Origin of the sequence: Zeaxanthinibacter enoshimensis, from assembly GCF_004362865.1 — a bacterium.
Classification (GTDB): Bacteria; Bacteroidota; Bacteroidia; order Flavobacteriales; family Flavobacteriaceae; genus Zeaxanthinibacter; species Zeaxanthinibacter enoshimensis.
The window spans coordinates 115,343-230,685 of sequence record NZ_SNYI01000001.1 but is presented as its reverse complement, the minus strand read 5'-3'; the positions used below and the strand labels follow the sequence as shown (position 1 = coordinate 230,685).

At 47.2% G+C, this 115,343-nt stretch carries 94 protein-coding genes and 4 tRNA genes (1 of these 98 cut by a window edge); 61 read left to right on the top strand and 37 right to left on the bottom strand.

Going from position 1 to position 115,343, the window contains the following annotated elements; genetic code table 11:
• The first annotated feature begins 173 nt into the window (after window positions 1–173).
• The gene (locus CLV82_RS01025) at window positions 174–1,331 is read left to right on the top strand and encodes a homogentisate 1,2-dioxygenase (RefSeq protein WP_133642451.1); all 1,158 of its coding nucleotides are present in this window, start codon (window positions 174–176) and stop codon (window positions 1,329–1,331) included.
• On the opposite strand, the gene hutG is transcribed toward CLV82_RS01025, so the two are convergent.
• The 4 genes from hutG to hutH form a co-directional block, all read right to left on the bottom strand.
• Window positions 1,323–2,288 (bottom strand): formimidoylglutamase, encoded by a 966-nt coding sequence (hutG, locus tag CLV82_RS01020; RefSeq protein WP_133642450.1) that lies wholly within the window; start codon window positions 2,286–2,288, stop codon window positions 1,323–1,325. The two genes, CLV82_RS01025 and hutG, sit on opposite strands and share 9 nt — an antisense overlap.
• A gap of 12 nt (window positions 2,289–2,300) precedes the next feature.
• The gene (locus tag CLV82_RS01015; protein ID WP_133642449.1) at window positions 2,301–4,319 is read right to left on the bottom strand and encodes a urocanate hydratase; all 2,019 of its coding nucleotides are present in this window, start codon (window positions 4,317–4,319) and stop codon (window positions 2,301–2,303) included.
• Window positions 4,316–5,533, bottom strand: coding sequence for an imidazolonepropionase (gene hutI / locus CLV82_RS01010; RefSeq protein ID WP_243744111.1), 1,218 nt, complete (start codon window positions 5,531–5,533; stop codon window positions 4,316–4,318). Before hutI ends, CLV82_RS01015 begins: the two co-directional genes overlap by 4 nt.
• A gap of 80 nt (window positions 5,534–5,613) precedes the next feature.
• Window positions 5,614–7,194, bottom strand: a complete 1,581-nt coding sequence (hutH, locus tag CLV82_RS01005; protein WP_133642447.1) for a histidine ammonia-lyase — start codon at window positions 7,192–7,194, stop codon at window positions 5,614–5,616.
• A gap of 79 nt (window positions 7,195–7,273) precedes the next feature.
• Here hutH and CLV82_RS01000 point away from each other — a divergent pair, with 79 nt between their 5' ends.
• Together CLV82_RS01000 and CLV82_RS00995 are read left to right on the top strand one after the other, a co-directional pair.
• A complete protein-coding gene (locus tag CLV82_RS01000; RefSeq protein WP_133642446.1) occupies window positions 7,274–8,173 on the top strand; it encodes a LysR family transcriptional regulator in 900 nt (299 codons plus the stop codon).
• Window positions 8,174–8,202: 29 nt separating this feature from the next.
• Complete coding sequence (locus tag CLV82_RS00995) at window positions 8,203–8,754, top strand: nitroreductase family protein (protein ID WP_133642445.1); 552 nt, start codon at window positions 8,203–8,205, stop codon at window positions 8,752–8,754.
• A 9-nt stretch (window positions 8,755–8,763) separates the two neighbouring features.
• Here the strand turns inward: CLV82_RS00995 and CLV82_RS00990 are convergent, their stop codons facing one another.
• A complete protein-coding gene (locus tag CLV82_RS00990) occupies window positions 8,764–9,282 on the bottom strand; it encodes a DUF456 domain-containing protein (protein ID WP_133642444.1) in 519 nt (172 codons plus the stop codon).
• A gap of 299 nt (window positions 9,283–9,581) precedes the next feature.
• Between CLV82_RS00990 and CLV82_RS00985 the strand changes: the two genes are divergently transcribed.
• The 7 genes from CLV82_RS00985 to CLV82_RS00955 all read left to right on the top strand — a co-directional run bounded on the left by CLV82_RS00985 (window position 9,582) and on the right by CLV82_RS00955 (window position 14,473).
• Window positions 9,582–10,061 carry a hypothetical protein gene (locus tag CLV82_RS00985; protein ID WP_133642443.1) on the top strand — a complete coding sequence of 160 codons (480 nt, stop codon included), beginning with the start codon at window positions 9,582–9,584 and terminating at the stop codon, window positions 10,059–10,061.
• Window positions 10,058–10,615 (top strand): crossover junction endodeoxyribonuclease RuvC, encoded by a 558-nt coding sequence (gene ruvC / locus CLV82_RS00980; protein ID WP_133642442.1) that lies wholly within the window; start codon window positions 10,058–10,060, stop codon window positions 10,613–10,615. Before CLV82_RS00985 ends, ruvC begins: the two co-directional genes overlap by 4 nt.
• Before the next feature lie 524 nt (window positions 10,616–11,139).
• Window positions 11,140–12,282, top strand: a complete 1,143-nt coding sequence (gene hemW / locus CLV82_RS00975; RefSeq protein ID WP_133642441.1) for a radical SAM family heme chaperone HemW — start codon at window positions 11,140–11,142, stop codon at window positions 12,280–12,282.
• A 31-nt stretch (window positions 12,283–12,313) separates the two neighbouring features.
• The gene (locus CLV82_RS00970) at window positions 12,314–13,069 is read left to right on the top strand and encodes a cyclase family protein (RefSeq protein ID WP_133643423.1); all 756 of its coding nucleotides are present in this window, start codon (window positions 12,314–12,316) and stop codon (window positions 13,067–13,069) included.
• Window positions 13,062–13,685, top strand: coding sequence for a DUF4230 domain-containing protein (locus tag CLV82_RS00965; RefSeq protein ID WP_133642440.1), 624 nt, complete (start codon window positions 13,062–13,064; stop codon window positions 13,683–13,685). Before CLV82_RS00970 ends, CLV82_RS00965 begins: the two co-directional genes overlap by 8 nt.
• A 13-nt stretch (window positions 13,686–13,698) precedes the next feature.
• The gene (locus CLV82_RS00960) at window positions 13,699–14,100 is read left to right on the top strand and encodes a Dabb family protein (RefSeq protein ID WP_133642439.1); all 402 of its coding nucleotides are present in this window, start codon (window positions 13,699–13,701) and stop codon (window positions 14,098–14,100) included.
• A 16-nt stretch (window positions 14,101–14,116) separates the two neighbouring features.
• Window positions 14,117–14,473, top strand: a complete 357-nt coding sequence (locus CLV82_RS00955) for an MmcQ/YjbR family DNA-binding protein (RefSeq protein WP_133642438.1) — start codon at window positions 14,117–14,119, stop codon at window positions 14,471–14,473.
• Here CLV82_RS00955 and CLV82_RS00950 read toward each other — a convergent pair.
• The gene (locus tag CLV82_RS00950) at window positions 14,468–15,568 is read right to left on the bottom strand and encodes a DUF4407 domain-containing protein (protein ID WP_133642437.1); all 1,101 of its coding nucleotides are present in this window, start codon (window positions 15,566–15,568) and stop codon (window positions 14,468–14,470) included. The two genes, CLV82_RS00955 and CLV82_RS00950, sit on opposite strands and share 6 nt — an antisense overlap.
• 155 nt (window positions 15,569–15,723) lie before the next feature.
• Complete coding sequence (locus CLV82_RS00945) at window positions 15,724–17,118, bottom strand: dipeptidase (RefSeq protein WP_133642436.1); 1,395 nt, start codon at window positions 17,116–17,118, stop codon at window positions 15,724–15,726.
• Window positions 17,119–17,243: 125 nt separating this feature from the next.
• Between CLV82_RS00945 and CLV82_RS00940 the strand changes: the two genes are divergently transcribed.
• From CLV82_RS00940 to CLV82_RS00910, 7 genes are all read left to right on the top strand, one after another.
• Window positions 17,244–17,325: transfer RNA gene (locus CLV82_RS00940), tRNA-Leu, on the top strand.
• Between the two features lie 524 nt (window positions 17,326–17,849).
• Window positions 17,850–18,875 carry a c-type cytochrome gene (locus tag CLV82_RS00935; protein WP_133642435.1) on the top strand — a complete coding sequence of 342 codons (1,026 nt, stop codon included), beginning with the start codon at window positions 17,850–17,852 and terminating at the stop codon, window positions 18,873–18,875.
• Window positions 18,876–18,880: 5 nt separating this feature from the next.
• Entirely contained in the window at window positions 18,881–20,221 is a 1,341-nt protein-coding gene (locus CLV82_RS00930) for an OprD family outer membrane porin (RefSeq protein WP_133642434.1), read from the top strand.
• 141 nt (window positions 20,222–20,362) lie between these two features.
• Window positions 20,363–20,447, top strand: a tRNA-Leu gene (locus tag CLV82_RS00925).
• Window positions 20,448–21,257: 810 nt separating this feature from the next.
• Complete coding sequence (locus tag CLV82_RS00920) at window positions 21,258–21,902, top strand: SDR family oxidoreductase (protein ID WP_133642433.1); 645 nt, start codon at window positions 21,258–21,260, stop codon at window positions 21,900–21,902.
• A 124-nt stretch (window positions 21,903–22,026) separates the two neighbouring features.
• On the top strand, window positions 22,027–22,608 hold the full coding sequence (locus CLV82_RS00915) for a PhnA domain-containing protein (RefSeq protein ID WP_133642432.1): 582 nt from the start codon (window positions 22,027–22,029) through the stop codon (window positions 22,606–22,608).
• Window positions 22,609–22,917: 309 nt separating this feature from the next.
• Window positions 22,918–24,765, top strand: coding sequence for a tetratricopeptide repeat protein (locus CLV82_RS00910; RefSeq protein WP_133642431.1), 1,848 nt, complete (start codon window positions 22,918–22,920; stop codon window positions 24,763–24,765).
• A 224-nt stretch (window positions 24,766–24,989) separates the two neighbouring features.
• Here CLV82_RS00910 and CLV82_RS00905 read toward each other — a convergent pair whose 3' ends face one another.
• The 4 genes from CLV82_RS00905 to CLV82_RS00890 all read right to left on the bottom strand — a co-directional run bounded on the left by CLV82_RS00905 (window position 24,990) and on the right by CLV82_RS00890 (window position 34,796).
• Window positions 24,990–28,328 (bottom strand): VCBS repeat-containing protein, encoded by a 3,339-nt coding sequence (locus CLV82_RS00905; RefSeq protein ID WP_133642430.1) that lies wholly within the window; start codon window positions 28,326–28,328, stop codon window positions 24,990–24,992.
• Between the two features lie 174 nt (window positions 28,329–28,502).
• Window positions 28,503–30,242 carry a RagB/SusD family nutrient uptake outer membrane protein gene (locus tag CLV82_RS00900; protein WP_133642429.1) on the bottom strand — a complete coding sequence of 580 codons (1,740 nt, stop codon included), beginning with the start codon at window positions 30,240–30,242 and terminating at the stop codon, window positions 28,503–28,505.
• A 33-nt stretch (window positions 30,243–30,275) separates the two neighbouring features.
• Window positions 30,276–33,479, bottom strand: coding sequence for a SusC/RagA family TonB-linked outer membrane protein (locus tag CLV82_RS00895; protein WP_133642428.1), 3,204 nt, complete (start codon window positions 33,477–33,479; stop codon window positions 30,276–30,278).
• A 315-nt stretch (window positions 33,480–33,794) separates the two neighbouring features.
• Window positions 33,795–34,796 (bottom strand): AraC family transcriptional regulator, encoded by a 1,002-nt coding sequence (locus tag CLV82_RS00890; RefSeq protein ID WP_166636648.1) that lies wholly within the window; start codon window positions 34,794–34,796, stop codon window positions 33,795–33,797.
• A gap of 572 nt (window positions 34,797–35,368) precedes the next feature.
• On the opposite strand from CLV82_RS00890, the gene CLV82_RS00885 reads away from it, so the two are divergent.
• Window positions 35,369–35,914, top strand: a complete 546-nt coding sequence (locus CLV82_RS00885) for a hypothetical protein (protein WP_133642426.1) — start codon at window positions 35,369–35,371, stop codon at window positions 35,912–35,914.
• Between the two features lie 23 nt (window positions 35,915–35,937).
• Here CLV82_RS00885 and CLV82_RS00880 read toward each other — a convergent pair whose 3' ends face one another.
• Together CLV82_RS00880 and CLV82_RS00875 are read right to left on the bottom strand one after the other, a co-directional pair.
• Entirely contained in the window at window positions 35,938–36,384 is a 447-nt protein-coding gene (locus CLV82_RS00880) for a response regulator (RefSeq protein WP_133642425.1), read from the bottom strand.
• Window positions 36,374–36,970, bottom strand: coding sequence for a helix-turn-helix domain-containing protein (locus CLV82_RS00875; protein ID WP_133642424.1), 597 nt, complete (start codon window positions 36,968–36,970; stop codon window positions 36,374–36,376). Before CLV82_RS00875 ends, CLV82_RS00880 begins: the two co-directional genes overlap by 11 nt.
• A 416-nt stretch (window positions 36,971–37,386) precedes the next feature.
• On the opposite strand from CLV82_RS00875, the gene CLV82_RS00870 reads away from it, so the two are divergent.
• Together CLV82_RS00870 and CLV82_RS00865 are read left to right on the top strand one after the other, a co-directional pair.
• Entirely contained in the window at window positions 37,387–37,830 is a 444-nt protein-coding gene (locus CLV82_RS00870) for a response regulator (RefSeq protein ID WP_166636647.1), read from the top strand.
• A 13-nt stretch (window positions 37,831–37,843) separates the two neighbouring features.
• Complete coding sequence (locus CLV82_RS00865) at window positions 37,844–40,735, top strand: PAS domain-containing protein (RefSeq protein WP_133642422.1); 2,892 nt, start codon at window positions 37,844–37,846, stop codon at window positions 40,733–40,735.
• Window positions 40,736–40,786: 51 nt separating this feature from the next.
• Here CLV82_RS00865 and CLV82_RS14940 read toward each other — a convergent pair whose 3' ends face one another.
• Together CLV82_RS14940 and CLV82_RS00860 are read right to left on the bottom strand one after the other, a co-directional pair.
• Window positions 40,787–40,915 carry a hypothetical protein gene (locus CLV82_RS14940; RefSeq protein WP_262708016.1) on the bottom strand — a complete coding sequence of 43 codons (129 nt, stop codon included), beginning with the start codon at window positions 40,913–40,915 and terminating at the stop codon, window positions 40,787–40,789.
• A gap of 356 nt (window positions 40,916–41,271) precedes the next feature.
• The gene (locus CLV82_RS00860) at window positions 41,272–42,453 is read right to left on the bottom strand and encodes a 3-deoxy-D-manno-octulosonic acid transferase (RefSeq protein WP_317128272.1); all 1,182 of its coding nucleotides are present in this window, start codon (window positions 42,451–42,453) and stop codon (window positions 41,272–41,274) included.
• 147 nt (window positions 42,454–42,600) lie between these two features.
• On the opposite strand from CLV82_RS00860, the gene CLV82_RS00855 reads away from it, so the two are divergent.
• The 6 genes from CLV82_RS00855 (at window position 42,601) to odhB (ending at window position 50,718) form a co-directional block, all read left to right on the top strand.
• Window positions 42,601–43,755 (top strand): DegT/DnrJ/EryC1/StrS family aminotransferase, encoded by a 1,155-nt coding sequence (locus CLV82_RS00855; protein ID WP_133643422.1) that lies wholly within the window; start codon window positions 42,601–42,603, stop codon window positions 43,753–43,755.
• Between the two features lies 1 nt (window position 43,756).
• On the top strand, window positions 43,757–44,773 hold the full coding sequence (gene galE, locus CLV82_RS00850) for a UDP-glucose 4-epimerase GalE (RefSeq protein ID WP_133642420.1): 1,017 nt from the start codon (window positions 43,757–43,759) through the stop codon (window positions 44,771–44,773).
• Between the two features lie 16 nt (window positions 44,774–44,789).
• Window positions 44,790–46,064 carry a metal-dependent hydrolase family protein gene (locus tag CLV82_RS00845; protein WP_133642419.1) on the top strand — a complete coding sequence of 425 codons (1,275 nt, stop codon included), beginning with the start codon at window positions 44,790–44,792 and terminating at the stop codon, window positions 46,062–46,064.
• A gap of 24 nt (window positions 46,065–46,088) precedes the next feature.
• On the top strand, window positions 46,089–46,445 hold the full coding sequence (locus tag CLV82_RS00840) for a hypothetical protein (protein ID WP_133642418.1): 357 nt from the start codon (window positions 46,089–46,091) through the stop codon (window positions 46,443–46,445).
• Window positions 46,446–46,623: 178 nt separating this feature from the next.
• A complete protein-coding gene (locus CLV82_RS00835; protein ID WP_133642417.1) occupies window positions 46,624–49,440 on the top strand; it encodes a 2-oxoglutarate dehydrogenase E1 component in 2,817 nt (938 codons plus the stop codon).
• Between the two features lie 6 nt (window positions 49,441–49,446).
• Entirely contained in the window at window positions 49,447–50,718 is a 1,272-nt protein-coding gene (gene odhB / locus CLV82_RS00830; protein WP_133642416.1) for a 2-oxoglutarate dehydrogenase complex dihydrolipoyllysine-residue succinyltransferase, read from the top strand.
• 80 nt (window positions 50,719–50,798) lie between these two features.
• On the opposite strand, the gene CLV82_RS00825 is transcribed toward odhB, so the two are convergent.
• Window positions 50,799–52,133: a cytochrome-c peroxidase gene (locus CLV82_RS00825; RefSeq protein ID WP_133642415.1), complete on the bottom strand. Its 1,335-nt coding sequence runs from the start codon at window positions 52,131–52,133 to the stop codon at window positions 50,799–50,801.
• Window positions 52,134–52,254: 121 nt separating this feature from the next.
• Complete coding sequence (locus CLV82_RS00820; RefSeq protein ID WP_133642414.1) at window positions 52,255–52,698, bottom strand: retropepsin-like aspartic protease family protein; 444 nt, start codon at window positions 52,696–52,698, stop codon at window positions 52,255–52,257.
• Window positions 52,699–52,740: 42 nt separating this feature from the next.
• Between CLV82_RS00820 and CLV82_RS00815 the strand changes: the two genes are divergently transcribed.
• From CLV82_RS00815 to CLV82_RS00780, 8 genes are all read left to right on the top strand, one after another.
• Window positions 52,741–53,508: a TatD family hydrolase gene (locus CLV82_RS00815; RefSeq protein ID WP_133642413.1), complete on the top strand. Its 768-nt coding sequence runs from the start codon at window positions 52,741–52,743 to the stop codon at window positions 53,506–53,508.
• 9 nt (window positions 53,509–53,517) lie between these two features.
• The gene (locus tag CLV82_RS00810; protein ID WP_133642412.1) at window positions 53,518–54,549 is read left to right on the top strand and encodes an asparaginase; all 1,032 of its coding nucleotides are present in this window, start codon (window positions 53,518–53,520) and stop codon (window positions 54,547–54,549) included.
• A 69-nt stretch (window positions 54,550–54,618) separates the two neighbouring features.
• A tRNA-Ser gene (locus CLV82_RS00805) sits at window positions 54,619–54,706 on the top strand.
• A 155-nt stretch (window positions 54,707–54,861) separates the two neighbouring features.
• A complete protein-coding gene (locus CLV82_RS00800; RefSeq protein WP_133642411.1) occupies window positions 54,862–55,647 on the top strand; it encodes a MotA/TolQ/ExbB proton channel family protein in 786 nt (261 codons plus the stop codon).
• Between the two features lie 25 nt (window positions 55,648–55,672).
• Window positions 55,673–56,113, top strand: a complete 441-nt coding sequence (locus CLV82_RS00795; RefSeq protein WP_133642410.1) for a hypothetical protein — start codon at window positions 55,673–55,675, stop codon at window positions 56,111–56,113.
• A gap of 16 nt (window positions 56,114–56,129) precedes the next feature.
• A complete protein-coding gene (locus CLV82_RS00790) occupies window positions 56,130–56,750 on the top strand; it encodes an ExbD/TolR family protein (RefSeq protein ID WP_133642409.1) in 621 nt (206 codons plus the stop codon).
• A 16-nt stretch (window positions 56,751–56,766) separates the two neighbouring features.
• Window positions 56,767–57,252 carry an ExbD/TolR family protein gene (locus CLV82_RS00785; RefSeq protein ID WP_133642408.1) on the top strand — a complete coding sequence of 162 codons (486 nt, stop codon included), beginning with the start codon at window positions 56,767–56,769 and terminating at the stop codon, window positions 57,250–57,252.
• 98 nt (window positions 57,253–57,350) lie between these two features.
• Window positions 57,351–58,040, top strand: coding sequence for a porin family protein (locus CLV82_RS00780; RefSeq protein WP_133642407.1), 690 nt, complete (start codon window positions 57,351–57,353; stop codon window positions 58,038–58,040).
• On the opposite strand, the gene CLV82_RS00775 is transcribed toward CLV82_RS00780, so the two are convergent.
• From CLV82_RS00775 to CLV82_RS00760, 4 genes are all read right to left on the bottom strand, one after another.
• The gene (locus CLV82_RS00775) at window positions 58,035–58,640 is read right to left on the bottom strand and encodes a hypothetical protein (protein WP_133642406.1); all 606 of its coding nucleotides are present in this window, start codon (window positions 58,638–58,640) and stop codon (window positions 58,035–58,037) included. The two genes, CLV82_RS00780 and CLV82_RS00775, sit on opposite strands and share 6 nt — an antisense overlap.
• Window positions 58,640–60,097, bottom strand: coding sequence for an RNA polymerase factor sigma-54 (gene rpoN / locus CLV82_RS00770; RefSeq protein WP_133642405.1), 1,458 nt, complete (start codon window positions 60,095–60,097; stop codon window positions 58,640–58,642). The genes CLV82_RS00775 and rpoN overlap by 1 nt, the downstream gene beginning before the upstream one ends.
• Window positions 60,098–60,141: 44 nt before the next feature.
• A complete protein-coding gene (gene asnS, locus CLV82_RS00765) occupies window positions 60,142–61,575 on the bottom strand; it encodes an asparagine--tRNA ligase (protein ID WP_133642404.1) in 1,434 nt (477 codons plus the stop codon).
• A 95-nt stretch (window positions 61,576–61,670) separates the two neighbouring features.
• Window positions 61,671–64,073 carry an efflux RND transporter permease subunit gene (locus tag CLV82_RS00760; protein ID WP_133642403.1) on the bottom strand — a complete coding sequence of 801 codons (2,403 nt, stop codon included), beginning with the start codon at window positions 64,071–64,073 and terminating at the stop codon, window positions 61,671–61,673.
• A gap of 243 nt (window positions 64,074–64,316) precedes the next feature.
• On the opposite strand from CLV82_RS00760, the gene CLV82_RS00755 reads away from it, so the two are divergent.
• Together CLV82_RS00755 and CLV82_RS00750 are read left to right on the top strand one after the other, a co-directional pair.
• On the top strand, window positions 64,317–65,537 hold the full coding sequence (locus CLV82_RS00755; RefSeq protein WP_133642402.1) for a sulfite oxidase: 1,221 nt from the start codon (window positions 64,317–64,319) through the stop codon (window positions 65,535–65,537).
• Window positions 65,538–65,999, top strand: a complete 462-nt coding sequence (locus tag CLV82_RS00750; protein ID WP_133642401.1) for a monoheme cytochrome C — start codon at window positions 65,538–65,540, stop codon at window positions 65,997–65,999.
• 11 nt (window positions 66,000–66,010) lie between these two features.
• Here CLV82_RS00750 and frr read toward each other — a convergent pair whose 3' ends face one another.
• A complete protein-coding gene (gene frr, locus CLV82_RS00745; RefSeq protein WP_133642400.1) occupies window positions 66,011–66,565 on the bottom strand; it encodes a ribosome recycling factor in 555 nt (184 codons plus the stop codon).
• A 106-nt stretch (window positions 66,566–66,671) separates the two neighbouring features.
• Complete coding sequence (gene pyrH / locus CLV82_RS00740; protein WP_133642399.1) at window positions 66,672–67,379, bottom strand: UMP kinase; 708 nt, start codon at window positions 67,377–67,379, stop codon at window positions 66,672–66,674.
• Between the two features lie 152 nt (window positions 67,380–67,531).
• On the opposite strand from pyrH, the gene CLV82_RS00735 reads away from it, so the two are divergent.
• The 3 genes from CLV82_RS00735 to CLV82_RS00725 all read left to right on the top strand — a co-directional run bounded on the left by CLV82_RS00735 (window position 67,532) and on the right by CLV82_RS00725 (window position 70,202).
• On the top strand, window positions 67,532–69,406 hold the full coding sequence (locus CLV82_RS00735; RefSeq protein WP_133642398.1) for a M61 family metallopeptidase: 1,875 nt from the start codon (window positions 67,532–67,534) through the stop codon (window positions 69,404–69,406).
• A 123-nt stretch (window positions 69,407–69,529) separates the two neighbouring features.
• Window positions 69,530–70,006 carry a hypothetical protein gene (locus tag CLV82_RS00730; RefSeq protein ID WP_133642397.1) on the top strand — a complete coding sequence of 159 codons (477 nt, stop codon included), beginning with the start codon at window positions 69,530–69,532 and terminating at the stop codon, window positions 70,004–70,006.
• Entirely contained in the window at window positions 69,996–70,202 is a 207-nt protein-coding gene (locus tag CLV82_RS00725; RefSeq protein WP_133642396.1) for a helix-turn-helix transcriptional regulator, read from the top strand. Before CLV82_RS00730 ends, CLV82_RS00725 begins: the two co-directional genes overlap by 11 nt.
• Window positions 70,203–70,259: 57 nt before the next feature.
• Here CLV82_RS00725 and tsf read toward each other — a convergent pair whose 3' ends face one another.
• The 4 genes from tsf to rplM form a co-directional block, all read right to left on the bottom strand.
• A complete protein-coding gene (gene tsf / locus CLV82_RS00720; protein WP_133643421.1) occupies window positions 70,260–71,084 on the bottom strand; it encodes a translation elongation factor Ts in 825 nt (274 codons plus the stop codon).
• A gap of 68 nt (window positions 71,085–71,152) precedes the next feature.
• Window positions 71,153–72,295: a 30S ribosomal protein S2 gene (rpsB, locus tag CLV82_RS00715; protein ID WP_133642395.1), complete on the bottom strand. Its 1,143-nt coding sequence runs from the start codon at window positions 72,293–72,295 to the stop codon at window positions 71,153–71,155.
• 243 nt (window positions 72,296–72,538) lie between these two features.
• Window positions 72,539–72,925, bottom strand: a complete 387-nt coding sequence (gene rpsI / locus CLV82_RS00710; protein ID WP_133642394.1) for a 30S ribosomal protein S9 — start codon at window positions 72,923–72,925, stop codon at window positions 72,539–72,541.
• Complete coding sequence (gene rplM / locus CLV82_RS00705; RefSeq protein WP_133642393.1) at window positions 72,925–73,380, bottom strand: 50S ribosomal protein L13; 456 nt, start codon at window positions 73,378–73,380, stop codon at window positions 72,925–72,927. The genes rpsI and rplM overlap by 1 nt, the downstream gene beginning before the upstream one ends.
• Before the next feature lie 259 nt (window positions 73,381–73,639).
• On the opposite strand from rplM, the gene CLV82_RS00700 reads away from it, so the two are divergent.
• The gene (locus tag CLV82_RS00700; protein WP_133642392.1) at window positions 73,640–76,276 is read left to right on the top strand and encodes a DUF5916 domain-containing protein; all 2,637 of its coding nucleotides are present in this window, start codon (window positions 73,640–73,642) and stop codon (window positions 76,274–76,276) included.
• Window positions 76,277–76,334: 58 nt separating this feature from the next.
• Here CLV82_RS00700 and polA read toward each other — a convergent pair whose 3' ends face one another.
• Both polA and CLV82_RS00690 read right to left on the bottom strand, forming a co-directional pair.
• Complete coding sequence (gene polA, locus CLV82_RS00695) at window positions 76,335–79,166, bottom strand: DNA polymerase I (RefSeq protein ID WP_133642391.1); 2,832 nt, start codon at window positions 79,164–79,166, stop codon at window positions 76,335–76,337.
• A 57-nt stretch (window positions 79,167–79,223) separates the two neighbouring features.
• Window positions 79,224–80,213 carry an isoaspartyl peptidase/L-asparaginase family protein gene (locus CLV82_RS00690; protein WP_133642390.1) on the bottom strand — a complete coding sequence of 330 codons (990 nt, stop codon included), beginning with the start codon at window positions 80,211–80,213 and terminating at the stop codon, window positions 79,224–79,226.
• A gap of 40 nt (window positions 80,214–80,253) precedes the next feature.
• Between CLV82_RS00690 and CLV82_RS00685 the strand changes: the two genes are divergently transcribed.
• The 3 genes from CLV82_RS00685 to CLV82_RS00675 all read left to right on the top strand — a co-directional run bounded on the left by CLV82_RS00685 (window position 80,254) and on the right by CLV82_RS00675 (window position 82,654).
• Window positions 80,254–80,976: a copper homeostasis protein CutC gene (locus CLV82_RS00685; protein ID WP_133642389.1), complete on the top strand. Its 723-nt coding sequence runs from the start codon at window positions 80,254–80,256 to the stop codon at window positions 80,974–80,976.
• A gap of 58 nt (window positions 80,977–81,034) precedes the next feature.
• Window positions 81,035–82,264 carry a metallophosphoesterase gene (locus CLV82_RS00680; RefSeq protein ID WP_133642388.1) on the top strand — a complete coding sequence of 410 codons (1,230 nt, stop codon included), beginning with the start codon at window positions 81,035–81,037 and terminating at the stop codon, window positions 82,262–82,264.
• Window positions 82,265–82,357: 93 nt separating this feature from the next.
• Entirely contained in the window at window positions 82,358–82,654 is a 297-nt protein-coding gene (locus tag CLV82_RS00675) for a thioredoxin family protein (protein ID WP_066426179.1), read from the top strand.
• A 53-nt stretch (window positions 82,655–82,707) separates the two neighbouring features.
• Here CLV82_RS00675 and CLV82_RS00670 read toward each other — a convergent pair whose 3' ends face one another.
• Window positions 82,708–86,067 (bottom strand): glycosyltransferase family 117 protein, encoded by a 3,360-nt coding sequence (locus CLV82_RS00670; protein WP_133642387.1) that lies wholly within the window; start codon window positions 86,065–86,067, stop codon window positions 82,708–82,710.
• Window positions 86,068–86,233: 166 nt separating this feature from the next.
• Between CLV82_RS00670 and CLV82_RS00665 the strand changes: the two genes are divergently transcribed.
• The 4 genes from CLV82_RS00665 (at window position 86,234) to infB (ending at window position 91,160) form a co-directional block, all read left to right on the top strand.
• Window positions 86,234–86,305 (top strand) — tRNA-Gln (locus CLV82_RS00665).
• A gap of 360 nt (window positions 86,306–86,665) precedes the next feature.
• Entirely contained in the window at window positions 86,666–87,127 is a 462-nt protein-coding gene (gene rimP / locus CLV82_RS00660) for a ribosome assembly cofactor RimP (RefSeq protein ID WP_133642386.1), read from the top strand.
• A gap of 12 nt (window positions 87,128–87,139) precedes the next feature.
• Window positions 87,140–88,372: a transcription termination factor NusA gene (gene nusA, locus CLV82_RS00655; protein ID WP_133642385.1), complete on the top strand. Its 1,233-nt coding sequence runs from the start codon at window positions 87,140–87,142 to the stop codon at window positions 88,370–88,372.
• Between the two features lie 43 nt (window positions 88,373–88,415).
• Window positions 88,416–91,160 (top strand): translation initiation factor IF-2, encoded by a 2,745-nt coding sequence (gene infB, locus CLV82_RS00650; protein WP_133642384.1) that lies wholly within the window; start codon window positions 88,416–88,418, stop codon window positions 91,158–91,160.
• 93 nt (window positions 91,161–91,253) lie between these two features.
• On the opposite strand, the gene CLV82_RS00645 is transcribed toward infB, so the two are convergent.
• Window positions 91,254–91,616, bottom strand: a complete 363-nt coding sequence (locus tag CLV82_RS00645; protein WP_133642383.1) for an SPOR domain-containing protein — start codon at window positions 91,614–91,616, stop codon at window positions 91,254–91,256.
• A gap of 322 nt (window positions 91,617–91,938) precedes the next feature.
• On the opposite strand from CLV82_RS00645, the gene CLV82_RS00640 reads away from it, so the two are divergent.
• The 8 genes from CLV82_RS00640 to CLV82_RS00605 are packed head-to-tail and all read left to right on the top strand — an operon-like array spanning window position 91,939 to window position 103,697.
• Window positions 91,939–93,324 carry a c-type cytochrome gene (locus CLV82_RS00640; protein ID WP_133642382.1) on the top strand — a complete coding sequence of 462 codons (1,386 nt, stop codon included), beginning with the start codon at window positions 91,939–91,941 and terminating at the stop codon, window positions 93,322–93,324.
• A gap of 34 nt (window positions 93,325–93,358) precedes the next feature.
• Window positions 93,359–96,475 (top strand): TAT-variant-translocated molybdopterin oxidoreductase, encoded by a 3,117-nt coding sequence (locus CLV82_RS00635; RefSeq protein ID WP_133642381.1) that lies wholly within the window; start codon window positions 93,359–93,361, stop codon window positions 96,473–96,475.
• Between the two features lie 31 nt (window positions 96,476–96,506).
• Complete coding sequence (nrfD, locus tag CLV82_RS00630; RefSeq protein WP_133642380.1) at window positions 96,507–98,234, top strand: NrfD/PsrC family molybdoenzyme membrane anchor subunit; 1,728 nt, start codon at window positions 96,507–96,509, stop codon at window positions 98,232–98,234.
• Between the two features lie 3 nt (window positions 98,235–98,237).
• The gene (locus CLV82_RS00625; RefSeq protein WP_133642379.1) at window positions 98,238–98,759 is read left to right on the top strand and encodes a DUF3341 domain-containing protein; all 522 of its coding nucleotides are present in this window, start codon (window positions 98,238–98,240) and stop codon (window positions 98,757–98,759) included.
• Window positions 98,760–98,769: 10 nt separating this feature from the next.
• Window positions 98,770–99,330, top strand: coding sequence for a c-type cytochrome (locus CLV82_RS00620; protein WP_133642378.1), 561 nt, complete (start codon window positions 98,770–98,772; stop codon window positions 99,328–99,330).
• Between the two features lie 16 nt (window positions 99,331–99,346).
• Window positions 99,347–100,744: a quinol:cytochrome C oxidoreductase gene (locus tag CLV82_RS00615; RefSeq protein WP_133642377.1), complete on the top strand. Its 1,398-nt coding sequence runs from the start codon at window positions 99,347–99,349 to the stop codon at window positions 100,742–100,744.
• 26 nt (window positions 100,745–100,770) lie between these two features.
• Window positions 100,771–101,829, top strand: a complete 1,059-nt coding sequence (locus tag CLV82_RS00610) for a cytochrome c oxidase subunit II (protein WP_133642376.1) — start codon at window positions 100,771–100,773, stop codon at window positions 101,827–101,829.
• A gap of 47 nt (window positions 101,830–101,876) precedes the next feature.
• Window positions 101,877–103,697 (top strand): cytochrome c oxidase subunit I, encoded by a 1,821-nt coding sequence (locus CLV82_RS00605; protein ID WP_133642375.1) that lies wholly within the window; start codon window positions 101,877–101,879, stop codon window positions 103,695–103,697.
• Between the two features lie 97 nt (window positions 103,698–103,794).
• Here CLV82_RS00605 and CLV82_RS00600 read toward each other — a convergent pair whose 3' ends face one another.
• Window positions 103,795–104,517, bottom strand: a complete 723-nt coding sequence (locus CLV82_RS00600; RefSeq protein ID WP_133642374.1) for a DUF6503 family protein — start codon at window positions 104,515–104,517, stop codon at window positions 103,795–103,797.
• Between the two features lie 158 nt (window positions 104,518–104,675).
• Between CLV82_RS00600 and CLV82_RS00595 the strand changes: the two genes are divergently transcribed.
• The 6 genes from CLV82_RS00595 (at window position 104,676) to CLV82_RS00570 (ending at window position 111,120) form a co-directional block, all read left to right on the top strand.
• Entirely contained in the window at window positions 104,676–105,500 is an 825-nt protein-coding gene (locus CLV82_RS00595) for a GIN domain-containing protein (protein ID WP_133642373.1), read from the top strand.
• Between the two features lie 104 nt (window positions 105,501–105,604).
• The gene (locus CLV82_RS00590) at window positions 105,605–106,666 is read left to right on the top strand and encodes a pyridoxal-phosphate dependent enzyme (RefSeq protein ID WP_133642372.1); all 1,062 of its coding nucleotides are present in this window, start codon (window positions 105,605–105,607) and stop codon (window positions 106,664–106,666) included.
• Window positions 106,667–106,670: 4 nt separating this feature from the next.
• Window positions 106,671–107,741: a DUF1611 domain-containing protein gene (locus CLV82_RS00585; protein ID WP_133642371.1), complete on the top strand. Its 1,071-nt coding sequence runs from the start codon at window positions 106,671–106,673 to the stop codon at window positions 107,739–107,741.
• Window positions 107,738–109,258 (top strand): hypothetical protein, encoded by a 1,521-nt coding sequence (locus CLV82_RS00580; RefSeq protein ID WP_133642370.1) that lies wholly within the window; start codon window positions 107,738–107,740, stop codon window positions 109,256–109,258. The genes CLV82_RS00585 and CLV82_RS00580 overlap by 4 nt, the downstream gene beginning before the upstream one ends.
• Complete coding sequence (locus tag CLV82_RS00575; RefSeq protein ID WP_133642369.1) at window positions 109,245–110,045, top strand: creatininase family protein; 801 nt, start codon at window positions 109,245–109,247, stop codon at window positions 110,043–110,045. Before CLV82_RS00580 ends, CLV82_RS00575 begins: the two co-directional genes overlap by 14 nt.
• Window positions 110,046–110,049: 4 nt before the next feature.
• On the top strand, window positions 110,050–111,120 hold the full coding sequence (locus CLV82_RS00570; protein ID WP_133642368.1) for a mandelate racemase/muconate lactonizing enzyme family protein: 1,071 nt from the start codon (window positions 110,050–110,052) through the stop codon (window positions 111,118–111,120).
• A 9-nt stretch (window positions 111,121–111,129) separates the two neighbouring features.
• On the opposite strand, the gene CLV82_RS00565 is transcribed toward CLV82_RS00570, so the two are convergent.
• The 5 genes in view from CLV82_RS00565 to CLV82_RS00545 are tightly spaced (at most 42 nt apart) and all read right to left on the bottom strand, a layout consistent with a single transcriptional unit that may run on beyond the window.
• Window positions 111,130–112,863, bottom strand: a complete 1,734-nt coding sequence (locus CLV82_RS00565; RefSeq protein ID WP_133642367.1) for an efflux RND transporter periplasmic adaptor subunit — start codon at window positions 112,861–112,863, stop codon at window positions 111,130–111,132.
• Between the two features lie 42 nt (window positions 112,864–112,905).
• Complete coding sequence (locus CLV82_RS00560) at window positions 112,906–113,391, bottom strand: DUF305 domain-containing protein (protein WP_133642366.1); 486 nt, start codon at window positions 113,389–113,391, stop codon at window positions 112,906–112,908.
• Window positions 113,392–113,396: 5 nt separating this feature from the next.
• Window positions 113,397–114,116 carry a PepSY domain-containing protein gene (locus CLV82_RS00555; protein ID WP_133642365.1) on the bottom strand — a complete coding sequence of 240 codons (720 nt, stop codon included), beginning with the start codon at window positions 114,114–114,116 and terminating at the stop codon, window positions 113,397–113,399.
• A 32-nt stretch (window positions 114,117–114,148) separates the two neighbouring features.
• Complete coding sequence (locus CLV82_RS00550; RefSeq protein ID WP_133642364.1) at window positions 114,149–114,697, bottom strand: DUF3347 domain-containing protein; 549 nt, start codon at window positions 114,695–114,697, stop codon at window positions 114,149–114,151.
• Between the two features lie 11 nt (window positions 114,698–114,708).
• Window positions 114,709–115,343 carry the 3' portion of a TolC family protein gene (locus tag CLV82_RS00545; protein ID WP_133642363.1) on the bottom strand. Its footprint extends 583 nt past the window's final position, so 635 of the gene's 1,218 nt are visible here — the last part of the coding sequence; its start codon lies off the right edge, out of view; its stop codon occupies window positions 114,709–114,711.

The window sequence follows — 115,343 nt, the reverse complement described above, 5'->3', positions numbered from 1 at the left end:
AATTGATGCATTCCAAACAGCCCTGCCTGGACAAATTATTAGCAAGTTTCCCCTTAGGTTCCATTTCATTAAGATTTATAAAAATCGTAATTTTAAGCCCCTGCAGGATACGAACGAAATCGATTGCTTAATCAGGTTTGACTGCAGGTATACTGAACTGTAAAATTTAAACTATGCCACTTTATCATAAACTGGGTAAGATCCCGCATAAAAGGCACACTCAATTTAAAAAGCCGGATGGCAGCCTGCATTACGAGCAATTGTTCGGAACCATCGGTTTTGACGGGATGTCTTCCTTATTATATCATCTTCACAGGCCCACACAGGTAAAGGAGGTCCGGGAGAGTAAGGATATGAGACCTAAGGCTGCCGTAGCTCACAATATAAAATCAAGATTACTGAAAGGGTACCAGGTGAAACCCCAGGACGATTTCCTGGACAGTCGTACCACCGTGTTATTCAATTCTGATGTTCATATCGGCCTCGCGGCTCCACGAAAATCCATGACGGATTATTTCTATAAGAACGCGGATGCAGATGAATTACTGTTTATCCATGAGGGCAGCGGAACCCTGAAGACCTTAATGGGGGAAATTCCTTTTGAATATGGTGACTACGTCCTTATTCCCCGGGGGATGATCTACCAGATCGAGTTTGATACGGAAGATAACCGCCTGTTGATAACAGAATCCTACCACCCCATATATACCCCAAAACGTTATCGTAACTGGTTTGGGCAACACCTGGAGCACTCACCGTTCTGTGAACGTGATTTTAAATTACCCAGGAACCTGAAGGCACACGATGAAAAAGGGGACTTTGTAATGAAGATCAAAAAACAAGGGGAACTTCATGAACTGGTATATGCCACACATCCCTTTGATGTGGTAGGCTGGGATGGCTATAATTTTCCCTACGCCTTTTCCATACATGATTTTGAACCCATAACCGGGAGAGTACACCAACCGCCACCGGTACACCAGACTTTCGAGACCAGTGCCTTCGTGGTTTGTTCCTTTGTGCCTAGACTATATGATTACCACCCGGAATCCATACCTGCCCCTTATAACCATTCCAATATAGACTCCGATGAGGTACTCTATTACGTAGATGGTGACTTTATGAGCAGGAAGGGAATCGATAAGGGGTATATTTCCCTGCATCCTGCAGGAATACCCCATGGTCCGCACCCGGGAACATACGAGGCCAGTATCGGTAAAAAAGGAACCGAGGAGCTCGCGGTCATGATAGACACCTTTAAACCATTACAGGTGACGCAGGCTGCCTTAGAAATTGACAATGGAGATTACTATAAATCCTGGCTACCTTAAGGGGAGGCTGTGGATCGTACGATGAACCAGGGTGGCCGCCAGTTTGGCGGTCTGCTGGTCCACGTCATAGGCTGGGTTAAGCTCGGCTATGTCCATACTCAGTAATTTCCCTGAACTGATGATGACCTTCAGTACCTCCATAACAATATCATGGGAAAACCCAACGGGAGAAGCTGCGCTTACCCCCGGGGCAAAAGCAGAAGAGAATCCGTCCAGATCTATGGTCAGGTAGACATAATCTGTATTGGTGATGAATTTCTGAAGCTGGCTGATCACCACCTCCCGGCGGTGAATGGCAAAGACTTCTCTTGGAATGATCTCTACGCCCAGGGAGGTTGCAGTTTTGAAGAGGGAACGGTCATTGGAGTCGCTTCTTACCCCCATACACATGTATTTGAAAGGGAAATTCTGTGCCTTGCTTTCCATACCGATCTGGTAGAACGGGCTTCCTGAATGATTCCCATGTTCATTGGAACGCAGGTCCAGGTGAGCATCCAGGTTTATGATCCCGATCGTTTTCCTTTTTCCTGTATAGCCCAGCAGTCCCTTAAAATGCCCGTAGGCCACATCATGCCCACCCCCTATCACTACGGGGAAGACTCTTTTCCGCAGCAACAGAACTATTTTATCCGCGAGCAGCTCCTGGGTTTCTTCCACATCCTCATCCTTGCATTCCACGTTCCCGGCGTCTACAAGTCCGGCATTATAATGCAGGTGGTTGGGAAGTTTTGAGAACTGCTTCCTGAAAGCATCAGGACCATCCACCGCACCGGGCCTGCCATTGTTCCGGGAGACCCCGGCATCGCATGCATAACCCAGGATTGCAACGGTCTTTTCCTGTAATTGCAGTTCCGGCGATTCAAGGTCCGCGAATTTAACCTTTTCATGTAAGTAAAGTTTTTCTTCGGAGCTGCGTCCCTGCCAGAGTTCGGTCCTGGCCAATGTGTAAATCGCCATGGGTCTTATAGATTAAAAAAGGTTATTTAAAATATCGTCATCGACAATCTTGGGAACGGTGACCGTTAACGCGGGACTGCGTTCCATTTCTCTCCTGATCGCAAATAAAGCACCTTTATTGCGTGCCCAGCTTCTCCGGGCGATCCCATTATTTACATCGTAAAAGAGCATGCTTTGTAATCGTTCTGATGCCTCGGCTGATCCATCAAGGACCATCCCAAAGCCTCCGTTGATCACTTCGCCCCAACCGACTCCGCCACCATTGTGGATCGAGACCCAGGTAGCACCCCGGAAACTATCCCCGATCACGTTATGGATGGCCATATCAGCAGTAAACCTGCTGCCATCGTAAATGTTGCTGGTCTCCCTGTAGGGGGAATCTGTTCCGCTTACATCGTGGTGATCCCTGCCAAGCACCACCGGTGCAGTCAGGTCTCCACTTTTCACAGCCTCGTTGAATGCCTGGGCGATGGCGGCCCTGCCTTCCGCATCAGCGTAAAGTATCCGGGCCTGGGATCCTACAACAAGCTTGTTGTTTTCGGCTTCTTCTATCCACCGGATATTATCCTGCATCTGCTGGCTGATCTCATCGGGCGCCTCTTTCTGTATATCGCGCATAACCTGCAGGGCTATGGCATCTGAGCGTTTTAGATCTTCAGGTTTGCCTGAGGTACAAACCCATCTGAAAGGACCAAAGCCATAATCAAAACACATGGGACCAAGGATGTCCTGTACGTAGGACGGGTACCTGAAATCGTTATCGTCTTCATTCATGATGGCGGCACCTGCGCGGGAAGCTTCCAGGAGAAATGCATTCCCGTAATCAAAGAAATATGTGCCTTTTGCAGTGTGGTTATTAATGGCAGTAACCTGCCTGCGCAGCGACTCCTGTACTTTGGTCTTAAAAAGCTCCGGAGATTCTCTCAACAGGGTATTCGACTCTTCGAAACTGAGACCGGCGGGATAATATCCCCCGGCCCAGGGATTGTGTAACGAGGTCTGGTCAGACCCCAGGTGAACAAAAATATCCTCCTGGTCAAAACGTTCCCATACCTCGACAATATTTCCAATAAAAGCGAGTGATACCACTTCCTTGCCGGCAATGGCTTCCCTGGTTCTTTTTACAAGAGTGTTCAGGTCTGTGAGCAGTTCATCTACCCAGCCCTGCTCGTGCCTTTTATGGGCGGCGGCAGGGTTAACTTCTGCGCATACCGTGATACAGCCGGCAATGTTCCCGGCCTTGGGTTGCGCCCCACTCATACCACCCAGGCCGGAGGTCAGGAAGACTTTTCCGGCCGGAGATTCACCATTCCGGAGGACTTTCCTGAAAGCATTCATTACGGTGATGGTGGTACCATGAACAATGCCCTGGGGCCCGATATACATGTAAGACCCCGCGGTCATCTGACCGTACTGGGTGACCCCAAGTGCATTAAAACGTTCCCAATCGTCCGGGGATGAGTAATTGGGGATCATCATCCCGTTCGTTACCACAACCCGGGGGGCATTCTTCGAAGAAGGGAATAGTCCCATCGGGTGCCCGGAATAAATATGAAGGGTCTGTTCCTCTGTCATCTGGGAGAGGTACTGCATAGTAAGTAAATACTGGGCCCAGTTCTGGAATACGGCTCCATTACCGCCATAGGTGATCAGTTCCTGGGGGTGCTGGGCCACTTTTGGATCCAGGTTGTTCTGGATCATCAGCATAATGGCTGCTGCCTGAGGGGTTTTAGCCGGGTAATCTGCTATCGGGCGGGCATACATACTGTATTCCGGCATAAAACGGTACATATATATGCGGCCATAGGAATTGAGTTCCTCCGCGAATTCCGTAGCCAGCTCCCGGTGCCAATCTTCTGGAAAATACCGTAGTGCATTGCGAACAGCCAGTCTTTTTTCCTCTTTAGAAAGGATATCTTTTCGTTTTGGGGCATGGGAGACTTTTATATCCGGGGTCCGCGGAGGCGGCAATTGTTCAGGGATTCCCTGGATGATGAGTTGCCCGAAGTTGGATGTGGTTGTCGTTGTCATGCGTAATCTTTTTTTGAATCAAATGATAATTCCCCGTCTTTCCATACCAGGGAAGGGGTAAGGCTCCCTTGCTTATAGAGAATATCCTGGTAATTGTCTGTTGGGTAGGCGGTCAGGTCAGCTCGTTTCCCGGTTTGTATCAAACCCCTGTCAGGTACTTCGAGCGCAGCTGCAGCCCTGTAGGTAATTCCCGCCAATACCTCGGCATTGGTCAGTTTTTCGAAGGCGCCGAGGATTGCCGCCTGGGTCAGCAAGTTCCCCATCGGGGCAGAGCCAGGGTTCCAGTCGCTCGCAATTGCCACAGCAGCTCCTGCATCCAGTAATTGCCTGGCGGGAGTGAAACCGCAGCCAAGTCCCAGGGTAGCCCCGGGCAATGCAGTTGCGATAACGTCACTTGCAGCGAGCTTCTTTACTTCTTCCCCTGTACTCGCTTCCAGGTGGTCTGCGCTCACAGCCCCGCAGTCTATAGCAACCTGGCTGCCGCCAACCGAGAACTGGTCGGCATGCACAGTGATTGAAAATCCCATTTCCTTCGCGGACATTAAATAAGGAAGGATCTGTTCGGGACTAAAAGCACTTTCTTCTACGAAAGCATCTACCCGGGATGCCAGGCCTTCTTCTATGATCCTGGGGAATAATTCCCTTGTCATCAATTGCAGGTAGCTTTCTGCATCCTTATCATAATCGCGGGGCAGCATGTGTGCTGCCAGGCAGGTAGGTATAAGTTCAGAAACTGTTTCGGTACCCGCTTTTTTGATCGCTCTCAGCATTTTGAGCTCTTCTTCCACCGTTAAACCGTAACCACTCTTTACTTCAATGGTGGTCACCCCGTTAGCCAGGAGGATATTCGCTCTTTCCCGGACTAAGTCGGTCAACAATGCTTCGCTGGAATTCCTGGTCTGGGTTACCGTGTCCCAGATCCCCCCTCCGGCTTTGGCGATCTCGAGGTACGTCTTCCCCGCGTTGCGGAAAGCATAATCCCTGGCCCGGCTGCCGCCAAAACAAATATGGGTGTGCGAATCCACCAGCCCGGGAATACATACGTGGTCCCCCTCCAGGACCTGCATTTCGTAATCCTCCTTTCTGGCGAGCTGATGCAAGCTATCGTAGGAATCAACCCGGTGGATCTTTCCTTGATCAACTAAGATGCCACCGTCATGATGAATTTCCAGCTGCTCATCCTTCAGCGCCCCTTTCAGGGGGAGGTTTGCCATGGTAATTATTTGCCTGAACGGACCTATTAATTTCATTTGCCTATTTCTGGTTATAAATTCTGTAGCAGGGATTACTACTGTTAAAATACCTCAAATTCAGCCGAATAAGGGGACTCTATCGATAAATTTTCTTTCTCGGCAGCATTCCGGACCAACTGCAGCAGGCTGCCTTCGCGTATCATCTGTATTCCTTTCTCAATGTCTTCGGCAAAGACCCGGTCTTTCTCCGCGAAAGGAACTTTTTTACGCAAGGCCTGGTGAACCTCGTCTAACAGTTTTCCCGATTTCAGGGGCTTCCTGAATTCGAAAGCCTGGGCGGCGGTCAGCAGTTCTATAGCCAGGATCTTCTCTACATTCCCGATGACCTGTAAAGCTTTTCGCCCGCTGATAGACCCCATGCTCACATGGTCTTCCTGCCCCAGGGAGGTAGGGATACTGTCCGCGCTGGAGGGGAAGCACAGGCCTTTGTTCTCACTGGCAAGTGCTGCCGTGGTATACTGAAGTATCATATAACCCGAATTTATACCGGTCTCTTTCATCAGTAATTTGGGTACCCCGGGGCTGTTCCCCTCCAGGGCCAGATAGGTGCGCCTGTCCGAAATATTCCCGATCTCCGAGGCCGCAAGACAGGCATAATCAAGGGCCATCGCCAGGGGCTGCCCGTGAAAATTACCCCCGCTGATGGTCAGTTCTTCATCGATGATAACAGGGTTGTCTGTTACCGCGTTAAGTTCAGTTTCCAGTAACTCTTTCAGGTGCAGCCAGGCTGCTCTTGAAGCGCCGTGCACCTGGGGCATGCAACGAAGGGAATAGGGATCCTGTACCCGGTCACAATCTATATGGTCTTCCATGATCTCTGAATCCTTGAGCAGGGCCGTGATCCTGTGTGCTACATGTATATTGCCTTTAAAAGGTCGTAACTGGTGTAATTCCTTATAAAAGGGTTTGATAGATCCCTGCAGTCCTTCCACCATCATGGCACCGATAATATCAGCCTGGGAAAGACAGCGTTGCATCCGGGCTATGACCTTTACTGCATGGGCGGCGATGAACTGGGTTCCGTTGATCAGGGCAAGACCTTCTTTAGGTCCCAGTTCCAGTGGGTTGAGCCCTTTTTTCCTGAACAATTCGCCTGTGGAGATCACCTCGTTCTTATACCATACCTTCCCCAATCCTATGAGAGGAAGGAACAGGTGGGAGAGTGGTGCCAGGTCACCGGACGCACCTACAGAGCCCTGTTCCGGAACCAGGGGAATAACATCGTTCTCCAGGTGCCAAAGTATCCTGTCCAGGGTTTCTTCAGCAACCCCTGAAAATCCCTTTGCGAGGGAATGCAGTTTAAGTACCAGCATCAGTTTGGCAATTTCCTTTTCAATTGGTTTGCCGACCCCTACGCTGTGACTTTTCAGGATGTTGGTCTGTAGTACCCGGGTTTCTTCCCTGGAGATACGGGTGGTGCAAAGCGGGCCGAATCCTGTATTGATGCCGTAGACGGGTTCTCCTTTCTCCACGATCCGCGCCACGATCTGCGCACTTTCGCGCACCTTTTCCCGGGTGGCCGGGCTCAGTTTCCCGGAGATATGTCCCCTTGCAAGAGAAAGAGCAAGACCGGCACTCAGCTGGTCTTCCCCGTATTTAAAATTTTTATGTTTTTCCGCCATTTCCTTTTGATTTGATAGGTTAAAATTATTGATTAAGTTTGATAATTACCAATATCATTATAGTTAACAGTTAATAACTATGAGTAATCAGTTGGAGTTACGACATCTCCGATATTTCCTGATGGTGGCGGAGGAGCTGCACTTTCGGAAAGCGGCCGAAAAGCTGTATATCTCGCAACCCGGGCTTAGCAGGCAAATCCGGCAACTGGAGGAGTTATTGGGTACTTCCTTGTTAGACAGGAATAAGAAGAAGGTGAGCCTGACCAGGGCCGGGGAATACCTGAAGGAGGAGGTAGAATTCCTGTTAAACCACATCGAGGTGACCAGCCGGCAATTACGCCTGATCGGGGAGGGGCATTCGGGGGAAGTCCGCATAGGTTTCCTGGGGTCGGCAATGCAGCAGGTGATCCCTGACTTACTGGTTAACCTGCAGCAGCAATACCCGGATATCAGGACCAGCCTGGAGGAATTGTCGAATAATGCGCAGCTGAACGCCATAATTAAAGATCGGCTTGATATTGGATTTGTTCGCCTTGCCAGGGTGCCGGAAGGTCTGGATATACGGCCGGTGTTCGAAGACTCGTTCTCCCTGGTACTGCCTGAAGATCACTGGTGCTCGGCGGAGGCTTTTAAAAATATCGGGCAGTTTTCTGATGAGAATTTTATTCTTTTTGCCCAGGATTACAGTCCGCTGTATTACGATACTGTAATGAGTATTTGTGAACAGGAGGGGTTTAGTCCAACGGTATCCCATAAATCTGTCCACGCACAGACCATCTTTAAACTGGTAGAGAATGGGCTGGGTATCTCTATCGTCCCCACTTCTCTGCAGCATGGTTTCAACATGGGTGTAAAATTCATAGAATTAAAAGACATCGCTCAGAAAGCAGTGCTGTATGTCATCTGGAAAAAGGATAACCGGAACCAGGCACTGGAGCAGTGCCTGAACTTATTGTGGGCCGGGGATTCAAGGGAATAATAGTATTTTTGACAGTGAAAACTAGGTATATGATATTTGATTTGATCAGGAAGAGGAGATCGGTCTTCCCGGACCAGTACAACGGAAAGCCGATTGCCAGGGAGACTATAGAAAAGATATTGGAAACGGCTAACTGGGCTCCTACGCACAAGAAGACCGAACCCTGGAGATTTAAAGTGATGACAGGAGAAAGCCTGGAAAAACTCGGGATTTTTCTTTCCAACAAATATGTGGCCACAGAAGTCCGGCCAAAGAAGATAAAGATCCGCAAGCTAATGGAGAACCCCCGGAAAGCTGCGGCGATAATCGCTATTTGTATGCAGCGAGACCCTAAGGAAAGCCTGCCCGTTTGGGAGGAGGTAGCAGCCACGGCCATGGCCGTACAGAACATGTGGCTGGCCTGTACAGAGCTGGGGATAGGATGTTACTGGAGTTCCCCTGGACTTATCAGGTATATGGATGAATTCTTGCCCATGGACCCGGGAGAGGAATGTCTTGGATTCTTTTATATGGGCCATTATGACGGAAACCTGGAAGAAGGGGAGAGAGGTCCTCTATCGGAAAAAGTAGTATGGCTGTAATACTAATCGTCAACTGAAGAAATAGGGGAAGAGGGCTTCTCGATGCTCCCATGCCTTGGAGATATAAAGTCCGAGGAATACCACGCACACCACAAATTTCAAAAAGGTTCCGGTAAGGAATCCCAGGAACGATCCGAAGGCGGCTTTAAAAGCAGTTTTCCTGTCGGCCTTGTTTAACAATTCTCCCACCAAGGCACCGGCAAAGGGCCAGATCACGATACCGAAAATACCGAGGACAGGAAAGAAAATGGATACCAGCAATCCTATGGTGGTACCTATCATTCCAGCCCGACTGCCACCGAACCTCCTTGTTCCCATTACAGGGATAGCGTAATCGATAATAAAAACAGCCAGGGCTACGATACCGGTGATGCTGAGAAGCCACCAGTCTGCGGGAATGGCTTTGGTCAGGGACAAGACCAGCAACCCGACCCATCCAAGCGGGGGTCCCGGTAATACCGGCAGGAAACTTCCGGCAATTCCACCCAGTATCAATAAGAATCCTAAGATCAGTAATAGTGTATCCATAAAAATGTCTTTCTGGTATTTAGTCTAAGATAGAAAGGATTTGTTACCTCCTGATACAATTATTATAGAATTGATTAGGAAAGTGCCGGTAAGTGATCAATTATTGTCAATTAGTCATTCCTGATCCTGTAACCTTGCTGAAGTAAGAATTCTGACTATTCAAAACACTTCGGACGGGGACTATATACTTTCAAATTGGGTGAATATTCGAGGCTGGGGATAATCCTCAAGTTTTCACGTGGCTTACATCCTTCGTGGTTCTCCAAAAAGTCGTAATTTTCCCGCACAAAACAACCGGAATGCGCAAGTTGGGGATCTTTATTTGTTGTGGGCTGCTTTCTTCCTGTGCCTGGTTTGAATCCCCAGAGGTGCAGACTCAAAAGATCGTCGCCGCCGAATTAGAGGGGATCAACTGGAACGATGTGGACCAGTACCCATTGTTCCTGGACTGTGATGAATCAGTACCCAAGGTGGAACAACGCGCGTGTTTTGAACGTGCCCTGCTGCGCCATTTTTCCGATATCTTAAATGATTTTGAATTTGAACTGACCAATGATGTGGCCGATACCCTCTACGTGGATTTCCTGGTAGATAAGACGGGTACGATCACTGTACTGGATATGGAAGAGAATGCCGCGATCCGCAACCAGATCCCGGAGTTTAACGGGGTTATCATCGAGAGTTTAAAAAGTCTTCCCAAACTGGAACCTGCCCTGAAAAGAGGCATCCCGGTCAGTGCAAAATTCCGAGTCCCCATCATATTAAACACGAAGCATTGAGCACAGATAAGATCATATTAGGGATAGATCCCGGGACTACCATCATGGGATTCGGGATTATCCGGATCCGGGGAAAGAAAATGGAATTTGTACAGATGAACGAATTGCTGTTGCAGAAATACCCTGATCCCTATACCAAGCTGAAACTGATCTTTGATCGCACTATAGAACTTATAGAAACCTATCACCCGGACGAGATCGCTATAGAAGCTCCGTTCTTTGGTAAAAATGTGCAGTCTATGCTTAAGCTGGGACGCGCCCAGGGAGTAGCTATGGCAGCGGGACTTTCCAGGCAGATACCCATCACCGAATATTTGCCGAAGAAGATCAAAATGGCCATTACCGGGAATGGGAATGCCAGCAAGGAACAGGTAGCCAAAATGTTGCAAAGCACTTTAGGCCTTAAAGAACTACCAAAGAACCTGGATAGTACCGATGGGCTTGCAGCCGCCGTTTGTCATTTTTATAATGAGGGTAAGATAGATACCGGCAAAGGGTATTCCGGCTGGGATGCTTTTGTAAAGCAGAACGAGAAACGAATCAAGAAACAGTAGGCATTGGGCAGTAGGCAGTAGGCAGTTTGCTGCCTGCCTCCGGCCCGTCCGCCCGGCACCTGCCCGACTAGGTCATTTAAGTGGGCGGGCGGGCAGGTAAATTCGCAATTTGCAGTTCCCTTCTAGTAATGAGCAGTAAAAGGGAAAAGTCTAACCTGTCTAACTTTCATCATCCTCAAACTAAACGGTGATGCTTTAAGAAAAGGTCAATTATTCATTGGAAATTTTTAGGTTTATCGGATCCGGCTGTCTGAATTGTAGTTACTTCCCCGGTCAGTTATAAACATTTAAGTTCAACTCTGCCTGTTTTATGCAGTAACTACAATTAACTTTTGATCGGGGCGGGGTTAAGAACCCCGGCTTTATCTTAATGAACAAAAATGTTCTGGGTCCAGATGCACAAAACAGCTGCTGGTTGAAGAAAGTTTAAGGGCCAGGGTAAATTGGGTTCAAACTAACCTTAATCCTTACCTTTGTAATCTGCAAGGTAACTCTGTCCCCTTGTACCTTTGTCCCTATTAAGAATGAGCGGAATCTACATCCACATCCCTTTCTGCAAGCAAGCTTGTCATTACTGCGATTTCCATTTCAGTACAAATACAAAGCATATGGAGGCTATGGTGGATGCGCTGCAGACAGAACTGGTGATGCGTAAAGATGAACTGGGGCAGGCCGAAATAAAAACCATCTATTTTGGCGGGGGCACCCCTTCCATATTGAGTATGCAGGATCTGGACCGCCTCATAGATACTGTTTTTAAATATTACCGGGTTACTACCGATCCAGAGATAACCCTGGAGGCCAACCCGGATGACCTGTCAAAGAATAAAATAAAGGAGCTTTCTCATTCCTCCGTCAATCGACTGAGCATAGGTGTACAGTCTTTTTTCGAGGAGGACCTGGAGCTAATGAACCGTGCGCATAATGCGGCGGAGGCAAGAAACTGCCTGGAACTGGCTTCCGGTTCCTTTGATAATATCTCCCTTGATCTTATTTACGGTATCCCAGGGATGGATATGAAGCGGTGGGAGGAGAACCTGCAAACCGCCACCTCCTTTAATATCCCACACATTTCCAGTTATGCCCTTACCGTGGAACCCCGCACGGCCCTGAAACACATGATAGATAAAGGACAGGTGGCTGCCGTAAGTGATGAAGCTGCGGAAGAGCATTTCAGGTTTATGGTCAGTTACCTGGAACAAAAGGGGTTTGTTCATTACGAGCTGTCGAATTTCGGGATGCCCGGGTATTTTTCCGAAAATAACACGGCCTATTGGCTGGGAAAATATTACCTGGGAATTGGCCCTTCGGCGCATTCATACGACGGCAGGCGAAGGGGTTGGAATATCCGGAATAACATCACCTATATTAAATCTATTGGCAGGGGGGAACTCCCGGTCTCATTTGAAGAACTTTCGGCCCGGGATCGCTATAACGAATACGTAATGACCGGCCTGAGAACGATCTGGGGCGTTTCACTGGAGAAAGTGGCTTCAGAATTTGGATCCCTGTACCGGGATTACCTCGAGGAACAGGCCAAAAAACTGCTGGACCTGGATTTGGTAAAAGTAAAGGAAAGGACCCTGCATGTGACCGGCAAGGGAAAATTTTTAACCGATGGAATTGCAGCAGACCTGTTTATGATTAACTTGAAAGACAATTCCTGAAAAATATTTACAGTACAGAATGAGCAACCAGATGATCGCAAATATCACCCTGAAAAAGAGAACTTTTAAGGTAAACCTGAATGCACCTTTAGATCTTTCCATTCCCATCCGGGGTACAGGGAGGAATGTGAATGCCTGGTACGCGGATCCACCGAGGATCACACCTTACAGGGAAGGAGAGTTCGTGGCCAGTGTAAGCGAAGGGGCATCGATCAACTTTAACGACATCTATTTTAATCCCCACGCTCACGGGACCCATACCGAGACCCTGGGACATATCACTGCGGAACCTTGTTCTATTAATAAACAACTAAAAAAATATTTCAGCCTGGCGGAGGTGATCACCATTGCCCCGGAAGGACATGGGGAGGATCGCTGTATCTCCAGGATCCAGCTGGAATACGCGCTAAAAGACAAGGATTGTTCGGCGGTGGTGATCCGTACCCTGCCCAATACCGGCCAGAAGAAGACCCGTCACTATTCCCATAAAAATCCTCCCTACATGCTCGAAGATGCTGCGCAATACCTTGTGGATCGCAATGTTCAGCATCTGCTGATCGATCTTCCTTCTGTGGATAAGGAAAAAGATGAGGGAGCCCTGGTGGCTCACAGGGCATTCTGGAATATGGATGGGAAGAAACGGATGGATGCCACCATCACCGAATTCATCTATGTGCCTAACAAAGTGCTTGATGGCACCTACCTGCTCGAATTGCAGACCGCTGCTTTTGAAAATGATGCAGCGCCCAGCCGGCCTGTCTTATATAAAATTATGAAGGATGAATGATGTTCTGGAGATCTTACTGGGTCTTGCCCTTGGTGCGATAATTATGTACTGGGTATTTTCGTATATCAGGAGCCGCAGTCGCAGGGAGCTGACCCAACACCAGAGCACGGTGATCCTGGAAAAGATAAGGAGTGTCTGTAAGCTTATCACCGTGGAAGGTGATTTTGCCGAAATCTACCGCTACGAGAATACCAGGTCCCGGTTCATGAGCATGATCAGCAGTAAGAAACGAGCCCTGATTGTGATCAAGGCTAAAGCCCAGATCGGGTACGACCTGAAAAAACTATTCATGCACGCAGACAACGAAAAGAAGAAGATCATCCTGGAAAATTTCCCTGCCCCTGAAGTGCTGACAATAGAGCCGGAGCTGGAATTTTACGATATAAAAAATGGTATTTTCAATGCGTTTACCCCGGATGATCTTACCTCGCTGAACAAGGAGGCGCGGAAGCATATCCTGGAGAAAATACCGGAAAGCGGGCTGATGGAAACGGCCAATAAGGAGGCCCTGGAAGCCGTTCTCCTGATAGAAAAGATCGTGGAGACCATTGGATGGACCCTCGATTACAGCGCTTTGGAATTCAATAAGAAACAACTGAAAAATAAAAATGATTAAGATAAACCCTGCTATGAAAAAACTATCAATAACCCTGCTATTGCTCTTTTTCGCTATTAAAGGTTTTGCCCAGGAAACGGATGCTTCAAGGAATTTTGATCCTTCATTTGTCCATACGGTCTTCTTCTGGTTAAAGAATCCTGACAATACTGCGGACCGGGCTAATTTTGAAAGCGCACTGGCAACCCTGTTAAGTAAATCCAAGTTTGCCAAGACAAATTTCGTAGGCGTCCCACCGAAGGCAACGAGAGATGTGGTGGATGATTCATTCACCTACCAGCTCACGCTCACTTTTGATTCGGCCCAAGCCCAGGAAGGATACCAGACAGAACCGGCCCACCTTAAATTTATTGAAGATGCTTCTGCCTTATGGCAAAAAGTAGTTGTATATGACGCACAGGGGGCGGTCCAGTAATTATACATAACACAAAGTGGATATAGAAAGTTTCAGGGAGTACTGCATTGCCAAAAAAGGGGTTACAGAAGAGTTGCCCTTTGATGAATATACCTTGGTTTTTAAGGTAATGGGCAAGGTATTTGTCTTTGCTCCCTTAGAGGCGATCCCTTCACAGGTGAACCTGAAATGCGATCCGGAAAAGGCGATTGAACTCAGGGAGGAGTACGTCGGAATTGTCCCGGCCCTGTCATACCTGGACAAACGACATTGGAACACGTTGTACCTGGAACAACTACCAACCACATTGCTGGAAGAACTCACCGACCATTCCTACCAGCTCATTGTCAATAAACTGACACGCCGGCAAAAGGAAGAACTGGCCGGGTTATAAATTCTTGACCTGTAATTCGTGGAAACTATCGGCCTGCAGTCGCATCAGTTCTTCTGCCTTTTGTTTCTTGTAGGCGTAAATAGCTTCTTCCTCAGCGATCTCCGAATACACCTTTTGGTTCAGTAAAGTATCCGTTGCCAGGATATGGTTCCGTTCGTTAACTTTTTGAGTTACCCAGGTAGCTACTAAGGATTCTTCCTCCTCCTGTTTCAGGTCATAGGGCCCTTTGGGGGCTAACAGCTTTACGATAATAGGGGAAGTCTCTATGGCCAGGAATAGAAGGAATATAAAGAACGATGGAAACCACGGCAGTTCAGATAATGCATTGATACGTGCCATCAGTCCATCAAACCCATCAATTATCGGTTGCGATTCTGCTACGGAGGCCTGGTATTCTGTATTCAGCATTGCGATCTCAGCTTCGGCTTCAGCGATCTTCTCTGCATTGGTCTTTCTCAGAGCCTGCAGTTCTGCCAGCGAGGCATCGTGTTTGTCGCGCTTTTCTTTATATACCGGGCCTTTCCCGATCAGGAGCGTACCCTGCCGTCCTTCGGCCTCGGCAATATAGGTATCATACAAGGCGTTGGTGCTGCGCTCTTTTTCTGCGACCTCGTTCTTTAAGGTAGCGATCCGGGCGTTCAGCTCATTAACGGATGGCTGGTATTGCAAGGCGATCTGGTCTTTATTAGCAAGGGTCAGTGTATTTTTCTGCTCCAGTAAAACCTGGTTGATCTCTTTCTCGAAGATCTTCATTTCCAGGGGTTTCGAGATCACTACGGCAATAATCACCGCCAGTAAGATCCGTGGACTTGCCTGCAGTAATTCTTTCCCAAAATGATCGCGTTTTTTGAGAGTGGATACAATGAACCGATCAAGGTTAAATATCAGCAGTCCCCAGAGGAAGCCGAAGAATATTGCCGAATAGGGATTATCAAATACGGTATAAAGAGCATAACTGGCGGCTATAAAAGCCATCAGGGCAGTGAAGAATACCGTTGCGCCAATACCGGCATACTTGTTTTTTTCTCCTTCAGAGCAGCTTGCGAGAATATGAGCATCTGCCCCGGAGCAGAAAATAAAGAACTTCTGGATCATGATAAGTTTGTTTTTGATTGATGATGATGTATAACGCTACAACTTCAAATTCCCGGTTTTGGTATGCGCAGTCCCTTAAATTTAACTGAACCTTAGCGGTTTATAACAGAAAAAGCCGCAAGAGCGGCTTTTAAATAATGTGAACAGGAATGGTATCATTCGCTTTCTTTCATCCTGGTGAAGGCAGAATAGAAATAGGGGATAGTCTCTATACCTTTCAGATAATTCCGGATCCCGTAATGTTCGTTTGGCGAGTGGATAGCGTCGCTGTCCAGACCAAACCCCATCAAAATCGTCTTGCTATCCAATTCCTGTTCAAAAAGTGAAACTATCGGAATGCTGCCTCCGCTGCGTTGCGGGATGGGGGTCTTCCCAAAAGTGGTCTCGTAAGCTTCACTGGCAGCGCGATACCCAATATGATCAATAGGGGTAACATAAGCTTGTCCTCCATGGTGGGGAGTTACCTCCACTTTTACTCCGTCAGGAGCAATAGAGATGAAGTGCCGGGTGAACAGTTCGGTGATCTCATGCCAATCCTGGTCTGGCACCAATCGCATGGATATTTTGGCATATGCTTTACTCGGGATGACTGTTTTAGCGCCTTCCCCGGTATACCCACCCCAGATGCCGTTTACATCCAGGGTTGGGCGGATGGAATTTCTTTCGTTGGTTGTATATCCTTTTTCCCCGTAAACAGCTGAAATATCCAGGTGTTTTTTATAGGCTTCCAGGCTGAAGGGTGCCTCGGCCATGGCCTGTCTCTCTTCCTCGGAAAGTTCATGTACCTTGTCATAGAATCCCGGGATGGTGATATGGTTATTTTCATCGTGTAGGGAGGCGATCATTTTAGCCAGGATATTGATAGGGTTAGCCACAGCTCCCCCGTAAAGTCCGGAATGCAGGTCCCTGTTAGGCCCGGTCACAGCCACTTCAACGTAAGAAAGTCCGCGCAGCCCGGTGGTGATAGAGGGCACATCGGCGGCGATCATCCCGGTATCGGAAATCAGGATAATATCGTTCTTTAATTTTTCGCGGTTCTCCTTTACGAAGGTAACCAGGCTGGGGCTCCCGACTTCCTCTTCTCCTTCGATCATGAATTTTACATTGCAGGGCAGGTCGTTATTCCTGACCATGTACTCCAGGGCTTTAACATGCATGTACATCTGCCCTTTATCATCACAGGCCCCACGCGCAAAGATGGCCCCCTCCGGGTGCAGTTCGGTCTCTTTGATGACCGGCTCAAAAGGCGGGGTGTCCCAAAGTTCTAATGGGTCCGGTGGCTGCACATCATAATGTCCGTACACCAGGACCGTTGGCAGATCTGCCCCTATGATCTTTTCACCATAGACGATAGGGTAACCGGAGGTTTCACAGACTTCCACCTCGTCGCACCCGGCTTCTGAAAGCGCTGCAGCTACAGCTTCAGCAGTGTTGATGACATCCTGGGAGTGTGCAGAATCCGCACTTACCGAGGGTATTTTTAACAAGTTGATCAGTTCATTTAAAAATCGTTCTTTATGTTGCTGGATATAGTCCGACGGGTCTTGCATAGGGTTCAAATTGTTTATCTTTTAAAAATAGAAAAGAACATTGGATTTTTAAAGAGGAAGTATTTTTAAATTCAAAAAATACTATATATTTGCACTCCCTTAGCAAGTCTGGGGGATTTATTAATGCAGGCGTGGTGGAATTGGTAGACACGCTAGACTTAGGATCTAGTGCCGAAAGGTGTGAGAGTTCGAGTCTCTCCGCCTGTACAATGTGAAAGCTCTTCTTAACCGAAGGGCTTTTTTTATGTCCGAATTTCCGTGAATACGGAGAGACGAGAAGCAGGCTCCCGTAATGTAGTGGTGCGGGAATTCTCTCCGCCTGTACAACATGAAAGCTTTTCTTAACCGAAGAGCTTCTTTATGTTTGAATTCTTTTAATATAGAGCGTCGAGAACTGCCTGCAGGATGGCAGGAATTTACCGGAAATTTTCTTTAATCTCCCTTAATGTATAATCACATACCCCTTGAGCTGGTAATTGGAAAGCACACTGGATGCTGATAGTATCAACTTTATATCGCCTGAAAGATTTTTGACGTTCAATTGTAAGAGGACAACAAAGCTATATAAAGTGGAAAAAATGATGCAATAATATTTTTTGTTGTCTTATTACTTTAAAACTCGGTTTACGTCAATTTTTGTAACAATTATTACTATTCATGCTTACCCGAAAATCTATCTTCGTGTGGGTAGCATAAATTTTTTCGCCCAGCCGTAAGGAAAATAAGCAGTAATGGAAACATTTCATCTCCTGGTCAGAAGACTTTTCACGCTTTTTCTAACAATATTCGCGTTGATAGCTGTCATATTTGCCGGCCTGTTAATGTATAAACCTTCGCCCTCCACCTCTGTGGAGACCCTGGTGGAATCAACAGAAGAATGGAGACCCAAAGATGTGCTTGCGGAGCTGGAGAATATGCCTGAGGACGTAAAATACGGGTACGAGCTTATTGCAGAATCCAGTAGAATGATGGGACCTGACGCTGAAGATCCGGGGATGAGATTTACCGGCAACGGACTTGCTTGTGCCAATTGTCACTTACAAGCCGGAACCCAGGCGGGCTCGGGTTCATGGGTCGGGGTTACAGATCGATTCCCGCAATTCAGAGGCCGTTCCAACCAGATCGGTACGATCCAGGATCGTATAAACGGTTGTATGGAGCGCAGTATGAATGGAAGAAAACTGCCTGATGATATAAAAGAAATGAACGCTATTGTCGCTTATATGAAATGGTTAAGCACAGGAGTTCCAGAGGAAAAGGTTGACGAGTATAAAGGGTATGTCTCCATAGAAATACCTGAAACTGCTGTTGATCTTGAGAAAGGGAAAGCGGTATATACCAAGGAGTGTGTCCTATGCCACGGAGAAAACGGGCAGGGTGTCCGTAAACCGGATGGAAAGGGCTACCAGTATCCCCCTCTCTGGGGAGCGGATAGTTATAATGACGGTGCAGGAATGCACAGGGTTATTACTGCTGCGGAATTTATTAAAGGAAATATGCCTTTTGGACAGGCCAGTTGGGACAATCCCAAATTGAGCGATGAAGAAGCTTTCCATGTTGCAGGCTATATCAATAGTTTTGAGAGACCACATAAGGAGAATACCGAAAAGGATTATCCGGATTTGAAATTGAAGCCTGTTTCCACTCCCTATGGTCCTTGGGCCGATGATTTCCCTGCAGAACAACATAAATACGGTCCTTTCCCTCCGATTATCGCTTATTACAAAGCGCAGTATGGAATTACCAAAAATAAATAACAGTGATGCGACATCTTTTATACCTCATATTAATAACTCCATTTTTAGTTCTTTCTCAGGAATCAGACTCCCTTCAAAATGGGGGGAAACTGACCGGTCAGTGGAGAACATACTATATGAACACTTTTAACAAAGGCGATCTGAAAGACTTTAGCGCCCTTGCCACCGGAGGTAAAATTAAATATCAGTATAATTTCAACTCCCGGTTCGCACTTGGTGCCGCCCTGTACAACTCGACCAACCTGGGCTTACAGGACCTTACTATTCCTGACGAGACCACCGGGAAACTGAGCAGGTATGAAGAGGGGCTGTTTAACAGGTTAGACCTGGCCAATGATGCGGTTGTGGTCCTGGGGGAGTTATACGGTACTTATTCTACTCAGAATCACCATATCCGGTTGGGAAGAATGAAGATCAAATCTCCTCTGGTCAATCCCCAGGACGGACGGATGATACCCACCTTTGTGCAGGGGGCTTGGTATAAATACACCACCGGTTCCGGAAATGAATTCCAGGTCGGGGTTTTGAATCAAATAGCTCCGCGGTCCACAGGTGAGTTCTTTAAAATCGGTGAAAGTATTGGTACTTACCCGGAGGGGAGAAATGATACCGGTCTGGGCAACCAGTACTTTAACAATACCGATTCGGATTACATCTTGCTGCTGAATACCAATTTAAGGCTTACTGAAAAGTTAAAAGTTAGGATGTGGAACTATTTCGTAGACAATATCTCCAATAGTTTTTATATGAACCCCAGCCTTGAATTCGACCAGAATACAAGTATGGAAATGGAATGGTTACACCAGAACAGGGTGGGAGATGGTGGTAATGCCATCGATTCGTTGCGTTATTTTGACCAAAATTCCTCGGACCTGATAGGAATCAGGTTTAATTACAAATGGGAGCGCTCATCGGCCTCGTTATCCTACAACCGGGTACTGCCCCATGGTCAGTTTATTTCTCCTAGGGAGTGGGGTCGCGAATTCCTTTTTAGTTTCCAGAAAAGGGAGCGTACCGAAGGATCAGCTGATAATCACGCCCTGGTATTCTATTATAATACCGTTATACCTCTGGTACAGGAACAAGCTGAAGTTTCTACTATATTAAGCTTAGGCCGGCATTGGAAACCTTCTGTGCAGGACCCTATCAAGAACAAATATGCAGTTCCCGATTATACTCATATAAATCTCGACCTATTCTTTAACTTTAAGGGACTGAAAAATTTAAAGCCGGAATTGCTACTCACCGCCAAACTCGCCAACGGGGAATTCCCAGACAATCCCAATTTCTATTTAAATAAAACCGACCTGTTTCATTTTGATCTTATCCTGAACTATAATTTCTGAGGTCCAATCCTTACAAAATAGTATTAAACCCTGATCTGGGAGCTCAGCATTCGCTTAAAAACAAGGGCTTTACCTGGAATAAGAAACCTTTTAAGTAAAAAGGCGAAATTTTTGAAAAAATCATTAAATTTGCCCCGCAATGCAGGTGTGGCGGAATTGGTAGACGCGCTAGTTTCAGGTATTAGTGGAGCAATCCGTGGAGGTTCGAGTCCTCTCACCTGTACCAACTGAAAAGCCCTTCTTAACGGAAGGGCTTTTTTTGTTCGAGGTTTGAAGCCTACCTCCGGCAGGTAAATTCGAGGTTCGAAGCCTACCTCCGGCCCGTCCGACCGGCACCTGCCCGACTACGTCATTCAGGCGGGCGGGCGGGTAGGTAAATTCGAGGTTTGAGGTACGCCCGTGGCAGCGGGCAGTTTACTGATCGCCGTTCGCGGTTCGATAAAAAAGACCTTTGTCACTATGTACCTGTGTACCTGTGTACCTATGTACCTGTGTACCTGTGTACCCGAGTATCCGTGTCACCGCATCACCGCATCACCGTATCACTGTTTCACCACATCACCGCATCACCGTATCACCGCTTCACCCGCCCGTACCGGGCGGTACGTTCGGGCGGGCTGTTTCACCGTATCACCGTTTGACGGCATGACAATCTCCCCTCCAAGGTTCTTGCAGCAAGGAACTGTAACTTTAGACCGGGGCGGGGTTAAGGACCCCGGTTCTCAGCAGGCAGTTCGCAGTTTGCGGTTCGATAAAAAAGACCTTTGTCACTATGTACCTGTGTACCTGTGTACCTGTGTACCTGTGTACCTGAGTACCCGAGTATCCGTTTCACCGCGTCACCGTTTCACTGTATCACCGCCTCACCCGCCCGTACCGGACGGTACGTTCGGGCGGGCCGTATCGCCTCATCTGCGTCCATAATTTACCCTTCTCCATTAAATTGTTCTCTCGCTTATGATATCTTAAGTATAATTAATTCAACACAGGTTGATCCCGGTGTTCCGGGAACAACTCATAAAAATATTTGCAGAACATGAGTAAGGAAAAACAAAAAATACTGGTAGCAGGAGCTACCGGAACTACCGGGAATATTGTCGTAGATCTTTTACAAGGATCCGATAATTATGAACCCATTGCGATGGTACGCAAAGAAGAGCAAAAGAAAAACTTTGAAAAGAAGAATATTAAAACGGTCATGGCAGATCTCAAAGACGACGTAAGCCATGCTGTCAAAGGAATAGATAAGATCATTTTTGCTGCCGGATCCGGGGGGGAGAATGTGAAGGATATAGACCAGGAAGGAGCAAAAAAGCTCACCGAGGCAGGGAAGATGCAGGGTGTGAAAAAATTCGTGATGCTCAGTTCCATGGGAGCGGATGAGCCAGAACGCCACGTTAAATTGAAAGATTACCTCGAAGCCAAACGCAATGCGGATGAATACCTTCGCGGAAGCGAATTGCCCTATACCATAGTGCGCCCGGGCTCACTGACAAACGATGATGCTTCCGGCCAAATTAAGCTGGAAACCAAAATAGCAGAAAAAGGAAAAATACCCAGGGCAGATGTGGCCAAGGCACTTGTAACCGTCCTGGACAACGATGTAAGGACAGGGGAGACCTTCGAGATACTGCAAGGCAATACCCCAATCGAGAAAGCCCTGAGGGGTGAACGATTCTGATCTGAAGCGTACAGTATTATTCAACCGGGAGCTGCTCCCGGTTTTTTTATGTAGTTAAGGTGCTATAAAAGACATAGTATGTGTGGCTTTTAATACTTTTACCGCATTATCCCAATACCATAACATGAGCTTATTTAAAGAACTGGAATTGCGCAGCGGAGGGCAATGCGAATTATGTAAATCCGCAGGTCATTTGCAGGAATACCTCGTTCCTCCAAAAACTTACGAACTACCCGAAAACTTTGTGCTGTGTTGTAAAAACTGTGCAGACCAGATCACTGCTAAGCAGGATATGAATCCCGATCATTGGAGGACACTATCAGAAAGCATGTGGAGTAATGTAGAAGCTGTCAAAGTGGTGGCGTGGAGGATGCTGCACCGTTTGCAGGAAGAATCATGGGCACAAGACCTGCTGCAGATGTTCTATATGGAACCGGATACCGAAGAGTGGGCAAAAGACTGGGAGGAGTTGAAAGCAGAAAGTGCTCTTAAACATTTAGACAGTAATGGAGCCATCCTTTTCCCCGGGGACCAGGTAGTGCTGATCAAGGATCTGAATGTAAAGGGAGCGGGCTTTACCGCCAAGCGTGGCAGCCCGGTGCGCAATATTTCATTAGTGCATGATAACCCTGAGTTGATAGAAGGTAAGGTGAACGGGCAACAGATCGTCATCCTTACCAAATATGTAAAGCGAACCGGGGGATAATCGCCCTATCCTTTTCCACTAAGAAAGGCCCGGTTATAATTCCGGCAGTGTCCACCCGTCTTGTGGTACTGTTATTTTTATAGGATTTATTCATTACCTGTAGTTTCAATCGCAATAATTATTCCACAATAGCTTACAAAAAGCTGAAAATGTTAAATACATGACGGATAATTATTTATGATCCACAGAATTGATCAAATTGATAAAATATAATAGGCAAGGGTGATAATATTATAAGGTTTGTTGAAGCTAATTGGGTACCTTTCCGGTACTCAATAATCACTCGAATCTTCTAATTGAAAATAACCTATGTATACCTGCTCAAAGAGGTTTGCCTTATTCCTATTCCTGGCGGCCACCATATTGCTGCGAGCTCAAGATACCCAGAATGACTCCATATTCTATTTTTTCAGTGAAATGGAAGCCTATGCCGATCAGCGGGGGATCGAGCGGACTTCTGTGATGCAGCGAGATTCTCTACTGCAACATGCAGAAAGCAAAGAAAAGGTAAGTCTGCTGTTGGCTCAGAGTAAGGCCTATATGTACAATGAGGTGAATAAGGCAAAATCATATACAGCCCGGGCCATGGAAATATCTTCGGAGCTAGGGTATAAGAAGGGGATACTGCAATCCAAAAACCAGGCGGCATACCTGTCATTCATCCTGGGCAATTTTGATCACTCTTTCACTTTGGCCGAAGAGGTATTAGCCGCTTCTGGCAGGATTCGGTTCCTCCGGGAAAAAGCGGACGCTATGACCCTTCTTTCAGATATCTATACGGAGTGGGGTCAGTATGATCATGCCCTGGAAAAGGGACTGGAGCTGCTGGACTTTGCTGAAAAGCACAGGAAGGATTATCTCTTCATGAAAGCTTATGCCGCTTTATCCCATTATTATTTACGCACGGGGAATTATGAGAAATCGCTTTCCTATTGTTTACAGGGAATACCTTTTATACTTCGCCTGGAGCAAAGACAATACTTTTTTCCCAAGATCGACGAGATTGCCCGGATGAAGGCCAAACTCAATGATATAAATACAGCTTTAAAAGCCTATGCCTTTTATGAGAGGTTGGAAAAAATGATGCCACCTCCCGGCGATTACATTCAAAGTGCAGTGTATACCAATATGGCCGATATTTATATGATGTCCGGGAATTTCAGTAAAGCCCAGGCCTATCTTTCCAAAGCTTTAGAGATGAATCAGGAGAACCAGTACCGGTTCCGTATACCACGTGCCCTGATGCTGAGGGCAAAGTTGCTCTTAAAACAAAAGGATACCACGACTGCTATACTTTCTTATGAAGAAAGCCTGGAAGCTGCCGAACAGATCAATGCATTTGATGTTGTTAAAGACAACAGTAAAGCACTTAGCGAGCTTTACCTGTTGACGGGGCAGCCTGGGAAATCATCCGAATATAAGGCGCTGTTCGAGACCATACGGGATTCACTCTTCAATAATGAACAGGAACAGAAGATCGTAATTCTTGAAACGAAGCGGAATGTGAAAGAGATCAGCCAGCGCAAAAGGATCCTGGAGCTTGAGAATGAAACGCAACAGGCAAATTTTAATACCCTCTTTACCTTGTTGATGTTGGTTTTAACCATTAGCGGGGTGTCTATATATTCCTATTTTAAAGTCAGGACCAAGAACAGGTTGCTTTATGATCAGGCTATGGAACTGGCTAAAGTCCAGCTCGATCTCAAAGAGAAACTACGTGCATGGGAGGCTAATTCGATCATGGTGGCAGATACCAAAGAACCCCCTGCTAGTTGTCAACCCCTGGATGACGATGTAAAATCAATTATCCTGGCGAAGCTTGACAATCTGGAAGAGGAGAAATTCTTCCTGGATCCTTCCTGCAACCTGCATGCGCTTGCAGAAACCCTGAAGACCAATCCCAAGTATCTCTCCCAGGTCATCAACCAGGAGAAAGGATGCAACTTTAATACCTACCTCAATTGCCTCCGGATAGATTTCCTGATCCCTAAGCTGATAGAGGATGAAGATCTACGCAACAGTAAATTGTGTTATATCGCCACCACGGTAGGCTTCAATACCCTGAATACCTTCAACTCCGCATTCAAGAAACGGAAGGGAATATTGCCATCCTACTTTATTAAGGAATTGAACTGTTCTCAGGTAGAAGCAGAGTAACCCTTTTATAACGAAAAAAGCAGCGCCTTATGAAAAGAACGCTGCTCCAACTCAACAATCTAAAATCAACTAACTCTATATTCCGAATTACCGGACCCGGGGGAACTTAAGCCAAACTGGTTCAAAGTGAGCCTGGAATCTGGGTAAAGAAGCTGATCCTAAGTTAATGGTATTGGACTCTCCTGCACTGCTAAATTGCCTGAAACAGGCCAAAATTCATGAATTTAAATGCTATCGGCACTGTCCACTGGTACTACACTTTTTGAAAATATCAGAAGGCTGTCCCTGTTTTGACCGGCAAGGAATACCTGGCGCTTATCCGAACCCTGGATACTGATCAGTGATTTGGCGTCTCCGGGGACTACGAATCCACTTTCTACCGCAGGTACTGCTACGAAATTACCCTGGCCATCACCCTTCAGGAATAACCCGTTAAAGGCATCATACTTCCCTATAAATGGTTCATTACCATAATCGTTACCTATCAGTAACAGGTCTTTATTCCCATCCTCATCAAGGTCTGTGATCAGGAGGTCGGTTACCGGGGCTAACTGGGCTTCTTTCGGCAATGATTTTACCTTAAATGTACCATTCCCCAGGTTTTCAATATACATACTCTTATCTGTGGACGCTGTCAGGTGTAATGCACCTTCTAACTCCTGTCGTTTGAATAGGTTTTCCTGGTTTGCTTTCGCATAATCCTTAAAGAAGTCGAATTTGCTCCGGAACAGTGGGCTCTGCCCATACAGGTCGCCCCAAAAATGTACAGGAAAGGATTCATAATCGCCTCTGTCATTTTTAAAATACGCGAACATCACAGGGTCCACACTGCCATTATTGTCAAAATCTTTCGCGAGGACAGATACCGGTCGCTCCTCGCTGGGCTGGTAAAAGTTATTGGACCCCAGGTTACCCACGATAAAATCCAGGTCCCCATCATTATCAATATCGGCTGTCGCTATAGATTGCCACCATCCCTTGTAGTTCTCTAAACCGGTATCCTTCAGAGGGGTCAGCGTGCTCCCGTTATTCCTGAAAATGGTTACGGCCATAAATTCCCCCACAACAACCAGGTCGCTGTATTTATCTCCGTCAACATCGGCCCATACTGCATCCGTAACCATACCTACCTCTGAAAGGCCAGGTGCCTTTTCTGCGGTCACATCTTCCAGTTTTCCCTTGTTATTCCGTAAAAGAAAACTTTTATCCGGCATGGGATATTTACCAATCGGGGTGCGACCACCCACGAAGAGATCGGTGTATCCATCCCCGTCAAAATCTGCGGCGGAGACTACGGAACCGCTGGAATTGACATCAGGCATCCGGCTACCGGCAGGGCTATAGTTCCCGTTTCCGTCATTGATATAGAGACGGTCCGAATAATGTTGGCTGTTCCTTTCAAATTCGTTACTCCCGGAAACCAGGTACAGGTCCAGGTCCTGGTCGTTGTCCAGGTCAAATAAAGCCATGCTCTCCACTTCGTATTCAAGATCTTTCTTATCGGTGAATAGCAGCTGCTGTTCAAAACTGCCATCTGATTTTTGAAAGAATAGGGTGGGGGAGTGACCGGAAGAACCGCCGATGATAAAATCTTCTAATCCATCCCCGTTGATATCCCCGGAGGTCATGTCTGGTCCGTTCTGGGTCAGTTTATGGGGAAGAATTCGCTGGATGTTAAAATCGATCATATCCTGTTCGCGATGCTTAAATGCCAGCCCGTTCTCTTTTGAGACTGCACTCAGCATTGGTTTAGGGTCCCGGAATGGATCGGGTCCGGCGTTTTCACCGGGAACGGCATCACGGTAAGATAGGACTAAGGTCTGGTTGGCCTTCAAAGACACTAATTTCTCGTAACGACCATCAGGCCACCAGATTTCCAGTTGGTCCAGTTGCTGGTGAGGCCCGGTGCCAAAATGGATCATCTCTTCTACAGAGGACATATAGCCACGTGTAAGCTGATGTTCATGGTATTGTACCAGCTTATCGCTGACCTTAAGGCGAAGCTTGGCTCCTATTCCCATAGGGTTGCCCTCAGGTCCTTCCAGGCGTACCTTCAGGTAATTGGGACGATCGGCCTGCTGCTCCAGGCGGTTCTCGAATACAAAAGCGGTATCATTAATGTTATTAACCACGTAATCCAGGTCACCGTCCTGGTCCAGGTCGGCAAAGACAGCTCCATTCGAGAACGAGGGAACATTCAGTCCCCAGTTCTCCCCACTGTCTTCAAAGGTCCAGTCTCCTTTATTCCTGTAGGCATAATTGGGGATCTTGACAATTGGAATGGAATCCAGGATGTCTTGAGGGCTCAGGAACCTGCTCACCCCAACGCGGAAATCACCGAAATCCTTATCGGTAATATCCCTTGGGAACCCATTCGTGATCAAAAGGTCCCGGTAGCCATCGTTATCAACATCCATAAATAGGGGAGACCAGCTCCAGTCTGTCCTGGCCACTCCGGCCATAAGCCCGATTTCACTGAAGGGCAGGTCCGCAGCATTCCCCTTGTGTAGCATATTCCGGCTGTATTGTTCCTCGTAGCCCCACTTCCGGTTCATAATCGTGGTGATGTAGGGATTATTCCCGATAGTGGTTTTCATCCTGCTGTTGGTCTCACCCAGCATGTCCAGGGTGATTATATCCAGCAGCCCGTCGTTATCATAATCGGCAATATCAGACCCCATGGAAAATTTGCTTTGATGCCGGATCCTGTCTTTAATGTCATTGCGGAACGTGCCATCACCATTGTTGATATACAACAGGTCATTTGTGAGGTAATCATTAGTGATATAGATATCCGGCCAGCCATCATAATTCAGGTCCGCTACGGCAATTCCCAGGCCGAAGCCCTCGATGGTGATCCCGGCCTCCAGGGTGACATCCGTAAAGGTTCCGTCCCCGTTATTTCGGTATAGGCGGTCGTTGCTGATGGCGCTTCCGTCCGTGATCTTTTCCCGGTAATTGGTTGGCAGGATATGTACTTGTTCATTATTCAGGACATAAAGATCCTGGTCCCCGTCCTTGTCATAATCAAAGAAAGCAGCACCCATGCTATTCCCCGGATCACCGATCCCGTAATCTGCGGCTGATTCCTTGAATACCGGGATACCATCTTTATTATTTCCCTGGTTCAGGAACAGGAGGTTGGCTCTTTTTCCCGCGCCTTGTTCCCTTGCAGAGCATACATAGATATCCGGTTTTCCATCAGTGTTTATATCCACCACGGTTACCCCTGTATTCCAGCGATCTTTGGCGGTAATACCTGCTTCAGTTGAGACATCCCTGAATTTGAATTTACCCTTGTTCAGGTACAGTTGGTTGGGGACCTGATTTCCTGCAAAGAATAAGTCGGGCATTCCATCGCTGTCAAAATCACCAACACCAACACCACCCCCGTTAAAGATATATTCTTCTGTTAGGATATTGGCGCTGTCCGTTTCAATGATCCTGTTATTAAAAGTAATACCGGTCTCCTCTGCCGTGTGCAATTTGAAGAGGGTTTCCGGTTCGCTCTCACAAGAACATAGGAGGATGATTAGAAAAAATAAAGGGCTAAATTTTCTCATAAGAGGGTAATTAATTGATCTGGTTGTTGTAGAGGATGCTGGTTTGCTGCTCAAATATAAGATAACACCTTAAAAAAAGTAAAGCCATGGAGGAGATTTTGACCCTCATGGCTTTATCTGTTTACTTCAGGCTTTTAGCCTGTACTAAATCAAAAAATATTCACTCCGCTATTATTAATATGCCGGGTCCTGGGTTAATGTAGGTTCACCATTCAGGTAAGAGCGATCTATCGCTTCAATAGGGATAGGATAATATTCGTTCTTATTCGCGGTGAAACTCTTACCTTCCAGGTAAGTGCGGTGCTCGGATTCGCTGGCTAGGTACGCATTCAGAACCTCAGCTGCAACTCCCCAACGCTGAAGGTCAAAGAATCGGTGTCCTTCCATGGCGAACTCTAACCGGCTTTCAAATCGTACAGCCTTCCTGGCCATATCCTGGTCTGTCCAGGGGGTGTCGTAAGTTGCTATATCGTAGTTCGCAGCGGCCTCTCCTTCAACAATAGTGTAATCGTTCCTGTCCGCGCCCTGAATGGCTTTTGGTACAAATCCTACCGGGTTAGCTGCCCTGCTCCTAATCTGGTTTACAAGTTCACGAGCCCTTTCCAGGTTACCGAGTTCAACTTCGGCTTCGGCAAGCCACAGTAAGATCATACTGTACCGCATGATCCTGTAATTGTTGGCCGACAGGTTCCCCCATCCCCCGACGCCGAAAGCCTCCGGTTCTGCCACATGTTTTTTTGAGAAATAAGGTCCGGCATAAGACAGGTCCCTTACAAAATCGGTCTGGTAGATCTTGAATCCTTTATACAGAATTCCTGGTCGGCCCACGGTATGGTCCAGCCTGGGATCCAGTGGCCCGGTGTACTCGGTTTCCCAGGTCACATCATTGGCATCAAAATTATCCAGTTGGGGTAATCCATTCTCTGTCTTATAGGCGTTTACAAGGTTCTGTGACACCTGGTAGAAGCCGCAGCATCCCCATGGATCAGTATAAGGGTGTGCCAGGCCAATTCCCTGGTTAGAAGCCTGGTCATTAGAACTGCTTATGGCATACTGGATCTCAAATATAGATTCAGCATTATTCCTCGTTGCAACCAGGAAGTTTTCTTCAAAATCGTCTACCAGCATAAACTGGCCCGAGTTTACGATCTCATCCAATATAGCCTTTGCTTCTTGTAATTTGCTGATATTGGCAGCTCCGTCAGAACTCCAACCCTGGTACATTTTCGCTTTGGCCAGGAAGGCCAGGGCTGCCCATCTGGTAGGTCTTCCCAGGTCGGTCTGGCTATCGGGCAGAACATCTGCGGCGGCGGCAAAATCTGCTTCGATCAACGGCCAGATCTCCCTGTCGTTAGGAACTTTCGTGCTTTCAACATCGTTAATGTCGTAGACATCATCGCCGATATAGGGAGGCATTCTCCACATCTTCCGTGCTTCAAAATGAAAGAACCCTCTTAAGAAACGCGCTTCGGCGTTGATCTGTATCTTTCTGTCTTCACTGATAGACTCAGCATTCTCCAGGGATGTAATGACATCGTTGGTCCTGGCTACCCCTTTATAAAGACCTCTCCATTTATTCGTGATATGCCCGTTGAAAGATTGGAAATCATAGGCCTCTATGAAAGACTGTTCCGGTTGATCCCCGGCATCTGTGCCTTTAAGGGCGTCATCAGAGGGAATTCCCCCGAAAACCCAGTTCTGCACATCATTGTTCCAGGGAGCCTGTCCGTCCAGACCCAGACCGTTCAACATTTTATAAGCACCAATAAGTATTCCCTCAATACCTTCTTCACTGTTAAGACTATTGGTACTGAACTGGCCTTGTGGTTCCCTTGTCAGGAACTCATCGTTACATCCCAGGGCAAGGAATCCCAGGGAGGCAAAAACCGAAATTATTGTTTTAATTCTTTTCATAATATCAAGTATCTGATGCGTTTTTTTTTAAAATTATTTAAAGGATACATTAAAGCCAAGGGTGATGGTTCTGGCTACCGGCATATATCCTCCGTCAAAACCGAGGGTCGGGTCACTTTCTGTGCCTGCCTGTATCTCGGGGTTCAACCCGCTGTATTTTGTAAATGTGTGCAGGTTCTGTCCCTGTACGTATAATTGTGCAGTTGCAAGCCCTAATTTAGACAGTATATCTTCTGTGAAATTATAGGTTAACTGAACATTTTTTATCCTGAAATAACTTCCGTCTTCTATAAAATATGAAGAAGGCCGGCTACTTACCTGGTCATTGGCATCCATGATGGGTGCAGTGGCATTGGGATTAGCCGCTACCCATTCGCTCTGCGGAGCGGTAGGGTTGCTGGGTTGCCATGCCTCGTAAAGTGCCCTGCTAGACCTGTTGCCCTGGAAGGTATTGAAATCGGCAAAATAACGTACATAGTTATAGATATCATTGCCTTCAGAGCCATTTCCGAAGATATTAAGACTAAGGTTCTTGTAAGTTAGATCCACACTGATTCCATAAGTGAAATCCGGGTGCGGGCTTCCGATTATTGTTCTGTCCCCGTCATCGATAACACCGTCCCCGTTGATATCAGCTACCTTGAATTTACCGGGGGCATTATAGGCTCCATAGGTAGGCCAGGCATCAGCTTCGGCCTGGGATTGAAATATTCCCACGGTCTTAAACCCGTAAAAAGAGGATATCGGCGAACCGGCCTGGGAGACCGTAAGCGCAGGAACCCGGGATGAATACCCGAAGAAACGAGTGTCTGCACTCTCATCCAGCCTGTCTACTGTATTCTTGTATGCCGAGAGGTTTCCGTTGATGCTATACCCGAAATCTCCTTTTTTATCAGCGAATGTCAGGTTAAGGTCGATTCCCTTATTGGTCATTTGTCCCACGTTAAAGGAAGGCGCAGCTGCATCTCCTGCAGAAAAAGTGATAGGCACCCTGAATAACATATCGGTGGTCACCCTGTTCCACAAGTCCAGTGCAAAGTTCACCTTGTTGTCAAACATAGCCAGATCTAATCCAATATTATTGGATGTAGTGGTTTCCCATTGTGCATTGGGGTTTCCGAAACTCTGAACGTCAAACCCGATAGTAGGTGAGCCGGCCGAACCATCTATAGGATAACCCGCATTGAAGATATTGGAACGGTAAGTGGTATAGGCATTGTAGTCCCCGATGGCCTGGTTTCCTGTCATTCCCCAGCCATAACGTAGCATAGCATTGTCTATAAAGGGGAAGGTCTCCTGGAAGAAATTCTCATCAGAGATCCTCCAACCTAAACTGAAAGCGGGGAAAATTGCATTCTGGGAAGCGGCAAGGAAGCGGGAGGAGGCATCATTCCTCAATATAAACTGTGCGAGGTACCTGTTGTCATAACTGTAGTTCAGTTTTCCAAATTCAGAGAACAGGGTATAATCTTTAAAAACACTCCCGTAGTTAGAGGCGGTAGTAGCATCACCCAGGTCAAGGTAACTCAGGATGTCCGTAGTTTCAAAAGCGAAACGCTGCCTGCTTGCCCCGAATACCTCACCAAACTGTTGTATAGCTTCAACACCTACATAGGCATCAAATTTATGCAGTTCCTTAAAGGTTTTGCTATAGCTCAAAACACTGTTCCACACCCACTGGTATTCATATGCTTCCCTGGCGGTAGAACTGTTGATGAAGTTACCTTCAACATATTCTGGCTGAGGTCTGCCTAATTGTCTTTGGCGCTGAATATTGGCATCAATACCAAAACTAGTCTTTACCTGGAGCTCCGGCAGGATATCGTAAGAGGTGTATACATTTCCAAAGGTACGCAGGCGGTATCGACGGTTATCCTGGGCCCTGGACAGTACTGCAAAGGGGTTAAAGTTATTACCCAGGTTTGCTCCACGGCTCCCTGCAAAATTACCTGCTATATCATAGACCGGTAATAATGGGTGGTGTTTATAGGAACCTGAGACAGCGTTCTGCTCTTCATTATTTCCAAATCCCCCTTTCCGGTTATCAAAAGAAACGGTGAAATTCTCTCCTACGGTCAGGCGATTATCCAAAGCCCGGAATTCAGTGTTTGCCCGGAGTGAAACCCGGTCGTAGCTCACAAATTTTGTAATTGCATCCTGTGAAAAGTACCCCAGGTTAAAAGCATATCGTGCGCTCTCATTAGCTCCCGAGGCCGAAACCTGGTGACTGACGATCGGTGCAGACCTGGTAACTTCATCCCACCAGTAAGTATCTGCTGCGCGGGTAATGGCGTAAATATTTCCTGGTTCCAGGGCATACAGGCTAGGATCGGTTCCGGGGTCACCTTCCATGGCTCCACTTGGGAATACATAATCGGGGATGGTCACTTCTCCATTGGGTCCAAAAGTATATTGCCCATGACTGGGTGTTTTCCCGGCGTACAGATCCGCGAGGTAAAGATAAGTACCCAGTTCCTCAGCATTAAGAACGTCTATATCCTCCGAAGGAGATTGTATTCCGTAAAAAGTATTATAACTGATCGTCGGTTTCCCCATCTTTCCTTTCTTGGTGGTGATGATGATCACTCCGTTCGCAGCCCTGGATCCATAGATAGAAGCAGCGGATGCGTCTTTCAGGACCTGTAGGGATTCAATATCATTCGGGTTTAAATTCGACTGGGACTCGGACGGGACTCCATCAATAATATAAAGAGGGTTATTGTTCCCGATGGTACCAAAACCACGGATCCTTACAGTGGCCTCACCACCCGGAGTTGCATCATTGACGATCCCGATACCTGCAGCCCTACCCTGTAATTGCTGTGCAAAGGTAGTGGCGGGAACCGCTAGCAGGTCTTCAGAATCTACGATGGCAACAGACCCGGTCACATCTCTTTTAGACTGGGTGCCGTATCCTGTGACAACCACTTCATCTAACTGGCTGGCATCCTCCTGGAGTGTTATATTGATTACTGATCTGCCATTTACAGCTTCTTCTTTTGTCGTAAAACCGATATAACTGAAGACGATGGTAGCGTTGGGGTCATTCAGATCTAACTGGTAATTACCGTCAAAATCGGTCTGGGTACCGTTGGTGGTACCTTTTTCAATGACATTGGCGCCAGGGAGTGGTCCTGATGGATCAGAGACGGTACCCGAAATAGTTTGCGCGCTGACGGATCCTGCTACGGAGAACAGGCTCGCCAACAAAAGGAATTTGAGGTGCGAAAGCTTCATAAAATCCGGTTTATAGTTATTTAATGGTTTTTTTTCTGAGGAGGATCACGGGTGATTCTGATAAAACCGTAATCTCAACCAAATTATCTGAATTGTGAGCAATAAGTAAATCGAACCGGATAAAGGGTGATCAAATTCATGAATTTGATTGTACGAGGGAGGTATCAGCCCCTGTCCGGAACAAAAAATGAGGAGGGATGGAAATTGCCGGGAGATATATATGAGGGCGAGGTCCGGTAGGGGACAATAAAAAAGCCCAACCAATTTTCATCAGTCGGGCCTTTCCTTGAGCGAGTGCAGAATGTTATTTTTCTATCAGGCGGTAGCAAATACCGGTACCTGGTGGCTCTGATAATTTTTTGGACTACACTTATATCTTTTCTTGAAAATTTTAGAAAAGTAACTGCGGCTGCTTAGTCCCACAGAGTATACTACTTCAGAGATATTCAGATCAGTGGTTCTGATCAGTTCTTCAGCTTTCTCAACCCTCAGGTTCTTGATGTAATCACCCACAGTTGTACCGTGCAGTAATTTAAATCCTTCCTGAAGTTTTGCAGGAGATAAAGCATTTTCCTGGCAAAGGCTGGAAATTGAATAAGGGTATTCCGGGCTTTTCTTGATAGAATCCGATATCTTCTTTACCAATTTCATTTCCCTTGTGGTCAGCGATCCCATTGGGTGTTCTCTCTGGTGCTCATCGCTGGCGTGTTGCTGAAGCTCCATAGCCAGGATAACATGAAGGATTCCTTCAGTCATTACTTTTCTGACAACTCCTTCTGCTTCAATATTATTCAGTCTTTCGATCTGCTCTGCAATACGGATATTATAGGAACCGATATACAGGAAATCCTTTCCTTCTTCAGAACCTTTGAAAAGCTGAACCAGTTTATTGCTCAGGCTTTCACCTTGATCACTGTACATTGGTGGAACTACTTTATCGACCATGATCAGGGAGATCTTTGTTTCTGTCTGCTTGTTGAATTTCAGCATCAGGCTTTTATCCTCTTCGCTATTTAAAATAGCTGTCTGGTAAGTCTCAACGACTCCGGAGGTTTTAGCGCCTTCAAATCCAAAACGAAGACTACCCTGGCTGCAGTATCCCAAGAACAGGGATTGAGCATCTTTAGGCTCAGTACTGATCTCGAAATCCTGGTTAAAGGTTACGTCGAACTCGATAAAAGATATTGGGCCGTTAAGCTTAATACCTTTAAGTTTTCCTTTTCCTATTTCGTTATTAAAAGTTAAATTATATTCACCGGCTTCGGTGTTAAGAGTGCCATTCATGTTCTCCTCGAAGAAACTGAAGATACTTGACATTGGATTAGATATAGCTACATTATTCATTTTACATGGGTTTTTTGTGATACACTAAATAGTTGTGAATCTTCGTCTGAAACAGGTGGAGAAAAGGACTAAATTCGGTCTGATTACTCGGATGGAATTCGACTTGCATCTACCTCCTGATTCAATAATGTAAAGGTCTTATATACAAGGCGTAAATTCATTACACAATTACTGGAAGAACTTACAGTATTACCGTATTTACGTCAATTTGTTGTTCTTTTGCGGCAATTTTTCAAATATCTGGCCCTTTGTAAGTGTCAGTAAATTAGGGGTGTATATAATATTTTTGCTCGGATGAGTGAAAAATTGAAGGGAATATAACAAGGTTACATCATTCCCATTTTCTACCTTTTTCCTTCCCAAATTTCACCGTAAATACTAGATGGGTTTTTTGACAGTTCTACCCTCCCAATAAGAGAGAGTTCTCCATCCAATAATTCTGTAAATATTTCTTTAACTTTAGTAATGCAGTAAAATAGAACATGATCTATTATATGGAGTGGGGGAAGTTTACGCTGCCTTTCCGGGACTATTATAAGAATTGAATGAAAATTGTTGCTAAGCGTTTACTTATTTGGGGTGCAGTGATCCTGTGCCTGCTGATGATTCCCGCATTGGCAATGCGGTATACCACGGAAGTGAGATGGGACCTCTCGGATTTTATCCTGATGGGGACAGCTTTGTCGGTACTGGGGATACTTTATGAATGGGTAGGCAGAAGCTCTGGCAACAAGTATTACAAGATGGGTTTTGGCCTTGGTCTACTTGGATTGTTCTTATTATTCTGGGTGAATGCCGCAGTGGGCATAATCGGAAACGAGGGTCAGGAAGCTAACCTATTATATAATGTCGTGTTTATTGTCGCTGCACTGGGATCACTCTTCAGTCGTTTCAGTGCCCTGGGCATGACAAGAACCATGGGAGTTGCGGCATTGGTCCAGGTCCTTGTTCCTGTAGCGGCTTACCTGCTTTGGCCACCGCCGGTAATCTCATGGTCACCGGGAGTTTCAGGGGTGTTCTTAATAAGCGCATTTTTTGCTGTCCTGTATTTGGTGTCAGCATACTTATTTCGTCGTGCCGTAATTAATTAAATTATCCCTGACCTTTTTTAAGGTCAGATCCTCAGGATAAAATTATCCTTATCGAGGTTGGAAGAATGGAACTGCCAGTTAATGCTCAGGATCTTCTGGATCGCATTTTGCAATTTCTTAAAATCAGATGGCTTGGTGAGGTAGATATTAGCTCCCCTGACGTAGGTTTCTACAATATCTTTCTCAGAGGAAGAAGTGGAGTATATGGCGACGGAGAGGTTCTTTAAACGGGAGTCGCGGCGGATTTCATCCAGGCAGCGCATACCGTCCATTACCGGCATATTCAGGTCCAGGAATAGTACCTGGGGTAATTCCGCATCCGGTTTTTTCAGGTAATTCATTAACTCCAGTCCGTTTTTGAACAGCAGGAGTTTCGTCTTGATCTTCAGCTCGTTTATTGCATCCTCGAACAATAATCTGTCGTCTTCATCGTCGTCAGCCAGGGCAACAGTTAATAGGTCAATTTTCATTGTCAATTTGGGTATATTCTCGCTTTCTTAATTGATCACTCTCTTTCTTCTGACGAATTATCTCCCTGTATAATGTGGGGGATAGTCCAGTAGTGTTCTTAAACTGGTTAGAGAGATGGGCTACACTGCTGTAGCCAAGTTTGTGGGCGATCTCGGTTAAAGTATAATTTCCGGTATTGAGGTACTTTTTAGCGACCTCTATCTTTTTCAGGATAACGAAATTCTCGATCGAGGAATACGTTACTTCTGAGAAAGTGCTCGATAAGTGAGCGTAGGAATAATTACAGGTATCCGCCAGGTAAGTGGATAGTTTTACATCTTTAACGGCTTCGCCATCAACGAGGTAAGTGGTTATGGCCTTTTTGATCTTTTGAACCAGCCCGTGCTTGTGGTCGTTGATAATAGTTATGCCCAGGGCAGACAAATCCTCCTGGAGATCGTTCATCACCTGGGGAGAAGGGCTGCCTTTAATGCCTATCTCAGCCAGGGAATGAAATTCGTATTCCAGTCCGTATTTTTTGAACAGGGGATCTAAAACTTTATCCAGAAGAAATTTCAGATCGTAGTCAATCGAAATTTTCATCATAACATTCTGCTTACACCGCAAGGTATGAAAGTTCCAAAAATAATTTTAGGAGAAATGAAAATATTGATAAAATAATTGGTAAAATCTAAGTAATCAGGATGCTTGTTTAACTTCCAGTTGCTAATCCTGTATTTTCCGAGTCATAAATTAATTTTTTTGCAACAAAACCCAAATCTTCCATAAACTACATTGCTTTCTGATTCAATCCTTCAGGAATATTGACCGGAAAAGTTTCTCAACGCCCTTATTGTCGCCGTTTTATGGTATGTGAGGCAATAATATTAGAGGCTGCTGAGCTCATGTTTAACCCGGGATAGGATATCGCACCCGGGGATTCATTAGATCCAAGGCCCGCCCTCTTCATGTTTGGTTGCGCTTTGGTTAATTTATATTATAAGAATAAGTATCTTTATTTCATGAACAACAAACCTCTTCATATTGTTCTGGCGGACGACGACGATGATGATCGTCTGTTATTCACCGAAGCCCTGGAGGAAACCTCCATCCCGGCTACGGTGACTACATTTGATAACGGGGTAGACCTGATGGCCTATCTTATAAATGAAGATGAAGCTCTGCCAGACATAATTTTTCTCGATCTGAACATGCCTTTGATGAACGGGGAAGAATGCCTTAGGGATATCAGGAATGAACCTTCCCTTAAACGTATTCCCATCATTATTTACAGCACTTCATTAGATCTTGATAAGGTGAAGGTATTGCGTAAAAGAGGGGCAAATTATTATATCCAAAAACCCGCCTATTTTCATCAGTTGAAAATGGTTTTGCAGCGCAGTATCGAGTCTGTAATGGAAGAGGATGAAAAGGCAGCGCAGGAGGCTGACTTTGTCATCAAATAGGAATACATTTCTTATGAAGTTTCTTAAAAAAGACCAGGACATCCACTTTCTTAAGGGAGGGGGAGAAATGGGCGATATAATACGTAATAAAGATTGGTCTGACACCTCTGTTGGAAACCCTTCTCAGTGGCCTTCATCCCTGCGTGTTCTCCTTAATACACTTCTGAATTCCAGGTTTCCTATGTTCCTTTTCTGGGGGGACGAATGGATATGCTTCTATAACGACGCTTACAGGCCCAGCCTTGGAAAGGAAGGAAAGCATCCTTATATCCTTGGGGAACCGGCCGTGGTGGCCTGGCCCGAGATCTGGCCCACGATTAAACCCCTGCTCGATAAAGTTTATAAAAAAGGTGAATCTACATGGAGCGAGGATCAGCTGATCCCGATCTACAGGGATGGAAAGATAGACGATGCTTACTGGACGTTTAGCTATAGCCCTGCTTATGGAGTGTCAGGACTGGTGGAAGGGGTCTTTGTCACCTGCACGGAGACTACCTCAAAGGTGCAGTACCTGAAAAAACTGGAACAGAGCGAGGAACAACTTAGTAATGCCCTCGAAGCAGCCGGCATGGGTGCCTGGGATATGGATCCGCAAAAAGGCACCTTTACAGCCAATAAACAAGCACAGAAATGGTTTGGCCTAACCCAGGGCCCGAACGAGGATCTTGAAGATGTATACAGCACGATCCTTAAAGAGGACCGTGAATTGGTCCGCCGCGCAGTAGAGAGTACTCTTTCTGATCAGTCCGATGGAAATTATGAGGTGATGTACCGAATCCGGGGTGACGAGGATGGGGATATCCGCACCCTCAGGGCACTTGGACGTGCCTGGTTCAACGAGAGTGGCCAGCCATACAGGTTTAATGGTATTGTCCAGGATGTCACCGAACAGCATGCCATTGATAATGAGAGACACAAACTAATTTCACTGATAGATTCCAGTAACCAGTTTATTGCCCTGGCCGATCCGGAACACCAAATTCAGTTTGCTAATGCCGCGGCTATAAAAATGCTTGGTTGGCATGGAATAGAGAATCGTAAGTTACTCGATTTTGTATATGAAAAGGATCGTGGAAAAGCGGAGAAATTATTAGCTGTACTTCCCGAGCAAGGACATTTTAATACAGAGATCCGTTTTGTTAATGAAGAAAACGGGAGGCCACTCTGGTTAAAATGGAACATGGTAGTTGTAAAAGATCCACGCACTTCGGAGATCCTGGGCTATGGCACAGTCAGCACGAACATAGAGGAACAGCGGGCCAGGGAAGCTCAACTGGAACTGGCCCTGGACAGGATCGTTGAGCAGGAAAGAAAATTCCGCAACCTGGTTAAACAAGCTCCAGTGGGGATCGGTATTCTTAAAGGTGAAGACTTTGAGGTAGAACTCGCCAATACAACTGCCCTGGCGATCGTGAAAAAGGAGGAACGACAGGTACTGGGAGTTCCGTTTTTCAAAATCCTGCCGGATACGCAGGAAACCCTGATGCCGATGCTCAACGAAGTGCTGATGACAGGGAAGTCGAGTAGGGGAACTAATTTCCCGATCGTCATTGAAAAAAAAGGTAAAAAAGAAACCCGGTATTTCAATTTTATCTTTTACCCGGTCAGGGATGAGGATGACCTGGTTACCGGGGTTATGTTGGTAGCGACAGAAGTTACAGAATCTGTGCTTCTCAGTAACAAGTTAAAGGAAAGCGCTAAACAATTCAGGAATCTCGTGATCCAGTCCCCAATCCCCATGACCATATTAAGGGGGCGTGATTTTGTCATAGAAATGGCCAATGATATTATGATCAACGAGATATGGCGGAAGGATAAAGATGAAGTGCTGGGTAAGAAATTACTGGATCTGTTCCCGGGACTGGTGGACCAAAAATACCCGGAACTGCTCAATAAGGTTTTCGATAATGGGGAAACGCTTACCGTTAAAGAATCACATGCCAGGATTGAAGGGAATGACGGGACGCGCGAATTCTACCTGGATTACGATTATGCCCCGCTCAGGGAACTGGACGGCACCGTATCCGGGATTATGATCACCGTCAGTGATGTCACCGATAAAGTGCGATCGCGTAAAAAACTGGAGGAATTCTCAAAGGAACTGGAGAAACAGGTCTATGAGCGAACCGATTTATTGAATAAGACCAATTTGCAATTAAGGGATTCCATCAGGGAATTAGAACAGACCAACGAGGAGCTGCAGTCCTTTGCCTATATCTCCAGCCATGACCTGCAGGAACCCCTAAGGAAGATCCAGATGTTTACCTCCCGGATCAAAGAGCGATCTGGCGAGAAATTCTCTGAAAAGGATGAACAGGATTTCTCCAGGATCATTATCGCTGCCAGCCGGATGCGTACCTTAATAGAAGATCTGCTGGCGTTTTCGAAAACCTCGACCAGTCTGGGCGATTTCAGGGTGATGCCGGTGGGAGATGTGGTGCAAGAGGTAAAAGAAGATCTGTCTGATAAAATTCAGGCCACAAACGCCACGATCAACAGCACCGATCTCTGTGTCATTAAAATGATCCCTTTCCAGATCCAGCAGTTATTTGTCAATCTTATTGAGAACTCCCTCAAATTTGCGAAGGACGATCAGGATCCGGTCATTACTATTACAAGTGAAAAGGTATCGGGTAAGAATGTGAGCGAGATCCTGCTGGATCCAAAGAAGTTATATTGCAAGATTACAGTGAAAGATAACGGGATTGGTTTCGAACCTAAATACGGGGAGCGTATTTTCCAGGTATTCCAAAGGCTGCATGGGCGAAATCAATTCGAAGGGACCGGCATAGGTCTTGCGATCGTGAAAAAGATCGTACAGAATCACAACGGGGGAATTACAGCGGAAAGTGAACCCGGGAAGGGCGCGACCTTCAGGATCTATCTTCCGGTTGAAGGGGTTTAATTAGTATAGATTGGTAAAAGACAGTATGAAGCCAGTCAGCTGGTAGGCAGATTAGAAGAAGCCCAGCGCAGCCGCGATCAGGCCGACAACCACGGAGAGCAATATAAATACTAATATCACCACCATAATACTAAGAAAACCATTCAGGACTCGTGTGCCCATGTCCAAATTCTCCTCCATAACACCTAAGATTTTATTTAATTTACGCATAATCCCACAGATTTAATTACACGCCTGATTTTAATCGACTAAATGCTCAAATTCTTCCACGATCCACAAGGAAGGCGTGACGGTTAATTCGAGTTGACAACACTGTTTCCAGCGTGAGGGAATCTGTTAAAATGGGTAGCTTTTCTTAGAAGAGTAAGTTGAAATCAGTTGGTATAAGATTCCTGTTACTGCACTCCAGCTTATCGGTATTTTGCAATTGTCTAAGTACACTACTCTTATAAAGTTACAAAAAAATACGATTCCTGTAAGCTAAAACTGTGAGGCTAAAGCAGTAGGCAGCTTATTTAAGGGAAAAGAAAGGGAGTTTAAATCAGTTCTGTAATATAGTTGATCACCGTAGCGGTAGCTCCCTGGTTAGAGCGGATATACCGATGATTTACAGCGCCTTGCTGCTGCCTTTTTTCAGGATGCGCAAACAGGGCTTCCAGGGTTTCAGAAAATTGCTCCCCGTCTCTGATTACACTGATGCCCTGGAGTTCAACAAGTTCTTTGGCTTCTTTAAAGGAGTCGTACTGGGGCCCGATTATTACCGGGATGCCAAAAACGGCAGGCTCCAGGGTGTTGTGAAGACCGGTGGCAAAGCCGCCGCCCACATAGGCAATATCGGCATAGCTGTACACCTTTGTGAGCAAACCGATGGTGTCGATGATCAGCACCTCGAAATCTGCTATATTCTTGGATGCCAGCTCCGAATAGAGGACTGTTTTTTTGTCGATAGACGAGACCAGTTTTTCAAGGCTTTTCGGATTCATTTTGTGAGGTGCAATGACAAACTTCTCTTTTCCCTTACTCGTATTTATGAATCCTGTTATGATAGTTTCGTCTTCGGGCCAGGTACTGCCGGCAACGACGCAGAGCTGGTTGCCTTTAAAGGACTCCATGAATCCGAGTTGGTTTTCTCGTTCCAGGATTTCGTTTACCCGGTCAAAACGAGTATCGCCGCTTACAGAGGCAGAAGAGATCCCTATCTGTTCCAGCAGCTGCAGGGATGTCTTATCCTGTACAAAAATATGTGTGAAATTCTCCAGTGCCTGCTTCATGAATTTCCCATACCATTTAAAGAAGACTTGTTTTTCATTGAAGATGGCAGAGACCAGCAGGGTGGGGATGTTGCATTTTCCCAGGGCATCCAGGAAATTGGGCCAGATCTCGTATTTGATGAAAATAACCAGTGATGGGTGGGCAAGTTGGAGAAATTGTTTTACGTTGCTGCGGGTGTCCATAGGCATATAAACAACTGCATCTGCCTCTGCATTATCCTTCTTGATCTCATACCCCGAGGGAGAGAAAAATGTGAGCAGGATCTTCTGCCCGGGATATTTACTGCGCAGTTCCTTTAAAATAGGTAAACCCTGTTCATATTCTCCCAGGGAAGCCGTGTGTACCCAGATTATTTTATCCTCGTCAGCAATGGAGCGGCGCAAAGTGTCAAAGGTTTTATTTCTTCCCTCCACGAATAACCTGATCTTGGGATTGAAGAATGACACGATACGCAAAAAGAAAGAGGTTATGTGACTGGCTAAATTATACAGGAAAAACACGGGTCGAAAGTTTCCCGCTAAAATAGCTTCTTTAAGTGAATTCGTTGCCCGACCCTCTCTAATTTCGTAATATTGTCTACTCAATATCAGATGATGAAGAAAATACAAATGGTAGATCTCGTTGGCCAGTACAAGGGGATCAAAGACCAGGTAAACGAGTCGATCACTAGCATCCTGGAAAGCGCGGCATTTATTAACGGGCCGGATGTTCATGAATTCCAGGCCGACCTGGAATCTTACCTGGGGGTGAAACACGTGATCCCTTGTGCTAATGGAACAGATGCTCTGCAGATCGCTATGATGGGGTTGGACTTAAAGCCTGGTGACGAGGTGATCACAGCAGATTTTACATTTGCCGCAACTGTAGAAGTTATCGCACTGTTGCAATTAACCCCGGTGCTGGTAGATGTGGACCCGGAAACTTTTAATATTGATCCAAAGGCCATAGAAGCTGCAATCACCCCGAAAACCAAGGCTATCGTACCTGTTCATCTATTCGGGCAATGTGCGGATATGGACGAGATCCTGGCTATAGCTAAAAAACACAACCTTTACGTAATCGAGGATAATGCCCAGGCCATAGGGGCCAACCACACTTTCCGTGATGGCAGTAAGAAGAAAGCGGGTACGATGGGTCATGTAGGTACAACTTCATTTTTTCCTTCTAAGAATTTAGGGTGTTACGGGGATGGAGGCGCCATCTTTACAGATGATGATGCCCTGGCACATACCATCAGGGGTATAGTGAACCACGGTATGTACGAACGTTACCACCACGATGTGGTCGGAGTGAATTCGCGTTTGGATACTATCCAGGCCGCTGTGCTCAGGGCCAAACTTCCTCACCTTGATGAGTATTGTGAAAGTAGGAGGCAAGCCGCCCGACTTTACTCCCGGGCATTTAAAGAACAGGAACACCTGGTCACTCCAAAAACAGTAAATAATTGCGAGGGTATCTGTGATACATGTGACTGTCACGTGTTTCACCAATACACCCTGAGGGTAACCAACGGGAAGAGAGATGCCCTGGCAGCGCATTTAGGACAGGCCGGAATTCCCTTTGGTATATATTACCCTATTCCCCTGCATTTACAAAAAGCTTATGCAGACTCCCGTTATAAAGAGGAAGATTTCCCGGTAACCAACCAATTGGTGAAAGAAGTTATTTCACTTCCAATGCACACAGAGCTCGACCGGGAACAAATCGATCATATCACGAATACCGTGATCCAATTTATCAATGAATAATATGAAGATATTAGTAACCGGCGGGCTGGGATTTATTGGCTCCCATACCGTGGTAGAATTACAACAGGCCGGTTTTGAGGTGGTTATTATTGATAACTGTTCTAATTCCAGTGAAAATGTGCTCGAGGGAATAAAGGCCATAACCGGGCAAACTCCTGAATTCGTAAAAATGGATCTCAGGGATAAAAATGCAGTCGGAGAATTTTTCAGCGCTCACCAGGATATCTCAGGGGTCATTCATTTTGCGGCCTCGAAGGCAGTAGGGGAGAGTGTGGAAAAACCACTTTTGTACTACGAGAATAACCTGAATACCCTGGTTTATATCCTGCAACAGTTGTCGGGGTTGAAGAGTGCTAATTTTATTTTCAGCTCCTCCTGTACGGTTTATGGCCAGGCAGACCAGATGCCTATCACGGAAGAAGCCCCGGTTAAACCCGCGGAATCTCCGTATGGGAATACCAAGCAGATCGGGGAGGAAATTATACGGGACAGCTGCCGCGTTTACAGCCAGCTGAAAGCTATTTCACTGCGCTATTTTAATCCTATAGGGGCGCATCCCTCCGCGGAGATCGGCGAACTACCCATAGGGGTGCCGCAGAACCTGGTCCCGTTTATCACTCAGACCGGAGTGGGATTAAGAGAACAGTTATCTGTTTTCGGGGATGATTATCCCACGGAAGACGGTACTTGTATCCGCGATTACATCCATGTGGTAGACCTTGCAAAGGCACACGTGGTTGCATTACAACGACTGCTCGAGGATAAAAACGATACTAATTACGAGGTATTTAACATAGGTACCGGTACCGGGAGTTCTGTCCTTGAAGTGATAAACAGTTTTGAACGGGTAGCCGGGAAAGAACTCAACTACAAAGTTGTTGACAGGAGGCCGGGAGATGTTATCAGGGCCTATGCAGATACTGATAAAGCAAACAAGGTCCTGGGCTGGAAGGCCCAATCAACCCTTGACCACGCCATGGCTTCTGCCTGGAAATGGGAACAGAAAATAAGAGAATAACCTAACACCTGAACAAATGAAAAAACTGATCTTTTTACTGGTGATGCTGGCAAGCCTTACGCTCAGTGCACAGACAACTTACCTGCAATGCGGGGCTATATTGGATACTAAGACCGGGAAACTTTTTCCGGAAAGAACCATTGTGGTAAATGGGAATAAGATCAGTGAGATCAGGGAGGGATATGTTGGTGATAAGGCCTCGGCCAGAATTATTGACCTCAGGGCTAAAACTGTGATGCCGGGGTTTATCGATATGCATGTGCATATAGAAAGTGAAAGTAACCCGAAGGCGTACTTACAGACCTATACCCTTAACGAAGCAGATATCGCGTTTAATTCCGTCGGGTTTGCCGAAACCACCCTTAGGGCAGGATTTACTACAGTACGGGACCTAGGGGGCAGCGGGGTTAACATTGCTATTCGTGATGCCATAGCGGCCGGGAAGATCAAAGGTCCCAGGGTTTTTACCGCCGGGAAGGCGATAGGGACAACCGGGGGACATGCAGACCCCACGAATGGGTACCGTGAAGACCTGGTAGGTGATCCGGGACCAAAAGAGGGGGTGGTCAACAGTGTGGATGATGCGAGGAAAGCGGTCAGGCAACGGTATAAAAACGGGGCTGATCTCATCAAGATCACGGCAACAGGAGGGGTACTGAGTGTGGCAAAGAACGGCCAGAATCCACAATTCACCCTGGAAGAAATAAAGGCGATCACCCAGACTGCAGCGGATTACGGGTATCACGTTGCCGCCCATGCCCATGGAGATGAAGGAATGCAGAGAGCGGTAAAAGGCGGGGTAAAGACTATAGAGCATGGAACGCTGATGAGCGAGGAAACAATGCGGCTTATGAAAGAATATGATGCTTACCTGGTTCCTACCATAACTGCAGGGAAAGAGGTGACCGAAAATGCCAGGATAGAAGGGTACTTCCCGGCTGTCATCGCTAAAAAAGCCTTGGAGATCGGTCCCAAGATCCAGGATACCTTTAAAAAAGCCTATGAACTTGGGGTGCCTATCGCCTTTGGTACTGATGCCGGTGTATTCCCACATGGGGAGAATGCCAGGGAGTTCGTCTACATGGTTGAGGCAGGAATGCCGGTTCTGAAAGCGATTCAGTCGGCTACGCTGACCAATGCCAGGCTGCTTGGGATGCAGGATTCCCTCGGGCAGCTCAGCAAGGATTTTTTAGCTGATATTATAGCCGTTGATGGGAACCCTCTTGAAAATGTAAACCTGCTTAAGGAGGTCACATTCGTGATGAAGGATGGTGAGGTGATAAAACAGTAACCCGGTGTATACTGCAATATAATAATGAGTCAACCAAACGATCGAGCCATAGCCCTGCTGGAGAATGCTGCTTTGCATAACCTGTACAGTAAGACCGTGGCTCAACTGCTCAAGGATTTTGAGCGGGCAAATATTCCAATCCAGCTGAATGACAAACAGGATGCCGCGACCTTAACTGCGGCCATCCATGAAAAGATCTATGTCTTGCTGCTCGAAAAATTCGCCGATTACCTGAACTTATTATATGTCATCGATGTTCCTGAGAAAGCAGTCAAAGAGATCAGGGCATCAGATGCGGTTGAGGTTTCCAGGGAAATTACCTACCTGGTATTGAAAAGGGAATGGCAGAAGGTATGGCTGCGATCCCAGATGAGTGGCTGATTCCAGTTAGAGAAGTGCGGAGAATGATCTTTTTTATCCCATGGGTATGGCATATCTGAAGAAATAATATCAATCCTCCCCGATTTTGTTAAGATTCACCTAGACCTATATTTCGGAATGTATTAAATGTTGTATTTTTGATCTAATATTCAGTTTAGAAACATCAGCGACAGCTTTCATGGATAAATATTCTTTTTTAAATACTGCGCACACCTCTTTCTTTGCAGATTTATACGATAAATACTTAGTAAATCCGGATAGTGTAGAGCCGAGTTGGCGCGCCTTCTTCCAGGGGTTCGACTTTGGTATGGAAAGTGCATTGGACGAAGTGGGTATTGATGCGGGTTCCGGAACTGCTGTTCTGGGTAACGGCCAGGAGGTTGTTATGCCCGAATCGCTTCAGAAAGAATTCCAGGTAATCCGCCTGATAGATGGTTATCGCAGCAGGGGTCACCTGTTCACCAGGACTAACCCTGTCCGCGAGAGAAGGAAATATACCCCGACCCTTGATATCGATAATTTTGGGCTGTCCCAGGCCGATCTTGACACCGAATTCAGTGCAGGAGAAATTATTGGTATCGGCAGGAATACGCTGAGAGAGATCATTAAACATCTCCAGAATATTTATTGTGACGCTATTGGCGTGGAATATATGTATATCCGCAGTCCTGAGCGTGTTAAATGGATACAGGAACAACTGAATGTAAATGACAACCACCCAAAATTCAGCCCGGATAAGAAAAAACAGATCCTGAAAAAACTGAATGAAGCCGTATCTTTTGAAGCCTTCCTTCATACCAAGTACGTAGGTCAGAAACGTTTCTCCCTGGAGGGAAATGAATCTCTGATCCCGGCTCTTGATGCCATAGTGGAGCATGCTGCAGGCATGGGGGTAAAACAGTTTGTGATGGGAATGGCCCACCGTGGTCGTCTCAATGTGCTTACCAATATATTCGGGAAATCGGCCAAGGATATTTTTAGCGAGTTCGATGGAAAGGATTACGAACAGGAGATCTTCGACGGCGATGTGAAATACCACCTGGGGTGGACCTCCCTGCGTGCTACGGATTCCGGTAGCCAGATCAATATGAATATAGCGCCCAACCCTTCTCACCTGGAAACGGTAGGGGCGGTCGTTGAAGGAATTACCCGGGCTAAGCAGGATGTGCATTACCCGGACGATTTCTCTAAAGTGCTGCCGATCGTAGTTCATGGAGATGCCGCGATTGCCGGTCAGGGAATCGTTTACGAAGTGGTGCAGATGGCTAACCTGGACGGGTATAAAACCAATGGTACCATACATATAGTGGTCAACAACCAGATAGGTTTTACCACCAACTACCTGGATGCAAGAAGCTCTACCTACTGTACGGACGTGGCTAAAGTTACGCTCAGTCCTGTACTTCATATTAACTCTGATGATGCGGAGGCCGTGGTACACGCTGCGATCTTTGCCCTTGAATACCGTATGCGCTTTAAGCGCGATATCTTCCTGGACCTGCTGGGGTACAGGAAATACGGTCACAACGAAGGGGATGAGCCCAGGTTTACCCAACCGAAGCTTTATAAGGCCATCGCCAAACATGAGAATCCAAGAGATATCTACGCCAAGAAACTCATAGAAGAAGGGATCATAGATGACGGCTATGTTGCTAAACTGGAACAGGAATACAAAGCCAGTCTTGAAGAGGACCTGGAAGATTCCAGGAAAATAGATAAAACCGAGATCACTCCTTTTATGGCGGACGAGTGGAGTGGATTTGATAACGTCCGGGAATGGGAAATGATGGAAAAGGTGGATACCAGTTGTGACAGGAAACAACTGGATAAGGTAGCCAAAACCATTACAGAACTGCCAAAAGGAAAAAAATTCCTCAGGAAAGTAGAAAAGCTGGTCAACGACCGGAAGAAGATGTATTTCGAAAAGAATTCGCTGGACTGGGCCATGGGAGAATTACTGGCTTACGGAACCCTGCTCGATTCGGGGTACGGAGTTCGCATGTCCGGTCAGGATGTGGAAAGGGGAACCTTTTCTCACCGCCACGCGGTTATGAAGGTAGAAGAGAGCGAGGAGGAAGTAATGCTTCTGAATCATATCTCGGAGGACCAGGGAAAATTCCAGATCTATAATTCCCTGCTCTCAGAATACGGGGTTGTAGGTTTTGACTATGGTTATGCCATGGCAAGCCCGAATACCCTCACTATTTGGGAAGCCCAATTTGGGGATTTCAGCAACGGAGCCCAGATCATGATAGATCAGTACATTTCTGCTGCTGAGGATAAGTGGAAATTGCAGAACGGGCTCGTGATGTTCCTGCCACATGGCTATGAAGGCCAGGGAGCCGAACATTCTTCGGCCAGGATGGAACGTTACCTCCAGCTTTGCGCCAGGGATAATATGTTCGTGGCCGATTGTACCACTCCTGCCAATTTATTTCATCTGTTGAGGAGACAAATGATGGTCAATTACCGGAAGCCACTGATAATCTTTACCCCTAAAAGCCTGTTAAGGCATCCTAAAGCGGTGTCCACGGTAGAGGAACTGGCTGATGGTCAATTCCAGGAAGTGATCGATGATACTTCTGCTGAGGTGTCTAAGGTAAAATCACTTGTTTTCTGCACGGGTAAATTCTATTATGATCTACTGGCTGCAAGGGAGGAACACGGGAGAGAAGATGTGGCATTGGTCCGCATCGAACAACTTTTTCCACTTCCAACCGAACAGATGAAGGCCATTATGGAAAAGTATTCGCATGTGGAAGACTTGGTTTGGGCCCAGGAGGAACCCAGGAATATGGGGGCCTGGAGTCATATGATGATGCATTTTGAAGATGCACATAAGCTCAGGGTAGCCTCCAGGAGAATGTATGCTTCACCTGCCGCGGGAAGCGCCGTTCGTTCAAAAATGCGACACCAGCAAGTTATAGATTACGTCTTTGACAAGACTAAAGACAATATGCGGTCTAACATATCAAGAACCAGTACAACAAATTAACACAGCATGATATTAGAAATGAAGGTCCCCTCACCCGGGGAATCTATTACCGAAGTAGAAATAGCGGAATGGTTGGTGAAAGATGGGGACTATGTAGAAAAGGACCAGGCCATCGCGGAAGTTGATTCAGATAAAGCTACGCTGGAATTACCTGCCGAAGAGAGCGGTGTTATTACCCTCAAGGCTGAGGTAGGAGATGCAGTCGGGGTAGGAGAAGTGGTTTGCCTGATCGATACCAGTGCCGAAAAACCGGAAGGAGCCAGTAAAGGTGCCGATACCGTTTCTGGTGGTGATGAAGGCTCCGGCAGCGATGCAGAAAAAGACCTGGCAAAACAAAAACAGGAAGCAGAGAAAAAGCAGGATGCAAAAGCTCCTCAACCTGCCGAAGCTAAGGAAACATATGCCTCGGGGACTGCTTCGCCGGCGGCACGAAAGATCCTTGAAGAGAAGGGACTTGCAGCTTCATCAGTAAAAGGTACCGGGAGAGATGGTCGTGTTACCAAGGAAGATGCCGTACAGGCAGTTCCCTCTATGGGTTCTCCAACCGGGGGAAGCCGCGGAGAGTCGCGCACCAAACTTTCCATGCTCAGGAGAAAAGTTGCGGAACGCCTGGTATCAGCTAAGAACGAAACGGCCATGCTTACCACGTTCAACGAGGTAGATATGTCTGCGATCTTTGAATTAAGGAATGAGTATAAGGAGCAATTCAAAGAAAAGCATGGAGTAGGTCTTGGTTTCATGTCCTTCTTTACAAAGGCTGTGATCCGGGCCCTGCAGATGTACCCTGCCGTGAACTCTATGATAGACGGCAAGGAAATGATCTCCTATGATTTCTGTGATATCAGTATCGCGGTATCCGGGCCCAAAGGCCTGATGGTACCTATCATAAGGAATGCCGAAAATCTGACCTTCCGTGGTATTGAGGCCGAGGTAAAACGCCTCGCTATACGTGCCAGGGATGGGCAGATCACCGTAGACGAAATGACGGGTGGTACCTTTACCATATCTAATGGTGGTGTCTTTGGTTCCATGCTTTCTACCCCTATCATTAACCCGCCACAAAGTGGGATCCTGGGGATGCATAATATCGTGGAAAGACCTATCGTAAGGGATGGTGCTATTGCCATTGCGCCAATCATGTACGTAGCCTTATCTTATGACCACCGTATAATTGACGGAAAAGAGTCCGTAGGATTCCTGGTAGCCGTAAAGGAGGCCCTGGAAGATCCGACCGAATTATTAATGGATGGTAATGTGAAAAAAGCGCTGGAGCTTTAATCCTGAATTATCACCATAATTAATAAAAAAGCTGCCCTTCCTGGCAGCTTTTTTATTTTGATATGCTGAATAATGTAGCATTAATCACATCCAAGGTCTATTTTTGATTGGGGGTCCGCATTCGGGAAGCAGCTGTTGAGCGGGGTGCTGAGGGGTATATACCGTTCAATATCCGGGTCGTAAAGTGCTTCCGCAATAAATTTTTCCAATTGGTCTATCTCTTTTTGCGAGAGGTTTAGAGGGATGAAATTTGTGGAAATGCTGCTTTCCGGTACACCCTCGTTTTCAGGTACAGCCAGGTTCTTATAGTTAAGTACTTCCCGGATAGTTCTGAAACTTCCGCCGTGCCCCAGATGATTTACATCCTTAAGGTTGTAAAGGGTCGGGGTTTTAAAAGTGTAGTCATCTCCGGATCTCCCGGTAAAGCCGCCTCTTCCTTTCCTGGTCGCCTCGTCAACGCTGCCGATCATCGCCCCGCTATCGAGGTCTTTCATGCCAAGGGCGTGAAATCCCATCCCGTTCAGACCGGGGCCGCTATGGCATTGGTAACATCTGGCCTTTCCAAAGAATAATATTCCCCCTTTGATCTGCTCTTCTGTCATGGCTTCGTCAATACCCCGTAACCATTTCTGGAAAGGTGATCGGTTTGCCAGCAAGGACCTTACGTAGGCAGCTATGGCCAGTCCACCAGTTCTTTTAGTATATCGTATGGTCGGATCCACATCCGGGAAGGCCTCATCAAAAAGGGCTTGATAGGGAGTTTCTCGTATAAAGGCTTCATCTATCAGCATTCGGTGCATGCCCAGCCCGGCTATGGCTTGTATCTCTAATCCCTGGAAACCCAAGTGGTTGGTTTCTTTCACAGTGCCTGCAGTCCATTGACTCTGGGTATTACTATTGGGGCCAAAAGAACCGAACTGCCCGTTCCAGAGAACAACTTCCTGGTAAGCTGTATTCAGAACAGAGGGTACGCGAATGGGTTGTACATCCACGTTGGTCTCGTCATAAGATGCAGATATTTTCCGTGCTTCCCCGCTAATTCCGAATCCTTCACCTCCCTCGGCAATACCTTGCAACCTCCCACTTTGCATAGCGGCCCCGGCATTATGGCAACTCGCACAGGAATACGTTCCCCTGCCGACTTCCTGTACGGGGTTCAGGGCGATCCCTGTCTCGTGGAAGAGGAACTGGCCCAGGCGGATCTTCTCTGCGGTTAAGGGATTATTCGGGTCAGATGGGATCCTGGAGTAATCGTTACTATTGGGCATTCTCAGGGCATTTACTGTGCCGAACTGCAGCCGGATCTGTTCCGCAAGTTCGTCAGATGGGTGTAGCGTCTGCAGATCGCCGTCTCTCTGACAACTGATCGTAATAAATACCAGCAGACCGCCCAGTATCGGTCTTAAAAATTTCATCGGTTGTGGTTTGGTTGTGGAGGCCCGGAAACAATTTAAAAAAGAGGGATGACGAATCAGTCGATTATAGAAAAACTTCGATAAAAGGTCTGATTTTCAGGCTGAAAGCATCCTTTCGTGCTTATTTTTTTCGGAGGTATAATACCTTTTTATGGTAATCGATGACGGCCCGACCGTTCTCCAGCAGGTCAGCGCCGATGATACCGTCTACTTCTTCAGCTTCATGTAACAGCAGTGCCTGGTTAACATGCACCAGGTCAAGGATCACAATCTGTGCTTCCTTATCTTCCCACTTGCCAAGGCAGATATGGTTCTTTTCCGAGATTCTCGTGGCCAGGTCAGAGGCTCCGGCACCCGCTGCCAGGACTTCGGAGACTTCGGAATCGAGTTGGAACCTGTCGGCCTGCTCCAGGCCCACACAGGTACTAGAAGCGCCGGTGTCCAGGATAAACCTGCCGGGCAGCCCGTTGATCTCTGCCTTTACCTCAAGGTGGTTGGTAGCCGTCAGTTTCATAGGTACCCTCAGGTATTTCTTCGATTTCAAAAACTTTTTAAGACTGGACATTCGTACTTCTTTTAATGTCAAAGATAGTCCTATTTTTGTTCCATGATTTTGACAGATACCCACACCCATTTATATAGTGAAGCTTTTGAAGAGGACAGGAGCGAGGTGATAGACCGGGCGATAGAAGCAGGAATAAGCCGGTTCTTCCTGCCGGCTATAGATTCAGCCTACATCCCTTCCATGCTGCAGTTGCAGAAGCAGTATCCCGAGAATATTTTCCTGATGACGGGACTGCATCCTACCCATGTAAAAGAAGATTTTGAAAAGGAGTTGGATCTGGTCCGGCAAATGCTTGCCGAACATCAGGTATATGCCATCGGTGAGACCGGGATAGACCTATACTGGGATAAGACCTTTATCCGGGAACAGAAAGAGGCTTTCGCCAGGCAGATCCGTTTGGCTAAACAGCACAAACTGCCCATTGTAATCCATTGCCGGGAGGCATTTGATGAGATCTTCGAGGTGCTCGAAGCTGAGGGTCGGGAGGGGCTTTTTGGTATCTTCCACTGTTTCACAGGAACATATGAGCAGGCATTAAGGGCGATCAGCTTTAATATGAAGCTGGGGATCGGGGGTGTGGTAACTTTTAAAAATGGTAAACTAGATACCTTCCTCGGCAAGGTAGACCTGGAACATATAGTGCTGGAGACAGATGCTCCCTACCTGGCGCCTGTACCTTACAGGGGTAAAAGAAATGAAAGTCTTTACCTGCTTAATATACTCGGGAAGTTATCAGAGATATACGGAAAGAGCAAGGAGGAGATAGCTGAGATCACTACCGGGAATTCAAAAGACATTTTTGGTATATAATATAAGGTTATGGCAAACAGTCCGACAAGAATATTGCTGATCTATACCGGTGGAACTATCGGGATGATCAAGGATTACGATACAGGGGCCCTGAAAGCGTTCAATTTTAATAAGCTGGAAAAGAAGATCCCGGAGCTTGGTCAGCTGGATTGTTCCATTGATACGGTATCCTTCGAAGAGCCGCTGGACTCTTCGAATATGGATCCCGGGCATTGGGTGAAGATCGCCGGTCTGATCGAAGAACATTACGAGACCTACGAAGGTTTCGTGGTTTTACACGGCAGTGATACCATGAGTTATACCGCATCTGCCCTTAGTTATATGCTGGAACATCTCAGGAAACCCGTAGTACTTACAGGATCGCAATTGCCTATCGGGGACCTGCGTACGGATGCCAAGGAAAACCTGATCACGGCAATACAGGTAGCGTCACTGCAGGAAAGAGGTCGTCCGGTCATACAGGAGGTTTGCCTCTACTTTGAGTATAAACTGTACCGTGGCAACAGGACCACTAAGATCAACGCGGAACATTTTGAGGCCTTTGCTTCCCTGAACTACCCGCCCCTGGCCGAATCAGGAGTGCACCTGAAAGTGAATTACGAGGCGCTTTACAGGGGGTCCAGGAGAAAGGCCCTGCTGGTACATAAAGAACTTGATACCAATGTTGCAATACTAAAGCTCTTCCCGGGCCTGAACAAGGAAGTGCTGACAAGTGTACTGAACATCCCCGGGCTGAAAGGTTTGGTGCTTGAAACCTATGGTGCCGGGAACGCGCCCACCCAGGACTGGTTTGTCAGTGCCCTGAAGGATGCTATGACCCGGGGAATTAAAGTGGTCAATGTCACCCAGTGTTCAGGAGGGAGTGTGCTGATGGGTCAATATGAGACCAGTGAAGCCCTGAGGAAAATACAAATTATCAGTGGTGCCGACATCACTACGGAGGCTGCAATTACGAAATTGATGTACCTCCTCGGAAATAAGGTTTCAGCTAAGTCCTTTAAAACCATATTCGAAACATCTCTGAGAGGTGAGATGAGCTAAAAATTAACCTGTCAAATTTCGTGGAATAATAAATTTTTCGTTTATTGAACCCCTTAATTTAGTACCCTTAGAGAGGTGGCCGAGTGGTCGAAGGCGCACGCCTGGAAAGTGTGTATGCACCAAAAGTGCATCGAGGGTTCGAATCCCTTCCTCTCTGCAAATAACCGGCTGGAGTAACCGGCCGGTTATCATTCAGTGAATAGCCCGGAAATACTTAAAAACCGACTGCTGCGCTGAAAAAGAATTAATTTTTTAATTGTAATTTTTTTTTATCTTTAACCTATTAACTAACTAATTTTAAGTTTGAACAAAATGAAAAAATTATTCTCCATCCTGGCCATGGCTGGGCTATTTGTCCTTAGTACAAATACAGTAAGCGCGAAAGCGAACGCGATAGTGTCGAGTCTTTCTTCAACCGTGGCTACAGCTACAGTGATGTTGCAGGATGAGGCAGCCGTTGAAGCAGAAAAAGGATTTACCCAAGTATTAAAGGAGCAGTTCATCCAAGGGGGTGCAGGCTTTATGGGAATCGTATTACTGTGTTTGATCTTAGGACTTGCGGTCGCTATTGAAAGAATCATTTATTTAAACATGGCTAGCACCAACACTACTAAGCTTAAGCAGAAAGTAGAAGATGCTCTTGCTTCAGGTGGGATCGAGGCTGCTAAAGAAGTATGTCGTAACACCAAAGGCCCTGTTGCTTCTATCTACTACCAGGGATTGGATCGCGCCGGGGAAAGCATCGAGTCTGCTGAGAAGGCTGTTGTTGCTTACGGAGGAGTTCAAATGGGTCAATTAGAAAAGAACGTTTCCTGGTTGTCTTTATTTATCGCTGTTGCGCCGATGCTTGGGTTCATGGGTACGGTAATCGGTATGATCCAGGCCTTCCAGAAAATTAGTGCGGTAGGTAACCTTAGTGCTTCCCTGATTGCAGGTGATATCCAGGTTGCGTTATTGACAACTGTATTTGGTCTTATTACTGCGATCATCCTTCAGATTTTCTACAACTATATCATCGCTAAGATTGACAGTATCGTTAACGATATGGAAGATTCGTCAATCGTTCTGATCGATATGTTGGTAGACCACAAAAAATAAGTAACACTCCTAAACCAAAAGCATTATGCACAAGATTGTAAAAATTATATTGGTTGTATTGGGAGTGATAGGTGCCGTCCTGTGGTTCCAGCTTCCAAGCTCAGATGTACCAGCTTCTGAGGCCGTGGACAGCGGGGCAATGAACTTCATGTTCATTATTACGTACCTGTTATTAGCTATCGCTGTTCTGTTCAGCTTGGTCTTTTCACTGGTCGCATTATTTTCTAATCCACAAAGCTTGAAACGTACCCTGATCGTAGTGGTTGGTTTCCTGGTGGTGGTAGGGATCGCATACGGGATCTCCAGCGGAACTGATGTGAATATCGATGAAATGGCAAGAAGAGGCGTAGCTACTACCGAATCAACCGTTAAGTTGATCGGAATGGGTCTCAATGTCTTCTTCCTCCTGACCATAATCGCCGTTGGCGCCATGTTATGGGGTGGAGTACGGAAAATGACAAAATAACCTAAAAAGAACTATTATGCCTAGAAGAGGAGCACCACCGGAAGTTAACGCAGGTTCCATGGCAGACATCGCATTCTTACTGCTGATCTTTTTCCTAGTGACTACCACTATTGAAACGGATTCAGGACTGGATCGAATGTTACCGCCGATTGAACCGCCAGAAGATAACGTGGTTATTAAGCAGAAGAATATCTTTACTGTAAACATCAACAAGAATGGCCAGTTGCTTGTAGAGGAAGAGCTTACAGACCTGAGAGACCTCAGGAGTAAAGCCATGGCTTTCCTGGACAATGGGGGAGCGCCTTCAGGATCACCTGAATACTGCAGCTATTGTAAAGGAAAAAGGGATCCCGATTCATCGGATAACCCAAGCAAAGCCATTATCTCGTTGAAGAACGACAGGGAAACCAAATATGCTACCTACATCACAGTTCAGAACGAACTCGTAGGGGCTTATAACGAGTTAAGAAACCGCGAGGCTCAACGTTTATTCGGAAGAGACTTTACGGATATGGAAGCTGAATACCTTAACCCTGAAACTCCCGATGAGGTAAGAGAGGAACTAAAGGATAAGGTCCAGCGTGTCCAGGACTTGTTCCCGCAGAAATTATCTGAAGCAGAAACTTCAACTAACTAACGAGAACCGGACTATTATGGCAAAATTTAATAAGAAAAAGAGTGGGGAAACCCCTGCAGTATCTACGGCCTCATTGCCCGATATCGTATTCATGTTGTTGTTCTTCTTTATGACCGTAACAACGATGAAGGATAGCTCTATTATGGTAGAGAATACCCTGCCTAATGCTAGTGAGACCAAGAAACTGGAAAAGAAAGACCGGGTTCTTTATATCTATGTCGGAAAGCCTACCAGGGAATTCCAGAAGACCTATGGTACAGAGCCTAAGATCCAGTTAAACGATAAATTTGCTGATGTTTCCGAGGTTGGTGATTTCATACTGCAAGAAAGGGCTAAAAAGCCTCAGGAACTGCAGAATGTTCTAACCACTGCCTTAAAAGTAGATAAGGATGCCAATATGGGCCTGATCTCAGATATCAAGCAGGAACTTCGTAAAGTAAACGCCCTGAAAGTTAACTACACAACTTTTGAAGGTGACGCCTTCGGGAATATTGATAAGTAAGATAGCACCCAAAGGGGAACATAAATTAAGCGCTCCAAATTGATATTTGGAGCGCTTTTATTTTGTACGGGAACAGAACTAATGACTATTTTTAGGGTATGAGAAACTGTTTCCTGCTGCTCCTGATCTGCTTTGGTTTCACCCTGTCTGCACAGACAGTACAGGATACCCTGATCCCCGACCCGGATTACCTGGAAGATCAGTTCTATGTCGGTGTAACCTATAACCTGCTACTCAACAAGCCGGAAGGGGTTAAACAACGCAATCTCTCTTACGGGTTTCAAGCCGGGTTTATAAAGGATATTCCCCTGAATATAAATCGCAACGTCGCTATCGGTCTGGGCCTGGGTTACGCCGTGAATTCTTATTACACTAACCTGAGGGCCGTAGAGAACGGGGAGGAGTTTGCCTATGCAGTGATCCCTGATGACTTCTCCTATAAACGGAACAAGATAGAAACCCACCTGGTAGAGCTCCCGATCGAATTCCGGTTGCGCAACTCAAATCCAGTAGATTATAAATTCTGGCGCTTTTACGCGGGGATGAAGCTGGGGTATATCGTAGGCAGCAGATCCAAATTCGTGAGCAAAAACCTGAAAGACTCATTTTATAATACGGATACGGATAACTTCCGTTACGGGCTTATGGTAAACATGGGTTATAACACCTTCACCATACATGCCTACTACGCACTAAACAAGCTCTTTGAGCCTGGGAAGGCAAACCTGGAAGGGGAAGAGATCGGGATGACCCCCTTAAGGATAGGACTGATCTTCTATATTCTATAACCAGTATTTTATAGTCATCAGCTGGGATAGAAAACCGATCATAAACCCTATAGCTATCTCGGCCTTGTTGTGCGCCTTCAGGTAAATTCGCGCAGAGGCTGCCAAACCACAAATGAGGGTACAGACACTGATGGCTATGGTGATATTGATCTCAAAATGGATGCTGAGAGCGATCAGGTACATCAGCAGGCTGCCTAATCCCATCATGTGGAGACTGCAGCGAACTTTCAGGATCAAGGCCAGCAGGCAGGCTGCCGTGGCCGCGATCAGTCCCACGAAATAGTAATAAAGTTCTGCCGTGTAATTATTGGGAATAACCTTGAACAAAACCATCATCAATAAACCGATACTGATCAGCAGGGGATAAAACCTTTCCCTGGAAGGAGTAAGGAATACCGACGAGGCTAACCCGAGGTTTCGCAGGATCAGGTACGTGATGACGGGAATAACTATAGTAAGGATAAATATGGGTAAAAGGTTGCCGCCCTGCTCCTCCAGCGGGCTGTATTTTGGAGTTACCAGGAAGTAACTCAGGGTTCCTGCCATCGGGATCAGCAAGGGATGAAAAAGGTAGGAAAGAAAGACCGAAAGTGACCGCATCAGATCTGTTTTCTCAGGCGGGCTACCGGTAATCCTGATTGTTCCCGGTATTTGGCTACGGTTCTGCGGGCAATGGGGTATCCTTTTTCTTTCAGTATTTTGGCCAGCTTATCATCGGTAAGGGGTTTCTTCTTATCCTCTTCCCCGATCACCGTCTCCAGTATCTTTTTGATCTCCTTCGTTGATACATCCTCGCCCTGCTCGTTTTTCATGGACTCTGAAAAGTATTCCTTGATCAGTTTGGTGCCGTAAGGGGTGTCCACATATTTGCTGTTGGCTACACGGGATACTGTGGAAACATCCATGTCTATGGCATCGGCAATATCTTTCAGGATCATTGGCCTCAGGTTGCGCTCATCACCCGTAAGGAAATATTCTTTCTGGTACTGCATGATGGCATTCATAGTGATGTACAAGGTCTGCTGCCGCTGCCGGATAGCATCGATAAACCATTTTGCCGCATCCAGTTTTTGCTTGATGAACATTACAGCATCTTTCTGGCTCTTAGACTTGTCCTTGGCATTCTTATAACCGGCCAGCATATTGCTGTACTCCCTTGATACGTGTAGTTCGGGAGCATTCCGCCCATTCAGGGTAAGCTCGAGTTCTCCGTCCACGATGCGGATGGAGAAATCAGGAACTACATGTTCCACGATTCGGTTACTCCCGGAATAACTGCCTCCCGGTTTTGGGTTCAGTTTTTCTATTTCACTGATGGCATCCCGTAGTTGCTCCTCGGTGATATCGTGTTTCTGCAGCAGCTGCTTGTAATGCTTCTTGGTAAAATGCTCAAAGGATTTCTGCAGGATATCTATAGCGAGCTCAACAGAAGGGGTGGGTTCTTTCCGCTCTAACTGTATCACAAGGCATTCATCAAGGGAACGGGCTCCAACGCCAGGAGGATCCAGTTCCTGGACAATAGCCAGCACCTTTTTGATGGTCTCTTCCTCAACGTAGATATTCTGGGTAAAGGCGAGATCGTCCATGATATCGGCCAGGGGACGCCTGATATAGCCGCTCTCGTCCACACTGCCCACAAGGAATTCTGCAATTGCCCATTCCTCGTCACTTAGGTAAACAGTGTTCAGCTGGTTCAGGAGGTACTGGTTAAAAGAAATACCGGCGGCGTAGGGCACGTTTTTCTCTTCATCATCACTGCTGTAGTTATTGGCCTTGGTGCGGTAATCCGGGACCTCGTCGTCACTCAGGTATTCGTCTATGTTGATATCGTCGGTAGCCACGGTCTCGTGGTCCATTTCCTCCTCGTAATTGTCACCGAAATCATCATCCAGGGCGCTGCTTTCCTCTTTTCCACTCTCCAGTGCAGGGTTCTCCTCCAGCTCCTGTTTCAGGCGCTGTTCAAAAGCTTGTGTAGGCAGCTGGATCAGTTTCATCAACTGTATCTGCTGCGGTGACAGCTTTTGGGATAATTTGAACTGTAGGTGTTGTTTTAACATAAGGTGTGCCTTGAAGCGACAGTTATAAATTTAAATAAATCATATCAGAATTCTGCATTCTGTGGTGTTCTTGGAAACGGGATTACGTCCCGGATATTACCCATTCCTGTTGCAAAAAGTACAAGGCGTTCAAAGCCAAGGCCAAAACCACTGTGTACGGCTGTGCCAAATTTCCTCAGGTCCATATACCACCAGAGTTCTTCCTCGTCAATACCTAATTCTTCGATCTTCCCGCGCAATACATCCAGCCGCTCTTCTCGCTGGGATCCTCCGACGATCTCTCCGATCCCGGGAAACAGGATATCCATGGCGCGTACCGTTTTCCCATCCTCGTTCAGGCGCATATAGAACGCTTTGATCTTGGCCGGGTAATCGAACAGGATAACCGGGCATTTAAAATGCTTTTCCACCAGGTAGCGCTCGTGTTCACTCTGCAAGTCTGCACCCCATTCTTCTATGGGGTACTGGAATTTTTTCTTCTTGTTGGGGGTACTGTTCTTCAGGATATCAATGGCCTCGGTATAACTTACCCGGACAAAATTGTTATCTACTACAAATCGCAGTTTATCGAGCAGTGACATATCACTACGCTCTTTCTGCGGTTTGGTTTTTTCTTCGTCCTGTAATCTTTTTTCCAGGAATTGCAGGTCAGACTGGCAGTTCTCGAGGATGTACCGCAATACGTATTTGATAAAATCCTCGGCCAGGTCCATATTGTCATCCAGATCAAAGAACGCCATTTCCGGTTCTATCATCCAGAACTCGGCCAGGTGCCGTGAAGTATTAGAGTTCTCTGCCCTGAAAGTAGGTCCAAAGGTATATACCTTACCGAGCCCCATGGCATACGCTTCTGCCTCTAGCTGCCCGGATACGGTCAGGTTGGTTTCTTTCCCGAAGAAATCCTCCTTGTAGTCTACCTCACCGGATTCATTCTTTGGAGGGTTCACGGGATCCAGTGTTGTCACCCGGAACATTTCTCCCGCCCCTTCGGCATCAGAACCGGTAATAATAGGCGCGTGCATGTAATAGAAGCCATTCTTCTGGAAATACTCATGGATGGCAAAAGATAAAGCCGACCGGACTCTCATTACCGCGGAAAATGTATTTGTCCGTACCCTTAAATGGGCCTTTTCCCTCAGGAATTCGAGCGAGTGTTTTTTCGGCTGGATAGGATAAGTTTCCGGGTCTGCTGTGCCGTGCACGATGAGTTCCTCAGCCTGGATCTCCACGCTCTGTCCGCGACCCTGGCTCTCGACCAGCGTACCGGAAATCTCCACTGCTGCTCCCGTGGATATTTTACGCAATAAAGATTCGTCCAGTTTCTCGAAGTCTACGACACATTGAATGTTGTCAATAGTAGAACCGTCATTAAGGGCGATAAAGCGGTTACTCCTAAAGGTTCGCACCCATCCTTTTACGGTGACAGGCTGCGATAATGGTTGCTGGGTAAGTAACTGCTTAACACTAAATTCGTTCATGGGTATTCGCTTCTAAATATGAAAGGCAAAGATAAGCGATTGCAAAAATTATGGGAGATGTTTCGGGCAGAATTCTGACTGTATTCCGCCGCAGATCACTTCTGTTTTGGCTTCTTGGGAGTCTCTTCCTTGGGAAGAATGTCTATCTGTGGTTTTTTCAGCACTTCTTTGTTAGCAATACTTCGCTCCAGGGATAGCAGGAGGGAAGGAAGCAGGATAAGGTTAGCGAGCATGGCAAAGAGCAGTGTTGCCGATACCAGTGCACCCAGGGCAACCGTTCCTCCAAAACTGGAAATGATGAAAACGGAGAAACCAAAGAAGAGTACTATGGATGTGTAGAACATACTTACCCCGGTTTCCCTCAGGGCAGCATAGACCGATTTCTGGATGCGCCAGCGATTGGCGATAAGTTCCTGCCGGTATTTGGCCAGGAAGTGAATAGTATCATCTACCGAGATACCAAAAGCGACACTAAAGACGAGAATAGTGGAAGGCTTTATGGGTACTCCCACGTATCCCATAACCCCGGCAGTGATCACCAGGGGGAGCAGGTTTGGAACCAAGGAAATAACAACCATCCGGAATGAACGGAACAAGTAGGCGATGAATAGGGCGATCAGGCCGATGGCCAGGGCCAGGGACATGATCAGGTTCTTAACCAGGTATTTGGTGCCCTTAAGGAACAAGAGGGCTTTCCCGGTAAAGCTCACCTCGTAACGTTCTTCGGGGAAGATCTTAGCTGCATTTTCCACCAGGTCCTGTTCAATCGCTTCCATCCGGTCTGTTTTAACATCCTGGATGTAGGTGGTTATCCTCGCGTACTGCCCGGTGCTGTCCACGAAAGTTGAGAGCAGGTTGCTGTTGCCTCGCGAATTCTTGGCCACGTCCATGATAAAAGTATTCTCCTGGGAGGTGGGCAGCTGGTAGTATTTTGGAATACCGTTGTAAAAGGCTTGTTTGGAATACTTGACCAGGTTGACCATGGAAACAGGTTCCGAGAGTTCGGGAGTTTCCCGTATTACCTCGCTCAGCCGCTCCATTCTTTTCAGGGTGGCAGGTTTCATAACCCCTTTTTCCCGCTTGGTGTTTATGACGATCTCCAGCGGCATGATCCCGTCAAACTCCGCTTCAAAGAACCGGATATCTTTGAAGAACTCTGCCTTCTTCGGCATATCCTCGATCGGGCTGCCGGAGATATTGATCTGGTAGATACCTATAATGCTGACTACCAGGGCGGAAATAGAAACCAGGTATACGGCTATCCTCCTTTCCCGTACCATGCGCTCCATCCAGTTCACAAAAGTGTCTATCCACTTTTTATTCAAATGCTTCAGGTGCTTCGTCTTCGGAAGCGACATAAAGCTGTAGATGATCGGAATGATGAGCAGCGAAAGAATGAAGATGAACAGGATATTGATAGATGCCACGATCCCGAATTCCTTGAGCAGCGTACTGTCCGTGATAATAAAGGTGGCAAACCCCGAGGCCGTGGTGACATTGGTCATAAGGGTGGCATTACCGATCTTGGAGATCACCCGTTGTAAGGACAATGCCTGGTTCCCGTGCTTCTTTACTTCCTGCTGGTATTTATTGATCAGGAAGATACAGTTAGGAATACCAATAACGATGATCAAGGGAGGAATCAGCGCGGTGAGTACCGTAATCTCGTACTGGAGAAGACCCAGCGTCCCGAAAGCCCACATCACCCCGATGATGACCACAACGATAGAGATCACCGTAGCCCGGATACTGCGGAAGAAGAAGAAAAAGATCAGGGAGGTTACCGCCAGGGCGGCAAAGATGAATTTCCCGATCTCGTCTATGATGCTCTGCGAACTCATGGTCCGGATATAGGGCATCCCGGAAACCCGGACATTGAGCCCGGTCTCTTCTTCAAAGTCGTTCACCAGGTTGGTGAGATCCCTTAAGACGAAATCTTTCCGGACCGAAGTGTTGATAATATCTTTGTCCATATAGACCACCGTCCGGATCGTACGGCTGTCTTTATTAAAAAGAAGATTGTCGTAAAACGGCAGGTTATTGAATAACTGGTTGGCGAGGCTGTCTACTTCCTGTCTGGATTCCGGGGGGCGTTCCAGGAATGGCTTCAATACGAATTCGTTCTTTTCCTGGTCGCGTACAAGCTGCTGCAGGTTATCTGTAGAGATAACAAAATCGACCTCGGGGAATGCATCAAGTTGTTTGCTCAAGGTATTCCACCTTCTGAAATTCCCGGGTTCAAAAAGAGCCGAATCCCTTACAGCAAGTACGATCGCATTTCCCTCCTCTCCAAATCTTTTTACAAATTCCTGGTATTCCAGGTTGATCGGGTGGTCGTCGGGAAGTAAGTTGGCTTCCGAATTGGAAAAACGCATGTTCTGCCATTGGAAACCCATAAATACCGTTACGGATGCGATAGCCAGAAGGATCAGGATACGATTCCTCAGGATGATCCTTGCGATCCTGGCCCAAATGCCTTGCGTAAGCTTTGCTCCCATATCAGGTATTGCTCCACATCGTTTGAAACTGGAGGGATCCCGGGTAACCCGGAAAGGCTTTTCCTGCAGCGATGCCCCGGTCTCTTTACGATGCGCTGTTAAAATTCAGCGGCAAAGGTAGAAAACGCAGCGTTCTGTTCCTAATGCACAGCTTTGATATTAACTGGTGTTACCAGGGGTCATTAAAGCAGGTGGCTGCTGTGATATTTTATGTAATTTAGAAACTGCTTCAGATCACACCATATGAACAGACGTGGCTTTCTTTCAAAAACTTCCCTGGCAGCCCTGAGCGCCGCTATAGGAACAGAAATATTTTATGGTGCCCAGATTCCCGCGGGCTACCGGCTGATAGCCGAACAGGATCCTGATCTTTTTGCAAGGTATCATAAGGACAGGGACATGGTTATACTGAATAAGCGACCGATCAATATCGAGGCCAGGGCGCACCTGCTCAATGACGATGTGACCCCGGAACGGTGCATGTTCGTCAGGAATAACGGGAAGGTACCTGTGGAGCTGCAAGCTGAAAACTGGGAACTGCTGATCGATGGCGAATCTGTCCGCCAGGGCAGGAGTTTTAGCCTTGAAGAACTGAAGACCACATTTCCACATTATTCTTATAACCTCACATTAGAATGTGGTGGTAATGGCCGGAGTGAATTTGATCCGCCTGCAAAAGGAAACCAGTGGACAGTTGGTGCTGTCAGCTGTGCAACCTGGACCGGGGTGCGGCTCAGGGACGTACTTCGGGAAGTTGGAATTAAGCAAGATGCCGTTTATGTTGGCTATCATGCCGCAGACCTCCATCTCAGTGGGGATCCCCGGAAAGAGGTTATTTCCAGGGGGATCCCCATGGCAAAAGCAATGCAGGAGGAAACCCTCCTGGCCTTTGAAATGAATGGAAAACCCATTCCTGAGATCCACGGTTTTCCCCTCAGGCTGGTAGCGGGTGGTTGGCCGGCCTCGGTCTCCGGGAAATGGCTGAAAGGGTTAAGCGTAAGGAACCAGGTTCACGACGGACCTAAAATGGAATCGCCGTCTTACCGGGTTCCCTGTGACCCGGTGGCACCGGGAACTGAAGTTGCAGATGAAAATATGTGTATCATAGAATCCATGCCGGTGAAGTCGCTGATCACTTATCCGCGTACCGGTGCCGTCCTGGAAACCGGTCGCTCCCTTCGCATCAACGGGCACGCCTGGGCCGGGGAACTGCAGGTGAAAGAAGTATCTTATTCTATAGATTTTGGGGCCACCTGGCAAGAGTGTACCCTGGATAAACCGGTGAATCGACTCGCCTGGCAGAATTTCAGAGCCGCTGTAACATTCCCTTCAGAAGGTTATTATGAAATATGGGCCCGGGCTACGGATAGCCGTGGGGTTTCGCAGCCCATGGTGCTGCCGGGATGGAACCCCAAAGGATACCTGAATAATGCCTGCCATCGCATTGCAGTAAAGGTTGTGTAAATGAAGAAAAGATCGTCTAAGAAAGAGGGTAACAGCCAGTACAGGATGATGATCCTGGCCGGTTTTATCGTAATATTCACTTTCCTGTCTATCCTAGTTATATTAACTATGGATGCTCTGGAGGAATCCCAGCCACAAGAAGTATTGGTCAGGGATCCTGAAAGAATTGAGAATGGAATTCACCTGAGAACCGGTCTGAAAGCGGGGGAGGGTATGGAGGCAGTGATAAGACATTGCACCCCCTGTCATTCCGCCAGCCTTGTTACCCAGAACCGGATGGATGCTGCCGGCTGGGAATCTACCATTCGCTGGATGCAGGAAACCCAGAATCTATGGGACCTCGGGGAGGACCATGAACTGGTGGTCCGTTATCTCACCCGGGAATATCCGGTGGAATCCAAAGGACGCCGGCAGGCATTGAAAAATATAGAATGGTATAGTCTGGATGGGCAGAACCCCTGATCCCGGGGGGATCAGACCTTCATGATCTCGGCCTCTTTGGTCGCCAGGGAAGCGTCGACTTTTTTACTGTATTTATCGGTCAGCTCCTGTACGTCTGCCTCAGCGTTCTTCAACAAGTCCTCGGAGATGTCCATGTCGCGAAGTTCCTTATTTGCGTCCTGCCGGGCGTTTCGGATACTCACCTTGGCATCTTCTGCCTCTGCCTTAGCTTGCTTTACTAATTGCACCCTTCGCTCTTCGGTCAGGGGTGGGACATTGATGATGATCAGGTCGCCGTTGTTCATCGGGTTAAAGCCCAGGTTGGCGTTCATGATACTCTTTTCTATTTCCTGCAGCAGGTTCTTTTCCCATGGCTGAACCGATATGGTGCGGCCATCAGGGGTATTGATATTCGAGACCTGTGAAAGCGGGGTCATGTTACCGTAGTACTCGACCATTACCGAGGATAACATGGACGGGCTTGCCTTTCCGGCCCTGATTTTAACGAATTCTTTTAATAAGTGAGCGATAGCTCCCTGCATACTTTCTTCTGCGCTATCCAATACAAATTTTACATCCTCGTTCATATCGTAATATTAATGGTAATGGCGATTGGTTATTATTCTTGGTTTACCTCGTCTGTATGACAAATATAGGGATACTACTTATTTTTTAAACGCGAATTTATTTCTCCTACAGGTTGACTACCGTTCCGATATTTTCCCCGGAAACGATCTTCATCAGGTTCCCTTTCTTATTCATATCAAAGACTACTATCGGTAATTCGTTTTCCTGGCTCAGCGTAAAGGCCGTTGTATCCATCACTTTCAGTCCTTTTTTCAATACATCGTTAAAGGACAGGGTGTCGAATTTTGTGGCGGTCTTATCTTTTTCAGGATCACTGGTGTAGATACCGTCTACCCGGGTGCCTTTTAAAATTACGTCAGCCTCTATTTCTATCGCCCTCAATACGGCAGCAGAATCCGTGGTGAAATAAGGATTACCTGTACCTCCTCCAAAGATGACCACTCTTCCTTTTTCCAGGTGACGGATGGCTCTTCTGCGGATAAAGGGCTCGGCAACTTCGTTGATCTTGATGGCTGATTGCAGCCTGGTCTGCAGTCCCTTGTCTTCAAGGGCTGCCTGCAGGGCTAAACCGTTGATGACGGTCGCCAGCATTCCCATATGATCTCCCTGTACCCGGTCCATGCCGTAGCTGGCCCCTGCAAGACCGCGGAATATATTTCCGCCGCCAATGACAATGGCAACTTCTACTCCTTTCTCAACTACAGCTTTGATCTCATCTGCATATTCCCCGAGTCTTTTAGGGTCTATGCCATATTGTTTCTCCCCCATTAAAGCTTCACCACTGAGTTTTAAGAGTATTCTTTTGTAAGGCATGTGATTTTTGGTATTTAGATCCGCACAAAAATAGTAAAATAATTTATGGTCCGGACCTCTGAAATCAATAGGGTTAAAACCAAATTTATTCTTAATGGCAGGTCACAAGCCGAAATTATTTAATAATCTTGTGCAATTAATCCAATATCCAAATGAAAAGACTATCTGTATATTACCTGCTCCTCTTATGCCTTATTTTAAGTGGGTGCGGGGCATCCAAATCTCTGAATACCGCTTCTTCTTCCCCCGTGATAGCTACGCTGGACCTGGTGAATGTTGAAGACGATAAAGTTAGCGTTACCGTGGATCCGGGTGCTTTCAGCACAGATGCTGTCACCTTTTACATTCCTAAAACTGTTCCCGGAACATACAGTGTGGACAATTACGGGCAGTATATAGAGATGTTAAAAGCTATCGATTACAAGGGCAATGAGATTCCTGTTACCCGGGTCGATGAGAACAGCTGGAGCATTGCCGGTGCAAAGGACCTGGATAAGGTTGTTTACTTTGTAAACGACACCTATGACACTGAATCTGAAAGAGACGATGCGGTCTTCTCTCCTGCAGGAACAAATATTGATAAAGGAAACACCTACATGCTGAACCTGCACGGGTTCGTGGGGTATTTTGATGGCTACAAGGAAGTTCCTTACGAACTCAGTATCGCGGTTCCGGGAGACCTGGTTGCAACTACTTCATTAAAAAGGGCGAGCCAGGAAAAGATCGCGGGAAAAGATGTCTTTAAGGCCGACCGTTACTTCGAGGTCATAGACAACCCGATCATGTATGCCAAACCTAACAATATCAGTTTTGAAGTGCAGGGCATCACGGTAAACCTGGCAGTGTATTCTCCGAATGGAGTGTATGATGCCGTAGCACTTGAAGGCCGTATGAAAGAAATGATGGGAGCACAGAAAGCATTCCTTGGGCCGATAGACGGAACAAAGGAATACAACATATTGTTGCACCTGTCCCCGATGGGGCCGACAGATCCCAATGGGTTCGGTGCACTGGAACACCATACTTCTACGGTGGTGGTACTGCCTGAGCAGATGCCCAAAGAAAACCTGGAGCAGGCGATGGTGGACGTGGTTTCGCACGAATTCTTCCACATAGTCACCCCACTGAATGTACATTCGGAAGAGATCCAGTTTTTCGATTTCAATGCTCCTGAAATGTCTAAACATCTCTGGATGTACGAAGGAACAACGGAGTATTTTGCCAATCTCTTCCAGATCAACCAGGGCCTGATCGATGAAGACGAGTTCTACCAGCGAATGGTGGATAAGATCAGTAACTCGCGCGCTTATGACGACGACATGTCCTTTACGGTTATGAGTGAGAATATACTGGAATCTCCTTACAAAGAGAATTATGCTAACGTTTACGAGAAAGGAGCATTGATCAACATGTCCTTGGACCTATTGCTCAGGGAGCTTAGCGGGGGTGAAAAAGGGGTGCTTGGGCTGATGAAATCACTTTCCGGTAAATATGGGAATAACACTCCTTTTAAAGACGACTCGCTCATCGGGGAGATCGTGGCAATGACCTATCCTGAAGTAGGGGAGTTCTTCGAAAAATATGTAACAGGGGATACTCCTATAGCTTACGAGGACTTCCTGGCTAAGGTCGGTCTAACCTTAACTTCGGTCAAAGAAGAGAGTGGGTATTTCCTTCGTGGACAGATCCCGTATATTGATGTAGATCAGCAGAATGACAACGCTATTTTTGTCCGGAAGGGAATCACCCTGAACAGTTTTATGAAAGACCTGGGTCTGCAGGGTGGAGATGTGATCGACGAGATCAACGGGGTGGCTATTTCTCTCGAAAGCATTCGGCCCATCATAGGGGAGAGCTTTGGCTGGGATGCGGATAAGGAAATTACCATGACCATCACCAGGGACGGGCAGCAGCTGCAGCTTAAAGGAGTGGCCGGGACCCCGACAGTAATGGTAGAAAAAATAATGGCTTCCGGGGATGCCACAGCAGAAGAACTGGCCCTCAGGGAGGCCTGGCTGAAGGGCTGATACTTTTAGAGAAAATAAAAAAGGGCAACCGTGCAGGTTGCCCTTTTTCATGGAAATGAATTGAATTGTAAAAAATACTTGACAAAAAGTAAAATAAACTTTACATTTATAAAAAGTATAGTCATGAAAACCAGGTATTTATTTGATCCGAAATGGAAAAAGTGGGGGTGGATCATCCTGATCCCCGCTATTTTACTGGGGTTATTTACAGTGATCACAGACTGGGAACCGGCATTGCTGGATATCGAGATGTATGGCCCATTTATTACAGATTATAGTGGTGAGGGTTCTGAGAGTGGATATCTCGACAATAACCTCATGAATGAAATCTGTGGAATATTGCTGATCCTGGGAGGTCTGTTGGTTGCATTTTCAAAACAACAGGAAGAGGATGAATTCATACAGAAACTTCGCTTAGAGTCTCTCGTATGGGCTACCTACGGTAATTATATCATCCTTATCCTGGGTTTTGTTTTCGTTTATGATTTTGGCTTCTTCTGGGTAATGTTGTTTAATATGTTTACCGTCTTGCTGCTATTTATACTCAAATTTCACTGGGACCTGTGGAAACTGAAACAATCGCTATCCTATGCAGAATAACCTGAAAATGGAAAGGGCACGATTAAAAATGACCCAGGCAGATCTGGCCGCGAAGGTGGGGGTGAGCCGGCAAACTATTAATGCCATAGAGCAGGGGAAATACGGTCCTTCGACCATCCTGGCATTACGCTTGTCTTTAGTCTTTGATAAATCCGTAAACGAACTTTTTGCGCTGGATGAGGATGACCTGAATTAAAAAAGCCATTTGTCAGCAGACAAATGGCTTTTGATATAAATCCTTAAAGGAAAGTGATTATCCCAGGGCTACTCTTTCAAATCCGGTTACTTTCAGATCTGAATTAACAGACTTAACGTACTGAGCAACGCTCATTTTACTGTCTTTGATGAAATCCTGGTTTACCAGGGTGTTGTCCTTGAAGAAACGTCCAAGTTTACCTTGTGCGATCTTGTCAAGCATTTCCTCTGGTTTTCCTTCTTGCCTTAACTGGTCTTTAGCGATCTCGATCTCTTTTTCAATGACCTCCTGGTCTACACCATCCTGGTCAAGGGCTACCGGGTTCATGGCGGCAGCCTGCATTGCTACATCTTTAGCAGCATCTGCAGCACCGTCAACATTGGCAGATAAACCTACCAGGGTAGCAATCTTGTTCCCTGCGTGGATGTAAGATCCTACGAAAGGAGCTTCCAGTGTTCTGAAACTTCCGATCTCGATCTTCTCACCGATCACACCGGTCTGCTCTGTCAGTTTATCCTGTACAGAGATCCCGTTGAAATCTGCCTCAAGGAATGCCTCTTTGTTATCAAAAGACAATGCCAGGTCAGCAAGATCATTTGCTAAGGTCACGAATGAGTCGTTCTTAGCTACGAAATCAGTTTCACAGTTCAGGGAGATAATGATCCCTTTCGTGTTATCGCCATTTACTTTAGCAATGGCTGCACCTTCTGAAGACTCGCGGTCAGCTCTCTTGGCAGCAACTTTCTGTCCTTTCTTACGAAGGATTTCTATTGCCTTATCAAAATCACCTTCGGCTTCTACCAATGCATTTTTACAATCCATCATACCTGCACCGGTAGTTTTTCTTAATTTATTGACTTCTGAAGCGGTAACTTTTACCATCATCTGTTGTTCTTTTTAGTGGAGGTCTTTAATGACCCCTGTTATAAAAAATATATTATGATCTGAGATTACTCAACGCCACCTTTGGCCTGGTCTTGCCATTCCTTCAGCTCGTCCCACTTACCATCTGCAGCCATCTTAGCCTGCTTGGCCCATGATCCCGGGTCAAGGTGAGCCAGGTTAGAGCTGGCTTCGGTCAGGATCTCCTTAACGGAGTCAGCATCAGAATCGGCCAGTTTAGCATAGCTGCTGATACCTGCGTTAACAAGTGCCTCAGCTGCTTTTGGTCCAATTCCTTCAATCTTGGTAAGATCGTCAGCTTTAGCCTCTTCTTTCTTTGCTTTTGGAGCTTTCTCCTCAACAACCGGCGCCTCTTCGATAGTCTTGGTACGCTTAGCTGCTTCTGGTTCTTTCTCGGTCTTTGCAACTTCAGGAGCTTCAGTAACTACTTTCTTTTTCTTTGGAGTAGCTGCTTTTGTCTGCTCGTTATCGTCACCTTCATTATCTCCCTGCTTTTCAGATTTTCTCTCGGCAAGTCCTTCGGCAACTGCCTTGGTAACTTCGCTCATGATCACTTCGATAGACTTGGAAGCATCATCATTAGCCGGGATAACGTAATCGATAGGACGTGGATCAGAGTTGGTATCCACCATAGCGAAAATCGGGATGTTCAGTTTCTGAGCTTCCTTCACCGCAATGTGCTCACGCATGGTATCCACGATGAACAGTGCACCTGGCAGACGGGTCATATCTGCGATAGATCCTAAGTTCTTTTCTAACTTAGCACGCAGACGGTCTACCTGCAGACGTTCTTTCTTTGACAGGGTATTAAAAGTACCGTCTTTTTTCATACGGTCAATAGATGCCATTTTCTTTACAGCCTTACGGATAGTGACAAAGTTAGTCAGCATCCCACCTGGCCACCTTTCGGTGATGTATGGCATGTTTACTTCTGCTACCTTATCGGCAACGATGTCTTTAGCTTGTTTCTTTGTTGCAACAAAAAGGATCTTCCTGCCGGAAGCAGCAATCTTGCGAAGTGCTTCGTTAGCTTCGTCCAGTTTTGCAACAGTCTTGTAAAGGTTGATGACGTGGATCCCGTTACGCTCCATGTAGATGTAAGGAGCCATGTTTGGATTCCATTTCCGGGTCAGGTGGCCGAAATGCACACCTGCTTCTAGTAATTCTTTTACTTCAGCTTTTTTAGCCATTTTAATGTACTTAGTTTACGTTCCGTTGAATTAGCAATGCCCAAGTGGTATCCCTGGGGGATGCCTTGAGCATTTAGATGCTAAACTAAGGGAATCCTGATGTGCAGATGCGCCCCGGGAGGGGTGCAGGTTTGCTGATCAGGATGCCTTGATGTCTCTCCCGTTTCAGGGGAGTAGACTTTCAATGAACTTGGGTTATTAATATAAAATAAGAATTCGCCGGTAAACCGGCGAAGTTGATTCTTAACGTTTAGAGAACTGGAATTTCTTACGGGCTTTCTTCTGTCCGAATTTCTTACGTTCTACCATTCTTGGATCACGGGTCAGAAGACCTTCCGGCTTCAGGGTTCCCCTGTGTTCAGCATCCAGTTCACAAAGTGCACGTGAAAGGGCAAGTCTTACAGCTTCCGCCTGTCCTGTTATTCCACCTCCGTATACGTTCACCTTAACATCAAAAGTATCATCAGTTCCGGTCAGTGTAAATGGCTGTGTAACCTTGTACTGCAGTGTAGCAGTTGGGAAATACTCAGCAAGATCCTTTTTATTGATGGTGATGTTACCTTTACCTTCAGACAGGTATACACGGGCAACGGCTGTCTTTCTTCTACCGATTTTATGAATCACGTCCATTATTTAAGGTCGTTTAAGTTAATTGCAGTTGGTTTTTGAGCTTCTTGCTGGTGTTCAGCACCGACATACACTTTCAGGTTCCTGAAAAGATCTGCTCCTAATTTGTTCTTAGGAAGCATTCCCTTGACGGCTCTCTCGATAACCGCCTCAGGCTTCTTTTCCAACAACTCCTGGGCTGTCTGAGAACGCTGCCCACCAGGATATCCTGTGTAACGCAGGTAAACCTTCTCGGTCCACTTGTTCCCTGTCATTTCTATTTTCTCAGCGTTGATCACGATAACATTGTCACCACAATCCACGTGAGGGGTGAAATTAGGCTTGTGTTTTCCCCTGAGTAACTTAGCCACTTTGGAAGCTAACCTTCCTAGCGTCTGTCCTTCGGCATCCACCAACAACCATTGCTTGTCTACTGTGGCTTTATTGGCCGAAACTGTCTTGTAGCTTAATGTATCCACTACCTATATTTTTATAAATTAAACACTTCAATCCCGTTTAGCGGGCTGCAAATGTACAACTATTAAGTTGAATTACAAACCGTTGTTTGCCTATTTTTTTATCAATTATTTCCACAAAAGTGAAAGCCGGAGTACAGGATGGGCAATTTCCCGGCCATCTGCAAAAGTATGTTAAAAAAGCTTTAAAAAAAAGCTCTTTACTGTAACGTATCCTTAGATTGGTCGTCTTTCTTATACATCAATCACAAACCTACCATTTATGAGCCCTTCCGGATGGACCGTCGGATGCTTCCTTTTATTAACCTCTTTTTGCTGGTCGCAATACAGGCCAGACAGCGACGAGGTCATTCAGCGCACCTATACTGCATCAAAGATAATTGAACATAAAGCCCCGGAAATTGACGGGCACCTGGACGATCCTGCCTGGGAACTCGCTTCCTGGGATGGAAATTTCGTGGAATGGCAGCCTGCCGAGAATACGCCCCCCGGGCAACCTACCGATTTCAAAATGATATACGATGATAAATTCCTCTACGTCGCTATTCGTTGTTTTGACTCTGTTCCCCGGAAAATTGAACGACGCTTAGCACGCCGGGATTCTTTTGAAGGGGATAGGGTAACCGTAATGATAGATAGCTATCACGATAAAAGAACGGCATTTGCATTTACCACTACGGCCGCGGGAGTCAAGGGAGAGGAGTTCATGTCTGACAACGGCAGAAACTGGGACGAAAGCTGGAACCCTATCTGGTATACAGATGCCAAGGTGAATGATGCTGGATATACCGTAGAGATGAAGATCCCGTTCAGCCAGCTGAAATTCGGGAAGGCGAAAGAACAGGTGTGGGGATTACAGGTTTTCCGGACTCTCTTCCGGGAAAACGAGCGTTCGGTCTGGCAGCGTATTCCCCGGGATGTAGCCGGCTTTACCAGTGAGTTCGGTTTGCTCCGTGGGCTGGAGGACATCGCCCCCCAGAAGCAACTCGAGATACAACCCTTTGCGGTAAGCCAATACGAGTCTTACCCGGAAGAAGAGGGCAACCCTTTCCGTGACGGGAGCGACTATCCTTTTAACGTCGGGCTCGATGCCAAGATCGGGATCACCAATGACCTGACCCTGGATCTCACCGTAAACCCCGATTTCGGGCAGGTAGATGCTGACCCCGGTGCGATAGCCCTGGATGGTTTCCAGATCTTTTTCCAGGAGCGTCGTCCTTTCTTCGTGGAGAACAAGAATATATTCGATTTTGAGTTTGCGAATGGCAATGACAACCTCTTTTATAGCCGTCGAATTGGCCGGAGCCCGCAAGGTTTTGTCAATTCGGCAGCAGGGGAATTTGTCGATGCCCCGAATAATACTACCATCCTGGGTGCCGCAAAATTTTCCGGGAAGACCAAGGATGGCTGGTCTGTCGGTTTGCTGGAAAGTGTAACCGCGAATATGTATGCGCGGGTTATCGATGCAGGAGGTGAAGAACGCAAGGAGATCGTGGAACCCCTGACCAATTACCTGGTCGGCAGGGTCCAGAAAGATTTCAATAACCGGAATACCTATATAGGGGGAATGTTTACCGCTACGAACCGGAACCTTTCCGAGGAACTCAGTTTTCTTCATGAATCAGCTTATACCGGGGGAATAGATTTCCGGCATAACTGGAAAGACAGGCAGTATTATGTGGAGGGAAATATGGTGTTAAGCCAGGTGCAGGGTTCTCCTGAGGCTATAGAGAATACCCAGCGCAGTATAACGCACCTTTTCCAGCGAACCGATGCCGGGCATGTGTCTGTCGATCCTGAGCGAACTTCCCTTTCCGGAACAGGGGGGAAACTGGAAGCTGGAAAAGCAGGAGGCGGCAACTGGAGATACCAGGGCGGATTTATATGGCGGTCCCCTGGGTTAGAGCTCAATGATGTCGGCTTCCTTAGGCAGGCTGATGAGATCATACAGTTCGCAGAAGTGAATCGTTTATTCCTGAAACCTACAGACTGGTACCGGCAGATACGCGTGGGTGTGGAACAATTCACCACCTATGATTTTGAGGGGAACTATAACCGCATTCAATATGAGCTGAATGGGAATATCAGTTGGGCCAACAACTGGTGGACCGAAATCGGCGGGGCGCATAAACCCAGGATATTTAGTAATAACATCCTGAGAGGCGGTCCAAGGTACAGGTATAACGAAGAGAATTACGGTTTCCTGTTCTTCGGTTCGGACCAGAGCAAGAAATTCAATTTTACCATGGGTTACGTGCACAGCGATGCCACCCAGGATAATTTCAAGTTCAGGCGGTATGTGCTCAGGTTTGGTTACCAGCCATTCTCTGCGTTTAACCTTTCATGGTTCACCTTTATGAACTACAACCCGAATAAGACCCAGTACGTAACAACTTCAGATTTCAATGGAGACGCCCGCTACATCATGGGGGAGATAGACCAGAGAACCCTGAGTACGGCACTGCGTTTTAATTACAGTATCAATCCAAACCTGAGTATACAGTTCTACGGGGAGCCGTTTATCTCCAGGGGGCAGTACACCAACTTTAACCGGGTGGTAAATCCCGTGGCAGACGACCTGTATGAGCGGGTCAGCCTGTTCTCGGACAGCCAGATAGCCAAGAATGATTCGGGCAGTTACCTGGTGGATGAAAATCTTGACGGCCAGACCGATTACTCGTTCTCCGATCCTGATTTCGCCTTCGTGCAGTTCCGCTCTAACCTGGTTGTGCGTTGGGAATATATTCCCGGCTCAGAACTCTTCTTTGTCTGGTCGCAGGGAGTCACCGGCTTCGGTGACCCTATGGGATCCCTGGGAAGTAACCTCGACCGCCAGATCCTTGGGCAGAAACCGGATAACACCTTCCTGATCAAGGCCACTTACCGCTTCATCCTCTAAAAGAAAAAGCGTACAGCCCTGACGGTTGTACGCTTATTTAAATTTTATGTTATTCGGCCTAGTGGGCTTCCAGCCAGTTCTCGCCGGTCCCTATATCTACGACCAGGGGAACTTTTAAGGTGTAGGCTGCTTCCATTTCTGACCTTATCATTTCGCTCACTTTTTCCAATTCGGGTTTATAGACGTCAAATACCAATTCATCATGTACCTGCAACAGCATCTTGGTCTTATAATTCCCGGCTTCCAGTTTTTTATGGATGTTGATCATCGCGACCTTTATGATATCGGCTGCACTTCCCTGGATGGGAGCATTGACTGCATTCCTTTCTGCGGCTCCCCTTACTACCGCATTACTGCCGTTGATATCTTTTAGGTATCGCCGTCTTCCCATCACTGTCTGCACATAGCCGTGTTCCCTGGCAAAATCTATCTGCTCACTGATATAATTCCGGAGTTTCGGGTAGGTCTTGTAATAAGTGTCTATCAGTTCTTTGGCCTCGGTCCGGGACAGGTCTGTCTGGTTACTGAGTCCGAAAGCAGACACCCCGTAAATGATTCCGAAATTCACGGTCTTGGCATTACCTCTTTGTTCCCGTGTGACTTCCTCCAGCGGAACGTCGAATACCCTGGCGGCCGTAGCGGCATGGATATCTTCTCCCTTTTTAAAAGCTTCTATCATGTTGGTCTCCTCACTTAATGAAGCGATAACCCTTAGTTCGATCTGGGAGTAATCTGCTGCCAGTAAGATATAATCTTCGTTCCTGGGTACAAATGCTTTCCTGACCTGCCTGCCGCGCTCTGTCCGTATGGGGATATTCTGCAGGTTAGGGTTATTGCTGCTTAAGCGTCCCGTGGCTGCAACGGTCTGCATATAATCCGTATGTACCCTCCCTGTATTGGGCTGTACCTGTTCGGGCAGGGCTTCCACATAGGTGCTCTTAAGCTTGCTGAGTCCACGGTATTCCAGGACATCCCTGATGATCTGGTGATCCTTGGCCAGGGTAGAGAGCACGTCTTCCGCTGTGGAATACTGGCCCGTCCTGGTCTTTTTTGGTTTGTCGACCAGTTTCATCTGGTCAAAGAGTATTTCGCCTAATTGTTTGGGGGATGAAATATTAAACTCGGTTCCCGCTTCGGCATAGATCTGCTGCTCCAGCTTCCGGATATCCGAATTAAGTTCTTCGGTCAGGGATTGAAGAAAATCCTTGTCCAGTCGTATTCCCTCCAGCTCCATATCGGCCAGTACCCTCAGCAGGGGAACCTCGATGTCACTGAAAAGTTGCTCTGTATTGGCTTCTTTCAGTTCCGGCCGGAAAAACTGGGCCAGCTGGTAGGTTACATCGGCGTCTTCCACCGCGTACTCTGTCTGTTCCTCCACAGGTACCTCCCGCATACTCAACTGGTTCTTGCCCTTCTTCCCGATCAGGTCTGAAATAGGGATGGGGCTGTAGTTGAGATAGGTCTCGGCCAGCACATCCATATTGTGCCTCATGTCCGGGTTGATCAGGTAATGTGCCAGCATGGTGTCAAACAAGGGGCCGTTGACGTTCACCCCGTATCGATCCATAACCTTAATGTCGTATTTCAGGTTCTGCCCTATCTTCTCTATCACCTCGGATTCGAAAAACGGTCTGAGTTCTTCCAGTAAGGCTTCGGTCTGTTCCCGGTCTTCGGGCATAGGGACATAGAAACCTTTGCCCGGCTCCCAGCTGAATGCGATGCCAACCAATTCGGCCTCGAGGGGATTCAGGGAGGTGGTTTCCGTGTCAAAACAGACACTCTGCTGCTTCATCAGCTTCTGCATAAAAAGTTTCATCGCCATCCCGGGTGCTACACTCTGGTAGGAATGGGGCACGTCTTTCAGGGTTTTCCTGCCCGAGATCTCCTTCAGGGTGGCTGGTGCTTCGCCCTCTGCGCCAAAAAGCGAGAACTGCCCGCTCCCTGCTTCCCGGGCATGTTCTTTGGCTGTATGGGTACTGCTTACCTGGGCCTGGGCTTCAGTTTCCCCGCTGAAGATCTTTAAAAACTGGTCTTTCAGACGGCGGAATTCCAGTTCTTCAAATAGTTCCTGAACCTTTTCGCTGTCGGGCATGGAGAGTTCGTAATCCGTGGCGTCAAAAGTGACATCACAGGTGATACAGATGGTGGCCAGTTGTTTCGAAAGCCGGCCCAGTTCTGCATTCTCCTCCACCCGTTCCTTCATTTTGCCTTTCAGCTGGTCTGTGTTTTCGAGCAGACCTTCCATGGAGCCGAACTGTGTAATAAACTTTTTCGCGGTCTTATCGCCGACTCCCGGCAAACCGGGGATATTATCACTGGCATCGCCCATCATCCCCAGGTAGTCGATCACCTGTTCCGGTCTCTCCACGCCAAAACGTTTCTGGACTTCCGGGATGCCCCAGATCTCTATCCCGTTCCCCATTCGTGCCGGGCGGTACATAAATATGTTTTCCGAGACCAATTGCCCGAAATCCTTATCGGGGGTGACCATAAATACTTTGTACCCTTCTTTTTCGGCCTGCTTTGCCAGGGTGCCGATGATATCATCGGCCTCCAGGCCCGATACTTCCACACAGGGGATGTGCATTGCCTTAAGGATCTTCTGTATGTAGGGAATGGCAATCCTGATAGCATCCGGGGTCTCATCCCGGTTGGCTTTATACTCTGGGAATAACTCGGTTCGCTCCGCACTTCCGTCCTTGTCAAAGCAGACTGCCAGGTGATCCGGTTTTTCCCGCTTTATGACATCGAAAAGAGAATTCATGAACCCCATGATGGCCGAGGTATCCATTCCTTTCGAGTTGATCCTGGGATTTTTTATCAGGGCGTAATAGCCACGGAAGATCAATGCGTAAGCATCGAGTAAAAAAAGTCGTTTTTGGTCTGCCATTGTTAGTCTGCTAGAAAAGATTTCAAATTTACGAACTTCTGTCGCTACGGAGAAGGATTATTGGTTTATATAGCTTCCGGCAGGGGTAAGGCTGTGTCCTTCTTCGGAATAGGTGCGGTAACTGAAACCCGGCTGTATACAGTAGCCGCCAGTTTCTCCTTTCTTGTTAAGGGCAATGAACCCGACCTGGAAATCGCGGTACCCGGGGTTTTTCGCAACGATCCGTTTTACGGCTATTTCGCAGGCTTCCTGTGGACTCTTTCCCTGGCGCATCAATTCTACGATAAGGAAACTGCCAACAGTGCGGACTACTTCTTCACCCACCCCGGTGGCAGTGGCGCCGCCTACCTCGTTATCGATGAAGAGCCCGGCCCCGATGATGGGAGAATCCCCGACCCGTCCGGCTATTTTATACGCCATCCCGCTGGTGGTGCAGGCTCCGGAAATGTCTCCCTTTCTGTCGATGGCCAGCATCCCGATAGTATCGTGGTTCTCGATATTGATAATAGGTTTATATTGGGAGGTTTTTTTCCATTCTTCCCATTCCTGCCGTGACCTGGCGGTCAGCAGATCTTCTTTTGGAAATCCTTGTTCATAAGCGAACTTTTCAGCCCCGTCTCCGGCCAGCATCACGTGTGGAGTTTCTTCCATTACTTTCCGGGCCACGGATACGGCGTGTACTATATTCCTGAGATAGACCACAGACCCGCAATTTCCATCCTTATCCATGATGCAGGCATCCAGGGTAACCTGTCCGTCACGGTCCGGCCTGCCGCCTTTGCCAACGGTCTGGTTGTTTTCATCGGCCTCTTCTACCATCACCCCCTGTTCCACAGCATCCAGGGATGTCGCACCCTCTTTTAATACCTCCCAGGCACGGGAGGTGGCATTGGCAACATCCCAGGTGGCAAGAACAATGGGTTTAGTTTCCCGGGTTAAACTATTTAAGGATTCTGAATTTAATCCTGCTTGTGCAGCTATGAGTGGTGTACTTAAGATCCCCGCGGTTCCCAGGGTAGAATTTTTAAGGAATTTTCTTCTTTGCATTACTGGTTGATGTTTACTTTAGTTTCTAAATATAGTTAATATGATCGTAGAAGTTTGTGCCAATTCTATCAGTTCTGCCCTCGCTGCTGAGCAGGCCGGGGCAGACAGGGTGGAGCTCTGTTCGGAACTCGGGCTGGGTGGTATTACTCCGTCTTATGGTTTTCTTAAAACAGCTGTAGCAACTTTGAATATATCTTTACATGTCCTTATAAGGCCGCGTTCCGGGGATTTCACTTATACATCCGAGGAGTTCGATGTTATGCTTGCGGATATAGCTTTATGCAAGTCCCTGGGAGTTGCGGGAGTGGTATCCGGGGCGCTCTTAAAAGATGGCTCTATAGACCGATTGCGCACGGCGATGCTGATACAGCAGTCAGAGGGTATGTCTTTCACCTTTCACAGGGCCTTTGATTGGGTGCCCGATCCTTTGGCCAGTGCAGAAGCCCTGGATGCAATGGGGGTTGATTGCTTATTGAGTTCCGGGCAGAAGCGTAAGGCTATGGAAGGGATCGAATTACTACAGCAGTTAAAGAACAGGCTGTCAAAAGTGGTGGTCATGCCGGGGGGTGGCGTACGGGAAGAAGAAGCGAGGCAGCTGAAATCCCTGGGTTTCCGGGCACTCCACCTGTCAGCGGTTAAGCAACAGCGACAACTGGACAACACCCCGGGTGTCAGTATGATCTCCCCCGCTATGATAGGGGATGAATATGTTTGGCAAAGCGATCCGGAAATCATTTCGGCCGTGGTTCATAGCGTTAAATAAATTGTTAATGGACCCGCTAAACCCTTGTTAAAGAAATATATTTGCAGAAAACACCCCTATGCTTAGATGGATCATTTTTGTTGTCGTGTATGCTGTGCTGAGCTTTTATGCTTTGCAGGCGCTTAAAACGGCAACCCGCTACCCCTGGGTCTATTATCTTTTTATTGCTGTTTCCCTCCTGGTACTTGGGAATTTCATCTACCAGTTTACGTTATCCGAAGCTGACGGCAGGGTGCTTAGTAAGCCTAAAAGTTACGCCTTTGGTTTCCTGGTGGCTATGTTATCCTTTAAACTGATCACAATACTGTTCCTGGCCTCCGAAGACCTGATTCGGCTGCTAAGCGGGGCTTACTCCCGCTTCTCGGGAGATTCTAAAGAATTCAGCCTCCCTTCCCGCCGGCGCTTCCTTAGCCTGGTGGCCCTGGGAATAGCGGCCCTCCCATTTAGTGCATTGTTATACGGGATGTACCGGGGTAAATATAATTTCAAGGTTCTGAAATACAACCTTGAATTCGAAGATCTGCCCGATGCTTTTGACGGCTACCAGATCACCCAGATATCGGATGTACATAGCGGGAGTTTTGACAACCGGAAAAAAATAGAATACGCGGTGAATCTCATCAATCAACAGCAGAGCGATGTTATTTTCTTCACCGGGGATATGGTGAATAATAAAGCTGAAGAGATGTACCCCTGGGCCGATCTCTTTTCCAGTCTTACCGCAAAGGATGGCAAGTACTCCGTGCTCGGTAACCACGATTACGGCGATTACGTAGAGTGGGATACAGAGGAGGAGAAAAGTGAGAATCTTGAATCACTGAAAAAGCTGCAGCGGGATATGGGCTTTGATCTTTTACTCAATGAGAGTCGCTACTTGCAAAGAGGAACCGACCGCCTGGCCCTGATCGGGGTTGAAAACTGGGGTAGAGGAGGTTTCAAGAAGGCAGGTGACCTGGAGAAAGCCGCAGGAAAAGTTGACAAGAATGATTTTAAAATTCTGCTCAGTCATGATCCGTCCCATTGGGAAGATGTGGTGATCAAAGATGATCTGCATTACCACCTGACCCTGAGCGGGCACACCCACGGCATGCAGTACGGCATTGAGATTCCCGGCTTTATTAAATGGAGTCCTGTAAAGTGGCGGTATAAGTACTGGGCAGGGATCTACGAGGAACTCGGGCAATTCATCAATGTAAACCGCGGCTTCGGTTTCCTGGGATATCCCGGCAGGGTGGGTATCTGGCCGGAGATCACCGTGATCACCTTGAAGAAGAAGGGAGTGGCCTGATCTCCCAATGGCCAGGCATTTAACAAATTGTGGGCGGTTATCTTGTTTTTGTTAATTTTTATTACATTTGGTTAATAACCTAAAGACCCGCATATGTCTAAATTCGGTGAACTCATAGATCTGAATGTTCCGGTACTACTGGATTTCTACGCCGAGTGGAACGAGCAATCTACTGCGATGCATCCTGTCTTACGCGATGTTGCCGCAGCCCTGGGCGATAAGGGTAAAGTGATCAAGATTGATGTGGACAAGAATAAAGAGCTTTCCCAGGCCCTGCGGATAAAAGGTTTGCCTACCCTGATGATCTACAAGAAAGGGGAAATGGTATGGCGGCAAAGCGGAGAGCAGGACGCGAATACGCTGATAGGAATCTTAAACGAATATATTTAGAGTCCTGGTATTTACAGGAAATAAATAAAAAAGTCCCCGGTCGGGGACTTTTTTTATTGATCGATCATTTCCCTCGAAAGGGTAGTGTCCGGGGTGGTTACGGCACTGGTATTATCCCTTGCGGTGGTATCCTGTACGGGCATGGAATCTATGATCTCTTCCGGATCAAGGTCTGCCGGTACTTCAGCTTCTTCTAACAGGTCTTCCTTATAGAAGTGACTGAACTGGTCTATCTGTTCATTGAAGATCATGGTCTCTTTCTCTACCAGCGCGCGATCATCATTGGCGATCAGGATGTCAATGTTACGGCGGTATCCTTCCATATCCGCGATGATCTCTTCTATCTGGTCATATTGCTCATCTAAAGGAAGAGATGCGTAATAATCCAGCCTGTCCTGGTAAATATTCTTAAGCTGGGTATACAGCTCCCTGGCTTTCCTGGCTTCCCCCACCTTGTAATACCCGTCCACGAATGGCTCCACAAAGGTGTAGAACCCGTAGTACTTCACAGGCATATTGGTCATGGCCAGTTCAATAATGTCTTTAGCTTTATCGATCTTATTTTCATCGATTAGCTGTTCCATTAGCCGGGCCAGGTTACTACGGAAAGATAATCCCTGGGTCCTGGTCTGTGGGTCGTGGTAGATCTTATCGCTGCCCATATTGCCCCAGTCCCAGTTCATGACGATATCGTACATCAGTTCACTGTCTATCCTTCCCATTTCAAAAGGACTCCTGTTTTGAGTCTTGATAGGGACAAGTTTGTAAGCTAGTCCATCCAGTTGCAGGTAATCCTTCATCCAGATGTATTCTGCCTTGTCAAAACTTCCGCCGGAGAAGTAGAGAGGCCGCTTCCAGTCATTGTTAGCAATGATGTCGAGCATCATGATTCGGTTCTTGGGTAATGCCTGAGGCAGGTCTATATCAATATAGTCCACGATCAGGTCTGCATCCTCAGGTTTGACGAGTCCGCTTGCCAGCACATTCTCCTTGTTAACAGGTATGCGGATCTTATTGGTCGGGTAATAGACCAGGTTAAGGGTATTCTCTGAATAAGCGCTGAGGTCTGCACCCTGTTTTTCCAGGATATACCGGAATTTGGTCTGCGGCTTATCACTTCCAACCCAGTTGATAAAATCTTTTACATCCCAGCGATTCTCTGTGATTCCCTGGTAGTAGATCACATCCCGGTTCCCGTAACGATAGAGGTCATGGGTCAGCTGTGATGGAATAGGATCACTTTCATAAGCCTTCCGTTTCATCTGGTCTACGTACCAGTCTGTCGCGAATAAGCTGGTACAGATAACCCGAACATCGGTCCTGAAGCCTTCTATCTCCTGTGCATACCAGAGCGGGAAAGTATCGTTATCCCCAATGGTGAATATCATCGCCCCAGCATCTTCCTGGCAAGAAGAGAGATAGGCCTTGGCGCTGGCTTCGGCGGTGTAGCGGTTAGACCGGTCGTGGTCGTCCCAGTTCTGGTAGGCCATAACGGTAGGTACCGCTAAAAGGCACACCAGGGTGAGGGCAGGGGCCAGTATCTTCGGGTTGATCCTTTTCCTGAATTCGTCAAAGAGCCCGTAAACACCCAGCCCTATCCATAAGGCGAACACGTAAAACGATCCAACCAGGGAGTAATCCCTTTCCCTGGGCTGGAAAATATATGGGTTGGTGTAAAACTGTATGGCGATACCCGTGAACAGGAAGAAGACCAAGAGGGCCCAGAATTGTTTGGGATTCCTGCTGACCTGGAATACCAGGCCTATGAGACCAAGGATAAGCGGGAGAAAGAAGTAGGTATTCCTGCCCTTGTTGTCCAGTACATCCTGTGGCAGGTTGTCCTGGCTTCCCAGCCTGATGCTGTCTATGAACTTAATTCCGCTGAGCCACTCCCCGTTGCCATTATAGCGTCCCTGCAGGTCATCAGATTTCCCTACAAAGTTCCACATAAAGTACCTCCAGTACATATAACCAAACTGGAACTGGAACATGTATTTTATATTCTGCCAAACCGATGGGGGTTCTACTTCTATATATTCATTGAATTGCCTCAGGAATCCTATGTACTGCTCTTCATCGATCTCCCCGTTTGCATAGCCTGCCTTCAGCTGGTTGACAGCCCGGCGGAGCTCTTCGTTAGAGGTGGTCATCCGGAAATCCAATGGCCCGAAGTATTTCATATAATTCTCCGCGTGCTGTTCGCTCCACAGCCTGGGCAGTACACCCACATGGTCCTCGTTTGGTCCCTGGATGGCACCTTTGTAATTGTTGGTGATCACGTATTTGCCCAGGGCTTCGTCTTTTTCGTATTTAGGCTTTTCATCCTGGTCCTCTCCGGGAGGAGCAAAAGCATTGGAATAATAGGTTCCGTATACAGGGCTGTCTACGCCGGGATACTGTTCCCTGTTGTAATACGCCAGTAAGGCACGGGCGTCGGCCGGGTTGTTTTCATTGATCAGTACGTTGGCATTTGCGCGGATCGGGAGCATCAGCCAGGATGAGAATCCAAGGAAGATAAATAAAGCACACAGCACCAGAGTGTTTGCAAACAGGTAGTTATTCTTCCTCGTATACCGGAGCCCGAAATAGAAGGCAGCGGCGAATAGCAGGCCGATGATGATGGTGCCCGAATTAAAGGGTAAACCGATACTGTTGATAAAGAAAACCTCGCCCCATCCGAATAGTTTCAGTACGTAGGTGAGGGAGAATTTGTAGACGAGCATCAGGATCGCGACGACAATAACATTCGCCAGCAGGAAATTCTTGGCAGTTACGGTAGGGTATTTTTTAAAGTAATAAAGCAGGCCGATGGTCGGGATCACCAGGAATCCCATGAACTGTACTCCGAAGGTAAGTCCTACCACGAAAGAGATCAGGATCAGCCAGCGGTTCCCCCTGGGGTCATCCAGGTTATCCACCCACTTGAGTCCCATCCACAGCAGTAGTGCCATGATAAAACTGGCCATTGCGTAAACCTCGGTTTCCACGGCATTGAACCAGAAGCTGTCAGAATAAGTAAAGGCCAGGGAACCGACAAGTCCACTGCCTAATACGGCCATAGCTTTGTAATCGGTTAGTTCACCCTCCTTTATAATGAGTTTTCGGCAAAGGTTGGTTATGGTCCAGAACATGAACAGGATGGTGAATGCGCTGGATACCCCGGATACGTAGTTAACCATCCGCGCCACTTCGTTGGCATTAGGCGCGAACATCGCGAAAAAGGCCCCGATCATCTGCAGTAGCGGAGCTCCCGGGGGGTGCCCAACCTGCAGTTTGGCCGAAGTGGCAATATACTCACCGGAATCCCAGAAACTTCCCGTGGGTTCTACCGTGATACCGTAAGTGATAAGTGCTATAAAAAAAACAACCCATCCCAGGATGGTGTCCCATTTCTCGAAGTTCTTTGAAAACATGCAATTCGAAGTTTACCGATGGGGGCGAATTTACTAATTTAAATAAAACTTGGCAGTCCTTTTTATCAATCCTTTAGGATGGGCACCTGAAATTTTTGTAGGATTGTGTTTAAATAATTTGCGCATAACAAAGATTGTTTTAAATTTGCACCCGCTTAGGTGATTCTGGCCTATGGTGTAATTGGCAACACAGCTGGTTTTGGTCCAGTCGTTCTAGGTTCGAGTCCTAGTAGGCCAACAGAGAACCTTCACAATCCCGGTCCGGTACAGGTCCGGGATTTTTTTTGCTCCCGGCTTAACGTAAAACGCAGGATAATTTGAGGCTCGCGGGAAATGGAAATTAGGCTATTCTTTGTAAATTTATGAGCCCTTTATGAAAACTGTGTTCAGCTTGGTGAAACTGCGAAGCCGGAATCAAATTTAATTTGTATATTTGCGGCACTGAAAGGATATCAAAGTATTCATGAGGGGACAATTTGTCCCCTCTTTTATTAAAGGTATTTAATCATTGTCACCGGGAAAACCTGGTGGATTTACGGGCACTGCCCGGTTCACCGGCCAGTTTCTACCCGGGGTCAGAATTGAAGATTATAGGACTATGTTGAAAGAAAAAGTGACCACATTGCTGGACAAGGTGCTGGAAGAAAATCCTTCCATCTTCCTTATAGACCTCTATGTGGGAACGGATAACCAGATCAGGATCATCCTCGATGGTGATGAAGGGATCAACCTGGAAGATTGTATGAAGGTGAGCAGGGCTATTGAATTTTCCCTGGACCGTGAAGAACAGGATTTTGCCCTGGAAGTAACCTCGGCAGGCGCTACAGCCCCCCTGGTGAACGCAAGGCAATACCCGAAGAATATTGGGCGTAAACTGCAGGTGAAAACAGCAGGAGAGTCTTTTGAAGGGACACTTACCGAGGTAACCGATAAGGCCATAACCCTGGAGTGGAAAGCTAGGGAGCCGAAACCGGTTGGTAAGGGAAAAGTAACCGTGGAAAAGAAACAGGAAGTTCCTTTTTCAGATATCGAAGAAGCAAAAGTTAAGTTAATATTTTAATTGTAGATCAAAATGGAAAATATTGCGTTGATCGAATCTTTCTCCGAATTTAAGGATGATAAATTCATAGACAGGGTAACGCTGATGGCAATTTTGGAAGATGTATTCAGAAATGCGTTGAAAAAGAAATTTGGCTCGGACGATAACTTTGATATTATCATCAACCCGGACAAAGGGGATTTGGAGATCTGGAGAAATCGCGTAGTTGTGGAGGATGGTGAAGTTGAGGAGCCTAACGAGCAGATCTCGCTGAGCGATGCCCGTAAGATCGAGCCCGATTTCGAGGTTGGAGAGGATGTTTCTGAAGAAGTGAAGCTGATCGACCTGGGACGAAGAGCGATCCTGGCCTTGCGCCAGAACCTGATCTCAAAGATCCACGAGCACGACAATACGACGATCTACAAGCAGTTCAAGGACCTGGAAGGAGAGATCTACACCGCAGAGGTGCACCATATCCGTCATAAAGCAATCATTTTGCTGGACGACGAAGGGAACGAGATCATCTTGCCTAAGGATAAGCAGATCCCATCAGATTTCTTCAGGAAAGGGGATAATGTGCGTGGGATCATTGAAAGCGTTGAGCTGAAAGGCAATAAGCCTATGATCATCATGTCCCGGACTTCCCCGGTATTCCTTGAGCAATTGTTCCACCAGGAGATCCCGGAAGTTTTTGACGGCCTGATCACTATTAAGAAAGCAGTAAGGATCCCAGGTGAGAAAGCAAAAGTTGCCGTTGATTCTTACGATGACAGGATCGATCCTGTCGGGGCATGTGTGGGTATGAAAGGATCCCGGATTCACGGGATTGTAAGAGAGCTGGGTAATGAGAACATAGATGTTATCAACTGGACCAGTAACCCGCAGCTGATGGTGACCAGGGCTTTAAGCCCGGCACGTGTTTCTACTGTGAAACTGAATGACGAGAAAATGACCGCCCAGGTTTACCTTAGGCCAGAGGAAGTATCCAAGGCTATCGGTAGAGGAGGTCACAATATAAGACTGGCAGGCCAGTTAACCGGCTACGAGATCGATGTCTTCCGTGAAGGTGTTGAGGAGGATGTGGAACTAACTGAATTCTCTGATGAGATCGACAGCTGGGTGATAGAAGAATTTAAGAAAATCGGGCTGGATACAGCGCGTAGTGTCCTGGAGCAGGACATCGAAGACCTCGTAAAAAGGACGGATCTGGAAGAGGAAACAATTTCCGATGTGATGCGTATCCTGAAAGAGGAATTTGAAGATTAAGCTCTATATTAGCAGCGTATTTAAAGAGAGGTAAATAGATTATATGGCAGGAAATGCAACAATAAGGCTTAACAAAGTCTTGCGAGAACTTAATATATCACTGGATAGGGCAGTCGATTTTTTGGCGTCGAAAGGACACCAGGTCGAAGCACGCCCTACCACTAAGATCTCCAATGATGTATATCAGGTTCTCCTAGATGAGTTCCAGACCGATATGAGCAAGAAAGTTGCATCTAAGGAGGTTGGTGAAGAAAAGCGTAAGGAGAAAGAAGCCCTGAGGCTTCAGATGGAGCAGGAGCAGGAAGAAAAACGTCTTGCACGGGAAAAGCGCGCCGCTGAAAAAGAAGTGGTTTCCGCCAAAGCTGAATTATCGGGTCCTAAAACCGTTGGGAAGATAGACCTGGATAACCTCGGTAAGAAAGAAGCTCCGAAAGAGCAGGAAGAAGCACCCAAAGCTGAAGAGAAGCCTGTGGCTGCCAAAGAGGAACCTGCAGAACAGCCTAAAGCTGAGCCGGTTGAAGCTCCCAAGGCCGAGAAAAAGGCAGAGGAAGCTCCTAAGGCAGAGGAAGCTCCTAAAGCTGAAGAGAAGCCCTCAGCCGCCAAGGAAGAACCGGCCAAGAAAGAAGAAGCCGAGGAAAAATCGGCGGACTCTGATACTATCAAAACCAACTACCAGAAACTATCCGGTCCTAATATTAAGGATAAGATAGACCTCTCCCAGTTCAAGAAACCCAAGAAGAAGAAGGAAGAAGCTAAAGGCAGCGATTCCAGCGATAAGAAGAAAAGACGCCGAAGGATCGTCAGCAATAATGCTCCCGGTGCCGGCAGAGGTAAGCCTGGGGCAAAACGCGGGCAGCGATTCTCTTCTGCTCCTAAGGTAGAGCCTACCGAGGAGGAAGTGCAAAAACAAGTGCGGGAAACCCTGGAGAAACTGCAAGGAAAATCCAAGCGTGGAAAAGGGGCAAAGTACCGTAGAGATAAACGAGACCAGCACCGCCAGCAGACCGAGCGCGACCTGGAGCAGCAGGAATTGGAAAGCAAGATCCTGAAGGTAACCGAGTTCGTTACTGTAGGAGAGGTTGCAACCATGATGAATGTATCAACAACGGATATCATCTCAGCCTGTATGTCTCTCGGGATCATGGTAACCATGAACCAGCGACTGGATGCGGAAACCCTTTCTATCGTGGCCGACGAATTTGGTTACGAAGTGGAGTTTGTTACTGCTGAGCTGGAAGAATCTTTTGAAGAAGTTGAGGATAAACCAGAGGATCTTAAGCCAAGAGCTCCGATCGTAACCGTAATGGGTCACGTAGACCACGGTAAAACATCCTTGCTTGATTATGTCCGTAAGGAAAACGTGATCGCCGGTGAGAGTGGGGGTATTACCCAGCACATCGGGGCATACGGGGTAAGCCTGGAAAATGGAAACAAGATCACATTCCTGGATACACCCGGTCACGAGGCGTTTACCGCCATGCGGGCTCGTGGTGCCCAGGTCACCGATATAGCGATCGTTGTGATCGCTGCGGATGATGATATCATGCCACAGACCAAGGAAGCTATTAGCCACGCACAAGCGGCAGGCGTTCCCATGATCTTCGCTATCAACAAAATTGACCGCCCGACAGCAAACCCTGATAAGATCAAGGAAGGACTTGCGCAGATGAACCTCCTCGTTGAGGACTGGGGTGGAAAAATACAATCGCACGACATCTCGGCTAAGACCGGGACAGGTGTAAAAGAATTACTGGAAAAGGTATTGCTGGAAGCAGAAATGCTCGACCTGAAAGCTAACCCGGACAGGCTGGCCAGCGGTACAGTAGTAGAGGCATTCCTGGATAAAGGACGTGGATACGTATCTACTATCCTGGTTCAGTCCGGTACCCTTTCTATCGGGGACTATGTCCTTGCAGGTACTTGCAGTGGTAAGATCAAAGCCATGCAGGATGAACGCGGTAACGCCGTGAAAAAAGCAGGGCCTTCTACACCTATCTCTATTCTTGGACTGGACGGTGCGCCACAGGCTGGTGACAAGTTCAATGTCATGGAAGATGAGAAAGAGGCGAAGCAGATTGCAGCTAAGAGAGCGCAGTTGCAGCGTGAACAGTCTGTAAGGACGCAACGTCATATTACGCTTGATGAAATTGGAAGGCGAATTGCGCTAGGTGACTTCAAGGAGCTTAATATTATCCTGAAAGGAGATGTGGATGGTTCCGTAGAGGCACTTACCGATTCCTTCCAGAAGTTGTCTACAGACGAGATACAAGTAAACATCATTCATAAAGGAGTGGGTGCGATCACCGAATCCGATGTCTTGCTGGCATCAGCTTCTGACGCGATCGTGATCGGGTTTAACGTAAGGCCGATGGGTAATGCACGTGATATCGCCGATAAGGAAGAGATTGATATCAGGATGTACTCTATCATCTACGACGCCATCAACGACCTGAAGGATGCGATGGAAGGTATGCTTTCACCTGAGATGAAGGAAGAGATCACCGGTACTGCCGAGATCCGAGAAACCTTCAAGATCTCTAAAGTTGGAACTATTGCCGGGTGTATGGTGACCAGTGGTAAGATCTACCGCTCGTCCAATATCAGGCTTATCCGTGACGGGGTGGTGATCTACACCGGAACCCTGGCCTCGCTGAAGCGATTCAAGGATGACGTTAAGGAAGTATCTAAAGGCTACGATTGTGGTCTGCAGATCAAGAACTACAACGACATACAGGAAAGCGATATCGTGGAAGCATTCCAGGAAGTAGCTGTGAAGAAGACTCTTTAAGAGTTATTATATAATATGAAAAAAGGGCCATCAGATGATGGCCCTTTTTTTGTTTTGTATTCCCCGCTTTCTAAGGTTGTGCCGGGGAATGTTTTAATTTTTAGGAGACAATAATAGCGATTCGGGGTACTTTTTCCGGACCTCGGTAAAATGCCGCTCTCCCTCCAGTTTTGTGCTGAATTTACCTACGTGCACGCGGTAAGTAGGGGAGTCAAATATGATCTTGGTATACCACCCGGGGAAGTCCACTTCGGCATCCGATTTCAGCTTTTGTGCCTTGTCATAAGACCCAAAACCTATTTGTATGGTATAGAAATCGGCACTTTCATTGGCTTTCTTATAAAGGTTCAGCAATTGGGACAATTCGCGGTCCTGTTTTACCTGTACCGTGCCCTGCTGGGCAATTGAAATCCCTGAAGTACAGAGAAGAACAAGGGTTAAAAATGCAGTTTTCATAATATCATTTTAATTATTACAAAGGTAATTTATTGCTTAGTATACGGTACTTTCCCGGCTTATTTAGAATAATTATAAATTGAGAATTATAAATACCTTAACATTTCCAAAATAAAGTCTATGTCGTATTTTTGCTGTCAATTTTAATGGCCGTGAATTCCCCATCCGTCCTAATACATTAGGAATAATCGTGCCAAGATTTCGATAGTACTATTTTATGTATGAAACAGGTAAATCCGGAGTGTTGATCAAGAGGTAGATCTTATAACAGTTCGGGTGTATCCAGCTTCGTATGACCGTTGAAAATATTGAAAAGCAACACATGAAAAAGGTTCTAAACCGCCATCAAATCGCTACTGTATTAGGCATCAGCCTCTTCGTAACATTACTATTTTCTGCACCTCTTAGTGCCCAGGAAGCCGCTGAACCGGCCGCTGCGGAGACTGAGACCGCTAGCCAGGCATCTGACGAAAGTGCGGGTGATCCAGCTAAGGGGAAGCAATTGTTCAACCAGAACTGTGCGGCATGTCACGCCCTGAACCGCAAGATGACGGGGCCTGCCCTGGCTAACGTAGAAAGCAGGCTGGCTGAAGAAGAAGGCCTGGGTAAGGATTGGTTGTATGCATGGATCAAGAACAGTCCCGCGATGATCGCGTCAGGGGATGCTTACGCCAACGAAATATACAACGAATACAACCAGGCGGCGATGACCGCTTTCCCGACCCTTTCCAATGAAGATATCGATAATATCCTGGCGTATACTTCAGCTCCGCCTCCTGCTCCGCCACAAACAACTGCAGTGCCTACAGGTGGAGAGACCGGCACCGGTGGTGGATCGGGGATCTCTAATGACCTGATCCTTGGAGCACTTGTCCTGGTATTTGGAATCCTGGTGGTGATGTTGTTCCTGGTGAACAGCACGCTAAAGCGTATTGCCGAGGCCAGCGGGGTGGTGATAGAAAAAGAAAAGACAGAGAAGCGTACACCGATCTGGAAGGCTTTTGCCCAGAACCAGTTCCTGGTATTGGTTTCCGTGATCTTCCTGATGCTTGTCGCTGCATACTATGCTTACGGCTGGATGATGCAGGTGGGTGTGGACCAGGGATATGCTCCGGTGCAGCCGATCCATTATTCGCACAAGATCCACGCGGGTGATAACAAGATTGAGTGTAAGTACTGTCACTCTTCAGCGCGTGTTTCCAAACACTCAGGTATTCCTTCGCTGAATGTCTGTATGAACTGTCATAAATCTATCTACGAATACAAGGGTAACCCGGAAGGACCAAGTCCTGAGGATCTGGCAAACGGGTATACCAATGAGTTCTACACCAAGGAGATCAAGAAATTATACAAGGCAGTCGGGTGGGATGAGACCAACCAGAGGTATACCGGGGAGACCCAGCCTGTGGAATGGGTTCGTATTCACAACCTTCCTGATTTTGCTTACTTCAACCACTCCCAGCACGTTTCTGTAGCGGGGATCGAATGTCAGACCTGCCATGGCCCGGTAGAGGAAATGGAGATCATGTACCAGTACTCACCGCTTACCATGGGATGGTGTATTAACTGTCACAGGGAGACCAATGTGAAGGTTGAGGGGAACGAATATTACGAAAAGATCCACGAGGAACTATCAAAGAAATATGGAGTTGATCAGCTCACTGCGGCCCAATTAGGTGGTCTTGAATGTGGGAAGTGTCACTATTAATTATAAAAGCAGCAGCTAATTTCATCAATAGCATATGGCATCAAACAAGAAATATTGGAAGAGTGAAGCGGAGTTAAGTCCGAACAATTCCATTGTTGAGCAGCTAAGACAAAACGAATTTCCGGAGGAAGTGCCGGTTGACGAATTCCTTGGAGATAAAGAAGGACTTGCGGCTACCACTACCAACCGAAGGGATTTCCTGAAGTATGTCGGGTTCAGTACAGCGGCAGCATCACTGGCAGCCTGTGAAGGCCCGGTGAACTATTCTATTCCTTACGTGGTTCAGCCAGAGCAGATCATCCCGGGGGTGGCTAATTATTATGCTACCACTATAGCTAATGGATATGATTTTGCCAGCATCCTGATCAAGACCCGTGAAGGTCGCCCGATTAAGGTGGAAAATAACAAGGATGCTAAATCTAATAATGGAGCAAACGCCAGGATACAGGCTTCTGTGTTGTCTTTATATGACAGCAGCAGGCTGCAAGGTCCTATGGCAGGGGAAGAGCAGACAGACTGGGATACCCTGGATGCTACGGTAAAAGCCACGCTTAATGCTACACAGAATTCAGGGAAGAAGGTTGTTCTGCTTACCCAGACGTATGCTAGTCCATCTACAGACCGACTTATTTCTGAGTTCCAGGCTAAATACCCTAATGTAAGTCATGTTACTTACGATACCATTTCAGAGGATGCCGCGCTGAGTGCTTTTGAAGCCCGTTACGGTGAGCGTGCCCTTGCAGATTACGACTTTGAGAAGGCCGACTATATTGTAGGGATCGGGGCTGATTTCCTGGCCGACTGGCAGGGAGGAAACTTTGATTCAGGTTATTCCAAAGGTCGTGTTCCTAAGAATGGAAAAATGTCTAGGCATGTACAGATAGAGGCCAATATGTCTCTGACCGGTGCAAATGCCGATAAACGTATTATGCTGAAGCCAAGCCAGCAGAAAATTGCTTTGGCAAAACTTTACGGTAAACTGAATGGTACTACCGTAGGTGGTGAACTGCCCGAGGCTGCTGAGCGCGCCCTGGACCAGATCGCTGCTGAGATCTCGAAGAATCGCAGTGGAGCCGTTGTGGTTACCGGTATTGATGACGTCAATGCGCAGGCTGTGGTGCTGGAGATCAATGAGATGTTAGGAAGTAAGGCTTTTAACCCTTCCGCGCCTCGCTACATTCGCCAGGGGAGCACTGCTGCGGTGAACGAGTTGATCGCAGACATGAATGCCGGTAAGGTAGGTGCCTTGCTGATGGATGGTGTAAACCCGGTTTACTCGCTGCCTAATGCAGCAGAATTCCTTGAAGGGCTTGCGAAAGTAGATGTGTCTGTCGCTTTCTCAACCTTATGGAACGATACTACCGCTGCGTCTAAATTCACCGGTGCATCTAACCATTACCTTGAGTCATGGGGTGACGTACAGTTGAAAAAGGGGCACTACAGCCTGATGCAGCCAACGATAAAAGAATTATTTGATACCAGGCAGTTCCAGACAGCCCTCCTGAAATGGATGGATAATGACGTGTCTTATTACGAATACGTAAAAGCAACCTGGAATGAAAATATCCTGAACGGATCAGACTGGAACCAGGCATTACACGATGGAGCCTTTGTAGCTTCCGGGGATATGACGTCTGAAGCAACTGCTGCTCCGGCTGATGCTGCTGAAGGAGCCGAGGAAGCAATGACTTCTTCTGTTGTACCCGTCGCATCTGCCTTAAGAGCGCTTGCCTCCAGCCCGTCCTCTGACATGGAACTGGTGCTTTACTCTAAAGTAGGAATGGGCGATGGCCAGCAGGCCAACAACCCATGGCTGCAGGAGTTCCCTGACCCGATCACCAGGGTATCCTGGGATAACTACCTGACGGTTTCTAAAGCAGACGCTGCGAAATTAGGATTTGAGAACGAGCATGTTGCCAATGGCGGACTGGATGGAAGCTATGCAACTGTTACCGTAAACGACATTACATTAAAGGATGTGCCGGTGATTATACAGCCGGGGCAGGCTCCGGGGACTGTCGGACTGGCTTTCGGCTACGGGAAAAAGACCGGGGTACGGGAGGATATGCAGGTGGGAGTAAATGCGTTCCCGCTTTACCAGAACTTCTCTACGATTCAGGAAGCAAAAGTGACTAAAGCAGCCGGAATGCATGAGTTTGCATGTGTTCAGTTGCACAAGACCCTGATGGGTAGGGGTGATATCATAAAGGAAACCACCCTGGAGATCTTTAATACCAAGGATCACGCAGAATGGAACCATGTGCCTCAGGTTTCTCTGAACCACCAGGAAGTGCCGGCCACTACAGTAGACTTATGGGAAGGATTTGACCGTTCTATCGGGCACCACTTTAACATGTCTATAGACCTGAATGCCTGTACGGGTTGTGGGGCGTGTGTTATTGCCTGCCACGCAGAGAACAACGTTCCTGTTGTTGGAAAAAAAGAAGTAAGGCTTTCCAGGGATATGCACTGGTTAAGAATAGACCGTTACTACTCTTCTGAAGACACCTTCGAAGATGACAACGAGAAAAAAGATAACCTTTCCGGGGCTATTGGTTCTAAGGTAGGTTTCGAGGAGATGGAAGATCCGGCGGTCAACCCGCAGGTAGCCTTCCAGCCGGTAATGTGCCAGCACTGTAACCACGCGCCTTGTGAAACAGTTTGCCCGGTAGCGGCAACTTCACACAGTCGCCAGGGTCAGAACCATATGGCGTATAACCGTTGCGTAGGTACACGTTACTGTGCGAATAACTGTCCTTATAAAGTGCGACGATTTAACTGGTTCCTCTACAATAACAACGATGAGTTTGATTACCATATGAACAACGATCTTGGGAAGATGGTGATCAACCCGGATGTTACCGTTCGTTCAAGAGGGGTGATGGAAAAATGTTCTATGTGTATCCAGATGACACAGAAAGTGATCCTGGATGCCAAGAGGGAAGGAAGAACCGTGAAGGATGGCGAATTCCAGACCGCTTGTTCTAATGCCTGTAACAATGGAGCGATCGTCTTTGGAGACATCAATGATGAAAACAGCCAGGTAGCGGAGCTGAAAGATAATGACCGAATGTATCACCTGCTCGAGAGCGTAGGAACCAAACCCAATGTATTCTACCACGTAAAAGTGCGAAATACAGAAAAGGCTTAATAAAAGAAGAACGTAACAATAATAGAATTTTATGGCGTCGCATTACGAAGCACCAATACGTAAACCCTTAGTTCTTGGAGATAAAGGCTATCACGATGTGTCCGTTGATATTGCTAAACCCATAGAGGGTAAAGCCAATAAGCACTGGTGGATAGTTTTTTCTATTGCCCTGGCGGCATTTTTATGGGGAGTAGGCTGTATAATTTACACCATCTCTACCGGGATCGGAACCTGGGGGTTGAATAAAACAGTAGGCTGGGCCTGGGATATCACCAACTTCGTTTGGTGGGTAGGTATTGGTCACGCAGGGACCCTGATCTCCGCGGTACTGTTGCTGTTCCGCCAGAAATGGAGAATGGCGATCAACCGGTCTGCAGAGGCGATGACCATCTTCTCTGTGATCCAGGCGGGACTTTTCCCGATCATCCACATGGGGCGCCCCTGGTTGGCATACTGGGTACTCCCGATTCCTAACCAGTTCGGATCTCTTTGGGTAAACTTTAATTCACCCCTGCTGTGGGACGTATTTGCGATCTCAACATATTTATCGGTGTCCCTGGTATTCTGGTGGACAGGACTTTTACCTGATTTCGCCATGATCCGTGACAGGGCTGTAAAACCTTTCCAGAAGAAGATCTACAGCTTGGTGAGTTTCGGGTGGAGCGGACGTGCCAAGGATTGGCAGCGTTTTGAGGAAGTGTCCCTGGTTCTTGCCGGTCTGGCAACCCCACTGGTACTTTCTGTACACACTATCGTATCATTTGACTTTGCTACCTCGGTAATTCCCGGATGGCATACCACCATTTTCCCTCCTTATTTCGTTGCGGGTGCTATTTTCTCTGGTTTCGCCATGGTGAACACCCTGCTGATCATCATGAGAAAGGTGAGCAACATGGAAGCTTATATTACCGTGCAGCACATTGAGCTGATGAACATCGTGATCATGATCACCGGTTCTATCGTAGGCTGTGCTTATATTACCGAGCTCTTCGTAGCCTGGTACTCCGGAGTGGAATACGAACAGTACGCCTTCCTTAACAGGGCGACCGGACCTTACTGGTGGTCTTACCTGTTGATGATGACCTGTAACGTTGTTTCCCCGCAGGTAATGTGGTTTAAAAAGATCAGGACAAGTATTGTCGTATCTTTTATCATCTCTATCGTGGTAAACATTGGAATGTGGTTTGAGCGATTCGTGATCATTGTAACCTCGTTACACCGTGATTACCTTCCCTCATCATGGACCATGTTCTCTCCGACATTCGTCGATATCGGGATCTTTATCGGTACCATTGGATTCTTCTTTGTGCTGTTCCTGTTGTATGCAAGGACCTTCCCGGTAATTGCCCAGGCAGAGGTGAAATCGATCCTGAAATCATCAGGGGAGCGCTACAAGTTACTTCGCGATGCAGGTAAACCTCTTTACGAAGTCACCAGGATGAAAGTAGGTCCGCAGGAAGTTGTGGTGGAAAAAACCGTAGTGGAAAAAGCCCCGATGGCTGAAAAAGAAGCCCTGCTCAGTGCACTTGGAACTTTTGATGCTAGTAAGGAAAGCAAGGACGACCTGAAGAAGATAAAAGGTATTGGCCCTCAGATGGAGGAGACCCTGAACCAATTAGGGATCTATACATACGAGCAGGTTAGCCGCATGACGGAAAAAGAATACAGGCTCCTTGACGAGATTACCGGTTCCTTCCCAGGAAGGGCACAACGCGACGATTGGGCCGGACAGGCCAGTAGGTTAAACAACAAAAGCTAGATTATGGCATCTAAGGTGATACAAGCATTTTATAATGATGATGATGTGCTGATGCATGCGGTTAAAAGGGTGCGTGCCGCTAAACATCATATAGAGGAAGTCTACACTCCGTTCCCCGTTCACGGGCTGGACAAGGCAATGGGACTGGCACCGACAAGGATTGCCATAACTTCATTCCTGTATGGATGTGTGGGATTAACAGTGGCTATCCTGATGATGAATTACATCATGATCGAAGACTGGCCACAGGATATCGGTGGAAAACCGAGTTTCAGTTACATCGAGAATATGCCGGCCTTTGTTCCGATCATGTTCGAGATGACCGTCTTCTTCGCAGCTCACCTCATGGTGATCACATTTTATATGAGAAGTAAATTGTGGCCCTTTAAAGAGGCGGAGAACCCTGACGTCAGGACAACCGATGATCACTTCCTGATGGAAATTGAATTACACGGAAACGAACAGGAACTGTACGATCTTTTAGTGGATACCGGTGCAGTAGAAATAAACAGTATTGAAAAGTAGTCTTGGAAATATGAACAATATTATCAAAATAGGTTGCCTCTTAGGATTGATTGTTAGTGTCAGCAGTTGTCAGGATACCGCTGTGCCTAACTACCAGTATATGCCTAATATGTACGAATCTGTAGGCTACGAGACCTATGACAAGGTGGATTTCCTTCCTGATGACCAGGAGGCGTTACAGCCGGCTGAGAACACTATCATGAGGGGTTGGATGCCTTACGAATTTGAGAATACTCCTGAAGGGAAAGAGCTGTCTTTGGCAGCGACCAGCCCGTTAGATTCACTGAAACGCGATGAAAACCTGGCCCAGGGAATGCAATTGTACACCATTTATTGTGCGATCTGCCATGGGGATAAGGGTGACGGACAGGGAACCCTGGTAAAAAGGGAAAAAATACTCGGGGTTCCGAGTTATGCAGACCCGGCCCGTGATATCCAGGTTGGAGGTGTGTACCACGTAATTTATTACGGGTTGAACTCCATGGGATCCTATGCAGGACAGCTTAACCACGAAGAGCGCTGGATGGTATCCGAGTATGTGATGCAACTGAAAGAAGACTTAACCAAATAAGACCAGGAATTAAGATATGTACACGTTTTCAAACAGATTAAAAATTGGTTCTTTCATCCTGATGGCCGTAGGTTTGATAGGTATAGCCATCGGCTTTATATCAGCTCCTTCTACGGTTGAGGAAGCCAAGGCCATGGTGGCTTCACATGCTGAGGGTCACGGTGGCGATCACGGAGATGGTCACGCAGTTCCTGGTGAAACCGAAGGAGAGGTCCATATGGATGAAGCCGGGATGCAACATCCGACGGTTGGCATGGGTGCCGAGGTAGAACACGGTAACGCTTTAGCCCACGACCAGGAACATGAAATGTCTCATGATGAGCACCTGCTGCACCAGTTACAGAACAGGCCCTGGTCTGCTCTTTACGTAGCGGCATTGTTCTTCTTCTTTATTGCGCTAGGGGTACTTGCATTCTACGCCATTCAGCGCGCTGCCCAGGCAGGGTGGTCTCCTTTACTCTTCCGGGTAATGGAAGGTATCACAGCTTACCTGGTTCCCGGTGGAATCATTGTTTTTGTGATCCTGCTCTTGTCTGTACTTCATCTGAACCATATCTTTGTATGGATGGATCCGGAGGTAGTGGCACATGACGAATTACTACAGGGAAAACAGGGATATCTTAACCCTACTTTCTTCCTGATCCGAGCTGCAATATTCCTGGCCGGGTGGATTTTCTACCGTGAATATTCACGAAAACTATCACTGGCCCAGGACGAAGCAACCGACAATACCAATTTTGTAAAAAACTTTAAATGGTCAGCGGCCTTCCTGGTATTCTACCTGGTCACTGAATCCATTATGTCCTGGGACTGGATCATGAGTGTTGATCCTCACTGGTTCAGTACACTTTTCGGATGGTATGTATTTGCAAGTATGTTCGTATCCGGGATCACGGTCATCGCAATGGTAGTCATCTACCTGAAATCTCGCGGCTACCTTCCCGATGTCAATGACAGCCACCTGCATGACCTTGCCAAGTTCATGTTCGGGATCAGTATCTTCTGGACTTACCTGTGGTTCGCCCAGTTCATGCTTATCTGGTACGCAGATATCCCTGAAGAGGTAACCTATTTTGTAACCAGGATCGATGATTATAAACTGCCCTTCTTTGGGATGATCGTAATGAATTTCCTGTTCCCGATACTTGTGCTGATGAACAGCGATTACAAGCGTGTAAACTGGTTCGTGGTTATGGCGGGGATCATCATACTCTTAGGGCACTACCTGGATGTTTTCAATATGATCATGCCGGCTACCGTAGGTGACCAATGGTACATTGGTATCCCGGAGATCAGTTCAGTATTGTTTTTTATGGGATTGTTTACTTTCTGGATCTTCAGGGCAATGGCTACCGTGCCTTTACAGCCTAAACGAAATCCATTCATAGAGGAAAGCAGGCAGTTTCATTATTAATATAAAGTTTAATATCAGTTCATAGGATGACTATAGTATTGACCATTGCGGTATTAGTTTTAGTGGCAATTGCAATCTGGCAAATGACCAAGATATTCGAATTGTCACAGATCAAGACCGATAATTCACAGATCGCCAACGATAAGGATAATAAGTATAATGGCTACCTGCTGTTTGGCTTCCTGATCTTTATCTACGGGATCACAATCTTCAGTTTTGCGAAGTATAGTAAGTTCCTGTTACCGGAAGCTGCTTCCGAACATGGTGGGGAATACGATTTACTGATGTATATCTCTTTTGTGATCATCTTTATCGTACAGACAATAACCCAGGCGCTGCTGCATTACTTCGGGTACAAGTACCGCGGTGAAAAAGGGAAGAAAGCGTTATTCTATGCGGATAACGACAAGCTGGAGTTCATCTGGACCATTATTCCTGTTGTGGTACTGGCCGGTCTGATCCTTTGGGGATTATACACCTGGACCAATATCATGGATGTGAATGATGAGGATGATCCACTGATCGTGGAGCTATATGCCCAGCAGTTTAACTGGACCGCCCGGTACGGGGGAGAGGATAATGAGCTTGGTATGGCTAATGTTCGTATGATCGATATCAATAAGGCTAACGTACTTGGTCTGGATGAATCTGATCCTTATGCCAGTGATGATATTATTACCAAGGAACTGCACCTTCCTGTAGGCAGGAAAGTGAATTTCAGGTTCCGTTCACAGGATGTTTTACACTCTGCCTATATGCCACATTTCAGGGCACAGATGAACTGCGTTCCAGGAATGATCACCGAGTTCTCCTTTACTCCAACTATAACGACCGAGGAGATGAGGCAGAACCCCGAGGTAATAGAAAAGGTAAAGCGAACCAATAAGATCCGTGCTGAGCGGGCAGCTTTAGGTCAGCCTAATGGCGACCCGTGGGAATTTGATTACGTTCTACTCTGTAACAAGATTTGTGGAAAGTCACACTACAACATGCAAATGAAGATCATCGTGGAGACAGAGGAGGAATACCAGAAATGGCTGGAAGAACAACAGACGTTCGGACAGACTATGGCTTCCATGAATTAAAAAAGGCTATTTAAAAGAGAATTATAAATTTTACAAATTATCTGATTATGTCAGCAATAGTTCAAGAGCATACTGAGGATCATGCACATGATCACGGGCATCATCACAAGGAGACCTTCATTACGAAGTACATCTTCAGCCAGGATCACAAGATGATTGCCAAGCAGTACCTGATCACAGGTCTGATCATGGGATTCATCGGTATCGGGATGTCCTTACTTTTCCGGATGCAACTTGCATTCCCGGGAGAATCCTTTTTATTATTCGAATGGTTCCTGGGAGACTGGGCTCCGGATGGTGTAATGGATGCTGATATCTACCTTGCATTAGTTACCATTCACGGTACTATCATGGTATTCTTTGTACTGACAGCAGGTCTGAGTGGTACCTTCAGTAACCTCCTTATTCCGCTTCAGATCGGTGCCAGGGATATGGCCTCCGGCTTCCTGAACATGATCTCTTACTGGTTGTTCTTTATTTCCAGTGTCATTATGGTCTCCTCCATCTTTATCGAAGCAGGACCTGCAGCGGCCGGATGGACGATCTACCCTCCGCTTAGTGCATTGCCAATGGCTCAACCCGGTTCAGGACTTGGGATGACCTTATGGTTGGTCTCTATGGCTGTCTTTATCGCTTCTTCCCTGATGGGATCATTGAACTATATCGTAACCGTTATCAACCTGCGGACCAAGGGAATGTCCATGACCCGTTTACCTTTAACGATCTGGGCCTTCTTCGTAACTGCTATCATCGGGGTGATTTCTTTCCCTGTTCTTTTATCTGCAGCCCTGCTGCTGATCATGGACCGTAGTTTTGGAACATCTTTCTTCCTGTCGGATATCTTTATCCAGGGCGAGGTGTTGCACTACCAGGGTGGATCTCCTGTACTCTTTGAACACTTATTCTGGTTCTTAGGACACCCGGAAGTATATATCGTATTACTTCCTGCATTAGGAATCACTTCCGAGGTAATGTCTACCAACGCACGTAAGCCGATCTTCGGATACCGGGCCATGGTTGCCTCTATCCTGGCTATTGCATTCCTGTCTACCATCGTATGGGGTCACCATATGTTCATTTCAGGGATGAACCCATTCCTTGGATCTGTATTTACATTTACAACATTACTGATCGCTATCCCTTCAGCGGTTAAGGCATTTAACTATATCACAACCCTCTGGAAAGGGAACCTGCAATTGAACCCTGCTATGTTGTTCTCTATCGGGCTGGTTTCAACCTTTATTACAGGAGGTCTTACCGGGATCATCCTTGGAGACAGTACCCTGGACATCAACGTTCACGATACTTACTTTGTAGTGGCTCACTTCCACCTGGTAATGGGAATCTCTGCGCTCTACGGGTTGTTTGCCGGTGTTTACCACTGGTTCCCTAAGATGTTCGGGAAGATGATGAACAAGAACTTAGGATACGTCCATTTCTGGGTGACCGCTGTATGTGCCTACGGGGTATTCTTCCCAATGCACTTTGTGGGAATGGCCGGGGTGCCGAGACGTTACTACGAGAACACTGCTTTTCCAATGTTCGATGAACTTACCGATGTACAGGTACTGATGACTGTATTTGCCCTGATCGCAGGTGCTGCCCAGCTGGTATTTGCTTACAACTTTGTTCACAGTATCTTCTACGGAAGACCCGCAGAACAAAACCCATGGAAGTCCAATACACTGGAATGGACTGCTCCTGTGAAGCATTTCCACGGAAACTGGGAAGGCGAGATCCCGGAGGTTCACCGTTGGGCTTACGATTACAGTAAGACCTGGGATAACGGAGATTACATCATCCCCGGACAGGATTATGTACCACAGCATATTCCTTTACAGGAAAATGAAGAAGAGCTTCAGCACTGATGCTCCTCCTGCAGAATATAAAAAAGCCCGTCATCACAGACGGGCTTTTTGCTTTCCTGATGACAGGCTTCAAAGGTATTCTTCTGGCGAAAAGCGGTTATTTCAAAGGCTCGGATCTTATCAGGGTATCTGTGCCCAGGAATTTGTCATCTTTGTTATAATACCATTCCCGTACCTTGGGAATCTTCATGGTGGAGACTTCCTCTATCCCGCTCAGCAGTATATACTCCCCGTCATTCTTGCTTTCATCGTGATAGAACTGGTAGACCTCCATAGCGTAAGTAGACGGGTCAAAATAAAAGTACCAGGTATCTTTTCCTACCGTTTCATCATAGGTTACTTTCAATACCTTGTATTGCTTTCCTTTAAAGGTCTTTGTCTCTACTACCGGGCTCAACTGCGTTCCCTTATCCTTTAATTTCATCGGGAGACCATACAGGTACAGGTAATAATTCTTCATGCTTTCTGCCCTTTCACAGCTGATACGATGCTTTGCTTTATCCTCCGCGGAGATATCCGTGCTGCCATTGAGTTTTAACGTGCACGTCCCTTTATTCAAGGTCTGTTCAATGGTAACATCGTCACTCTGCGAAGTTAAACTGAAATATTGCCCGGGAATATCGATCTTAACCTCGCTCAGTCTTTCCCGGCCATCGGGATAACTCAGCTTAATGACAAGTTTTTCCTGCAGGCTGCTCCATGCCCCATCAGGATCGTGGTAGGCAATGGCCTTATCCAGCAACTCGGTTGCGGTAATGGTCTGGGACATCATGGTTGATGCACTGAGCAGTAATACTGCCGTCAAGAGGTGTTTGATCATAGTTGATACTATTTATATCGCTGTTAGTAATACGTGTCAGGCTAATATAAAGCAAATAAGCAGCAAACCACAATCAGCGGGGTGCATACATATATCGCTTATTTATGATATATTAGAGGGTAACTCCCGGGAGTTCCGGAAGCCTAAAATTATTCAGTGTGAGAAAGTTTTTATTAGTGGTCATGATATTTTCGGTTGCCGCGGTATACGGGCAACGTAAGCCAAAGATCAAAGGCAGCAGGGAAGTGATAGAAGTTCGTGAAAGTCTTTTGCCCTTCAGCAGGCTGGTTCTTGCAGACGATATTGAAATTACCCTCGAAAAAGCCTCTGAGCCTGGCTATGTGATCCGGGCAGATGATAACCTGGTCGATATCTTTAAATTCCGTGTAGAAGACAGTACCCTCGTAATAACGTCCTTTTACAAGGTGAGGTCAAAAAAGAAACTGGAGATCATAGTAAAATTCAATGGCCTGAACAGCATCAGTGCAGAGGATGGTTATATCTCCTCCAAGGATGTGGTTGCCTCGGACCTGGTGGAGCTCCAGTTAAAGGGATCCGCTAAAATGAAAATAGATGCAAGGGCATCGTTGGTACAGCTTAACCTGAAGGGAAATAGTTCCGGGGAATTCAATATTGATTCCGATTCACTCCAACTGTATGCCAAGGATAAGGCCGACCTTAAGTTGTATACCAACGGGGAAACCATAGCCCTGGACATGGCTGAGAATTCCCGTGCCAGGCTGGAAGGCCGTACCGGGATCCTGCAGGCTAACCTACGGGACAACGCAGATCTTAAAGCGGAGAAAATGGAAGCCGGCGTGGCGAGGGCCGTACTATCAGGCTCACCTTCTGCAGAGATCAATGTCTCCAGCGATTTTGAATTGGATTCCAGCGGTTCTTCCAAAACCTATCTCTACGGGTCTCCCGTGATCTCTATCAGTGCCTTCCGGGATTCATCAGTACTCACCAAACGGGGAAACTGATCCTGTCCCGGGAATACGGGAATAAAATGTCTGATCGCACTCAAAATTTCTAACTTCAACATAAAGAAAAAAGGTAATTTCATATTCAGATTTACCATGATTATATGAATTTAAAAGACGGCGTAAAAACAGCGGAAAATAAGGTCTCCGGGGAAGCCAGGAAACTGAGTGTCTTTGTCAGGGATACCAGTAAAAGCCTAATCGACCGGCTGGAATGCTACGAAGATATCATTAACCTCGAGGTAGGGGATACCGGGCTGAACCGAGCCAAAAACCTGGAACGGGAATTCAATATCCGGCAATTATATATTAAGTACGAAGGGGATAATCCTACCGGGACCCAGAAAGACCGGATCGCTTTCGCACAGGTGTACGATGCCCTGAGGCGGGAATTTGACACTGTATCCCTGGCCACCTGCGGAAACTACGGGGTGGCTGTGGCCCTTGCCGCAAACCTGGCGGGCCTGGGCTGCCGTATCTATATCCCGGATTCCTACAATACGGAGCGATTCGAGGAAATGGAAGCATTGGGTGCTGATATTGTACAGATGAAAGGCAGCTACGAGGATGTGGTACGGCAGAGTACACTGCTGGCCCAGCAGCACCAATGGTACGATGCCAATCCCGGCGGGGTCAATACCCCCCTGCAGATCACGGCATACTCACAGATGGCCTTTGAACTGGTCGAAGACCTGGGGGATGCCCCCAAATACTGCGCTTGCCCGGTCTCTAACGGCACCCTGCTGGCAGGGATATACAGGGGATTCGTCAGTCTATACAAAAGGGGAAAGACCTCCCGTATTCCAAAGATGATCGCCGCTTCCTCGACCAGGAAGAATCCTATTGTATCCTCCTTTCGCTCGGGGCTGGATTATTGCAAAGACCTGAACCCGGAAAGTATTAAGGAAACCAAGTACAACGAACCCCTGGTCAACTGGCATAGTTTTGACGGGGAGGAAGCCCTGTATGCCATCCGCCAGTCAGGAGGAAGTGCATTTAATATCAGCGATAAGAAAATGAAGGAGATGAGCACCTTCCTCCTGAAAAAGGAGGGAATGCGGATCTTACCGGCCTCGACTGCGGGGTTGATCGCGTTGCTGGAAATGAATGAGACACAAAATTTTGAACCCGACAGGTATGTTGCAGTCCTGACGGCAAAACACTAATAAGATGAAGAGAACCATAGACGGAAAGGCACTGGTTTATTGTGAAGGAGCCTTTAATACCCCCAACGGAAAGACAGCACACGGACTTGTCCGGTTTACAGAACGATACGAAGTTGTTGGGGTGCTGGATGAAAAATATGCGGGCGGGGATGCAGGCGAGATACTCGATGGCAGGCCGAACGGGATACCGGTATTTAAAGACCTGTCAGAGGCTATTGAAAAACTGGGCACCGATAACCTTCCGCAAAGCCTTGTAATAGGCCTGGCCCCTGATGGTGGCCGGCTTCCGAAAATAGCAAAGACAACGATAAAGAGGGCTTTGGAACTGGGTTGGAACGTAGACAGCGGACTGCATGATTTTCTCACCAATGATCCTGAACTGACCGCACTGGCTAAAGAAAAGGGTGTCCGCATCCGGGACGTCCGTAAGACCCCGGACCGGGACCAACTCCATTTCTTTACCGGGGATATAGAGAAAGTGGATTGTCTTAAACTGGCGGTCCTGGGAACGGATTCTGCACTGGGGAAGAGAACCACATCCTGGATCCTGGTCCATGGCCTCAGGGATGCTGGCTTAAAGGCAGAGATGATAGGTACCGGGCAAACAGCATGGATGCAGGGCGCCAAGTACAGCATGGTCATGGACAGTTGTATCAACGACTTTGTTTCCGGGGAAATTGAGCATGCCGTGGTCAGTGCGTGGGAAAATGAAAAACCGGATGTAGTCGTCATCGAAGGGCAGGGGAGCCTTATGAACCCCGCCTATCCCGGGGGCTTCGAGATCCTGGCAGCAGGCAGGCCGGATTATGTCATCCTGCAGCACGCCCCTAAAAGAGAAGAATACGATGGATTCCCTGGTTATAAACTTCACTCCCTGGAAGAACAGATCAATGCCATCGAAGTGATCTCAGGAAAGAAAGTCATCGCCATAACCGTCAACCACGAATTAATGGAGAAAGATGAGATTCTTCCCGCTTGTGAAGCTATTACCAACGAGACAGGTATCCCGGCCTTCGATGTGCTGGAATACGGGGCAGGGGAACTCGTTGAATTACTGAAAAAATACCTGCCATGAGCAACATACGCTCCTTAGTGGTCCTGGATACCCTTAAAGTTCACCAACTGCAGGTAGAACCCAAACGGGTGAAAGCCACCTATACCGTATTGCGTAAGGACGGGACATCGCAAAGCAGTGAACTGATCTATTCTTACGACAATCGGTATTTTGATCCCAAAGCCCCGGAGGACGTCAACCTGGCCTCCATGATGGTGGCCCAGGTAGCTTTGAATTACGGTTTGTTCTTTGAAAAAATCGAGTTTGACGGACTTTTTGATGATACGGACCAGCGGTTTCTCCGGGATATGATGGAGAACACTTCCCGAGAGATCCTCGTCAACAAGTTCTTTTCAAAGAATGAATTCCTGAAGCCACCTTTTGACCAGCTTCGGCCGGAAAAGATGGAGCACTACACAGCCTCGGAGATCCGCTTTGTCAATACGGGTCACAGGGGGATGAAGGTCGAAAAGAAAGAATACAGTACTGATAAGGATCAATATGCCATCTTAAGCAGCGGGGGTAAAGACAGCTTGCTCACCTACGGAATCGTGAAAGAACTGGGGGAAGCCCACCCGGTATACATCAACGAATCAGGTCGCCACTGGTACACAGCTGTTAATGCACATAAATATTTTAAGGAGATAGAACCCAATACCGTGAAACCATGGTGTAACAGCGACCGGATCTTCAATTGGATGGTACGGCAGATGCCGTTTATCAAGGAAAATTTCCAGAATATCCGTGCCGATATTTACCCTATCCGCTTATGGACCGTAGCGGTCTTCCTCTTCGGAGTACTACCCGTGGTCCGGAAACGCAACATCGGCAATATCCTTATCGGGAACGAGTACGACACCACGGTCAAAGGAAACCACGAGGGTATTACCCATTACCATGGGCTGTATGACCAGAGTAAGTATTTTGACAATGCCCTGACGCGGTATTACCGGAAAAAACAATGGGATATACACCAATTCTCCATACTGAGGAGCCTGTCCGAGCTGCTGATCCTGAAGATCCTGGTGAAACGCTACCCGGAGCTGCAACGCCGCCAGGTTTCCTGCCATGCAGCCCACGAGCACCTGGGCGTAATGCTGCCGTGTGGGAACTGCGAAAAATGCCGTCGAATCGTGGGCATGCTAAAAGCCCTTGATGAAGATCCCGGGCGCTGCGGTTATACTGAGGAACAAATAGAACGCGGCTTACAGGCCCTGGCGAGCAGAAGTGTGAAACAGATCGGCAGTGATGCGGCGCATCTATACCACCTGCTCCTGGAAAAAGAACTCATTCCGAAGAATGAACACACCAGCAAGCTGGCGAAAGAACACCAGGAGATCGTTAAATTACGTTTTGATAATGAACGGAGTAACCTCCGGGACCTGCCTAAATATGTAAGGCGACCCTTATTTGATATCCTCGGTAAATATTCCGGGGGTTCTGTGCAACTACGGGAGCGGAAATGGCATACCTTCGCTCTTGAAAATGAGCCTTTTGAGGTTCCCTATTTTTTAAATAAAGAACATGACACCCATTAATGAAAAAGCCAGCTTTTTGTGGGAACACAAATCCTGGCCGGAAATAGAAGATTACCTGAAAACCACGGACACGGTTATCCTGCCCTGTGGTGCAATAGAACAGCACGGACCTCACCTGCCGGTAGATATTGATTATTTTGATGCCAAGTACATGGCATACAAGGTTGCGGAAGCCTGCCAGGACCCGAAACCCCTGGTGCTGCCTACAATACCTTTCGGGGTATCGTACCACCACGAAGACTTTAAAGGAACCCTGAGTGTCACCAACGATGCACTTTCCAGGTTCGTATATGATATCGGGATGGGACTGGCCAAGAACGGGATCAAGAAGATCATCATCCTGAACGGGCATGGAGATAATGCCCCGACTTTATCCTACGCAGCCCAGATGATCAACCGGGATGCAAAAATTTTCGTGTGTGTGGATACAGGGGAAACCAGCGATGTGGACCTGTACAGGTTAATAGATACGCCAAACGATATCCATGCCGGGGAAATTGAGACCAGTACCACCCTGGCCGTAAGACCGGATATGGTCGACATGTCTAAGGCCGTAAACCAGACCCTTGAATTCGGCAGTAAATTCCTTGACTACGACAATGAGCAGGGAGTCAGTTGGTATGCCCATACCCATAAACTTTCCCAAAGCGGGGTCATGGGTGATGCTACCAAAGCTACGGCAGAAAAGGGAGAGATAATGTGGCAGCTGATGATCAGGAACATGGTAAAATTCGTGGAATCAATCAAGAGCACCCCCTTAGAAGATCTATACCAGAAAAGGTACTAGGCCTATGAAGATCACCAAAGTGACTTACCAGCGGCTAGACCTAAAGTTATCTGAGCCATATACCATTGCTTATGAAACCGTAAGCAGTGCCACTAATTTTGTATTGAAACTGGAGACCGATTCGGGCCTTGTCGGCTATGGCTGTGCCTGTCCTGATGGTTTCGTGACCGGGGAAACCGATGAAGAGGTGGCACAGGCCATAAAAGAGACCATTACTCCTTACCTGTACCAGAAAGACCCGTTCACTTATGCCCGTATCGTCGAGGATCTGAAATTGAAATTGCCCGGGAAGTCTTCAACCCTGGCCATGGTGGATATGGCCTTATTTGACCTGGTGTCGAGGAAAGCAGGCGTGCCGCTCTATAAATTCCTGGGAGGATACAAAACGAGTATACCTACCAGTGTGACAATAGGGATACTGCCGGTGGCTGATACCATTGCCCATGCCCGGGAATGGGTCAAGGCAGGTTTTTTTGTGCTGAAAGTTAAAGGGGGGAAATCCCTGGAAGAGGATGTGGAAAAAATGACCCGACTCCGGGAAGCATTCCCGGACGTGTTGTTGCGCTTTGATGGTAACCAAGGCTATTCGGTAGAAGAGGCTATTTCCTTTGTCAGGCAGACCGCCAGCGTGGGGATAGAGATCTTTGAACAACCTACCAGGGTAGGGGGAGAGGAAAGCCTGGGAGAAGTGACCCGTCACGTTACCCTGCCGGTTATGGCGGATGAGAGTATTAAGACCCTCGCCGATGCCTTCCGGTTGGCCCAGAATGAACGGGTGGATATGGTGAATATCAAGATCATGAAAGTAGGAGGCATCCTGGAGGCACTGCACATCAATTCGGTCGCCAAAGCTGCCGGTTTGGAAGCCATGGTGGGTTGTATAGACGAATGCAGCCTTGGGATCGCTGCAGGCCTGCATTTTGCCCTTAGCAGGGCCAACGTCGAATATGCAGACCTTGATGGTCACATGGATATCATCGGGGATCCTTTTAAAGGATTGTTCCGACTGGAAGGCGGCATACTTTATCCTGGTGACAGCCCGGGACTGGGAGACCTTTCTGCTTATTCCTTTTGATCCCTATGCTTATTTCCCACCCACGGAATCAATGACACTCCCGCAACTGAGCATGGCATCCCCGTAATAAGGATTCCTGATCTCCTTTTCACTGCTTATCCAAAGGGCACCCTGGTTGCTGTTCGCCATGGGGCACTTCTGAACATATATTTTTTCCCGGAGGTTCTTCGTATTAGTGATAAGGGGGATGAGGTTTTCGTTCAGGATGATAAAATGTTCCCGCTGGTTATCCAGGCTGCTGTTCCCGGCAATAGCCTCCAGCATTTGCTGGCTTTTAAGCAGGTGATCCCGGGCCATGCCTTGTAATATTGGCAGGGCTTCTTTCAATGAATTCGAAGTCTCACGGGCTGCATTCCTGCCTTCCTGTACATCTCCTGCCACCAGGGCATCTTTCAGCTCTAAATAATGCGGCAGTGCTTTTATAAAGATCTCCCGGAAGGTGTCAGGTATTTTCATTTGCATAGTATTGATGTCACTGCCGCCTTTACTGTTCCCCGGCGTATTCATCATACTGCTCTTAGACTGTAGCTGGGCTGCAGCATCTACCGTAAATGTGCCGTTGGTCACTACGTATTCCCCCGGCTCGAGTCCTTCGGTGATGACGTATTGGTCCCCGGTCCGGTTACCAAGGGTTACCTCCCGCATTTCAAATACAGGTTGGCCAGCCTCTGACTGCACATAGACCACGGAGCGTTCCCCGGTCCACATTACCGCGGTGGCCGGCACCAGCAGTTGCTCCGATTTACTGCCTGAGGCCCCGGTGGCTACCCTCCCAGTGAGGAACATCCCGGGTTTCAGTAAGCCATCCTTATTAGGCAGGGTGGTGCGTATTGTGAGCGTCCTGGACATATTGTCCATTACCGGGTCTATAAATGTGATCCGTCCCTCTAATTCTTTATCCGGGTAGGCCCTTGCCGTAATTTTAATAGTCTGCCCTATGCTGAATTGCCCGATCTGGGCTTCATACACATCAAAGGTTGCCCAGACCGAATCCAGGTTACTGACCTTGACAATGGGCTGTCCCTGTTTGATGAAATCCCCTTCGGCAGCCAGTATCTCTGTAACCGTACCATTAACGGTGGCATAGACAGGGAAATCCTCCCGTACTGTACCACTGCTTTCGATCTCACTGATCTGCTTCTCGGTGAGCTTCCAGTTCTTTAATTTATTCCGCACCGCCTGGTAGAGTTCCGGTTGTGAGCTTTTCAGGTCCTGGGAAGTAAGCAACTCCTGTTGGGCCGCAACCAGGGCCGGGGAATAAATGGTGGCGAGTAATTGTCCTTTCCGTACCTCCTGCCCGGTATAATTGACATTGAGTTGTTCGATCCGGCCATCAAAATAACTGGCCTGGATAGCATTGGCCTCCTCGTTCTTGCGGATCTTCCCTGAGAGCCGGATAGAATTTCCGTCCCCCTCAGCCCCTGTACCAACCTGGCTGGTCCGGATGTTAGCCAGGGCCATGGCGTTCTCAGTCATACGGAACCCATTTGCTCCGCTGGCTCCGTCCCCGGAATCAGCAGGGATCAGATCCATACCGCAGATAGGGCAGTCCCCCGGTTCCGGGCTTTGGATCTGGGGGTGCATGGAACAAGTCCACATTCCATTCTCCTCCGTACCGTCGTGCTCATGCATATCCGATGCCTGGCCCTTATCCCCCGGGCGAGCAGAAGTGCCGAAGATCAGGTAGCCTAGCAGCAGTCCTGCTGCGAGGGCAAGAACTATGACAATTACTTTTTTGTTCATCATATAAATTTTATCAAGCAGACCTTTTGATGGCTGCTTTTGTTATTCGTCGCTGTTTTCCAGGCGATAGATCATTTTTTTCATCTGGGCGATTTCCCTTTCCTGTGCCTCTATGATCTCCTTGGCCAGTTTCCGTGCTTCCGGATCCTTCAGGTCTGCTTTCTGGCTCACCATAATGGCGGAAGAATGATGGGGAATCATCGCCTTCATCCACTGTACGTCCGAAATAAATACCTGTTGCCGCAACCCATATAAGGTAGCTACAAACACCAGGGCTGATACACCCAGGATGATATAATTGAGTTTCTTGTCCTTATACATGCCCCACATGAACAACATCATGGAGATGGCCATGGGAGCGATCATCAGTATGGTCATATAGGTCCTGGTATTGCTGAGCATAACATGATCCAGAACATCCGCATTCAGGAACATTACGGCGTACATAATCACGAAGGATACAGCCATCATCAGGCCAAATTTGATGTATTGCCGGTTTGAGCCGGAATTATTGTCGTGTTTATTCATATCTACTATGGTTTTTTGGTTAAAAATTTTTTCTTCCATTTCCGCATGCTGGGCGAACTGGTATACCATAAAAGGAAACCGCTGAAAACCGTGATCAGTCCCAGCAGCGAGAAAGCTCTGAGGACTATAGTATTAAAGTTATCCCTTCCCTGGTAATCCATCGTATGGGTCATCCACAGGAAATCGAACCACCTCCAGTCGCGGTGGCGTACTGTCTGGAATTCTCCGTTCGCCACGGCCACATAGGCCTTGAGGTTGTTATCCGAATGATAGGATATCTCGTAGGCCGGTAAAGGTCTTCCCCTGTATTCATGATGATCGTCCACTGATTCCAGCCGGTTTATTTCGGACACTTCAAGTTCGGGAGACATGAACCGGTCTGCTATGACCAAAGCTTCCTCTGCCGTTATCCCGTTCCTTTTTTCTCCTGTCCTTGCATTATACAGCTCAGATTTATTGATCCAGAAGTGGGGAGCTCCCGCTACACTCAGGAGCCTTAGACTGCTAATGGAATCAACATCGGGCATGTTGGATGCCGCCATCAGCCCGGAAAAATTCCTGGGCAGGGGTTCTTCCCTGCGGAAGTGATCCCCGTGAATCTCGTCAATATCTGTCCAGCTGAAATACATTCCGCTGATGGTCCACATCAGGAACTGTATCCCGAGGAAGATCCCGAGATACCTGTGTGTTTTTCGGATGCGGATCGCTGTTTTGCGTTTTACCATTGGTTATAAATTTGTTTGGTTGATTGGGTTAATTATTTTTTAGGGCGAATGGTGTCTTTGACTTCCCCGCATTTCAGCATTTTACTCCCGAAATAAGGATTCCTGATCTCCGGGACATCAGAATACCAGTAGGCACCTGTATTATTGAAAGCCATAGGGCAGTACTGCTTGTATATCGTTCCGCCCGAAAGAGCCTCGGCAAACAGATCGCCTGTTTCTTTCGTGAGTTCGGAAAACAGCTCTCTTTGTTTGTCAATATCCTCCGCCTGTGCTATACTTTCAGCCAGTTCTCTTAATCCCGGCTTCTCTTCTCCAAAACCTTCAGCCATGTTGGCTGCGGCAGTAGCTGCTCCTTCAGCGTCATCCTGGGTTAAAGCCATCCTGGTTTGAAGATAATTATGCCAGACCTTCCCGGTCATGCCGTCAATAAAATCCTGGTCGGCAATGTCTGCTGTTTTCTTCTCTTCTTTCTTTACTTCTGCAGGGCTGTTCATCTCTACCTGCTGTTGTTTCTTTTCATTCTTACATGCGGTCATTGAAAGTGTAAGCAGGATAGCGGTAATCGCAAAATTCATTCTCATTGTTGTGATGTTTATTGGGTTAAGTAATTTATTAATGCACTCTTTTCAAAATAGGTTTTCGCGGCCACGGTCATCCGGTTCTGAAACCGCAGCTGCATCTCCTGAATATCGAGGATTTCGTTGAAATCGATTGTCCCGGTCTCGTAATTTTTTAACAGGATAGACTCCACCTGCTTCACCTGTTCCAGATTTTCCTCGAGCAGGCCGTGAGTGATCCTGGCAGCATCTCTTTCATGTATTGCCCGTGCCAGGGCAGCTTGTAATTGGTTCAGCCTCTCCTGTCGTTGTAACTCCAGTTCGGTCTGCCGCATTTCATTCTGCACGCTCCTTGAGCGAAATTGATTATTGAAAATGGGGATGGAAAGCGATACCATGGGCATTAAAATGTCTTTTCCGTTTTCGGGTAAACTCATATCTGTCCGGTTGGCAACGGGTATATAATCTACACCTAGCCCGAACATGGGTGCTGCTTCTCTGCGGTTCAGCACCTCGGCCCTGGAAACTGATTCGTACAATTTATCGTACTTAACCAATTCGGGGTTTAACAACAATCCTTCTTCGCTAATCGGGGGATCTGTCTCCGGGATAGGAATGGAGTCCGGGAGGGAGATCCCGGTTCCCGGGTTGCGATTCAACAGGGCATCAA

Bases quoted from the DNA above. Each gene is read 5' to 3' on its own strand.
- CLV82_RS00685 (WP_133642389.1), top strand. From the start codon at position 80,254: ATGATCGTAGAAGTTTGTGCCAATTCTATCAGTTCTGCCCTCGCTGCT.
- nusA (WP_133642385.1), top strand. From the start codon at position 87,140: ATGGAAAATATTGCGTTGATCGAATCTTTCTCCGAATTTAAGGATGAT.
- CLV82_RS01015 (WP_133642449.1), bottom strand. From the start codon at position 4,319: ATGACAACGACAACCACATCCAACTTCGGGCAACTCATCATCCAGGGA.
- CLV82_RS01000 (WP_133642446.1), top strand. From the start codon at position 7,274: ATGAGTAATCAGTTGGAGTTACGACATCTCCGATATTTCCTGATGGTG.
- CLV82_RS00800 (WP_133642411.1), top strand. From the start codon at position 54,862: ATGAAAAAATTATTCTCCATCCTGGCCATGGCTGGGCTATTTGTCCTT.
- CLV82_RS00840 (WP_133642418.1), top strand. From the start codon at position 46,089: ATGAGTCAACCAAACGATCGAGCCATAGCCCTGCTGGAGAATGCTGCT.
- CLV82_RS00625 (WP_133642379.1), top strand. From the start codon at position 98,238: ATGGCATCTAAGGTGATACAAGCATTTTATAATGATGATGATGTGCTG.
- CLV82_RS00550 (WP_133642364.1), bottom strand. From the start codon at position 114,697: ATGAGAATGAATTTTGCGATTACCGCTATCCTGCTTACACTTTCAATG.
- CLV82_RS14940 (WP_262708016.1), bottom strand. From the start codon at position 40,915: ATGGAGGAGAATTTGGACATGGGCACACGAGTCCTGAATGGTTTTCTT.
- CLV82_RS00845 (WP_133642419.1), top strand. From the start codon at position 44,790: ATGAAAAAACTGATCTTTTTACTGGTGATGCTGGCAAGCCTTACGCTC.
- CLV82_RS00965 (WP_133642440.1), top strand. From the start codon at position 13,062: ATGAATGATGTTCTGGAGATCTTACTGGGTCTTGCCCTTGGTGCGATA.
- CLV82_RS00995 (WP_133642445.1), top strand. From the start codon at position 8,203: ATGATATTTGATTTGATCAGGAAGAGGAGATCGGTCTTCCCGGACCAG.
- CLV82_RS00775 (WP_133642406.1), bottom strand. From the start codon at position 58,640: ATGCGGTCACTTTCGGTCTTTCTTTCCTACCTTTTTCATCCCTTGCTG.
- galE (WP_133642420.1), top strand. From the start codon at position 43,757: ATGAAGATATTAGTAACCGGCGGGCTGGGATTTATTGGCTCCCATACC.
- hutG (WP_133642450.1), bottom strand. From the start codon at position 2,288: ATGGCGATTTACACATTGGCCAGGACCGAACTCTGGCAGGGACGCAGC.
- CLV82_RS00855 (WP_133643422.1), top strand. From the start codon at position 42,601: ATGAAGAAAATACAAATGGTAGATCTCGTTGGCCAGTACAAGGGGATC.
- hutH (WP_133642447.1), bottom strand. From the start codon at position 7,194: ATGGCGGAAAAACATAAAAATTTTAAATACGGGGAAGACCAGCTGAGT.
- asnS (WP_133642404.1), bottom strand. From the start codon at position 61,575: ATGAACGAATTTAGTGTTAAGCAGTTACTTACCCAGCAACCATTATCG.
- CLV82_RS00725 (WP_133642396.1), top strand. From the start codon at position 69,996: ATGCAGAATAACCTGAAAATGGAAAGGGCACGATTAAAAATGACCCAG.
- CLV82_RS00825 (WP_133642415.1), bottom strand. From the start codon at position 52,133: ATGAAATTTTTAAGACCGATACTGGGCGGTCTGCTGGTATTTATTACG.
- CLV82_RS00730 (WP_133642397.1), top strand. From the start codon at position 69,530: ATGAAAACCAGGTATTTATTTGATCCGAAATGGAAAAAGTGGGGGTGG.
- CLV82_RS00910 (WP_133642431.1), top strand. From the start codon at position 22,918: ATGTATACCTGCTCAAAGAGGTTTGCCTTATTCCTATTCCTGGCGGCC.
- CLV82_RS00915 (WP_133642432.1), top strand. From the start codon at position 22,027: ATGAGCTTATTTAAAGAACTGGAATTGCGCAGCGGAGGGCAATGCGAA.
- CLV82_RS00610 (WP_133642376.1), top strand. From the start codon at position 100,771: ATGACTATAGTATTGACCATTGCGGTATTAGTTTTAGTGGCAATTGCA.
- polA (WP_133642391.1), bottom strand. From the start codon at position 79,166: ATGGCAGACCAAAAACGACTTTTTTTACTCGATGCTTACGCATTGATC.
- CLV82_RS00780 (WP_133642407.1), top strand. From the start codon at position 57,351: ATGAGAAACTGTTTCCTGCTGCTCCTGATCTGCTTTGGTTTCACCCTG.
- CLV82_RS00560 (WP_133642366.1), bottom strand. From the start codon at position 113,391: ATGAATAAACACGACAATAATTCCGGCTCAAACCGGCAATACATCAAA.
- CLV82_RS00620 (WP_133642378.1), top strand. From the start codon at position 98,770: ATGAACAATATTATCAAAATAGGTTGCCTCTTAGGATTGATTGTTAGT.
- rpsI (WP_133642394.1), bottom strand. From the start codon at position 72,925: ATGGACGTGATTCATAAAATCGGTAGAAGAAAGACAGCCGTTGCCCGT.
- CLV82_RS00590 (WP_133642372.1), top strand. From the start codon at position 105,605: ATGAATTTAAAAGACGGCGTAAAAACAGCGGAAAATAAGGTCTCCGGG.
- frr (WP_133642400.1), bottom strand. From the start codon at position 66,565: ATGAACGAGGATGTAAAATTTGTATTGGATAGCGCAGAAGAAAGTATG.
- CLV82_RS00985 (WP_133642443.1), top strand. From the start codon at position 9,582: ATGCGCAAGTTGGGGATCTTTATTTGTTGTGGGCTGCTTTCTTCCTGT.
- CLV82_RS00900 (WP_133642429.1), bottom strand. From the start codon at position 30,242: ATGAAAAGAATTAAAACAATAATTTCGGTTTTTGCCTCCCTGGGATTC.
- CLV82_RS00785 (WP_133642408.1), top strand. From the start codon at position 56,767: ATGGCAAAATTTAATAAGAAAAAGAGTGGGGAAACCCCTGCAGTATCT.
- CLV82_RS00865 (WP_133642422.1), top strand. From the start codon at position 37,844: ATGAAGTTTCTTAAAAAAGACCAGGACATCCACTTTCTTAAGGGAGGG.
- CLV82_RS00820 (WP_133642414.1), bottom strand. From the start codon at position 52,698: ATGTCCAGTCTTAAAAAGTTTTTGAAATCGAAGAAATACCTGAGGGTA.
- CLV82_RS00875 (WP_133642424.1), bottom strand. From the start codon at position 36,970: ATGATGAAAATTTCGATTGACTACGATCTGAAATTTCTTCTGGATAAA.
- CLV82_RS00880 (WP_133642425.1), bottom strand. From the start codon at position 36,384: ATGAAAATTGACCTATTAACTGTTGCCCTGGCTGACGACGATGAAGAC.
- CLV82_RS00675 (WP_066426179.1), top strand. From the start codon at position 82,358: ATGTCTAAATTCGGTGAACTCATAGATCTGAATGTTCCGGTACTACTG.
- CLV82_RS00920 (WP_133642433.1), top strand. From the start codon at position 21,258: ATGAGTAAGGAAAAACAAAAAATACTGGTAGCAGGAGCTACCGGAACT.
- CLV82_RS00930 (WP_133642434.1), top strand. From the start codon at position 18,881: ATGCGACATCTTTTATACCTCATATTAATAACTCCATTTTTAGTTCTT.
- CLV82_RS00755 (WP_133642402.1), top strand. From the start codon at position 64,317: ATGAACAGACGTGGCTTTCTTTCAAAAACTTCCCTGGCAGCCCTGAGC.
- CLV82_RS00555 (WP_133642365.1), bottom strand. From the start codon at position 114,116: ATGGTAAAACGCAAAACAGCGATCCGCATCCGAAAAACACACAGGTAT.
- CLV82_RS00905 (WP_133642430.1), bottom strand. From the start codon at position 28,328: ATGAGAAAATTTAGCCCTTTATTTTTTCTAATCATCCTCCTATGTTCT.
- rpsB (WP_133642395.1), bottom strand. From the start codon at position 72,295: ATGGCTAAAAAAGCTGAAGTAAAAGAATTACTAGAAGCAGGTGTGCAT.
- CLV82_RS00790 (WP_133642409.1), top strand. From the start codon at position 56,130: ATGCCTAGAAGAGGAGCACCACCGGAAGTTAACGCAGGTTCCATGGCA.
- CLV82_RS00960 (WP_133642439.1), top strand. From the start codon at position 13,699: ATGAAAAAACTATCAATAACCCTGCTATTGCTCTTTTTCGCTATTAAA.
- CLV82_RS00990 (WP_133642444.1), bottom strand. From the start codon at position 9,282: ATGGATACACTATTACTGATCTTAGGATTCTTATTGATACTGGGTGGA.
- CLV82_RS00680 (WP_133642388.1), top strand. From the start codon at position 81,035: ATGCTTAGATGGATCATTTTTGTTGTCGTGTATGCTGTGCTGAGCTTT.
- odhB (WP_133642416.1), top strand. From the start codon at position 49,447: ATGATATTAGAAATGAAGGTCCCCTCACCCGGGGAATCTATTACCGAA.
- CLV82_RS00635 (WP_133642381.1), top strand. From the start codon at position 93,359: ATGGCATCAAACAAGAAATATTGGAAGAGTGAAGCGGAGTTAAGTCCG.
- CLV82_RS00935 (WP_133642435.1), top strand. From the start codon at position 17,850: ATGGAAACATTTCATCTCCTGGTCAGAAGACTTTTCACGCTTTTTCTA.
- CLV82_RS00645 (WP_133642383.1), bottom strand. From the start codon at position 91,616: ATGAAAACTGCATTTTTAACCCTTGTTCTTCTCTGTACTTCAGGGATT.
- CLV82_RS00690 (WP_133642390.1), bottom strand. From the start codon at position 80,213: ATGCAAAGAAGAAAATTCCTTAAAAATTCTACCCTGGGAACCGCGGGG.
- CLV82_RS00570 (WP_133642368.1), top strand. From the start codon at position 110,050: ATGAAGATCACCAAAGTGACTTACCAGCGGCTAGACCTAAAGTTATCT.
- CLV82_RS00815 (WP_133642413.1), top strand. From the start codon at position 52,741: ATGATTTTGACAGATACCCACACCCATTTATATAGTGAAGCTTTTGAA.
- CLV82_RS00580 (WP_133642370.1), top strand. From the start codon at position 107,738: ATGAGCAACATACGCTCCTTAGTGGTCCTGGATACCCTTAAAGTTCAC.
- CLV82_RS00750 (WP_133642401.1), top strand. From the start codon at position 65,538: ATGAAGAAAAGATCGTCTAAGAAAGAGGGTAACAGCCAGTACAGGATG.
- pyrH (WP_133642399.1), bottom strand. From the start codon at position 67,379: ATGCCTTACAAAAGAATACTCTTAAAACTCAGTGGTGAAGCTTTAATG.
- tsf (WP_133643421.1), bottom strand. From the start codon at position 71,084: ATGGTAAAAGTTACCGCTTCAGAAGTCAATAAATTAAGAAAAACTACC.
- CLV82_RS01025 (WP_133642451.1), top strand. From the start codon at position 174: ATGCCACTTTATCATAAACTGGGTAAGATCCCGCATAAAAGGCACACT.
- hutI (WP_243744111.1), bottom strand. From the start codon at position 5,533: ATGGCAAACCTCCCCCTGAAAGGGGCGCTGAAGGATGAGCAGCTGGAA.
- hemW (WP_133642441.1), top strand. From the start codon at position 11,140: ATGAGCGGAATCTACATCCACATCCCTTTCTGCAAGCAAGCTTGTCAT.
- rimP (WP_133642386.1), top strand. From the start codon at position 86,666: ATGTTGAAAGAAAAAGTGACCACATTGCTGGACAAGGTGCTGGAAGAA.
- nrfD (WP_133642380.1), top strand. From the start codon at position 96,507: ATGGCGTCGCATTACGAAGCACCAATACGTAAACCCTTAGTTCTTGGA.
- CLV82_RS00810 (WP_133642412.1), top strand. From the start codon at position 53,518: ATGGCAAACAGTCCGACAAGAATATTGCTGATCTATACCGGTGGAACT.
- CLV82_RS00870 (WP_166636647.1), top strand. From the start codon at position 37,387: ATGAACAACAAACCTCTTCATATTGTTCTGGCGGACGACGACGATGAT.
- infB (WP_133642384.1), top strand. From the start codon at position 88,416: ATGGCAGGAAATGCAACAATAAGGCTTAACAAAGTCTTGCGAGAACTT.
- CLV82_RS00565 (WP_133642367.1), bottom strand. From the start codon at position 112,863: ATGAACAAAAAAGTAATTGTCATAGTTCTTGCCCTCGCAGCAGGACTG.
- CLV82_RS00835 (WP_133642417.1), top strand. From the start codon at position 46,624: ATGGATAAATATTCTTTTTTAAATACTGCGCACACCTCTTTCTTTGCA.
- CLV82_RS00895 (WP_133642428.1), bottom strand. From the start codon at position 33,479: ATGAAGCTTTCGCACCTCAAATTCCTTTTGTTGGCGAGCCTGTTCTCC.
- CLV82_RS00700 (WP_133642392.1), top strand. From the start codon at position 73,640: ATGAGCCCTTCCGGATGGACCGTCGGATGCTTCCTTTTATTAACCTCT.
- CLV82_RS00575 (WP_133642369.1), top strand. From the start codon at position 109,245: ATGACACCCATTAATGAAAAAGCCAGCTTTTTGTGGGAACACAAATCC.
- CLV82_RS00585 (WP_133642371.1), top strand. From the start codon at position 106,671: ATGAAGAGAACCATAGACGGAAAGGCACTGGTTTATTGTGAAGGAGCC.
- CLV82_RS00600 (WP_133642374.1), bottom strand. From the start codon at position 104,517: ATGATCAAACACCTCTTGACGGCAGTATTACTGCTCAGTGCATCAACC.
- rpoN (WP_133642405.1), bottom strand. From the start codon at position 60,097: ATGTTAAAACAACACCTACAGTTCAAATTATCCCAAAAGCTGTCACCG.
- CLV82_RS00945 (WP_133642436.1), bottom strand. From the start codon at position 17,118: ATGCAAGACCCGTCGGACTATATCCAGCAACATAAAGAACGATTTTTA.
- CLV82_RS00735 (WP_133642398.1), top strand. From the start codon at position 67,532: ATGAAAAGACTATCTGTATATTACCTGCTCCTCTTATGCCTTATTTTA.
- CLV82_RS00970 (WP_133643423.1), top strand. From the start codon at position 12,314: ATGATCGCAAATATCACCCTGAAAAAGAGAACTTTTAAGGTAAACCTG.
- CLV82_RS00760 (WP_133642403.1), bottom strand. From the start codon at position 64,073: ATGGGAGCAAAGCTTACGCAAGGCATTTGGGCCAGGATCGCAAGGATC.
- CLV82_RS00615 (WP_133642377.1), top strand. From the start codon at position 99,347: ATGTACACGTTTTCAAACAGATTAAAAATTGGTTCTTTCATCCTGATG.
- CLV82_RS00795 (WP_133642410.1), top strand. From the start codon at position 55,673: ATGCACAAGATTGTAAAAATTATATTGGTTGTATTGGGAGTGATAGGT.
- CLV82_RS00670 (WP_133642387.1), bottom strand. From the start codon at position 86,067: ATGTTTTCAAAGAACTTCGAGAAATGGGACACCATCCTGGGATGGGTT.
- CLV82_RS00890 (WP_166636648.1), bottom strand. From the start codon at position 34,796: ATGTCAAGTATCTTCAGTTTCTTCGAGGAGAACATGAATGGCACTCTT.
- CLV82_RS00640 (WP_133642382.1), top strand. From the start codon at position 91,939: ATGAAAAAGGTTCTAAACCGCCATCAAATCGCTACTGTATTAGGCATC.
- CLV82_RS00885 (WP_133642426.1), top strand. From the start codon at position 35,369: ATGAAAATTGTTGCTAAGCGTTTACTTATTTGGGGTGCAGTGATCCTG.
- CLV82_RS00950 (WP_133642437.1), bottom strand. From the start codon at position 15,568: ATGATCCAGAAGTTCTTTATTTTCTGCTCCGGGGCAGATGCTCATATT.
- CLV82_RS00605 (WP_133642375.1), top strand. From the start codon at position 101,877: ATGTCAGCAATAGTTCAAGAGCATACTGAGGATCATGCACATGATCAC.